Source organism: Desulfuribacillus stibiiarsenatis (assembly GCF_001742305.1).
Classification (GTDB): Bacteria; Bacillota; Bacilli; order Desulfuribacillales; family Desulfuribacillaceae; genus Desulfuribacillus_A; species Desulfuribacillus_A stibiiarsenatis.
In genome coordinates this window covers 1-115,343 of sequence record NZ_MJAT01000039.1, presented here as the reverse complement: position 1 = coordinate 115,343, position 115,343 = coordinate 1, and the positions used below count along the sequence as shown (strand labels likewise).

At 39.6% G+C, this 115,343-nt stretch carries 122 protein-coding genes, 4 tRNA genes, 1 rRNA gene, 1 other RNA gene, 2 pseudogenes and 1 other annotated feature (1 of these 131 running past the window's edge); of the genes and pseudogenes, 17 read left to right on the top strand and 113 right to left on the bottom strand.

Features of this window, described 5'->3' with window-relative positions:
* On the bottom strand, nt 1–552 hold the 5' portion of the coding sequence (gene nadB / locus BHU72_RS14535) for an L-aspartate oxidase (protein WP_069703345.1). It extends 1,065 nt beyond the left edge of the window; the window shows 552 of its 1,617 coding nt (coding positions 1–552); its start codon is at nt 550–552; its stop codon lies off the left edge, out of view.
* Nucleotide 553: 1 nt separating this feature from the next.
* Complete coding sequence (gene nadA / locus BHU72_RS14530; RefSeq protein ID WP_069703344.1) at nt 554–1,480, bottom strand: quinolinate synthase NadA; 927 nt, start codon at nt 1,478–1,480, stop codon at nt 554–556.
* Nucleotides 1,481–1,631: 151 nt separating this feature from the next.
* Here nadA and BHU72_RS14525 point away from each other — a divergent pair, with 151 nt between their 5' ends.
* The gene (locus BHU72_RS14525) at nt 1,632–3,101 is read left to right on the top strand and encodes a CPBP family intramembrane glutamic endopeptidase (protein WP_069703343.1); all 1,470 of its coding nucleotides are present in this window, start codon (nt 1,632–1,634) and stop codon (nt 3,099–3,101) included.
* A gap of 159 nt (nt 3,102–3,260) precedes the next feature.
* On the opposite strand, the gene BHU72_RS14520 is transcribed toward BHU72_RS14525, so the two are convergent.
* The 9 genes from BHU72_RS14520 to spoIIE form a co-directional block, all read right to left on the bottom strand.
* Complete coding sequence (locus tag BHU72_RS14520) at nt 3,261–4,931, bottom strand: formate--tetrahydrofolate ligase (RefSeq protein WP_069703342.1); 1,671 nt, start codon at nt 4,929–4,931, stop codon at nt 3,261–3,263.
* Between the two features lie 208 nt (nt 4,932–5,139).
* Nucleotides 5,140–7,107: an ATP-dependent zinc metalloprotease FtsH gene (ftsH, locus tag BHU72_RS14515; RefSeq protein ID WP_069703341.1), complete on the bottom strand. Its 1,968-nt coding sequence runs from the start codon at nt 7,105–7,107 to the stop codon at nt 5,140–5,142.
* A 184-nt stretch (nt 7,108–7,291) separates the two neighbouring features.
* Nucleotides 7,292–7,828: a hypoxanthine phosphoribosyltransferase gene (hpt, locus tag BHU72_RS14510; protein WP_069703340.1), complete on the bottom strand. Its 537-nt coding sequence runs from the start codon at nt 7,826–7,828 to the stop codon at nt 7,292–7,294.
* A gap of 17 nt (nt 7,829–7,845) precedes the next feature.
* A complete protein-coding gene (gene tilS / locus BHU72_RS14505) occupies nt 7,846–9,240 on the bottom strand; it encodes a tRNA lysidine(34) synthetase TilS (protein WP_069703339.1) in 1,395 nt (464 codons plus the stop codon).
* Nucleotides 9,206–9,670, bottom strand: a complete 465-nt coding sequence (locus BHU72_RS14500) for a threonine/serine exporter family protein (protein WP_069703371.1) — start codon at nt 9,668–9,670, stop codon at nt 9,206–9,208. Before BHU72_RS14500 ends, tilS begins: the two co-directional genes overlap by 35 nt.
* A 21-nt stretch (nt 9,671–9,691) precedes the next feature.
* Nucleotides 9,692–10,450: a threonine/serine exporter family protein gene (locus BHU72_RS14495; protein WP_069703338.1), complete on the bottom strand. Its 759-nt coding sequence runs from the start codon at nt 10,448–10,450 to the stop codon at nt 9,692–9,694.
* A 137-nt stretch (nt 10,451–10,587) separates the two neighbouring features.
* Nucleotides 10,588–11,583, bottom strand: coding sequence for a protein kinase domain-containing protein (locus BHU72_RS14490; RefSeq protein WP_069703337.1), 996 nt, complete (start codon nt 11,581–11,583; stop codon nt 10,588–10,590).
* Nucleotides 11,573–12,280, bottom strand: coding sequence for a vWA domain-containing protein (locus BHU72_RS14485; protein ID WP_069703336.1), 708 nt, complete (start codon nt 12,278–12,280; stop codon nt 11,573–11,575). Before BHU72_RS14485 ends, BHU72_RS14490 begins: the two co-directional genes overlap by 11 nt.
* Nucleotides 12,281–12,394: 114 nt before the next feature.
* Complete coding sequence (gene spoIIE, locus BHU72_RS14480) at nt 12,395–14,851, bottom strand: stage II sporulation protein E (RefSeq protein ID WP_083248507.1); 2,457 nt, start codon at nt 14,849–14,851, stop codon at nt 12,395–12,397.
* Nucleotides 14,852–15,132: 281 nt separating this feature from the next.
* Here spoIIE and BHU72_RS14475 point away from each other — a divergent pair, with 281 nt between their 5' ends.
* Entirely contained in the window at nt 15,133–15,597 is a 465-nt protein-coding gene (locus BHU72_RS14475) for a ComE operon protein 2 (RefSeq protein WP_069703335.1), read from the top strand.
* A gap of 94 nt (nt 15,598–15,691) precedes the next feature.
* On the opposite strand, the gene BHU72_RS14470 is transcribed toward BHU72_RS14475, so the two are convergent.
* The 25 genes from BHU72_RS14470 to BHU72_RS14350 form a co-directional block, all read right to left on the bottom strand.
* Nucleotides 15,692–16,072: a S1 domain-containing RNA-binding protein gene (locus BHU72_RS14470; RefSeq protein WP_069703334.1), complete on the bottom strand. Its 381-nt coding sequence runs from the start codon at nt 16,070–16,072 to the stop codon at nt 15,692–15,694.
* Nucleotides 16,073–16,162: 90 nt separating this feature from the next.
* Nucleotides 16,163–16,546 (bottom strand): FtsB family cell division protein, encoded by a 384-nt coding sequence (locus tag BHU72_RS14465; protein ID WP_069703333.1) that lies wholly within the window; start codon nt 16,544–16,546, stop codon nt 16,163–16,165.
* An 11-nt stretch (nt 16,547–16,557) separates the two neighbouring features.
* Complete coding sequence (gene yabQ / locus BHU72_RS14460; RefSeq protein ID WP_069703332.1) at nt 16,558–17,076, bottom strand: spore cortex biosynthesis protein YabQ; 519 nt, start codon at nt 17,074–17,076, stop codon at nt 16,558–16,560.
* A 14-nt stretch (nt 17,077–17,090) separates the two neighbouring features.
* The gene (gene yabP, locus BHU72_RS14455) at nt 17,091–17,393 is read right to left on the bottom strand and encodes a sporulation protein YabP (protein WP_069703331.1); all 303 of its coding nucleotides are present in this window, start codon (nt 17,391–17,393) and stop codon (nt 17,091–17,093) included.
* Between the two features lie 79 nt (nt 17,394–17,472).
* Nucleotides 17,473–17,769 (bottom strand): RNA-binding S4 domain-containing protein, encoded by a 297-nt coding sequence (locus tag BHU72_RS14450; RefSeq protein WP_069703330.1) that lies wholly within the window; start codon nt 17,767–17,769, stop codon nt 17,473–17,475.
* Between the two features lie 3 nt (nt 17,770–17,772).
* Nucleotides 17,773–18,045, bottom strand: coding sequence for an HU family DNA-binding protein (locus tag BHU72_RS14445; protein ID WP_069703329.1), 273 nt, complete (start codon nt 18,043–18,045; stop codon nt 17,773–17,775).
* A 121-nt stretch (nt 18,046–18,166) separates the two neighbouring features.
* A complete protein-coding gene (yabN, locus tag BHU72_RS14440) occupies nt 18,167–19,627 on the bottom strand; it encodes a bifunctional methyltransferase/pyrophosphohydrolase YabN (RefSeq protein WP_069703328.1) in 1,461 nt (486 codons plus the stop codon).
* 10 nt (nt 19,628–19,637) lie between these two features.
* Nucleotides 19,638–21,251, bottom strand: coding sequence for a putative polysaccharide biosynthesis protein (locus BHU72_RS14435; protein WP_176720506.1), 1,614 nt, complete (start codon nt 21,249–21,251; stop codon nt 19,638–19,640).
* Nucleotides 21,252–21,371: 120 nt separating this feature from the next.
* Nucleotides 21,372–21,914, bottom strand: coding sequence for a stage V sporulation protein T (gene spoVT / locus BHU72_RS14430; protein ID WP_069703327.1), 543 nt, complete (start codon nt 21,912–21,914; stop codon nt 21,372–21,374).
* A 246-nt stretch (nt 21,915–22,160) separates the two neighbouring features.
* Entirely contained in the window at nt 22,161–23,108 is a 948-nt protein-coding gene (locus tag BHU72_RS14425) for a peptidylprolyl isomerase (RefSeq protein ID WP_069703326.1), read from the bottom strand.
* The gene (gene mfd / locus BHU72_RS14420; protein ID WP_069703325.1) at nt 23,109–26,648 is read right to left on the bottom strand and encodes a transcription-repair coupling factor; all 3,540 of its coding nucleotides are present in this window, start codon (nt 26,646–26,648) and stop codon (nt 23,109–23,111) included.
* 70 nt (nt 26,649–26,718) lie between these two features.
* Complete coding sequence (locus BHU72_RS14415; RefSeq protein WP_069703324.1) at nt 26,719–26,952, bottom strand: anti-sigma-F factor Fin; 234 nt, start codon at nt 26,950–26,952, stop codon at nt 26,719–26,721.
* Between the two features lie 70 nt (nt 26,953–27,022).
* A complete protein-coding gene (pth, locus tag BHU72_RS14410) occupies nt 27,023–27,583 on the bottom strand; it encodes an aminoacyl-tRNA hydrolase (RefSeq protein WP_069703323.1) in 561 nt (186 codons plus the stop codon).
* 115 nt (nt 27,584–27,698) lie between these two features.
* Nucleotides 27,699–28,652, bottom strand: coding sequence for a ribose-phosphate diphosphokinase (locus BHU72_RS14405; protein ID WP_069703322.1), 954 nt, complete (start codon nt 28,650–28,652; stop codon nt 27,699–27,701).
* Nucleotides 28,653–28,707: 55 nt separating this feature from the next.
* Nucleotides 28,708–30,069 (bottom strand): bifunctional UDP-N-acetylglucosamine diphosphorylase/glucosamine-1-phosphate N-acetyltransferase GlmU, encoded by a 1,362-nt coding sequence (gene glmU / locus BHU72_RS14400; protein ID WP_069703321.1) that lies wholly within the window; start codon nt 30,067–30,069, stop codon nt 28,708–28,710.
* A gap of 224 nt (nt 30,070–30,293) precedes the next feature.
* On the bottom strand, nt 30,294–30,587 hold the full coding sequence (spoVG, locus tag BHU72_RS14395) for a septation regulator SpoVG (RefSeq protein ID WP_069703320.1): 294 nt from the start codon (nt 30,585–30,587) through the stop codon (nt 30,294–30,296).
* 82 nt (nt 30,588–30,669) lie between these two features.
* Entirely contained in the window at nt 30,670–31,500 is an 831-nt protein-coding gene (gene purR, locus BHU72_RS14390; protein WP_069703319.1) for a pur operon repressor, read from the bottom strand.
* A 76-nt stretch (nt 31,501–31,576) separates the two neighbouring features.
* The gene (gene ispE / locus BHU72_RS14385) at nt 31,577–32,428 is read right to left on the bottom strand and encodes a 4-(cytidine 5'-diphospho)-2-C-methyl-D-erythritol kinase (protein WP_069703318.1); all 852 of its coding nucleotides are present in this window, start codon (nt 32,426–32,428) and stop codon (nt 31,577–31,579) included.
* A gap of 148 nt (nt 32,429–32,576) precedes the next feature.
* Nucleotides 32,577–32,852, bottom strand: coding sequence for a biofilm formation stimulator Veg (gene veg, locus BHU72_RS14380; RefSeq protein ID WP_069703317.1), 276 nt, complete (start codon nt 32,850–32,852; stop codon nt 32,577–32,579).
* Between the two features lie 87 nt (nt 32,853–32,939).
* Nucleotides 32,940–33,833: a 16S rRNA (adenine(1518)-N(6)/adenine(1519)-N(6))-dimethyltransferase RsmA gene (rsmA, locus tag BHU72_RS14375; RefSeq protein WP_069703316.1), complete on the bottom strand. Its 894-nt coding sequence runs from the start codon at nt 33,831–33,833 to the stop codon at nt 32,940–32,942.
* Nucleotides 33,826–34,401: a ribonuclease M5 gene (gene rnmV, locus BHU72_RS14370; RefSeq protein ID WP_141709336.1), complete on the bottom strand. Its 576-nt coding sequence runs from the start codon at nt 34,399–34,401 to the stop codon at nt 33,826–33,828. The genes rsmA and rnmV overlap by 8 nt, the downstream gene beginning before the upstream one ends.
* A 246-nt stretch (nt 34,402–34,647) precedes the next feature.
* The gene (locus tag BHU72_RS14365) at nt 34,648–35,547 is read right to left on the bottom strand and encodes a resuscitation-promoting factor (protein WP_069703314.1); all 900 of its coding nucleotides are present in this window, start codon (nt 35,545–35,547) and stop codon (nt 34,648–34,650) included.
* 31 nt (nt 35,548–35,578) lie between these two features.
* Complete coding sequence (locus BHU72_RS14360) at nt 35,579–36,352, bottom strand: TatD family hydrolase (RefSeq protein ID WP_069703313.1); 774 nt, start codon at nt 36,350–36,352, stop codon at nt 35,579–35,581.
* 1 nt (nt 36,353) lies between these two features.
* Nucleotides 36,354–38,336: a methionine--tRNA ligase gene (gene metG / locus BHU72_RS14355; RefSeq protein ID WP_069703312.1), complete on the bottom strand. Its 1,983-nt coding sequence runs from the start codon at nt 38,334–38,336 to the stop codon at nt 36,354–36,356.
* Nucleotides 38,337–38,771: 435 nt separating this feature from the next.
* Nucleotides 38,772–40,022 carry an EAL domain-containing protein gene (locus BHU72_RS14350; protein ID WP_069703311.1) on the bottom strand — a complete coding sequence of 417 codons (1,251 nt, stop codon included), beginning with the start codon at nt 40,020–40,022 and terminating at the stop codon, nt 38,772–38,774.
* Nucleotides 40,023–40,318: 296 nt separating this feature from the next.
* Between BHU72_RS14350 and BHU72_RS14345 the strand changes: the two genes are divergently transcribed.
* Nucleotides 40,319–40,558: an AbrB/MazE/SpoVT family DNA-binding domain-containing protein gene (locus BHU72_RS14345; protein WP_069703310.1), complete on the top strand. Its 240-nt coding sequence runs from the start codon at nt 40,319–40,321 to the stop codon at nt 40,556–40,558.
* A 214-nt stretch (nt 40,559–40,772) separates the two neighbouring features.
* Here the strand turns inward: BHU72_RS14345 and rsmI are convergent, their stop codons facing one another.
* From rsmI to BHU72_RS14305, 8 genes are all read right to left on the bottom strand, one after another.
* Nucleotides 40,773–41,657 carry a 16S rRNA (cytidine(1402)-2'-O)-methyltransferase gene (gene rsmI / locus BHU72_RS14340; protein ID WP_069703309.1) on the bottom strand — a complete coding sequence of 295 codons (885 nt, stop codon included), beginning with the start codon at nt 41,655–41,657 and terminating at the stop codon, nt 40,773–40,775.
* Nucleotides 41,632–42,408 (bottom strand): tRNA1(Val) (adenine(37)-N6)-methyltransferase, encoded by a 777-nt coding sequence (locus tag BHU72_RS14335; RefSeq protein ID WP_245671920.1) that lies wholly within the window; start codon nt 42,406–42,408, stop codon nt 41,632–41,634. Before BHU72_RS14335 ends, rsmI begins: the two co-directional genes overlap by 26 nt.
* A 13-nt stretch (nt 42,409–42,421) precedes the next feature.
* Nucleotides 42,422–42,760, bottom strand: a complete 339-nt coding sequence (yabA, locus tag BHU72_RS14330; RefSeq protein WP_069703307.1) for a DNA replication initiation control protein YabA — start codon at nt 42,758–42,760, stop codon at nt 42,422–42,424.
* 171 nt (nt 42,761–42,931) lie between these two features.
* Nucleotides 42,932–43,738 (bottom strand): PSP1 domain-containing protein, encoded by an 807-nt coding sequence (locus tag BHU72_RS14325; RefSeq protein ID WP_069703306.1) that lies wholly within the window; start codon nt 43,736–43,738, stop codon nt 42,932–42,934.
* Nucleotides 43,723–44,679: a DNA polymerase III subunit delta' gene (holB, locus tag BHU72_RS14320; RefSeq protein ID WP_069703305.1), complete on the bottom strand. Its 957-nt coding sequence runs from the start codon at nt 44,677–44,679 to the stop codon at nt 43,723–43,725. The genes BHU72_RS14325 and holB overlap by 16 nt, the downstream gene beginning before the upstream one ends.
* Before the next feature lie 10 nt (nt 44,680–44,689).
* Nucleotides 44,690–45,340, bottom strand: coding sequence for a dTMP kinase (gene tmk, locus BHU72_RS14315; protein ID WP_069703304.1), 651 nt, complete (start codon nt 45,338–45,340; stop codon nt 44,690–44,692).
* Between the two features lie 169 nt (nt 45,341–45,509).
* Nucleotides 45,510–47,030: an aminotransferase class I/II-fold pyridoxal phosphate-dependent enzyme gene (locus BHU72_RS14310; protein WP_069703303.1), complete on the bottom strand. Its 1,521-nt coding sequence runs from the start codon at nt 47,028–47,030 to the stop codon at nt 45,510–45,512.
* Complete coding sequence (locus BHU72_RS14305) at nt 47,024–47,785, bottom strand: Rossmann-fold NAD(P)-binding domain-containing protein (protein WP_069703302.1); 762 nt, start codon at nt 47,783–47,785, stop codon at nt 47,024–47,026. Before BHU72_RS14305 ends, BHU72_RS14310 begins: the two co-directional genes overlap by 7 nt.
* Nucleotides 47,786–47,879: 94 nt before the next feature.
* Between BHU72_RS14305 and BHU72_RS14300 the strand changes: the two genes are divergently transcribed.
* On the top strand, nt 47,880–48,443 hold the full coding sequence (locus BHU72_RS14300) for a metalloprotease family protein (RefSeq protein WP_069703301.1): 564 nt from the start codon (nt 47,880–47,882) through the stop codon (nt 48,441–48,443).
* 102 nt (nt 48,444–48,545) lie between these two features.
* Here BHU72_RS14300 and BHU72_RS14295 read toward each other — a convergent pair whose 3' ends face one another.
* From BHU72_RS14295 to BHU72_RS14220, 16 genes are all read right to left on the bottom strand, one after another.
* Nucleotides 48,546–48,830, bottom strand: coding sequence for a 4Fe-4S binding protein (locus tag BHU72_RS14295; protein ID WP_069703300.1), 285 nt, complete (start codon nt 48,828–48,830; stop codon nt 48,546–48,548).
* An 11-nt stretch (nt 48,831–48,841) separates the two neighbouring features.
* Nucleotides 48,842–49,408 carry a 2-oxoacid:ferredoxin oxidoreductase subunit gamma family protein gene (locus tag BHU72_RS14290; RefSeq protein ID WP_069703299.1) on the bottom strand — a complete coding sequence of 189 codons (567 nt, stop codon included), beginning with the start codon at nt 49,406–49,408 and terminating at the stop codon, nt 48,842–48,844.
* Complete coding sequence (locus tag BHU72_RS14285) at nt 49,405–50,166, bottom strand: thiamine pyrophosphate-dependent enzyme (protein ID WP_069703298.1); 762 nt, start codon at nt 50,164–50,166, stop codon at nt 49,405–49,407. The genes BHU72_RS14290 and BHU72_RS14285 overlap by 4 nt, the downstream gene beginning before the upstream one ends.
* 17 nt (nt 50,167–50,183) lie before the next feature.
* Nucleotides 50,184–51,266, bottom strand: a complete 1,083-nt coding sequence (locus tag BHU72_RS14280; protein WP_069703297.1) for a ferredoxin oxidoreductase — start codon at nt 51,264–51,266, stop codon at nt 50,184–50,186.
* Between the two features lie 112 nt (nt 51,267–51,378).
* Nucleotides 51,379–52,041 (bottom strand): hypothetical protein, encoded by a 663-nt coding sequence (locus tag BHU72_RS14275; RefSeq protein ID WP_069703296.1) that lies wholly within the window; start codon nt 52,039–52,041, stop codon nt 51,379–51,381.
* A 437-nt stretch (nt 52,042–52,478) separates the two neighbouring features.
* The gene (locus BHU72_RS14270) at nt 52,479–52,745 is read right to left on the bottom strand and encodes a pro-sigmaK processing inhibitor BofA family protein (RefSeq protein WP_069703295.1); all 267 of its coding nucleotides are present in this window, start codon (nt 52,743–52,745) and stop codon (nt 52,479–52,481) included.
* A gap of 51 nt (nt 52,746–52,796) precedes the next feature.
* Nucleotides 52,797–52,982 carry a DUF2508 family protein gene (locus tag BHU72_RS14265; RefSeq protein WP_069703294.1) on the bottom strand — a complete coding sequence of 62 codons (186 nt, stop codon included), beginning with the start codon at nt 52,980–52,982 and terminating at the stop codon, nt 52,797–52,799.
* A 133-nt stretch (nt 52,983–53,115) separates the two neighbouring features.
* Nucleotides 53,116–53,712: a recombination mediator RecR gene (gene recR / locus BHU72_RS14260; protein WP_069703369.1), complete on the bottom strand. Its 597-nt coding sequence runs from the start codon at nt 53,710–53,712 to the stop codon at nt 53,116–53,118.
* A gap of 4 nt (nt 53,713–53,716) precedes the next feature.
* Entirely contained in the window at nt 53,717–54,025 is a 309-nt protein-coding gene (locus BHU72_RS14255; RefSeq protein ID WP_069703293.1) for a YbaB/EbfC family nucleoid-associated protein, read from the bottom strand.
* Between the two features lie 21 nt (nt 54,026–54,046).
* On the bottom strand, nt 54,047–55,687 hold the full coding sequence (gene dnaX / locus BHU72_RS14250; protein WP_218076156.1) for a DNA polymerase III subunit gamma/tau: 1,641 nt from the start codon (nt 55,685–55,687) through the stop codon (nt 54,047–54,049).
* Between the two features lie 98 nt (nt 55,688–55,785).
* Nucleotides 55,786–57,261 carry a PAS domain-containing sensor histidine kinase gene (locus tag BHU72_RS14245; RefSeq protein ID WP_083248502.1) on the bottom strand — a complete coding sequence of 492 codons (1,476 nt, stop codon included), beginning with the start codon at nt 57,259–57,261 and terminating at the stop codon, nt 55,786–55,788.
* 257 nt (nt 57,262–57,518) lie between these two features.
* An RNA gene (ffs, locus tag BHU72_RS14240) (signal recognition particle sRNA large type) lies at nt 57,519–57,784 on the bottom strand.
* Between the two features lie 19 nt (nt 57,785–57,803).
* Nucleotides 57,804–57,897: transfer RNA gene (locus BHU72_RS14235), tRNA-Ser, on the bottom strand.
* 71 nt (nt 57,898–57,968) lie between these two features.
* A tRNA-Arg gene (locus BHU72_RS14230) sits at nt 57,969–58,045 on the bottom strand.
* A 4-nt stretch (nt 58,046–58,049) separates the two neighbouring features.
* Nucleotides 58,050–58,142 (bottom strand) — tRNA-Ser (locus BHU72_RS14225).
* Between the two features lie 63 nt (nt 58,143–58,205).
* A tRNA-Ser gene (locus BHU72_RS14220) sits at nt 58,206–58,296 on the bottom strand.
* Nucleotides 58,297–58,503: 207 nt separating this feature from the next.
* On the opposite strand from BHU72_RS14220, the gene BHU72_RS14215 reads away from it, so the two are divergent.
* From BHU72_RS14215 to tadA, 4 genes are all read left to right on the top strand, one after another.
* Nucleotides 58,504–59,016: a hypothetical protein gene (locus BHU72_RS14215; RefSeq protein WP_069703292.1), complete on the top strand. Its 513-nt coding sequence runs from the start codon at nt 58,504–58,506 to the stop codon at nt 59,014–59,016.
* A gap of 130 nt (nt 59,017–59,146) precedes the next feature.
* Entirely contained in the window at nt 59,147–59,293 is a 147-nt protein-coding gene (locus BHU72_RS15960; RefSeq protein ID WP_176720505.1) for a hypothetical protein, read from the top strand.
* Between the two features lie 12 nt (nt 59,294–59,305).
* Nucleotides 59,306–59,644 (top strand): cytochrome c-type biogenesis protein, encoded by a 339-nt coding sequence (locus BHU72_RS14210; RefSeq protein WP_083248501.1) that lies wholly within the window; start codon nt 59,306–59,308, stop codon nt 59,642–59,644.
* Between the two features lie 18 nt (nt 59,645–59,662).
* On the top strand, nt 59,663–60,121 hold the full coding sequence (gene tadA, locus BHU72_RS14205) for a tRNA adenosine(34) deaminase TadA (RefSeq protein ID WP_069703290.1): 459 nt from the start codon (nt 59,663–59,665) through the stop codon (nt 60,119–60,121).
* A gap of 19 nt (nt 60,122–60,140) precedes the next feature.
* On the opposite strand, the gene BHU72_RS14200 is transcribed toward tadA, so the two are convergent.
* The gene (locus tag BHU72_RS14200) at nt 60,141–61,760 is read right to left on the bottom strand and encodes an N-acyl-D-amino-acid deacylase family protein (protein WP_245671922.1); all 1,620 of its coding nucleotides are present in this window, start codon (nt 61,758–61,760) and stop codon (nt 60,141–60,143) included.
* A 105-nt stretch (nt 61,761–61,865) separates the two neighbouring features.
* On the opposite strand from BHU72_RS14200, the gene yqeC reads away from it, so the two are divergent.
* The 4 genes from yqeC to BHU72_RS14180 all read left to right on the top strand — a co-directional run bounded on the left by yqeC (nt 61,866) and on the right by BHU72_RS14180 (nt 65,410).
* Nucleotides 61,866–62,726 (top strand): selenium cofactor biosynthesis protein YqeC, encoded by an 861-nt coding sequence (gene yqeC / locus BHU72_RS14195; protein WP_069703289.1) that lies wholly within the window; start codon nt 61,866–61,868, stop codon nt 62,724–62,726.
* A gap of 77 nt (nt 62,727–62,803) precedes the next feature.
* Complete coding sequence (locus BHU72_RS14190) at nt 62,804–63,448, top strand: nucleotidyltransferase family protein (RefSeq protein WP_069703288.1); 645 nt, start codon at nt 62,804–62,806, stop codon at nt 63,446–63,448.
* 107 nt (nt 63,449–63,555) lie between these two features.
* Nucleotides 63,556–64,386, top strand: a complete 831-nt coding sequence (gene yqeB, locus BHU72_RS14185) for a selenium-dependent molybdenum cofactor biosynthesis protein YqeB (protein WP_069703287.1) — start codon at nt 63,556–63,558, stop codon at nt 64,384–64,386.
* Between the two features lie 37 nt (nt 64,387–64,423).
* On the top strand, nt 64,424–65,410 hold the full coding sequence (locus BHU72_RS14180) for an XdhC family protein (protein ID WP_069703286.1): 987 nt from the start codon (nt 64,424–64,426) through the stop codon (nt 65,408–65,410).
* Between the two features lie 24 nt (nt 65,411–65,434).
* Here the strand turns inward: BHU72_RS14180 and BHU72_RS16035 are convergent, their stop codons facing one another.
* The 7 genes from BHU72_RS16035 to BHU72_RS14150 all read right to left on the bottom strand — a co-directional run bounded on the left by BHU72_RS16035 (nt 65,435) and on the right by BHU72_RS14150 (nt 69,351).
* Nucleotides 65,435–65,590 (bottom strand): hypothetical protein, encoded by a 156-nt coding sequence (locus BHU72_RS16035; protein WP_218076154.1) that lies wholly within the window; start codon nt 65,588–65,590, stop codon nt 65,435–65,437.
* 40 nt (nt 65,591–65,630) lie between these two features.
* Complete coding sequence (locus tag BHU72_RS14175) at nt 65,631–65,834, bottom strand: hypothetical protein (RefSeq protein ID WP_069703285.1); 204 nt, start codon at nt 65,832–65,834, stop codon at nt 65,631–65,633.
* A 229-nt stretch (nt 65,835–66,063) separates the two neighbouring features.
* The gene (locus BHU72_RS14170) at nt 66,064–66,750 is read right to left on the bottom strand and encodes a hypothetical protein (RefSeq protein ID WP_069703284.1); all 687 of its coding nucleotides are present in this window, start codon (nt 66,748–66,750) and stop codon (nt 66,064–66,066) included.
* Nucleotides 66,751–66,793: 43 nt separating this feature from the next.
* Entirely contained in the window at nt 66,794–67,039 is a 246-nt protein-coding gene (locus tag BHU72_RS14165) for a GIY-YIG nuclease family protein (protein ID WP_069703283.1), read from the bottom strand.
* A gap of 52 nt (nt 67,040–67,091) precedes the next feature.
* Nucleotides 67,092–67,910 (bottom strand): alpha/beta fold hydrolase, encoded by an 819-nt coding sequence (locus BHU72_RS14160; protein WP_069703282.1) that lies wholly within the window; start codon nt 67,908–67,910, stop codon nt 67,092–67,094.
* 26 nt (nt 67,911–67,936) lie between these two features.
* Nucleotides 67,937–68,860, bottom strand: coding sequence for a DMT family transporter (locus BHU72_RS14155; protein ID WP_069703281.1), 924 nt, complete (start codon nt 68,858–68,860; stop codon nt 67,937–67,939).
* A gap of 83 nt (nt 68,861–68,943) precedes the next feature.
* On the bottom strand, nt 68,944–69,351 hold the full coding sequence (locus BHU72_RS14150; protein ID WP_069703280.1) for a hypothetical protein: 408 nt from the start codon (nt 69,349–69,351) through the stop codon (nt 68,944–68,946).
* A gap of 109 nt (nt 69,352–69,460) precedes the next feature.
* Here BHU72_RS14150 and BHU72_RS14145 point away from each other — a divergent pair, with 109 nt between their 5' ends.
* Entirely contained in the window at nt 69,461–69,652 is a 192-nt protein-coding gene (locus tag BHU72_RS14145; protein WP_069703279.1) for a DUF1540 domain-containing protein, read from the top strand.
* Nucleotides 69,653–69,769: 117 nt separating this feature from the next.
* On the opposite strand, the gene BHU72_RS14140 is transcribed toward BHU72_RS14145, so the two are convergent.
* The 23 genes and pseudogenes from BHU72_RS14140 to BHU72_RS14040 form a co-directional block, all read right to left on the bottom strand.
* Entirely contained in the window at nt 69,770–70,462 is a 693-nt protein-coding gene (locus BHU72_RS14140; RefSeq protein WP_069703278.1) for an aspartate/glutamate racemase family protein, read from the bottom strand.
* A 161-nt stretch (nt 70,463–70,623) separates the two neighbouring features.
* Entirely contained in the window at nt 70,624–71,514 is an 891-nt protein-coding gene (locus BHU72_RS14135) for a hypothetical protein (protein ID WP_069703277.1), read from the bottom strand.
* Nucleotides 71,515–71,577: 63 nt separating this feature from the next.
* On the bottom strand, nt 71,578–72,387 hold the full coding sequence (locus BHU72_RS14130) for a DUF817 domain-containing protein (RefSeq protein WP_301553548.1): 810 nt from the start codon (nt 72,385–72,387) through the stop codon (nt 71,578–71,580).
* Nucleotides 72,377–72,613: a helix-turn-helix domain-containing protein gene (locus BHU72_RS14125; RefSeq protein WP_069703276.1), complete on the bottom strand. Its 237-nt coding sequence runs from the start codon at nt 72,611–72,613 to the stop codon at nt 72,377–72,379. The genes BHU72_RS14130 and BHU72_RS14125 overlap by 11 nt, the downstream gene beginning before the upstream one ends.
* A gap of 16 nt (nt 72,614–72,629) precedes the next feature.
* Complete coding sequence (locus BHU72_RS14120; RefSeq protein WP_069703275.1) at nt 72,630–73,118, bottom strand: DUF2975 domain-containing protein; 489 nt, start codon at nt 73,116–73,118, stop codon at nt 72,630–72,632.
* A gap of 28 nt (nt 73,119–73,146) precedes the next feature.
* Nucleotides 73,147–73,368, bottom strand: a complete 222-nt coding sequence (locus BHU72_RS14115) for a helix-turn-helix domain-containing protein (protein WP_069703274.1) — start codon at nt 73,366–73,368, stop codon at nt 73,147–73,149.
* A 16-nt stretch (nt 73,369–73,384) separates the two neighbouring features.
* On the bottom strand, nt 73,385–73,867 hold the full coding sequence (locus tag BHU72_RS14110; RefSeq protein ID WP_069703273.1) for a DUF2975 domain-containing protein: 483 nt from the start codon (nt 73,865–73,867) through the stop codon (nt 73,385–73,387).
* A 179-nt stretch (nt 73,868–74,046) separates the two neighbouring features.
* Entirely contained in the window at nt 74,047–74,541 is a 495-nt protein-coding gene (locus tag BHU72_RS14105; protein WP_069703272.1) for an HD domain-containing protein, read from the bottom strand.
* A 108-nt stretch (nt 74,542–74,649) separates the two neighbouring features.
* Nucleotides 74,650–75,132 carry a DUF4825 domain-containing protein gene (locus tag BHU72_RS14100; protein ID WP_301553550.1) on the bottom strand — a complete coding sequence of 161 codons (483 nt, stop codon included), beginning with the start codon at nt 75,130–75,132 and terminating at the stop codon, nt 74,650–74,652.
* A gap of 338 nt (nt 75,133–75,470) precedes the next feature.
* The gene (locus tag BHU72_RS14095; RefSeq protein ID WP_069703270.1) at nt 75,471–75,962 is read right to left on the bottom strand and encodes a hypothetical protein; all 492 of its coding nucleotides are present in this window, start codon (nt 75,960–75,962) and stop codon (nt 75,471–75,473) included.
* A gap of 60 nt (nt 75,963–76,022) precedes the next feature.
* Complete coding sequence (locus BHU72_RS14090; protein ID WP_069703269.1) at nt 76,023–77,294, bottom strand: MFS transporter; 1,272 nt, start codon at nt 77,292–77,294, stop codon at nt 76,023–76,025.
* A 157-nt stretch (nt 77,295–77,451) separates the two neighbouring features.
* Entirely contained in the window at nt 77,452–77,868 is a 417-nt protein-coding gene (gene arr / locus BHU72_RS14085; RefSeq protein WP_069703268.1) for an NAD(+)--rifampin ADP-ribosyltransferase, read from the bottom strand.
* Nucleotides 77,869–78,243: 375 nt separating this feature from the next.
* A complete protein-coding gene (locus BHU72_RS14080; RefSeq protein ID WP_069703267.1) occupies nt 78,244–79,314 on the bottom strand; it encodes a hypothetical protein in 1,071 nt (356 codons plus the stop codon).
* 327 nt (nt 79,315–79,641) lie between these two features.
* A pseudogene (locus tag BHU72_RS16575) lies at nt 79,642–79,935 on the bottom strand (type II toxin-antitoxin system RelE/ParE family toxin).
* Nucleotides 79,923–80,105 (bottom strand): hypothetical protein, encoded by a 183-nt coding sequence (locus tag BHU72_RS14075; protein WP_069703266.1) that lies wholly within the window; start codon nt 80,103–80,105, stop codon nt 79,923–79,925. The pseudogene BHU72_RS16575 and the gene BHU72_RS14075 overlap by 13 nt, the downstream one beginning before the upstream one ends.
* A 306-nt stretch (nt 80,106–80,411) precedes the next feature.
* A complete protein-coding gene (locus BHU72_RS14070) occupies nt 80,412–81,197 on the bottom strand; it encodes a S1 family peptidase (protein WP_069703265.1) in 786 nt (261 codons plus the stop codon).
* 3 nt (nt 81,198–81,200) lie between these two features.
* Nucleotides 81,201–81,662 (bottom strand): hypothetical protein, encoded by a 462-nt coding sequence (locus tag BHU72_RS14065; protein ID WP_069703264.1) that lies wholly within the window; start codon nt 81,660–81,662, stop codon nt 81,201–81,203.
* A 368-nt stretch (nt 81,663–82,030) separates the two neighbouring features.
* Entirely contained in the window at nt 82,031–82,783 is a 753-nt protein-coding gene (locus BHU72_RS14060) for a hypothetical protein (RefSeq protein WP_176720503.1), read from the bottom strand.
* Between the two features lie 185 nt (nt 82,784–82,968).
* The gene (locus tag BHU72_RS14055; RefSeq protein WP_069703262.1) at nt 82,969–83,349 is read right to left on the bottom strand and encodes a retropepsin-like aspartic protease; all 381 of its coding nucleotides are present in this window, start codon (nt 83,347–83,349) and stop codon (nt 82,969–82,971) included.
* Nucleotides 83,346–83,612 carry a hypothetical protein gene (locus BHU72_RS14050; RefSeq protein WP_069703261.1) on the bottom strand — a complete coding sequence of 89 codons (267 nt, stop codon included), beginning with the start codon at nt 83,610–83,612 and terminating at the stop codon, nt 83,346–83,348. Before BHU72_RS14050 ends, BHU72_RS14055 begins: the two co-directional genes overlap by 4 nt.
* Before the next feature lie 270 nt (nt 83,613–83,882).
* Complete coding sequence (locus tag BHU72_RS14045) at nt 83,883–84,950, bottom strand: hypothetical protein (RefSeq protein ID WP_069703260.1); 1,068 nt, start codon at nt 84,948–84,950, stop codon at nt 83,883–83,885.
* A gap of 129 nt (nt 84,951–85,079) precedes the next feature.
* Nucleotides 85,080–85,529 (bottom strand): annotated as a pseudogene (locus tag BHU72_RS15520) (tyrosine-type recombinase/integrase); the annotation flags it as partial.
* A 121-nt stretch (nt 85,530–85,650) separates the two neighbouring features.
* On the bottom strand, nt 85,651–86,589 hold the full coding sequence (locus tag BHU72_RS14040; RefSeq protein WP_069703259.1) for an L-lactate dehydrogenase: 939 nt from the start codon (nt 86,587–86,589) through the stop codon (nt 85,651–85,653).
* A 118-nt stretch (nt 86,590–86,707) separates the two neighbouring features.
* Between BHU72_RS14040 and BHU72_RS14035 the strand changes: the two genes are divergently transcribed.
* Complete coding sequence (locus BHU72_RS14035) at nt 86,708–87,232, top strand: small multi-drug export protein (RefSeq protein WP_069703258.1); 525 nt, start codon at nt 86,708–86,710, stop codon at nt 87,230–87,232.
* A 10-nt stretch (nt 87,233–87,242) separates the two neighbouring features.
* Here BHU72_RS14035 and lepB read toward each other — a convergent pair whose 3' ends face one another.
* The 14 genes from lepB to BHU72_RS13965 all read right to left on the bottom strand — a co-directional run bounded on the left by lepB (nt 87,243) and on the right by BHU72_RS13965 (nt 105,116).
* The gene (gene lepB / locus BHU72_RS14030; protein WP_069703257.1) at nt 87,243–87,866 is read right to left on the bottom strand and encodes a signal peptidase I; all 624 of its coding nucleotides are present in this window, start codon (nt 87,864–87,866) and stop codon (nt 87,243–87,245) included.
* Between the two features lie 39 nt (nt 87,867–87,905).
* Entirely contained in the window at nt 87,906–88,418 is a 513-nt protein-coding gene (locus tag BHU72_RS14025; RefSeq protein WP_083248496.1) for a GNAT family N-acetyltransferase, read from the bottom strand.
* 184 nt (nt 88,419–88,602) lie between these two features.
* A complete protein-coding gene (locus tag BHU72_RS14020; RefSeq protein WP_069703256.1) occupies nt 88,603–89,931 on the bottom strand; it encodes a PLP-dependent cysteine synthase family protein in 1,329 nt (442 codons plus the stop codon).
* Between the two features lie 80 nt (nt 89,932–90,011).
* Entirely contained in the window at nt 90,012–91,208 is a 1,197-nt protein-coding gene (locus BHU72_RS14015) for a YgeY family selenium metabolism-linked hydrolase (RefSeq protein WP_069703255.1), read from the bottom strand.
* A gap of 85 nt (nt 91,209–91,293) precedes the next feature.
* Nucleotides 91,294–92,538 (bottom strand): threonine synthase, encoded by a 1,245-nt coding sequence (gene thrC / locus BHU72_RS14010; protein WP_069703254.1) that lies wholly within the window; start codon nt 92,536–92,538, stop codon nt 91,294–91,296.
* Between the two features lie 19 nt (nt 92,539–92,557).
* A complete protein-coding gene (locus BHU72_RS14005; protein ID WP_069703253.1) occupies nt 92,558–93,094 on the bottom strand; it encodes a cupin domain-containing protein in 537 nt (178 codons plus the stop codon).
* A gap of 129 nt (nt 93,095–93,223) precedes the next feature.
* Complete coding sequence (ssnA, locus tag BHU72_RS14000) at nt 93,224–94,552, bottom strand: putative aminohydrolase SsnA (protein WP_069703252.1); 1,329 nt, start codon at nt 94,550–94,552, stop codon at nt 93,224–93,226.
* A 12-nt stretch (nt 94,553–94,564) separates the two neighbouring features.
* Nucleotides 94,565–95,758 carry an NAD-dependent dihydropyrimidine dehydrogenase subunit PreA gene (gene preA, locus BHU72_RS13995; RefSeq protein ID WP_069703251.1) on the bottom strand — a complete coding sequence of 398 codons (1,194 nt, stop codon included), beginning with the start codon at nt 95,756–95,758 and terminating at the stop codon, nt 94,565–94,567.
* 87 nt (nt 95,759–95,845) lie between these two features.
* Nucleotides 95,846–98,668 carry a molybdopterin-dependent oxidoreductase gene (locus BHU72_RS13990; RefSeq protein WP_069703250.1) on the bottom strand — a complete coding sequence of 941 codons (2,823 nt, stop codon included), beginning with the start codon at nt 98,666–98,668 and terminating at the stop codon, nt 95,846–95,848.
* Nucleotides 98,669–98,892: 224 nt separating this feature from the next.
* Entirely contained in the window at nt 98,893–100,257 is a 1,365-nt protein-coding gene (locus BHU72_RS13985; protein ID WP_069703249.1) for a uracil-xanthine permease family protein, read from the bottom strand.
* Between the two features lie 475 nt (nt 100,258–100,732).
* Entirely contained in the window at nt 100,733–102,016 is a 1,284-nt protein-coding gene (serS, locus tag BHU72_RS13980; protein ID WP_069703248.1) for a serine--tRNA ligase, read from the bottom strand.
* Between the two features lie 125 nt (nt 102,017–102,141).
* A complete protein-coding gene (gene pdxT, locus BHU72_RS13975; protein ID WP_069703247.1) occupies nt 102,142–102,717 on the bottom strand; it encodes a pyridoxal 5'-phosphate synthase glutaminase subunit PdxT in 576 nt (191 codons plus the stop codon).
* 26 nt (nt 102,718–102,743) lie between these two features.
* A complete protein-coding gene (gene pdxS / locus BHU72_RS13970) occupies nt 102,744–103,628 on the bottom strand; it encodes a pyridoxal 5'-phosphate synthase lyase subunit PdxS (protein ID WP_069703246.1) in 885 nt (294 codons plus the stop codon).
* A gap of 186 nt (nt 103,629–103,814) precedes the next feature.
* Nucleotides 103,815–105,116 carry a D-alanyl-D-alanine carboxypeptidase family protein gene (locus tag BHU72_RS13965; protein ID WP_069703245.1) on the bottom strand — a complete coding sequence of 434 codons (1,302 nt, stop codon included), beginning with the start codon at nt 105,114–105,116 and terminating at the stop codon, nt 103,815–103,817.
* 212 nt (nt 105,117–105,328) lie between these two features.
* On the opposite strand from BHU72_RS13965, the gene BHU72_RS13960 reads away from it, so the two are divergent.
* Nucleotides 105,329–106,564 carry a hemolysin family protein gene (locus tag BHU72_RS13960; RefSeq protein ID WP_069703244.1) on the top strand — a complete coding sequence of 412 codons (1,236 nt, stop codon included), beginning with the start codon at nt 105,329–105,331 and terminating at the stop codon, nt 106,562–106,564.
* 174 nt (nt 106,565–106,738) lie between these two features.
* On the opposite strand, the gene guaB is transcribed toward BHU72_RS13960, so the two are convergent.
* The gene (gene guaB, locus BHU72_RS13955; RefSeq protein WP_069703243.1) at nt 106,739–108,196 is read right to left on the bottom strand and encodes an IMP dehydrogenase; all 1,458 of its coding nucleotides are present in this window, start codon (nt 108,194–108,196) and stop codon (nt 106,739–106,741) included.
* 173 nt (nt 108,197–108,369) lie between these two features.
* Between guaB and BHU72_RS13950 the strand changes: the two genes are divergently transcribed.
* Entirely contained in the window at nt 108,370–109,431 is a 1,062-nt protein-coding gene (locus tag BHU72_RS13950; RefSeq protein ID WP_069703242.1) for a YaaC family protein, read from the top strand.
* Between the two features lie 151 nt (nt 109,432–109,582).
* Here BHU72_RS13950 and BHU72_RS13945 read toward each other — a convergent pair whose 3' ends face one another.
* The 4 genes from BHU72_RS13945 to BHU72_RS13930 all read right to left on the bottom strand — a co-directional run bounded on the left by BHU72_RS13945 (nt 109,583) and on the right by BHU72_RS13930 (nt 111,855).
* Complete coding sequence (locus BHU72_RS13945) at nt 109,583–109,945, bottom strand: GerW family sporulation protein (protein ID WP_218076153.1); 363 nt, start codon at nt 109,943–109,945, stop codon at nt 109,583–109,585.
* Nucleotides 109,946–110,028: 83 nt separating this feature from the next.
* Nucleotides 110,029–110,763, bottom strand: coding sequence for a hypothetical protein (locus tag BHU72_RS13940; protein WP_069703240.1), 735 nt, complete (start codon nt 110,761–110,763; stop codon nt 110,029–110,031).
* Between the two features lie 4 nt (nt 110,764–110,767).
* On the bottom strand, nt 110,768–111,280 hold the full coding sequence (locus BHU72_RS13935) for a zf-HC2 domain-containing protein (protein WP_069703239.1): 513 nt from the start codon (nt 111,278–111,280) through the stop codon (nt 110,768–110,770).
* A 2-nt stretch (nt 111,281–111,282) separates the two neighbouring features.
* Nucleotides 111,283–111,855 (bottom strand): RNA polymerase sigma factor, encoded by a 573-nt coding sequence (locus BHU72_RS13930; protein ID WP_069703238.1) that lies wholly within the window; start codon nt 111,853–111,855, stop codon nt 111,283–111,285.
* Between the two features lie 241 nt (nt 111,856–112,096).
* Nucleotides 112,097–112,881: a sequence feature (most likely nonfunctional fraction of RNA operon), on the bottom strand.
* On the opposite strand from BHU72_RS13930, the gene BHU72_RS16655 reads away from it, so the two are divergent.
* Complete coding sequence (locus BHU72_RS16655) at nt 112,664–113,056, top strand: YaaC family protein (RefSeq protein WP_083248511.1); 393 nt, start codon at nt 112,664–112,666, stop codon at nt 113,054–113,056. (Overlaps the previous feature by 218 nt.)
* A 291-nt stretch (nt 113,057–113,347) precedes the next feature.
* On the opposite strand, the gene BHU72_RS15955 is transcribed toward BHU72_RS16655, so the two are convergent.
* The 3 genes from BHU72_RS15955 to rrf form a co-directional block, all read right to left on the bottom strand.
* Nucleotides 113,348–113,665, bottom strand: coding sequence for a hypothetical protein (locus BHU72_RS15955; RefSeq protein ID WP_176720500.1), 318 nt, complete (start codon nt 113,663–113,665; stop codon nt 113,348–113,350).
* 192 nt (nt 113,666–113,857) lie between these two features.
* Complete coding sequence (locus BHU72_RS13925) at nt 113,858–114,178, bottom strand: transcriptional regulator (protein ID WP_218076152.1); 321 nt, start codon at nt 114,176–114,178, stop codon at nt 113,858–113,860.
* 885 nt (nt 114,179–115,063) lie between these two features.
* Nucleotides 115,064–115,180: ribosomal RNA gene (rrf, locus tag BHU72_RS13915) — 5S ribosomal RNA — on the bottom strand.
* Nucleotides 115,181–115,343 lie beyond the last annotated feature (163 nt).

The following is a 115,343-nucleotide window of genomic DNA, read 5'->3' as shown; positions in this document are numbered from 1 at the left end:
ATCTTGCACCAGCACTCCGCGAATTTGATTCGATTCCGTAATGACATCAATTGCGAAATGATTCTCTAGTTTTTCAATTTTATGATTCTTGCGCACTGCCTTTACTAGAGCACGTACGATTTCAGCACCAGTAGCATCACCACGGGCGCGCAAAATCCTCCTGCAACTATGAGCACCTTCTTTAGCGAGGGCTAATTCCCCTTCAAACATGTCAAAACGGGTACCTAATTCTATGAGTTCTAAAATTCTTTGTGGTCCTTCATTGACTAGAATCTCCACAGCTTGTTCATCACATAAGTCTACGCCCGCATATAACGTGTCCTTACGGTGTAATTCTGGAGAATCCTTCTCTGAAATAGCGGCTGCAATTCCGCCTTGCGCATAATTTGTATTACTCTCAGCAATCGCACGCTTCGTTACGAGCACTACGTCTTTATGCTCGCTTAAACAATGGGCAGCAAACAGGCCACCTATACCGGAGCCAATCACAACGGCTCCAGTATCGACGATTGATAAATCTTGTGTAACATTACTTAGATACCGTGATTGCATGTTATTGCACCTCGAGCATGCGCTCTAAAGAGCGTCGGGCTTTATTTGAAATCTCTTGGTCGACTTGGATTTGTGGCTCCATCGTTTCTAACGCGCGATATGCCTTCTTTAAGTTATTGACCTTCATATTTGGGCATACCAGTACGTTTGTGATAAAATGAAACTTTTTATCTGGATTTTCTTTTTTCAACATATATTCAATGCCACATTCTGTTCCAATAATGAACTCTTGTGCATCGGACTCGCGACAATACTTTAATATTCCAGCAGTACTCGCAACATGGTCTGCAAGTTCAACAACCTCTGGACGACATTCTGGATGGACTACAATCGGCGCTTCTGGATACTTTGCTTTGATCGATTCTACATCGGCTGCCGTTACTTTGTCGTGGGTATTACAATATCCTTCCCAGATTATCATCTTCTTGTCTGTAAACTGGCTGACATAATGACCTAAATTCCGATCTGGCACCCAAATGATTTCCTCTGCATCGACGGATTGAATCACTTTTACCGCGTTTGAAGAAGTGCAGCATATATCTGTTTCAGCTTTCACAGCTGCCGATGTATTGACATACGCGACCACTTCCGCATTGGGATGCTTTGCCTTTAACTCCTTCAACCCTTCGGCATTGACCATATCTGCCATTGGACAACCAGCTCGCTCATCAGGAATGAGCACGATTTTGTCAGGAGATAATATCTTTGCACTTTCTCCCATAAAATGCACTCCGCAGAATAGAATTACATCTGCATCCGTCTCCGCTGCCTGTTTCGCAAGACCAAATGAATCTCCTATATAATCTGCAACTTCTTGCAGCTCCGCTCTTTGATAATAGTGAGCTAAAATGATTGCATTTCTTTCTTTTTTCAATTGTAAAATCTTTTCCTTTAAGTCCAAGTTCATTGCATTCACTGTTTCATTCATTCAAACATACCTCCGTGCAGGATTTCGTAAAAAATATGTCGAATACTACATGTTGAACATTGTTGTACAACCATAATACATGAATTATTATGATATTTCACTACTATATCATAAGCAGATGGATTTTTACTGAGATAAATTGGAGGAACTTATGAACTATCGCAGACTCGCAGTGTTTCAAAACACCTTTTTCTTGTCCATGATTTTAATTGTAGTTTTAATGCTAACATTATTGACTGCCATAGCAGCGGTTTTATATCTCCCTACTAGCATCGGCGAGCAACCCCAGTCTTTATTCATCGACGAGATGTATTATTTTGCAGATTTACCGCTCTCGTCCTTTGATTATTTACAAGCAAACTTTCATCAAGGGGGATTCATCGTCCCTGCTTATACCCGCCTAGGGAACCTTAGAGGGGTTGGTATCATTGGTAGTGGTACTTATGATTTGAGCCCCGAGGGAACAGATTTTTCTGATCATGGTGTTCTACAAGAATTATATATCCCTATGAACGAAGAGAAATTTGCTATGCTTTTGCTAAGTACGAACACCATCGAAATTAGTAACCAAAACGAAATCTTAGATACTGCTAACCAAGCAGCCTTTAATTTTGAAGAGAGCCATGATTTCTTTAATCTTGTGAGGAGTCATGCCTATAGCTTAATCGCCAAGGAGACTGATCTGTATGTGAATATTAGACTCTTTGGATATCAGCGCGTATTTACGCCTAATGATAATGTGTCCATGGCACTTCTTCATACAGAGCAAGGGGAATATCTAGCCTATTATGAAAATCGTACGGTTTCATTGAAGAACATTACAAACAATCAATCACTTCTAGAAATCACACACCCTTTTCTTACCGATGATTACCCGCATCGATTTCTATTGGTGTATGCTTATATTACATTAACACTATTGTTGATTTCATCGATTATTGTAGTGCTGCTATTAACAATTGATTTAGAGGAAACAAAAAGGTTTCGAAAACTCCATGAGCAGATTCATTATTCCCCGTGGATGATGGGAATTGTACTGGGTCTTTATTTTATCAGCCAAATTGTTCTTTATCCTAATCGGTTAGATGAACACTGGCGTTATATTATAACGATTTGTTTATACTTATTAATTGTGTTTAGCTTCTCGAAAAATAGGCCTGAGCGACATTTCCTTGGTCTAAGCTTCCATCATTGGGGACATTCAATCAGCTCAGCTCTTGCACTAGGATTCTTCTTCCAGATGCTAGGTAGCTTTAATGTGCCAATCCGTTTCTCGTTCGGAAACATCTATGAATTCTTAATTATGTTTGCAGCTGCGTTTATCTTTCAAGCATTAATTAGCGAGTTAATCTTTAGAAGCTTAATCCAAAATATGATTGAACGCTATTCTAATACATTAATTGCTATTATTGCCACCGCTGGTGTCGTTGCTGCTTCCAATTGGTTTGCCAATCAATTCGTGCATCATATGTCTTCTGTAGAAGTATTAATTCAATCATTCTTAATTGCACCTTTTGGTTCCGTCATTTTGAGCTTGTTATATATACGCACACGCAGTATACTTGCTTCCTCTTTACTTGCAACATTACTTATTATTTTGCCGCGCATCTTAGTGTACTAAGTACAAATGTGTTGTTGACTGAAGTATAACCCTTCTAGCCACTAAGAAAGCTTGGTATTCGACAAGCTTTAGAGAAGCAATTCGACAAAGCGATTTTATTAATGTGAAAAAGCATCGAGAGAGAACCGGAAAATTCTCGCTAGATGCTTTATAAATTTTCTAGAATAAACCCGTAATCTTGCCCGACTCTGTTATGTCCATATGCACAGCCGAAGGGACCTTCGGTAAGCCAGGCATCGTCAATACTTGTCCTGTCAGCACTACGATAAATCCAGCACCGACGGACGCACGTACTTCTCGGACTGTAATTCTGAACCCGTCCGGACGACCTAGCTTTGTTGCATCATCACTCAATGAGTACTGTGTTTTAGCCATACAAATAGGTAATGTTTTTAGACCTTGTTTTTCTAAAGACTCTAAGTCCTTACTTGCCTTCGACGTGTAATCGACCCCTGATGCACCATACATTCTACATGCAATGGTTTCAATTTTATCCTTTAAAGATATATCGGATGGGTATAACGTATGGAACCAACTGGACTGGTTCTCTGTGATTTGAATTACCTTTTCTGCGAGAGCGATTCCGCCTTGTCCACCTTTTTCCCACACGTCCGACAATGCAACTTCAACACCACACTGGTTGCATAGTTCCTTTAAACGCTCAAGTTCAATTTCAGTATCATTAGGGAAACAATTGATTGCTACTACCAAAGGAACTTCAAACTGCTTAATATTTTCAATGTGTTTTGCCAGATTTGCAAAACCTTTATCTAATGCTGCTACGTTCTCTTCTTTCAAATCTTCCTTCGCTACACCACCATGCATCTTAAGCGCTCTAACCGTAGCTACTATTACCGTCGCATCTGGTTTTAGCTTCCCTAAGCGACATTTAATATTGAAGAACTTCTCCGCGCCCAAATCTGCACCAAATCCCGCTTCTGTTACAGTGTAATCTGCTAGCTTCATAGCCATTTTCGTGGCGATAATACTATTACATCCGTGGGCAATATTCGCAAATGGTCCGCCATGAATAATTGCAGGTGTATTTTCCAGCGTTTGCACGAGATTTGGCTTGATGGCATCCTTCAATAATAGCGTCATCGCTCCGTCAGCTTGTAAGTCCCTAGCTGTAATTGGTTGATTGTCAAAAGTGTATCCGATGACAATGTTTCCAACGCGTTCTTTAAGGTCCATCAGACTTTCAGATAAGCAAAGGATTGCCATGACTTCAGAAGCCACAGTAATATCAAACCCATCTTCTCGTGGTACTCCTTGCAGTGGTCCACCGAGTCCTATCACTATATTTCTTAGCGCCCTATCGTTTAAATCGACGACACGTTTCCAGGTAATCCTGCGCGCATCGATATTGAGTGTATTTCCTTGATGTAAGTGGTTATCAATCATTGCGGATAGCAGATTGTGTGCGGATGTAATCGCATGGAAGTCGCCAGTAAAGTGTAGATTAATATCCTCCATCGGGACTACTTGTGCATAGCCGCCACCTGCTGCACCGCCTTTAATCCCAAAGCTTGGCCCTAGAGAAGGTTCACGAAGGGCAATAATTGCTTTCTTCCCTAACAGGTTTAGAGCTTGTCCAAGCCCTACTGTCGTTGTAGATTTTCCTTCACCTGCAGGGGTAGGGTTAATTGCTGTTACTAGAATTAACTTTCCGTCTGGCTTTGCTTTTAGCCTTTCATATAATTCTAACGATAACTTTGCCTTGTATTTTCCGTATAATTCTATGTCATCGTCTGTCAGCCCTAAAGACGCCGCTATGTCAGCTATTGGCAACATCGAGGCTTCTTGTGCGATTTCGATATCACTTTTCAAGTAATTACCCTCCCTATATGTAAAAACTAAAATATCCACTTAGTTTTAAGAAAGCATTGTAAAGAAAGCCTGGCATTATAAAGAAAACTTGGCGTTATGTAAAAAGTAGCCCTTGCGGGCCACTCTTTGTTCTAATCTATATTCTCCGAAATCAAAGTTACCACTATTCATGAAAACGGAAATTTATAAGAATTTTTTCAGAAAGCTGTTACTCGGATTTCTTGTCGGTTGCTTCCTGATCACCTATTTTTGAATCTTCGACAGACTCGTTTTTCTCCTCTGTCTTATCCTTAGTGGCTTCATCTTTCAACTTCAAATCATTGTCAACTTTTTTTGATCCATCAGCGTTATAGGTGAGTTTTATACCCTTCTCATCTTCAATATAGCCCTTATTAATTAACATTTCAATTTCTTTCGCTTCTAAGGTCTCTCTTTGCATTAACGCCTGAGCAATTAATTCAAGCTGTGCATAGTGCTTTTCTAACAATTCCTTCGCACGCTTATAGCAATCCGCAATTATACCACGAATTTCTGTATCGATTTCGTGGGCTACCACTTCACTATAATTCTTCTCTGAGTGGAAATCTCTACCTAGGAAGACTTGTTCTTGTGGTTTACCATATTGCATTGGCCCAAGCTTACTCATACCGAATTCTGTTACCATGCGACGAGCAAGCTCTGTAGCACGTTGGAAGTCGTTATGTGCACCTGTAGAAATCTCTCCAAGGACTATTTCCTCAGCTACACGTCCCGCTAATAGCCCTGTAATACGGTCTAATAACTCTGACTTTGTCATAAAGTAACGATCTTCCTTCGGCAGCATGACAGTATAACCACCAGCTCCACCTCTTGGAACAACAGATACCTTATGCACAGCATCGCCGTGCTTCAAGTGGAACCCTACAATCGTATGACCACCTTCGTGATACGCAACAATCTTCTTCTCAAATTCACTAATTACACGGCTCTTCTTCGATGGCCCAGCTATCACGCGATCAATCGCCTCTTCCAATTCCGAAGTCGTGATTTTGGTTTTACTTTTTCTAGCGGCTAACAACGCTGCCTCATTTAATAAGTTCTCTAAATCGGCACCCGTAAATCCTGGCGTACGTCTTGCTACAACACCAAGTTCAATATCATCTGCCAGTGGCTTATTCTTCGAGTGAACCTTAAGAATTTCTTCTCTACCCTTCACATCTGGTCTGCCAATCGTAATCTGACGGTCAAAACGGCCAGGACGTAACAACGCAGGGTCCAAAATGTCTGGGCGGTTCGTCGCTGCCATAATGATAATCCCACTGTTTTCAGCAAAACCATCCATTTCGACAAGCAACTGATTTAACGTCTGTTCGCGTTCGTCATGTCCGCCACCGAGACCTGCGCCACGTTGACGTCCTACGGCATCAATCTCATCGATAAAAATAATGCACGGTGCATTCTTCTTCGCTGTTTCGAAAAGGTCACGTACACGGGATGCACCAACCCCAACAAACATTTCAACGAAATCAGAACCACTGATACTATAAAACGGAACACCAGCTTCTCCTGCTACTGCGCGGGCAATTAATGTCTTACCCGTTCCCGGAGGACCATATAAAAGGACCCCTTTCGGAATTCTAGCGCCTACAGCAACAAACTTACTAGCATCCTTTAAATATTCAACAATTTCTTCAAGCTCAGCCTTCTCTTCGTCGGCGCCAGCTACATCTTTAAAGGTTACCTTTTTCTTATCTTCCGTATAGAGCTTCGCTTTGCTCTTACCAAAGTTCATTACTTTATTCCCGCCACCTTGTGACTGGTTTAGTAAGAAAAAGAATAAAATCAAAATTATAATGAAAGGAATCATGGATGTTAATACAGTAATCCAAACCGAGTCCCTCTCTTGCGGTTTTACATCATAGTCTCCAACTTGTAGTAACTCTTCAGGGGTTTTCTCAGTCCATGGCAAGTAAACTACATAATTTTTACCATCCACGAGCTTACCTTCCGCTCGATATGCTAGACCGTCAGGAACTATCGTTACATCAATAACTTCGCCTTTCGTAAGATGCTGTCGGAAGTCTGAATACTTCAGTTCTTCAATGACAGGTCCATCCTTCGCGATCACATTGATGATTCCTACAGTCAGCACAATAATCAGTAAGTAAAAGCCTGTGCTGCGGACAAAGCGGTTCATGGCTAGCCTCCTCTCTCATTTGGGCAGGGTTCAACAACCCACTTTCACCAAATACTGGCGAAATAAAAAAACGTACAAAATATATGTTACCATAGCTACGGCTTATTCAGCAACTCTTAATCGGCGACTCTTAATCGCAACGGCGTTACCAAGTATCTGAACACAGCCTCTTTATCAGTAAACCCTATGAGTACACCTCAGGCTTTGGAATAAAGATAAACGGCACATTACGATATTTCTCTCCATAGTCTAACCCATATCCAACCAAGAAGGCATCCTCGACTTCAAAGCCGCGATAATCAATATGTAAATCAACCTTTCTACGGTGTGGTTTATCCAGTAGTGTGACGATTTTTAACGATGCGCAATTTCTTCTATGTAACATGTCACTAAGATACGATAATGTCAGCCCACTATCTATGATATCCTCTACGATTAATACGTGCCTGCCTGCCACTTCCGTGTCTAAGTCTTTGACAATCTTAACGACACCCGAAGACTCAGTAGAAGAACCGTAAGAAGAAACTGCCATGAAGTCAATTTCAACGTCTGTTTCGATACGTTTCAACAAATCCCCCATAAACATAACCGCGCCCTTTAACACACATATAGCTAGCGGATTCTTACCTTCGTAGTCTTTGCTAATTTGCTTTCCTAATTCGATAATCTTGTTCTGAATCTCTTCTTCTGATAGTACGACTTCTAATACGTCATTTCGCATAATGGCCTCCTGAAACCTCACTCTATGTATTGTATGCATAAAACGTTCTTCGTATCATCCGTAACTGGTGCTTTTGAGCTTCGACGTACACCTGCCGCCCATATAATTTCTTCTTCTGATACTATCAATGGGATGCTCTCGCGTTGATGAGCAGGTACTTTCGCATCTATTAGAATATCCTTCACCTTTTTACTGCCTTCCATACCCCAAATAGACATTCGATCACCATCGATACGACTTCGCACGGTTAATCGTTTTTCCTTGAGCATTTCCCAATCAAATAAGACGAGATTACGTGTCGGTTTGATTCGTCGTGCTGTCTCATAGTCAAACACGTGAAATTCTATGCGACTTCCCGAGGGTAATACTACCTGTGAATCCGTACTCGCTTCTATTGCCCCAATTCCTGGCTTGGAATGTACGTATGTAGTAAAGATTATCGCTTCTGCCTCGCGAATCACTTTCACTGTCCCTGGCAACTGCAAGATTCCTCCTGATTCAGGAGTAGCAATCCAGCGTAATAGGATATCGACGTGTCTCTTCTCAAACCTAGTGGACTTTTGAAGATAATATAATATTAGTAAAATAACTCTTCTTTGTAAAGGTAAAGGAACATTAATTAAGCCATTTCGATTCACTTTATAAAACTTCCCTTGCTTTTCTTCCTCTAAGAGACCTTTAAGGCTATTCAATGCTAGGGTTTGCATATAATCATTTTCTTCTTTCCCTAGCTCTACAAGATTTAAGATTGCATCCTTTACCTTCGGATTATATTCCTGTTCTAATAAAGGAATTAAATGATTCCTAACTTTGTTGCGTAAATACTTGTTCGTTGCATTGGATGGGTCCCGCCTTGGCTGGATTCCTTGCTCTTTACAGTATGCTTCAATATCTTCCTTACTGACAAACAGCATCGGGCGGACTATCGTCAGCCCATTCCAGTGACGTTTGACTGCCATACCCGATAGACCATCTAGCGAAGTACCTTGCAACAACCGCATAAGCACAGTCTCTACCTGATCATCGGCATGATGACCTAATAAGACATATTTCGCATGATATTTTTTCGCGATTTCGCGAAACCACTGATATCGCTCCCGTCTCGATTCCTCTTGGGAAGAGCCTTTGCGTTGTTCGATAAGAAATGGCATGTTAACAGATTTCATCTCAAACGTCAGGCCATATTTTAGGCAATATTGCTCGACATATTTTGCATCCTCAATACTCTCTTGACCTCTAAAGCCATGTTCTAGATGTGCAACAATACTATGGATGTTTAATTCTTCCTTTAGCGATTGTAGGACATCTAGCAGCGCCATCGAATCAGGGCCCCCTGACACTCCCACAACAACTGCTTGATTCGCTAGCTCGAGAACATTATTTCGTATTGTTATCGGCAATGGATTCGCCATGCTTTTGGTCTCCTTGATATTTCACAATTCTAGCTAAAGCCCCAACAAACACTAGCCCTGCTGCTATTGCACCAGCCGTCAGAAACGTCTTCGCTCCTAATGCCAGTCCTTCTATATAATTCCCCCTGGCAAAATTGTACATCGTAGAATAGGCAATGCTTCCCGGTACAAGCGGAATAATCCCTGATACAGCGAATACCGTCACAGGCACCTTAAATACCCGGGCCATCCATTCACTTAAAGCCGCTACTACGATTGCCGCGAAAAACAGTGTTAAAATATTGGGTACTCCGACTAATGCTAATAATCGGTATGAAATCCATCCACCGGTTCCTATCATCCCTCCAGCGAATAAACAGGATTTCGGTGCTTGGAAAAGTATCGCAAAACCTGCACTCGCAAGAAATGCAAAGAAAACTTCTAACAACATCTCCACCTAGCAGTTACCTCCTTAAATCACCATCGACAATATAACAATTATGCCTGCTGCGATTGCTGATGCAATTAACAATGCTTCTGCTAACCGCGCGACCCCTGACACCAGATCCCCAGCAATCATATCCCGCACTGCATTCGTTAGTACAACACCAGGTAAGAGTGGCATGATTGCACCTATAATAATTTTGTCTAGTTGGGTTCCTAAGCCAATGGTTATACTTAGCACTGCCGTACTTCCTGCGACAAGTGCCGCTAGAAAAGTTGCTAGGAAAATCACTGCTTGTCTTTTTGTGAAAAAATTTACCGCTATATTAACGAGTGTCCCTGCAAGACTTGCCGCCATAACGTCAAACAGATTCCCACCAAATAAATAAGCAAAACCCCCACTCGCCACCCCTGCACTAATGTTAATGAAGGACTGTGAATACTCAGATGGCAGATTTGCAATTTCCTTTAATCTTTCTAGCGCTTGATCCGGATTAATCCGTCCAGTCGATAAATCACGCGATACACCATTCACTAGACTCACTTTATTTAAATCTATCGTTCTGTATTTGATGCGAACGATTGCCGATTCTGTTTCTTTCTCTCTATGTAGTGTAATGAAAAATCCAGTAGGAGTCACATAGCTATCTGCTTCCATACCACATGCACTTGCGACTCGGATAATCGTATCCTCCACACGATACGTTTCTGCGCCTGCATATAGCATGATTTTTCCCGCTAGTTTCGATATCTCTAACGCTTTATCAAAATCGTAAGCAGTCTCCATGATCTTCCTCCTGTTCTATCTCAGCGGCGTTAACTAATACTCCCACTTATGAAGTGGGCGATAATTGCCGCCAAGCTTCGGAATAAGTGCAACTAGAGCTCCGGTGGAGTAAAAACTCCGTCTGAACTAAGTTTTCTTTATATGAAAAATAACATCAGACTTCCAACCATAAAAACGAAGGATGCCCAAAAAGCACCATCAATCCAGTTCCATTGAAATCCTCGTTTGATTGAAAATGTCGTTACCTTGATTGATTGTGAAGCGTTTACAGCCTTCGCTTGCCTGAGTGTAGAACTCGTAGGATTCTGAATTACTTTTTTGTCAATTACATAGCTCTGTATGTCCTTACGGACATCGTCTGCTGAGTTATATTTTTCAGAAAACAATTTTATACCAATCACTTTTAATGAAGGGGCCAATTCCTTGTGTATTATATCATATAGGGCATAAATCGGCAGTGTATTTTTTATTGCATTTGTGAGATGGTCTGGCTTTGTGAACATCTGCATCATAATGATTCCAAAGGCAAATATATCATATTGGAGGTCTGCCTTACGACTCCCCATACGCCATGATCCACGATCATATAAATCAGAATATTGTTTTACCATCTTCCCCACGGATACGACTCCGCCAAAATCGATAAAACGGATCTTTTCGGTTTTATTTTCAATTAGAATATTCTCTGGTTTCAAATCAGCAAAAATATACTGCTTCTGATGCAACGTATGTAAATATGTTAGAATTTCCTGAAGAGATTGGACTTTTGTATCAAAGGTCATGTTGCGGTGCTTGTCAACCAATGAACTTCCTTCAATATATTCCATTGTATAATAATAATATTTTACTTGTGCCTCTACTATATCATCTAATTCATATAAAAGAGGTCCAAAGTGCTGGCTTTGAACCTCTTTTTGTATCTTTCGTAGACGATTATATTCAGCTACTATATTTTGCATCGATGGTGCAATCTTCATCGCACACACTTGATTATTATTTAAGTTTTCTACTAAATATACGACCCCAATTGCGCCGCGGCCGAGTTCGCGAATCACTCGGTAAGAAGATTTACTCCAGCAACCAGTCACAACTTCCCCAAATCGGAGCTGTAGTTCATCGACTTTACATAACATAATCTGCTAGCTCGCCACGATGACTTGTTCCGAATATTTCCTGTACCTCCATTAACGCTGGACCCGTTGGCGTCGCCCCTTGCGCTTGCAAAGTAGAGCACAACTCTACAACTAATCCTGGCTCTCTTGTAAAGGTAGAGATTGTTCTCGTAGGGTCTTGTACGTTGCCAGGGAACGCGAGGACGGCTATTTCACTTGGTCCCGATCTTGCTTGCAAGCTAAGTGATAAGTTATAAATTGCTTCTTCTACATTTTTCATCTTTTGTTTCATACTAGCACTTACATCAATGAGTAGTATAATCTTTAACGGGGTTTGTTCGCTTAAATCTTCCATCCATTCCACTACTTCGCCGCGCCCTTCTGGTGATAAAGCTTGAAGTCCACGATTGCTGCCTAGCATTTGGTTTAACTGACGATTGACAACATGTTCAATTGTCATAGTCATCGCTTGCTGTGTTACCGCTTGTACTGTATAGCTCAAGTCTTGGCTTTTTACTACTTCACAAATTCCACCGCCCGCTTGTGCTATGGATTGTACTTCCGCGATTCCCTTCTCACCAATCATGCCATAATCTATGATTCCTATTACATTGACCGTAATGCCTTGACGAGCTAAATCGCGAGCGACTTCTACTGGATCAGCTCCAACGTTTGAACATCCATCTGTTATTAATAAAACCTGCTTTAATTCTGCCATATGAGACACCTCCATCGTCCTTTGGTATCCCATTATGTCCAGTTTTACTATTTCTATACATTTTTAATAGTTTCATAGAGTTGCCACTATTTTAATAACTTACACGAAGTAGACTTACGCAGACATGCTCGTGGTGAACTTCTCCACCCCAGGCACCTGTATAGAGCTCCAATCACATTGATAATGCTTAATTCTGGCAACAAGCACTGTGGTATCGTCTACAACCTCATTATTATTATGTCTCATTACTTTCTCTACGATGGTATCTGCAATTTCTTGTGGGTCTTTACAAGAAATCTGTGCCAAAATTCTTTTTAACCAGTCCTCTTTATCATTTACATGACGAATTGAATCTAGTATCCCATCGGATACCATCAGTATAATATCTCCTTGCTTTAACGCCTTTCTTTCGATTGAACATTGAATATCCTGCAGGATTCCCACAGGTAAGCTTCTGCCATTTACAACATCAACTGTGTCTTTCGATTTAATAAAACTAGGAGATGAACCAACCTTCATAAACTTAGTCTCACCTGTAAAGAGATTGATAAAAGATAAGTCTAGGGTTGCGAACATATCTTCTGAAGAGCGTAGCATAAGCGCTGCGTTTACCGTCTTTATGGCAGTATCCTCCGATAATCCTGCCTGTAATAACGTTGTTAATAACTTAATCGCTGCTTGGCTCTCTTCTCGGGCCCGTTTGCCGTTCCCCATGCCATCACTAATTGCTAATACATACTTGCCGTTCCCAAGATCAACACCCTCATAACTATCGCCAGAAATAAAAGTTCCCCCTTTACCGATTGATACAAACCCATACTCAATGTCATATACTGGTGCAGATGCTAGCACTAGGGTACATTCCCCGTCGCTACAGCTACAGCCCTTTCTGCTTTTTACTGTCACATTTTCTCCTACAATATCAGTAATCATAGGTGCTAGCAGTTTTTCACACTCATCTTTTTGTCGGCAACCATTCTTCGTCACTCGAATATCGATATTGCCTTGATCTAAGTTAATAATTTGCGTGTGTTGAATGGCGAGTCCGAGCTTTTCCATAGCACGGCTAATTTCTACTTCCTGTTTCGAAAATTCCAATCCTTCTTTCGCAATTTCCTTTGATAAGTCATCCATTACTTGTGATATTCCTTTTAATTGCTCAGCCAAAAGCCCTCTGCACTCTGCAATTTGCTCTTTCCAATAATATTCTTTTTGGAACAACTCAAATTCGTGGTTCAATACTGCTACGAGATTCTTTTTATCAATACATTTATTGATGATTCCTTTTGGAAGATTACGAGCCTCCAGTACTTCTTTCGATTCTAGTCGAATAAATACATCCACAAAACTCTGATAAGTTTGGTAGAATTCTTCCTTCCAGCAACGTTCATGACGTGCACACCTTTGACAGCCCACCTGTGCAACATGTTGAATAAGTTTTTGAAAGTCCTCCTCTTGATTATGCTTTGTTTTTTTCATTTCAAAGGTAGTCGATAGTTCTTGAAGCATAATCCCGTATCGATCTACTTTTTCTGCTACTAGTTCTTTCACTTTGTTCTTATATTCGTTCTGATTCCACATATTGACGGACGTTCCCGGTATGAGTCCTGTAATATAATCGATTAAAGATTTTGGTGTGATCGAAAAGAGGAAGAAGACGCTAAATATTTCTACAAATATTGGTAATAAATCTGCTCCTGGTCGCATATAGATGGACAAGGTCATATAGCCGATAAAATATCCAAGCATCACAGCAAGTTTTTTACCTTCACGAAGAAGACCAGCCAACAAGCCTGCAAAAGCAAACGTTCCAATTTGACTGATTGCAATTGGGTTCGCCAAGCTCATAATCAGCCCAATCACTACGCCGATGGCTGCACCTATGCCAGCACCACCAGCATACGCTAATAGAATGATTGCAAGTCCACCAAGAATCTGATCGACATGAACGCCTTGCCATACCCAATTTGATGTGCCTACTAAAATTGAGGCAATCAGTATAAAAGCACAAACGATTTCTTCGTTCTTAAGAATTCTTGGGGTCATTCTACCAATTACAATAGGTACTGCTTGCGTAAAGATTAGCGTTAGAAGAAGTGCAAGAAAGCTTTCTAATACCGCCATGACAAACGTGTAATTCGACAATTCTGTTAATCCGTATAGAGCAATCACCTTACTCGATAGAGTGGCCAATAGTACTTGGTAGGGGAGTAAGGACATCTCCTGCAACCCTTTCTTCTCTAAGTAACTGTGCATACAAATCAGGATCGCAATCGTTCCGCCAACAAAGATTGTATGCTGCCAGCTAACCGTCATGGCACCCAAGGATATTACGAGTGCTAAAGGCGTCACTGATTTTGGTCTGCGCATCATGATGACTGCAAAAAAAGCGATTGCAAATGGCGCTAAATTATCTAGAATTAAGGCCTTGCCTAATAGAAATCCAACAATATAGGTAAATAAAGAGCTCTGCCATAAGAATTTCCACCTTTCTTTGATCCCCTGCTGCCAAAGTTGTATTTTTTTCAATCCATTCTTTGTCCAATCTTTTTTTGCATCACTTGCGTACATGTTTACACCCCTCAAACTTTATGGTAATCCCCATTATAGTAGGTGCCTATATAAAAATTTGTCATAATCCGTAAACGCAACACAACTTTTTTACGACAAATCTCTCCGTTGTCGCATTAACCTTCGTCAGCTGTTAAAGCAACGGTTTTACTGAGTGAACGTTGTTACCATGGATTATTTTGTATTCATATTGCACGCGATTGTGTGTATAATAAACCTTAATTACAAAATTTTTCTGTTCCTATTCGTCGAAAAACCATAGATTTTAGAGGAGTGTTATCATGGGAGAACGAATTTCTTGGGACGAGTACTTTATGACCCAAGCGAAAATACTAGCATTGCGTAGCACGTGTGAGAGATTGTCTGTCGGCGCTGTCATTGTCAAAGACAGAAGGACGATTGCTGGAGGATATAATGGGTCGATCATAGGTGATGAACATTGTATTGATGTTGGTTGCAAGGTCGTTGATAATCATTGTGTACGGACGATTCATGCCGAAATCAACGCACTATTGCAGTGCGCGAAATTCGGTGTATCAACAGAAGAAGCAGAGGTTTATGTGACACATTTTCCTTGTCTAAACTGTGCAAAAGCTTTAATTCAAGCGGGAATCAAAGGCGTGTATTGGGAGAAGGATTATAAAAATTCGGAGTACGCGATAGAGTTGTTCCAAAAAGCCGGGGTTGCGATGCGAAAAGTACACTCACCTTATAGCGAAATGATTGATACTGCTACCATCAAATAAAGATGTTAATACCAAAAGCGCCACTATCAATAGTGGCGCTTTTTCATATGAATTATATCAATAATAATCTAACGTGTGCGCTAGCCTGTTGATACTATCGTTTAAATCCTCGGCCTCCACGCTTTGATTCCTGATTTCTTTTAATGGCAGCTAGTTTCTCCTCGCTATCTTTAAAGAACTGATTAATCTTATCATCCATAGAGATTTGAGGGATTCTGCGTTGTTGCTGAGGTTTTGGACGATTTACCGCTTGTTTAATCGATAAACCAATTTTCCCTTTGTCATCGACATTAATAACTTTCACTAGTACTTTGTCGTTGAGCTTCAGGTGTTCATTGACGTCCTTCACATAGTCTTCAGCAATTTCTGAAATATGAATAAGTCCTGTGGTTCCTCCTGGCAGTTCAACAAACGCTCCAAAATTAGTAATCCCTGTTACTTTGCCTTCAATTTTGCTGCCCACTTCGATTGTCATAAATAATGTGTTCCTCCTTAAAATCTTAACAAATCATCATTACTATTATACTTGAAGGGCAAAAACAGTGTCAACATAGACCTTGGGAATCTAATCATTATCTGCAGCTTTGGGAACTATAAAAAGTATCTCTCCAGGCTTCGATAAATAGTAGTTTTGCCTTGCAAGCTCAGCTATGTAGTCTTCATCATGTAAGCGATCAACTCGTCCCTGTAAATCTTCATGCTCGCTCTTTATACTGTGTAACTGTTGCTCTAATTGTTGAACTTCCGCATCCTTTAGGCTAATCATCTTCTCTTGATGGTACACCCCTCTTGCGATAAACAACAAGTAAATAATGAACCCAGTAAGAATAAGCTTCTTCCATTTCGGGAGATTGCCAAACCAACTGCTCGTTTTTTCATTCGAATGAATGGAAGAACGACGAGGCCCTTGCATACTATTGGTATGGTCTTCTTTCATTGGACGATACATGGAAACCACGCTCACTTCTTTTTTTTGAACAGGTTTGTAGCCCTTAGTACAATCCAGTTTACCACACCTAAGAAGAATCCCACAAGTGTTGTTCCAATAATAAGCAGTAATTTCCAAACTTTCTGCACTTGAAGCCAGATAAATAATAGTACTTTCCATAAAAATAAAGCTGGACGAACGATAAAGTTCATAATCAGCCAAGTCAATGCTTTAAAAATCGTATTGACAATTTTTATAATGGAGTTCGTAATGCGAACGGTCCAGTTTCGTAACGTGTACTGATGTATGATAGCACCCATCACGATTGCCATAAGGCTATATACGCGTATTTCTCCAGCAGCCTTAGTATACAAGATAACAAATGCAGCTAGTGCTGCAGTGACCCAGTAACAGGTATCGAGAAAGTGCAATACATATCGCTTGAACTTAAACTTACTATGGCAGACGCGATATGCCTCAAATATTGCACCCATCGCTATACCCAAAAAAGTCATCCACAATAAAACTTGGTATTGTGCTTGAAAGTCCACATTAGCACCTCATTTTACTTAAACAATTTGCTAAAAAAACCTTTGGCTTTTTCGCTAGGTGTAATGGATTCATCAATATAACCCATATCAAAGACATTACCTTCGATAGATACTAGACCCTCTTCTAAGTTTAAGTTGCGAATATGCAAGTTTTCTCCACGTACCGCTAGATAACCTTGCGATGTTTGTAGTAAGAACTCCTGGCTATCAAAGCTTTCAATGTTCATTACCCCTGTTACTTCTAGTAGTTTGCGATTTACAATTTTTATTTCGTGTCTATCAAATGGCTTATCAACTTTCTTCTGATAAATATCCATGTTTACTTCCTCCTCATACTTTGTCCTTTATTTTCATTGTATGAGGGTTTGTCTATATTAGAACTAAAAAACCCCTTTTTTATAAAAGGGGTTCGTTACTCCAGAAGGCATCCTCTGGAGCAGCTATTGATTCTTCTTTAATAATTTCATACATTTGCTCTGCATCAGATTTACTAGCAGATTCTCGGATCGAACAAACTTTAGCAACGATTACTTTTCTAGCAAAACGTATCGTTATAAGATCATTGGCTTTCACTTCAGTGCTAGCTTTCGCCGCGCGTTCATTAATCTCAATGCGGCCTTGGTCACAAACTTCTTTTGCTAATGTTCGCCGTTTAATCAACCTAGAAACCTTCAGAAACTTGTCTAACCTCATACCTTACTTAACAGCTTCTTTTAACTTTGCCCCTGCTTTGAATGCTGGAACCTTTGCAGCTGGAATTGTAATAGTAGCACCTGTTTGTGGGTTTCTACCAGAACGTGCTGCACGCTCACGAGTTTCGAATGTTCCGAAACCGATTAATTGAACTTTATCACCTTTAGCTAATGCATCGCCTACAGTTTCAATAAAGCTATTTAATGCTGCTTCTACATCCTTCTTTTTAAGGCCAGTGCTCTCTACCATTTGATTCACTAATTCTACTTTATTCATAAATGAAAACCTCCTTAATTATGTATCCATTTTTCATATTCGTTATTATAGCTAAAACTCCTGCTTTTTAAACCAAAAAAAGTCTATATTTCCGCGATTTTATGCAAATTTTTATAAAATCTTATATTTTTTTTGCTTTTTGCCACTGTTCTTCCATCCAATCAAGACTAACCTCTGAAAATTCCAAACCTTTTTCTTCCAGTTTTTGCTCGATGTATTGGAACCTTTGAGAGAATTTAAGACAGGTGCGATGTAAGGCATCCTCTGGGTCAATTTTCATAAATCTCGCTAAATTGACAATCGCATATAGCACATCCCCGAGTTCGTCAGCGCGTTCCTCACCTTTTGCCAATCTTAATTCGTTCAGTTCTTCTTCAACCTTTTCCCAAACTTGTTCTTCTTGATCCCAATCAAACCCTACCTTTGCTGCCTTCTTCTGCTGCTTATACGAATACATAAGCATAGGCAGTCCTTTCGGGATGCCATCTAAGACACTCGGTGCTTTCTCGCCGTCTTTCTTCTGTTTTTCTTTTTTCTTAATTTCATCCCAATTATGTAGGACATCTTCCACATTTCCGACCATTGTTTCATGGAATACATGGGGATGCCTACGAATCATCTTCTCAGAAATTGATTCTACGACTTGAAAGATTGAGAAGTTCCCTTCATCCTTAGCGATTTGCGCATGCATTACGACGTGTAGGAGCAGGTCACCGAGTTCTTCGGCAAAATGCTCCATATCACCGCTATCTAGTGCCTCTAATACTTCATATGTCTCTTCAATCAGATAGCTGCGAATGGACTCGTGGGTCTGCTCTTGATCCCATGGGCAACCGCCTGGGCCACGGAGACGCTTTACGATATCGACTAACTTTCCAAAGCTCTTATTCTGCTCTTTATCATTTCCCGGTGCTATGTATACAGCAGTGAGATGATCAATTTCCTGAATACGGTCCATTTCATAAATTGGAACTCTCCAGACTTGCTCAAGCCCCTGCACTCCGGCACCACGGATTACTGCTACCTCGGTGTTCTCCGGATAATAATCCATTAGCACAAGCTTCACATCTGATGCAACTTGCGGACTATACACTTGCGTGATAATGGTGTGAAATCGGCTGTCCAATTTCGTCTCATCAAAATCCAATCCGTCTAATAATAGAAATCCTTCATTCGGATCGACGGAGAGTGCACTAAACATATCATCTAAGAAACTGCTACTACTGATGATTTCCAGTGGTATACCGGATTTCTCTGACTGTGCTCGCAATAATTTCACACTGCGTTCTGCAACCATCGGATGTCCTGGTACCGCGTAAACAATTGGTGATTGTGACTCTTGAGCAAAGGCCATTAGTTTACTCACAATCGTCTCATATACCTCATCAAAGTTGTCCGCTTGATCATAAATAGCATCAAAACACTCGTACAAAATATTCTCATCATGTAATAACTGTACGACCGGATGTCGCTCCGTACGCAAGAAAATTGGGTAACCAGCTTTCAGCAGTTGATATGCACGTACTGTAAGGGCGTCAATTGATCCTGCCCCTAAACCCATGACAAAGATTTTAGTATCCATTCGTACACTCCTATCGTTTTAAAAATGGTAACCTAGAGGTAAGTCTCAGAATCGCAGGCCCGATTTTTGGTACAGTTTCTATCTCTTCAAAAGACAATGTTTTCGTGACTATTATAGCGATGCCGTACGCAATCAGTCCGACAAGAATTCCTATCACCGATACGATTAAATGCGCAATACGCAAGGAGAAATAACTTTCCATCCAAGGTGTCATCCCATATACTACTGCAGCTACAAAAAACGTCATAATTAGTGCCGCTGTTAATGGCTTAACTGCTAACTCCATCCATCGATACTCCGTCTTGGCATGGATTCGTAAATCCCTTAAGTTCAAGTATAACGCTATAAAATATGCAACAATTGTGGCAATAGCCGCTCCCATAATCCCAATATACGAAATCAGTAGCAAATTCAAAGCAACCTTAAAGATAAAACCAACAAATAAGTTCTTGGCTGGAAGCTTTGATTCGCCTATTCCTTGTAATATTCCTGATGAAGTAATCTCCAATGTGCTAAATATCGTCGCAAAGGATAATACCATGATGACATCAGACCCGATCACTTCATTGAATAACGCTAAGTTCAAGGGCTTTGCAAGGACTGCTAGGCCAAAAGCTGCCGGCAATCCAACAATCACCGTTAACCGTAGAGCAAAGGACGTTCTTCGTTTAATAATGTGTTCTTGTTGTAGTGACTTTGCCTCTGAAATCGATGGTATTAAGGCTAGCGACAATGAGGTAGCAAATAAGGCCGAAATTTGCACGAGCGGTAACGCCTTAGAATATACACCAAACATGTATCGCGCATCTAGACTTTCCATGCCAGAGTTCTGAAGTACATTGATGACTGTATAGCTATCCGCTAGATTAAATAAGGGCAGCACAAGGGTGCCAAAGCATATAGGAAGTGCATAATAGGTAAGCTTGCGTAGCAATTCCCCGAAAGGCTCTTGGGCAAACGATTTTGTTTGCCTCTGCAAATGGTATGTAACGACTTTCCGGTGACGGATATAATAATACCCCAGAATCAGCACTGACAGTACAGCGCCCGTAAATGCGCCAAATACAGCTCCAGCTGCTGCATATTCTACAGATACCTGTATCAGCATGTATGCAAGAACAATTATGGTAATGACTCGTATAAGCTGTTCAAAGACCTGGGACACTGCTGTAGGCATCATCTCTTGCCAACCTTGGAAATACCCTCGTATTACCGCTATAATAGGAACTAATAAAAGGGCTAACGAGACACTTTTAATCGATAGAGCCGCACCGGGATCACCAGTCAGATTGGCTAACGTTTCTGCGCCATAGAATAATAACGAAAAACTCAGTAATCCTGTAATCATCATTAAGAAGAAAGAAATACGGAAAACCCTTTCCGCCCCTCTGATATCACCGATAGCAAGTCGTTCCGATACGAATTTTGATACTGCAATTGGAAATCCAGCAGTACTTACAACAAGCAGCGTCGTATACATCGGATACACTAGGTTATAAAGGGCTAACCCTTCATTTCCTACAATATTTTGGTATGGGATGCGGTAAATTCCACCCATGGTTTTTGATATTAATGCAGCAACTCCTAATATCACCGCACCTTTAACGAATGATTTTTGATTCAAGCGATAGACTCCCCTCAACATAACGCACATTACAGAAAACATTATAGCACATTCGAAGGGTGAGCTTGCAAGTTATCATTGCTGAATCTCACTATAGCAAAAAGACGACCAATTGGCCGTCTAGTTTTCCATTTGCTTCGCTAAAAATGCTGCGCCTGTTTCTACAAGTTTTACCTCTAAATCACCCATTTTGCTTGTTTCCTTTTGACTAGCTAGTACCAAGGTTCCAATTGGATCTCCCCCAGAAATAATTGGTGCTATTACGTAAGACGTGTATGTTTCTTGGTAATTCTTAAGTAATTCAACTTCCTTGGCCGCTGATTCTTTACCTAATTTTCTTTGGTCCATAGCGCTTTCAATAATCTCGCCAATTTCTTTGTCCATGTAATCTTTTTTAGCGGCTCCAGCAACTGCTATAACATGGTCACGGTCACTAATTAAAGCAATATGACCCGTACTTTCGAATAAAGCTTCCACATATTCCTTTGCAAAGTCCCCTAACTCGCCAATAGGAGAATATTTTTTCAGTATCACACCGCCATCACGGTCAACAAAAATTTCCAGAGGATCCCCTTCACGGATACGTAATGTTCTTCTGATTTCTTTTGGAATTACCACTCTACCTAAGTCGTCAATTCTTCTTACAATTCCTGTTGCTTTCATGCTGTTATGCCTCTCTTTCTAGAATGATTATTTCTATGTATTAACAACATCTATACACTACAACTTTTTATGAACTTTTGTCAGGTTTAGTATACTTCACCAAAAATGTTTTATTCATTTTACCTATAAACATAATTTTTTCCATATACCTGTCCTTATGATGCAGGTGAAAAAAGAAAAAGATCGTATCTCCATAGCAGAGTACGACCTTCTTTAGTTACATTATTCTTGTTTGTTGTTCTGAATTTATTTTGTTAATTCCACACGGTCATAAAATTGACCTTCCACTTCTTTAAACTTCTCTTGAGCTAAAATGTCAGTTAGCATTGCTTCCACTTCCGCAAACTCATATTTCTTGCGGTCTTCTACGCGCATTACATGATAACCGTATTCAGTTTTTACTGGCTCGCCCACTACATTAATCTCAAAATCAATTGCTGCTTGACGGAATTCGTCTACCCATGAACCAACTGGTTGATTCTCATATAAACCACCAGTTTCTTTACTACCTGGGTCTTCCGTGAATTCTGTTGCTAAAGCAGCCATATCTTCACCTTGACGAATACGTTGTGTCAGCTGATCAGCTAATGTCTTAGCTTCAGCTTCTGTACGTCCTTCAAAGCCAATTAATATATGTCTAACAGATGCCTTAATATATTCATGTTCTCTTTCTTCGTAATATGCTCTCTTATCTTGCTCTGTTACCATGTTGTTAAAGTACGCTGTAATTGTCATGTAAAAACGTGCAAACTCTGTTAATTGTTGTTTCTGTTCACCTGTAATATCTTCATTCGTATGAGTAAACTCAAATACCTGTGCTTCTAGCTCATCTTCATCCGCTTTCGCACCAGCAGCTACCGCATCTTGGTACACACGCTTTCTTACAACCATATCTTTAGCAAATTCGTCGATTACACCTGTATCGTCTTTCACGATGAAATCTTTAATGCCTGGTGACAATAATTCTTCTAACTCAATTTGCTGAAATAATTCACCATACGTAACTGTTTGGTCATCGACCGTAGCAACTACTTTATCCATATCGTATTGAGCCTTAAATTGCTCATACGTCATACCTTCCGTTGCTTTTGGATCTTTTGTAAATGATGTCGTCTTTTTCCCACAACCCACGGCTAAAGTAATTGCTAGGATTACAATTAAGCCTATGAATAGGATTCTCTTTCTATTATTCAATTAGCCCACCTCTTCTTTTCTTTGTTTTTGACTTTGCTGTTTCTTTTCTTGCTGCTTGTGTCCCACTTGGACACCATCATAACTATACAACCATTTCTCTAAGATTTCAACTACCTCTTTATCTTTCAACTTCTTCACATCGACTACTACTGTGATATATTGACCTGCCTTCAACTGAATTCTGTCAAAGCGAGAAGCTCTTTCAAATAACTGCTGTCCATCAATTCTTAGATTTTCACTTGGATGTAGCTTTAGATGTATTTCATTTCCTAATTGTTCAATATGAGTGATGCGATATTTGTAACAATAACTCTTAATTCTTGTAACAGCTAATAATAATTCAACTTCTTCTGGAACATGGCCGAATCTGTCGATCATCTCTTCTTCTATCTCAAAAGACTGCTCTAATTCCTTTACACGTGCAAGCTTTTTGTAGAATTCGACTTTTTGCATCGAGTCTTCTATATACGTACTTGGGATGTATGCGTTCAAATTCATTTCCAATAGAGGTTCTACCTTTTCTTCCTGCTCTTCATGTTCACCACCGTCATGCTGCTTCTTTAAATCTTCAATCGCCTCTGTTAACAGATGATTGTACATTTCAAAGCCGACAGCGGCTATATGTCCATGCTGTTCAGCTCCTAATAAGTTACCCGCACCACGAATTGCTAAATCCCGCATTGCGATTTTGAACCCTGAACCTAATTCTGTGAATTCTCGAATCGCTTGTAGCCTTTTTTCCGCTACCTCGGTAAGCACCTTATCCTTCTTGTACGTAAAGTATGCGTAGGCAACACGATTCGATCGGCCAACCCTACCTCTTAACTGATACAGCTGCGATAAGCCCATTTTATCAGCATCATGGACAATCAAAGTATTGACATTCGGAATATCAAGACCCGTTTCTATAATAGTGGTGCTCACAAGCACATCGTGCTGGCGATCGAGGAACTCAAGCATCACTTTTTCTAATTGCTGCTCACCCATTTGACCATGACCTATAGCAACCCGTAATCCAGGGATTAGCGACTGCAACTGATCTGCCATGCGTTCTATTCCTTCAATTTTGTTATGAACAAAATAAACTTGGCCACCTCGTCCAATTTCACGCTCAATTACTTCACGGATAAAAATCGGGTTATACTCCATTACAAACGTTTCTACAGGAAAACGGTTTTCCGGAGGGGTCTCAATTAAGCTCAAATCTCGTACTCCTAAAAGCGACATATGTAGGGTACGTGGAATTGGCGTCGCCGTTAATGTAAGGACATCGACATTCTTCTTAATTTGTTTCATCTTTTCTTTATGAGCGACACCGAACCGTTGCTCTTCGTCTATGATGAGCAGACCTAAGTCATGAAACTCTACATCTTTGGATAAGAGTCGATGAGTACCGATAATCACATCAATCTCACCGCGTTTTAATGCTTTTAAGCTTTCTGTGATTTCCTTTCGAGAACGAAAACGACTAATTACCGTTGCTTGAATTGGATATCCAGAAAAGCGCTCTTTAAAGTTCTCAAAATGTTGTTGGGCAAGAATCGTCGTTGGAACTAAAATCCCCACTTGCTTCCCATCAAGTACAGCCTTGAATGCTGCGCGAATCGCGACTTCAGTTTTCCCATAGCCTACGTCACCACATAAGAGCCGGTCCATAGGATAGCTCTGCTCCATATCTTGCTTAATCTCGCTAATGGATCGCAGTTGATCGACTGTTTCATCGTACGGGAACATAGCTTCAAACTCTTTTTGCCATTCTGAATCTGTGTGAAAGGAATGGCCCTGTGACATTTTCCGTTCTGCATATAACTTAATTAAGTCATCGGCTATATCTTGTACCGCTTTTTTCACCTTACTCTTGGTACGCTTCCATTCCGAACCGTTTAGCGAATAAAGCTTTGGCGATTTATCATCACTGCCTACATACTTTTGAATCATTTCCATTTGGTCGATTGGTACAAATAGTGAATCATTTCCGGCATATTGCAAGCGCAAGTAGTCGCGATGAATATCATTGACTTTAAGGGTTTCAATGCCAAGGTAACGTCCAATGCCATGATTTAAGTGAACGACATAATCCCCTGGCTCAAGCTCTTGATAGTTTTTAATACGCTCTGCATTTGTTTGTGTTGATACGCGCTTTGCTTTGCGCTGTTTTTGCCCGAAGATTTCTGTTTCGGTTAAGACGACCACTTTCAATGTAGGCATCTCAAAGCCATTCTGTAATTGTCCAACTTGAATCTCGATACCTTCAATTTGGTAATCGGCAAAAATTCTACGCACGCGGTCAGCACGCTCTTTATTTGCGACAAATATAAGAATCTTATAGTTCATCTGTTTCCAGCGTTTCATCTCTTGCTGAAGAAGATGCATTTGCCCATGGAATTCTTGAGCTGATTTCGATACGAAGCTCACAATATTTCCCGCGGAAATAATCGGGAACTTCCTTAACATCATGGGAATTAACACTTTCTGATGCTTGGTTTGGAATACTTTATTTCCATCATACATAGGTAATACATCTGGCAACAGTGCGCCCGCCTCAATCAAAGAAAGCACCCATTCTCCGAATTCCCGTTCAGTTTCTTTATTCTTCTCCAAGATTCTTCCTGGCTCATCAATCGACAAGACTGTATCTAAGCTTAGGTAATCTAGTAAACTATAAGGTTTTTTATATAGTAGATTCGCATATTTACCAATTTGATCAGGTGCAACACCATCTTTAAGCATGCCAACATCCGCTAGGAATTGCTCTTCAAACTTTTCAAGATCTTTCTTCGATCGATTCGCAGCATAGTTACGATACATCTCTTCCAAGATAATTCCTAAATTCTGATATTGGGACTCGGTAATTGGCCATTCTGTACAGGGTGAAATGTTCACAGATTTTACGGATTGAATCGATCGTTGCGTCGATGCATCGTATTCACGAATCGAATCAATTTGTACATCAAACAATTCAATTCGGTATGGATTTTTAGAACTAAATGGGTAGAAGTCAATCATTCCGCCACGCACACTAAACTGCCCTGGCTCTTCCACCTTCGCTTCCCTTGAATAACCAATCTCGATTAACCACTGGGCAAATTCATCGATTGGAAGCTCTTCATCTACGGTAATTGTCCGATAACTTATGGACATCACACTAGGCGGGGCGATTGGTTTTGTAATTGCATTTATAGGTGCAACAACAATTCTAGCCCGCTGTTCTATGATTCCTAGAAGTGTCTCGATTCGACGCGAACTGTCATGGTGACTAGGATTGATATAATCCATCATGAAAAAATCGTTTCCTGGATATAAAAATACCCCTTGTTGGTCAAACTCTAGCAAATCATCATATAATTTTTGGGCTTGGCTCATATTATGAGTAACCACGCAAAAAGGGCACTTATTATCGCTTTGTAATGTAGCGATAAAGATAGTTTTAAGCGACCCATTAAGGCCCGATGCAATTTGACCTTCTATTGATTTTTGAATTCCTTTATGAATGGATTGATAATCTTGGTCATTCCTAAGATAATCTAATAAAAACTGCATGATGGGTTTCCTCTCAAATGTAGTAAACGGCAAAAAGCCTTAGTTTGAACTACGGCTTCCTGCACGTAAATTATTGTAATGGACTTCCGACTAATGCTAACTCTGGATTTGCTTGAATCGCTTCATAACAAAAATCACAAACCGTCCGAACATATACACTTTGTTCAGCAGCATCAAAGTATAACAGTTCGTCTTTTTCTTGCTGTGATAAATCTTGTAATCCAAGGTCTTTTTCAATCGTTCGATCTGCTTCTAGTATGTCAATGACAGTATGACAATGCTTGCAGTGATAGATAAATTTCATGGACTCATCCCTTATTTCATATAGTCATACAGATTCTTCCTATTCTATAGTATGACCGTTTGAAAATGGATTATCCATTAAATTTATTCATCGATTCCTGTATATTAGAAGTTTCAATAAAACAATCTACTCCTTCAATACCTTTCAGGATCGCCCCGTCAATTTCACTGCGTTCGTCTTGAGTGAAATTCGTTAGAACATACGACACGACATCTACTCCTTGCGGCCTTCCAATTCCAATCTTCAAGCGAGCAAATTCATCTGTACCTAAGTGAGCAATGATTGACTTAATCCCATTGTGCCCACCTGGTCGGCCTTTTGGACGAAACTTGATTTTCCCAAGTTCAATGTCCATATCATCATATGCCACTAATATGTCTTCTGGGCCTAGTTTATGCCACTCCATCGCTGCACGTATGGATTCACCACTGAGATTCATATAGGTTTGTGGCTTTAGTAATAATACCTTCTCTTGACCTAGGCGTGCCTCACCAATTAGCCCTTTGAATTTACTTTGTTCCACTGACACTCCAAGCTTTTTAGCTAGCTCATCCACAAGGAAGAAACCTGCATTATGCCGAGTATTTCTGTACTGTGTACCTGGGTTCCCTAAACCAACAATTAACTTCATAACTCCCGCTCCTTAAAGAAAACTCGGCATTCTTATACTATCTTCATTAAGAAAATGATACTTCAGATAGTAAAACAAACAAGCTTGGCATATGCCAAGCCCCATTTATATAATCTTAATCAAATAACTTACTAATCGATAAACGTTCATGAATCCTGATAATTGCTTCTCCAATCAGGGGAGCTACAGATAATACAGCAATTTTAGAAATCATCTTTTCTTCCGGCAGATAAATCGTGTCCGTTACCACCAGTTCTTCTATCGCTGAATTCTCTAATCTTTCAATCGCCGGCCCTGATAAAACAGGATGTGTGCAAGCAGCGTAAACAGCTTTCGCTCCATTTGCTTTTAGAGCGTTTGCCGCTAATGTGATTGTGCCTGCCGTGTCAATAATATCGTCAATTAAGATACATGTTTTACCTTTGATGTCACCAATAATATGCATAATTTCAGCTACATTTGGCGCCGGTCGACGCTTATCTATAATAGCGATAGGAGCATTTAGCTTTTGTGCTAAATTCCTCGTTCTTGTCACTCCACCATGGTCAGGGGAAACTACAACAATATCCTCTAAGCCTTTGCTAGCAAAATATTCTGCGATGATTGGCATACTGACTAAATGATCTAATGGAATATCGAAAAATCCTTGTATCTGACCAGCATGTAAATCCATGCATATGATACGGTCAGCACCTGATTTTTCAATTAAGTTTGCAATTAACTTTGCAGTAATCGGATCTCTTGCTCTTGCTTTACGGTCTTGACGAGCGTATCCATAATACGGAACAACAAGATTTATGCTTTTTGCTGACGCTCTTTTTAATGCATCCACCATGATGAGCATTTCCATAATATGCTCGTTGGCAGGACTACTCGTCGATTGTACAACGAAAGTATCTGCTCCGCGAACACTTTCCTCAATATTGATATTTATCTCACCATCGCTAAATCTCACAACCTGAGAACGGCCAATTGGAATTCCAGTGTACTCACTGATTCCCTTAGCCAAGTTTGGATTTGAGTTACAAGCAAACAACTTCATCTTTGTTGTGTCGCAATTTTCCCACATAAATAGATACCCTCCATCTTATATATGATTCCTATTCTATCCGATTTCTTCTATATTACTCCTTGATATAATCCAATTTATTGACTTGGCGGTTCCGCGCAATTGCTAGCGCACGTTTCGGCACATTATCTGTAATAGTTGAACCTGCTGCCACATAAGAATTCTCCGCAACCGTTACAGGAGCAACTAAATTGGAATTACAGCCAACAAAGGAGTTATCCTCTATAATTGTTTTGTGCTTACGCTTCCCATCATAATTGACCGTTACTGTTCCACAGCCAATATTCACATTCTTCCCGACTTCCGCATCACCTATATAACTTAAATGAGAAATCTTAGAATCATCACCAATGATTGCATTCTTGATTTCTACAAAGTCACCGATTTTCACATTCGCTCCAATCTTACTACCAGGTCGAACATACGCAAATGGTCCGATATTCGTTCCTTGTCCAACTGTCGACTGGCTAAGAACACTTTGTTTAATGTGAGCTCCTTGCCCTATATGACAATCCTCAATCTCTACATTCGGCCCGATGATGCAATCTTCTTCGACAATCGTATTGCCTCGTAGATGGACACCTGGATAGAGGGTAATATCAGTGCCCAGTTTCACTTTTAGTTCAATATATGTAGTGTGTGGGTCTAGAATTGTTACACCTTGTTGCATCCAATAACGGGTAAGTCGATCGTTTAGAATCTCATTTGCCTTGGCTAACGCTACACGATCATTGACACCGACAATTTCACGAAAATCGGATACTGTACAAGGAAGAACAGTTCGTCCAGTGCGATTAAAAATTTCTATAACATCTGTTAGATAATATTCTTTCTGCGCATTTTGATCTGTGATTTGTGACAACGCTTCAAATAAGAATTGATTATCAAAACAATAAATGCCCGAATTTACTTCCTTGATCTGTTTCTCTACATCGCTTGCATCCTTCTGCTCTACGATACGCATAACTTTCCCATGCTCATCACGAACAATTCTGCCATAGGCAGTAGAATCCTCCGCAATCGCCGTGAGCACTGTACATACTGCTTGCCCATTGCGATGTGTCTCTAACAATTGTTGCAAGGTATCTGCTGTTAATAACGGTGTGTCACCACATAATACAAACGTAGTGCCTTGCTTACTTGCAAGCCATTCGTTCGCTACCATCACAGCATGGCCTGTTCCTAGCTGCTCTTTTTGTTCTATAAAATGTACTTGATTACCAAGGGCCTGCATCACTTGATCTTTCTGATGACCAACAACAACCCCAATTTGTTCAATATCTAACTCTTTCAACTGATATATGACATGTTCTACCATAGACATGCCGCATACCTGATGAAGTACTTTGTTATGCTTACTCTTCATCCGAGTTCCTTTTCCTGCTGCAAGTATAAGAGCATATACGCCATTGCTCATTTTGTTTGTCACCTCCGTAAGAAGAATTCGCAATTCCAAGAAGAAAATCAGTCTCTATAAAAATATATATCAAAAACATCTTTCTATCAAGCGATAGTAAAATTATCATCGTAAAGAAAACTTGGCACTTTAACTATCTACATTAAACTTATACTTTCTGATAGTGTAAATAAAAAATTGCAGTAAAAAAGGAGCCTATGCTCCTCCTCACTGCAAACTATGTATTACACTACTTCTACAACTGCTCCGAAGCTCTCTACTTCATCTTCTTGTTCATGAAAAACCGTTAATACAGCATTCTGAATTTTCTCTCTAGTTGTTGCTGAAATTGGGTGGGCGATATCACGGAATTCGCCATCGGGCGTGCGCTTACTTGGCATCGCTACAAACATACCATTATTACCATCGATCACACGAATATCATGCACTACGAATTCGCTATCAATTGTAATTGAAGCTATCGCTTTCATGCGGCCTTCTGTATTGACGCGTCTTAATCTCACATCTGTCACTTCCATTTTGATCATTCACCACCTTTTGTGTCAATGTCATCTATGCTAACATTTCAACAAAAAAAGATAAATTCCTGCTAATTTTAAATTATTTTTCAAAAATTTTGAAAAAACTTCCTAATTCCACAGAAATCGTCTGTTTGACCTCATCAACTTCTGATAATTTTGCTAAAGATATATAATCCGTCACTAGCTTTTCGACTGGCTCAGCCATCTCCACAAGCACTCCGACCCCCACACATTCCGCGTGGAACTCTTTTAGCATATTGATCATACCCTTTGTGGTCCCACCAGCCTTCATAAAGTCATCTAAAATCAATACACGACTATTTTGCGGTACCGACCTACGAGAGAGCGACATGGTTTGGATTCTACCACTAGAGCCTGAGACATAGTTTACGCTAACCGTCGTTCCTTCCGTAACTTTATTATCACGGCGAACAACAACCATCGGTATATTCAAGTATAAGGCTGTTGCTAACGCGATTGGAATCCCCTTGGTTTCCACGGTCAAAATCATATCTGCCTTAACCTCGGCAAACGCTTCGGCGAATATCTTCCCTACACCACGGATAAATGAGGTCTCTCCTAATAAGTCGGACATGTATAGGAACCCGCCAGGGAGAATACGCTCTGGTACCGCTAATCGTTCGATCTCATGAAGCATCCACTCTCTTGCCTCTTCGATTTTAAGTCTCGGGATATACTTCACCCCACCAGATGCCCCAGCAGTTGTGATAACCTCTCCTAATCCTCTCTCACGGAAGTACTCTTCTAAGATGGCGATATCTTCGCTGATTGAGGACTTGGCTACATCGAATTGTTCCGAGAAGTAAGAAAGCTGAAAAGGTGTCCGTGGATTCTCTATAAAGATCCTTGTTAGTTCGGCTATTCTAGCACTTCGCTTTAATTTCATCATTATCCCGCACCTCTTTACCTAAAAACCCGAATATTATAAACGAAAATATACCATTAAGTACGGATTTTGGCAAGCATTATACCGTCCGAACAAGAAATACTTCATTGCAAAAGCCACGTAATGCATTAAAAATTCTCATCGCTCGCTTTTCCTTCAATACAATTCCATACACAGTAGGTCCACTTCCGGACATTAATACTCCATCCGCACCAAAGCTCTTCATTTGTTCCTTAAGCTTTTCAACCTCTGGGTGCATGGCAAAAGTAGCCGTTTCTAGTACGTTGCCAAGGTGATGGCAAATCGCTTGCGGGTCTTGGTTCTGAATCGCGCTTATGACTGCCTTGGTGTCAGGCTTTTTCAAAATTTTATCCATCGAAAAATTCTGATAAGCAACCGCCGTCGAAACACTAATCTGTGGCTTAGCAAGTAAAATCGTCATTGGTGGAGCCTTTGTAATCCGTTCAATCTTCTCGCCCCTACCCCTTGCAATCGCCGTCCCACCATAAACGCAAAACGGTACATCGGAGCCGACCTCACTGCCTAACTCCGCAAGCTCATCAATCGTTACGTTTAACTGCCATAATTGATTGAGACCACGTAATGTAGCCGCCGCATTGCTACTTCCACCGGCAAGCCCAGCAGAGACAGGAATCTTTTTGTTCAAAACAATATGTACGCCTTTATCGACAGCAAACTTCTGTTGCAGTAATTTGGCCGCTTTATATGCAAGGTTTCTTTCATCCGTTGGAACATAACTCACATCACACTCAATCGTGATTTTCGGTTCATCCGTCAGTGTAAAAACCATTTGATCTGTCAAATCTATCGATTGCATGATCATTTCAACTTCATGATATCCATCATCACGTTTTCCTAAGATATCAAGCGTAAGATTAATTTTAGCCTTCGCTAATTCCGTTACTTTCATGTTATAAAACCCTCTTTCGCATGGAAGCATTGATTCTTGCTCGTTTTATCCAACTCATAATAACTTAAGTCATTGTACACTAATTTTATTAAAATACATATACCCAGTAAGGTTTAAAGGCGAAAAAAATAGCTTGTATAAAAACAAGCTACTCCTGGTAAGTGATTTTGATTTGATCGTCGTTACGGAAAATCGTCAATTCCACGGATTCCGTTAGAATATCAGCATAACTGTACGATACCCTCTTAAAGGCGTGTTGTTCTTGGTCAAGCTTCACTATAAAAACAGAAGGATATACCTCTTCCAAAACTCCACTCCGTTCAATGGTCTTTCTACGTCCGCCATTCGCACGGAGTTTAATCTTTTCTCCAATGTAACCTTCCAAGCTGCGTTTAATATCACGCAAAGCATTCTTCGCCGCCATTTAACCACCTCACAAGGAATAGTATACCATGCTTGTCACCGCATGTCAACGCAAGCAAAATATTATAGCAACATAGTATTATTATTGTCAACCATGTAAATTTTTATTTGCTTCAATAAAGTGGTGAATTTCGTTACTTAAAACCGCGTACTCTTCAATTGACAGAGTTTCTCCCCGTCTTTTCTCGTCAATGCTCGCTTTTTCAAAAATCGCACGAATTTGCTCTGGTACTATGTCATTGCGAAAGCCTTTAAAATTATTCCATAGAGTCTTACGGCGATTTGCAAAACCAGCCTTAATCGCGGCAAAGAAAATTTCCTCGCTAAAAACTTTGACTTTAGGCTCCTCATAAATCGATAATCGAATCACAGCAGAGTCAACATTTGGTTCAGGAATGAACACCGTTTTCGGTACGATACACACGATTTCTGGTTTCGCATAATATTGTGCCGCGATACTTAGTGCGCCGTATTCCTTAGTCCCTGGTTGCGCTTGAATGCGCTGCGCTACTTCTTTTTGAATCATGACAACTATATTTGTCAAGGGCAAGTGCTCTTCTAGTAATTTCATTAAAATAGGTGTCGTTACATAGTAAGGAAGATTGGCAACCACATGAATCGTTGGGAACTTTACTTGCTCTTTAATAATTTGATGTAAATCTACCGTAAGAGCATCCCCATGAATAATAGAGACGTGGTCTTGATCCCAGAAATTCTCGTTCAAAATTGGCAAGAACCTTTGATCTAGCTCAATGGCAATCACTTGACCAGCTGCATTTGCTAATTGCTGAGTCAAAGTTCCTATACCCGGACCGATTTCTATGACTGTTGATTCTTTCGTTACATCAGCTGCTGCGACAATCTTTTGTAAAATATTTAAATCTGTTAAAAAGTTCTGCCCTAGACTTTTCTTGAAATGCAGTTTATTGTCATCCATGATTTCTCGGATTACGCGTTGCGAATATAATTGTTTATCAGTCATTGTTAATCTCCTCTATTAGGTTTGCACGGATTAAGGCTTGGATAACCTCATCTTCAGGAATTCTTAACGCATTCAGGCGATTCCAAAATTGTTTGGCATTTGCATAACCAATTTGCAATTGCTCAGCTACTGCCAATCTTCGCTCTTTCGAGTCATCTCCACCAGCAAGCCCGGAAGCAAGCATGAACTTCCAGGGTATTTCTTGATACTCCTTAGAACTACTTCTAATGTTTGCTAACGCCTCACAAATCGCCTCAGGCGTTGCATTCTCTATCCCAATATCTCCGTCCTTAGTAGCTTTCTTTTGTGTAAGGAACGCGTGTTTACAACCAGGGATGCGCTGATCAATAATTTTCCGCAAACGCTCTCCCACATAATCTGGGTCAGTAAAAACAATTACGCCACGTGTCTTTTGCGCACGTGCAATCATCTTTAATGTTTCCTCGCTTAAAGTAGACCCCTGGGTCAGAATACAATCTGCAATTACTGCACAATCTATCGCTTGCTTGTCATGGATTCCCTCTACGACAATTACCTCTTCAATGGTTTCCCGATGTCTCTTTGTCATATAATACCTCTCATGTTCTTCTCTACTTATCATTTCCATTAACACCCTATTATATTAGAAAACTTGGCATTAGCCAAGCATTTAGTGCAGGCTTATGCCTTAGTTGCTCTGACGCATAAACACAGCAGTTTACTGCTGATGTGTTGCTAATGCAAATCTATGCTAATAGCGAAAATAAAACTTAGCAGTCGCAAGTCTTTTTATAACCCATATACTCCAAAAAAAATAAGCAGGATTAACTCCTGCTTACTGTCTCGGGTCATTCGGGCCAATGACCCATACCTTAACGCCTTTCTTTAAGCCAAATGGCTTAGAAAGTGTTCCTTCGTCAAAATACATATCAATTCGTTTATTCTTCACGGCTCCGCCTGTATCTTCCGCTCGACGGAAACCATAACCCTCTATGTACATCCACCATCCGAGAGGAATCGTCTTTGGGTCGACAGCAACAGTTCTTCCTTCTTGTACATACGTACCTGTCGCTGTTCTCCCATACCATTTATCCCCTGGATTCTTCCCAGTATGTACAAATCCCGCTGAGTATGCGGTCAATTCAGCGCTATCAATGACTTTCGATACACTGAACGTAACACCATCGCGAGTAATAATATCCTTGATCCCTAGTGCTACTACACGGTTTTTCGGCTCTTGTACTAACTCTTCGGCGACAATATTACGCTCTTGCTCCTCGCCGTTCACAAATACCACTTCTGTTGTAAGCTCAAGAATACCTTCTTGCCCTTTTTGCACTTCTACTTTTTTTCCTACTTCCATATCTTTTCTTTCTTCAAAGACTGTTTCTACTGCGACTTTTTTCTGTTCTGTTAGAAATTCTTTGGTAATCCTCAAAACTTCGATTGAATCTCCTGTGTTGACGATTGCGTCGGCACCAGGAACTACTAGGTCATCTTCCCCTATGTAAATTCCTAATTCTTTTAAAATATCCTCAGCAGTTGCACTACGTGTCTTCACATTGAGTGAGACCCCATCTACTACTACTTCAACTTCCTTGCTAGTTTTGAATGTGTTTTCTACAGTTTCTAGATCGACGAAAAATACTAGACTTCCAACAAATAGACAAAACATACTGAATAACAAGAACCATTGATGGTTCGTCCTGAGAAATTCCCAAGCTTTTAAATTCATATTGACCCCCAATATTCTTTTTGAAACATTCCTATAAACGCAACTTCGGAAGCGCTTTCAAACAATTATCGGAAGTGATTTTTGCTACGTGTTCCACATCTAAGTCTCGCAATTGTGCGATGACTTCCGCCACATATCGGACATAGGCCGGTTCGTTCCTTTTGCCCCTGTATGGTTCTGGCGTTAGATATGGACTGTCTGTTTCTATCAAAATGTACTCTAGTGGAATGTTCCTAATTATATCTTTGGCAGTTTTTGAATTTTTAAACGTCACCGGACCTGCAAAAGATATAAAAAATCCTAAATTAATAATTTGTTTCGCCATTTCATAGCTTCCTGAATAACAATGCATGATCCCTCCAACTTCATGCGCCTGTTCTTCTACGAGGATGTCATAGACATCCTGATGGGCATCCCGATTATGAATAATAATCGGAAGATTTACATCCCTAGCTATCCGAATTTGATGGCGGAATACTTCTTGCTGAACTTCACGGGGAGAATTGTCATAATAATAATCGAGCCCAATCTCCCCGATGGCTACCACCTGTGGGTTATTGGCCCACAGGCGAAGTTGTTCATAACCTGCTTGATTCGCAGTTTTCGCATCATGGGGGTGATACCCCACAGCACATTGAATCCATTCATAACAATTGGCTAGCTCAAGGCTTCGTTGCGATGATTCAAGATTGTATCCTACATTAATAACTTTACTTATTTTATTTTCATGGATCCTTTGACAAACTTCGGCAAAGTCTTCCGCATAGCGTTTGTCGTCTAAGTGAGCATGGCTATCGATAAACATCTTATTTCACCTTAGCCCCAAGTGGTATATCGCCAGAAACCGTTGTCAGTACTAGCTGCTCTCCAGCACTTGCCGCCAAGATCATTCCCTCTGAGTCGATACCTCTAAGCTTTACCGGCTTAAGATTCGCTACCATTATAATCTTCATACCTAATAATTCTTCCGGTTTATAGAATTTTGCAATGCCAGCCACCACTTGTCTCTTTTCATAGCCAAGGTCAAGCTGAACCATTAATAATTTATCTGCCTTTGGCACGGCTTCCGCTGCTACAACCTGTGCAACTCGCAAATCAATTTTGCCGAAATCTTCAATGCCAATTTCTGCTATACCTTCTGGCTTCTCTACCTTCACTTCACTAGCTTGCTGTGCAGCCTTGTTTAATTCCGCCTGTTGTCTAGCCTCTTTCGTGGAATCATCAATCTTTTGAATTTCAGCTTGTAGTTCTAAGCGCGGGAAGATTGATTCTCCCTTTTGCACCTTAAGACCTGCTTGTAAGGTGCCCCATGTAGACAGCGTATCCCATGATAGCATGTGCGATTGACTTACCATGCCCATCTGCTCCCAAATCTTCATCGGAGTCTTAGTCATAAATGGTTGGATCATTACAGATACGATACGGATGGACTCGGCTAGGTTATACAGCACAGTTCCCAATCGAGCTTTATTTGCATCATCTTTCGCCAGTACCCAAGGGGCAGTCTCATCAATATACTTGTTCGTGCGACCGACTAAGTTCCAAATCGCAGTTAAAGCTGCGCTAAATTGCATACGGTCCATGCATTTCTCAACTTCTATGTGAGTTGCAGTCGCCAATTGTTGCAGTTCCACATCAACAGTCTCTGACGTATCCGTTTGGGCTGTTGGGATCTGCGCGTCAAAATACTTCTCTATCATCGCCACAGTACGACTGACTAAGTTCCCTAAGTCATTGGCTAGGTCAAAATTCAAGCGTTGAATAAACACTTCTGGAGTGAATATGCCATCCGCACCAAAAGCAATCTCTCTTAGTAAGAAATAACGAACTGAGTCAGTTCCATACTCGTCGATCAAGAATTTAGGATCAATCACATTGCCCTTTGACTTCGACATCTTACCGTCAGGCATCAATAACCAACCATGACCGAACACCTGCTTCGGCAATGGTTCCCCTAAAGCCATCAGAATAATAGGCCAATAAATTGTATGGAAGCGGAGAATATCCTTTCCTATGAGATGTACATCCGCTGGCCAATATTTTTTGTACTTTTCATCATCATTCGATAGATAGCCAAGGGCTGTTATATAATTAGCTAATGCATCAATCCAAACATATATGACATGTTTCGGATCATTCGGGACTTTTATACCCCAATCAAAGGTCGTCCTTGACACACAAAGATCCTCAAGTCCTGGTTTTAAAAAGTTATTGACCATTTCGTTACGACGCGACTCTGGTTGAATAAACTCCGGATGATCTGCTATATATTGAAGAAGTTGATCCTGATATTTCGACATCTTAAAGAAGTAGCTTTCTTCTTTCACAAGTTCCACAGGTCTGCCACAATCCGGGCACTTATTGCCTTCTGCTTGGCGCTCCGTCCAGAAAGCTTCACAAGGTGTGCAATATAATCCTTCATATTCCGACAGGTAAATATCACCTTGATCTAATAGCCTTTGAAAAATTTGTTGTACAACGACTTTATGTCTGTCTTCAGTCGTTCGAATAAAATCATCATAAGAAATGTCTAGCTTTTGCCATAAATCTTGAATCCAATCCACAACAGGATTAATAAACTCAATCGGTTGCTTTCCTTCTTCAGCAGCACGTTTTTGTAGCTTTTGCCCGTGCTCATCAGTACCCGTTAAGTAATACACGTCAAAACCACGAAGGCGCTTGTAGCGTGCCATCGCATCAGCCGAAATTGTCGTATAAGCGTTTCCTATATGTAGCTTGTTACTAGGATAATAGATGGGAGTTGTTATATAATATGTATTATTTTTCACAAAATCGCTCCTACTTCAGATTGTTACTAAGATACCCAATTATAATTTTTTTGTCAAGGAAAGGGAGGTATGCAAAGTTCGACACCTTCGACAAAATATAAAGAAAACTTAGCATTCGCCAAGCTTTAGCGATGCACACAGGTGCATAAGTCTCGCTATATGCTTCGCATAAGTCTCGCTTTAAAAATGCCTTAGTTGCACTGACGCATAAACACAGCAGTTTACTGCTGATGTGTTGCTAATGCACAGCTATACTATCTACATTAAAAAACTTATTCTTTCTGATAGTGGTACAAAAAAGTACCCTCCTTCAAAAGGAGGGCAGAGAGAGGACTACTACTAAAAGGGGAAGTAATCATTTTGTACTACATGATAGTTATACCGCAAATTTGTTAATTTCATGTTAAGAATCGATTATGATTTTATAAAGATGTCTTAGCTATGTTGCGGATACAAGTCTACGCAAAGAATATACTTTTGATTTTCTTGATTCACAAAAGCCGTTGAAACAGTCACACAGGGATTCCCAGAAGCGAGTGATATATAGGAATCTGTGATATGCTTATTTTGTCCAGAGCTTAGAAATAAATAATAATTTTTCAGAGAGTGATCTGCGCCTTTTTCTGCTGGTTGGTATACAAATCCTCTATTCTCACACGGTTGCCTTTGGCAAAACACCGTACTACTCACTTGCATTCCTGATTCGTCTAGTATATACATACACTCTAAATTGAGGAACATCTTGGCCATATTATACAAAACAATATCAAATTGTGAAGGCGATACTTTTTTTAACTCCTCAATCACCTGATGAATGATAAAATCATATGTTTCATATTCTACTTTTTTAGAGCGAATTTTTTTGATTGTGTTCTTCCGAAAAGCCTCCGCGACTAGCTGCATCTTCTCTCTTGTTTGATCCACTACCATACCTTCAAGTACTGCTGGTTTCGTAAAATAATAACCTTGTAAGAAATCTGCTCCAAGTTCCAAAGCTTGAACGGCTTCCTCAAGCGTTTCTACTCCTTCCGCAACCACTAATGCGCCTATCCTCTTTGATAAATTTGCTAGCGATCGGAAAACTTCCTGTTTATAGAATTCTTTGTCGATATTCTCAATAAGTCCGCGGTCAACCTTAATGATGTCTGGCTTAATCATATGGATGCGGTCGAGATTTGAGTGCCCCGCTCCCACATCATCGAGGGCAATTAAGAAACCGAACGCTTTATAATTCTTAATAAACCTTTGTAATGCTTCAATATCCTTCACCTTAGACTCTAGTATTTCTATTACGATTCTGTTCGGATCGAGCCCTAGTTCCCGAACTGTATTGACGAGGAATCCAGAGCCTACTACCCCTTTATCAATAATAGTAGTATCTAAGTTTAAGAACAATAAAGGTTGGCAGGGTGGCAAACAAGATTGGGAGTACGTACCACAATAAGCATTCAACGCCGCTCTCCGACATAGTCGATCGAACTCTACAATCATATTCTGCTGATTCGCTGCAGTAAACATATGATAAGGGCTAATCCAATCATTCAGTGACTCCTCATTATTGACTCCCCTGGCTAGTGCTTCTATCCCTACGAGCGACCCCTTGAGCACCGATACAATCGGATGAAAAATAGATACTACCCGTTCCTCTTCAATCAGCTTCTTAATGTCAATAGGAGCCTGTGTCATAGATTCACACCTTATCTAATTATTCTACATAGTAACAGCATGATTATATTATAAACTATTATATTTTGCTTGTATTTTCTATCATAATAAATTCAGCAACTCAAAGATTTACATCATACACTCCAGTCGTATAAAGAAACTATTCCTACTAAACAGTATCTTTCTATTCTATTATTTTTGAGAACAACTATTGACTGGTATGGAAATTAATAGTACAATTCATTTTGACGAAATTTGTCGAATCTTGATAAATCTTGTCGTTTTTTTAGGAGCAAGCTATGGGGAGGGGAAATGATATGAAATCAACTGGAATCGTTAGAAAAATCGACGAGTTAGGTCGTGTTGTAATACCGATCGAATTACGCCGCACGCTTGGCATCGGAGAAAAGGATGCTCTAGAAATTTATGTAGACGGCGACCGTATCGTATTTAAGAAGTACGAGCCAGCTTGTTCTTTCTGTGATAATGCGGATAACATCATTCACTTTAAAGGAAAGAACATCTGCAAATCTTGCATCGAAGAAATGAAAGCATAAGAGAATACATCTTAGTAAACTTTAAGATACATAAAGCAAACTTGGCATTCGCCAACCTTGGGGAAGATACTACCTTATTTGCACTTATTTAATAAGATAAGAAAGTTATACTTTCTTATCTTATTAAATAAAGGGGCACCCGTCGTTGCCCTCGTTATTATTACTCTTGTTTATATATTTCTTGATGGATTTGGATAGCTATCATCACTATTTATTACAGCTCGTGATACGCTTGATAAACATCCCTTTTCGGAACTTCCCGTTCTTTAGCGACAAGCTTAATCGCTTCTTTGCTATCATGTCCTAAGCCAATGTAGTGATTCACATGGTCTTGAATGGATACCTCTAACCACCACTGCTCTTGACGCTTTAAATCCTGTTGCTCTGCTTCACTGGCCCCTGAGACCACCAACGTAAATTCTCCTTGAATCTTCTGATTTTCAATGATTTCCATACAAAAGGAAATCGGTCCACGGATAAACTGCTCGAACTTTTTCGTCAGCTCTCTACCAACACTCACTTCCCTGTCTCCTAGTACCGCTTGCATGTCTTGCAACGAGTCGATAATACGATGAGGCGCTTCATAAAAAATCATTGTAAATGGTAACCCTTTCAGTTTTTCTAATTCCTTCTTACGCTTATTTCGTTGCCGGTCGAGGAACCCATAGAACAGAAACCGATTGGTAGAAAGACCTGCTGCAATTAAAGAAGTTAAACTGGCGCTTGCACCTGGAATTGGTATGACTGGAATATGCGCTTCTATGGCAAGCCTTGCAATATCCGCACCAGGGTCCGATATCCCAGGTAACCCAGCGTCTGATACTAATGCAATTTTCCGTCCCTTTTGTAATTCTTCTATTAAATAGTCGCCTTTTTGTTCCTTATTATGTTCATGGTAGCTAATCACTTTTGTTTGGATATCAAAAAAGTTCAATAGCTTTCTCGTTTGTCGTGTATCTTCTGCTGCTATAAAATCTACTTCTTTCAATATCTGAATCGCCCGTGGGGTCATATCATCAAGATTGCCGATGGGCGTTGCTACCATATACAGCTGACCTTCTATTACTGAATTATTAAAGCTGCTCTGAACAAATCCCATGTGATTCACCTCTCGCTTTTTGACCCGTTGGATTCATGGACAATAACTCATCAGTAAATGTACCGTTATCATTATACACTGCCAACGTCGGTTCAATACGTAGACCGGGCTGACGATCCTTTACTGCTTCCAATAAAACAATGTTCGGTTCTTTATCGATTCTTGGTGCGACAAGTCTCATGCGCTTGGGTTCCAGAGAATTCCTACGCAATTCCGTCATCAACTCTGCCAATCGAAGCGATCGATACACTATGAAGAATTTCCCACCCGATTTCACAAGTTTACTAGCGGTAGCGCAAATGTCTGCTAAATTGCAGTGGATTTCATGACGGGCAATCGCTTTATGTGGATTGGGATTTTGTTCCCCAATACCAGCTTCCATGTATGGTGGATTAGAAACCACAGCATCAAAAACCCCATAACCAAATGTAGCCGGAGCTTGTTTCAAATCCCCTAACTGAATATCAATCCTGTCAGATAAATTATTAAACTCAACAGAGCGCCTAGACATATCTGCCAGACGCTCCTGAATTTCTAAGCCAATCATCTGTAGCCTTGGATATCGTTTACTTAATAGCAACGGTATAATTCCAGTACCTGTGCCTAAATCAATGACCTTCTTCGCTGATGCATCTAAGCGCGTAAAGCTTGCGACCAACACGGCATCCGTTGAGAAAGAAAATACGTCTTTACTCTGTATAATCTTCATCCCATCCAAAAGGTCATCCATGCGTTCTTCATGACTCCTCAATTCTTACACCTCTTTACTTATGCTCCACCTGTCGTAAAAAAGTTAAACAAAAGAGACAATCCCCATCGGTGCGAAATCCACCATAATGAATATTACATATATGAAAACCCTCTTGATATAATCTAGCAAGGTTATCATAGCCTTCCCCAAACGGAAGCTCTGGTCGCTTGTGGGCTGCTTCTGTTTCTCCCTGTTGGTTGCGTTCTCTAAGGTGTTGATTTTCAATCGTTAGCTTCTTATTTTCTTCTATTAATGTGATGATTCTTTGCTTTAACCCACCAAGCTCTTGATAAAGCTCACCGATCTGCTCTTCAATTTGGGCTACTTGCTTAAAAATATCCTGTTTGTCCACAGAAACCTCACCCTTTAGCAACCATGTTATATCAACTACGTTCTATATTTATCTCAGCGGCGTTTACTAATACTCCCACTTCTATAAGCGGGAGATAAGTGCCGCCAAGCTTCGAAATAAGTGCAACTAGAGTTCAGATGGAGTAAAAACTTCATCTGAACTAAGTTTTCTTTATCCAATTTCGACTTCTTTGATTTGCGTAAAAGGAACTTCGATGACCTTCAAGTCATCTAATTCTACTTGTGCTATTTTATCTAAAATATTAATCCCGATAACTTTACCAATACCTTTTGGGGTTTGAACAATACTTCCGATATCAGGAAGCTTATCCTTAGATTCTTCATAGGAGTCCGTTTCGTACTTCAAACAGCACATCAGACGACCACATATGCCGGATATCTTCGCAGGATTAAGCGATAGATTTTGATCTTTCGCCATACGAATCGACACAGGGTCAAACTCTCCTAAGAAAGTGGAACAACAAAGCGGCCTTCCACAAGGACCAATCCCACCCAGCATCTTTGCCTCGTCGCGAACTCCAATTTGGCGAAGCTCGATGCGCGTCCGGAACACAGCCGCTAAGTCTTTCACTAACTCACGGAAGTCTACTCTACCATCTGCTGTAAAATAAAAGATAATCTTATTCCGATCAAATGTAAGCTCCACATCGACCAGCTTCATGTCCAATTTATGATTCACAACTTGTTCCTGGCAAAGCCTTAATGCTTCTATCGCCTTCTCCTGATTTTCATTAACAATTGTCTTGTCCTCTTCCGTTGCAATCCGAAGTACAGGTTTTAGCGGAAGCACTAAATCCTGTTCAGACACTTCTTTACGACCAACCACAACTTCACCAAACTCAATACCACGAGCTGTTTCGACAATCACATGTTCAGAGCCGGTTATATGAAACTCTAACGGATCAAAATAGTAGATTTTACCTGCCTTTTTAAAGCGTACACCTACAACCCAGTACACATCAATTCCTCCTGCATTTTTAAAAACAAAGATTCTACCGCCAAGTGCGGATTTACATTATATCGCAATGCTTGTTTCGTTCTCATGATTTCTTGAATCCACTTTTGCAATATATCCGTGGAAAAAGAATTGCGGTATTTCAGTATCTCTTGGTCCGGAAAAAGGCCCCTTGTTTCCAAATTTAATTCTCGAACTAGCAAATCTCGAAACCAAAACAATATATAATCTATAAGGAAATCAATATCAAAAGCTGAAGGTTTTTTGGCAAACCATTCTGTATCTAAAATCACTAGATACTGATGTCTTTTCTTTAATAGGTCTTCGCTTAATTGTACCACTAACTTTTGAATCGTTGCAAACTTTTCCGTTTCCATCATCTCGACTACCTGATCTACATCGCTCCATATTTGGCTGAGAAAATCTGCTTGCTCTTTCGCAACTCCCTTATCCATGTATGCTTTCGCTATAATGCTTGCATCAATCCTATGGAAACGAATCATCTGGCATCTCGATACGATAGTTGGTAGCAGGGCTCCTGGCTGTTCTGCTAACAGTATTGCGACGGTAGCCCCGACAGGCTCTTCTAAAAATTTCAACAAACTATTGGCCGCTTCCGTTGTCATCTTATCGGCTTCTTCCAGTATATAAATTTGGTAGGTTCCCTCTATAGTTTTTAAAGCGAATCTCTTTTGTAATTCTTTCAGTTGCTGTAGCTTTATCTTACTTCCATCGGGTTGAATACTTACTAACGAAGGATGATTTCCATGTTCCACGCGCAGACAATCAGAGCATATGCCACAGCCGCCAATCGGCTCTTGTTGGCACAGTAATGACCTTGCAAAATATATGGCAGCATGATCCTTTTCCGAACCCTTTGGTCCGCAAAATAGATATGCGTGATGAATGTGATTTGATTGTAAAATCGGTTTCAGTTGTTCCATATTCTACCGCCTATGAATGATTTGCCCTAAAATGCTCCCAGATCGCAGCTTCAATTGTCTCTACATCTTTTGTCGCATCTATAACAACTACGCGCTCCGACTGCTCTTCAGCAATTTTCAAAAAGCCATTTCTAACCTTCTGATGATACGCGTATGCTTTACTTTCAATTCGATCAAGACCTACTTTCTGCAGATCTTCATTATGCCCGCGTTTCTCACCAATCCTTTGCATCCCCAGTTCAACAGGCAAATCTAGTAGATACGTAAGATCTGGCGCAATATTTTCAGTAGCCATAGCATTAATGCGAATGATATCTTCTACCGAGATTCCTAGACCATACCCTTGATACGCAATACTTGCATCAATGAAACGATCGCAGACGACGATATTGCCTTGTTCAAGAGCAGGGCGAATCACTTGGGAAACGTGTTGCGCCCGCGATGCCGCATATAATAGCATTTCCGTACGATGGTCCATTGCATGATGATCAGGATCTAATAAAATGCCGCGAATTTTCTCGCTGATTTCTGTCCCTCCTGGCTCCCTCGTTTGGGTGACCTGATGCCCCGCGTCCCTTAACTTCTGAATAAACCTTTGTACTTGCGTCGTCTTCCCGCCACCTTCTGGACCTTCAAAGGTAATAAATAGTCCTTTCTTCAATGCAATCCCTCCACATGCAGAGTATAAAGAAAACTTAGTTCAGATTTCGAAGCTTGGCGGTACTTTCCACTTTCACCTCAGGTTCGTAATGGTTCTAACTATTTTAAAATAGAAGAACCGTTCTGTAGAAGTGGGAGTATTAGTAAACGCCGCTGAGATAACTCGTGTATTATATAACTTTGATTGTATTCAGTGAACTATCAGCCGCTCCTTGAAATCGGATACCCGCTTGTCTTGCCTTTATCAAGCTTTCTATTAAAGATGCGGATATCCTTTCCCCAGGACAAAGGGTTGGAACTCCAGGCGGATACGGAACAATAAATTCTGCTGCAATTCGACCTACGCTTTGTTGCAAAGGCACAATTGATGCATCTGCATAAGCTTTTGTAATGGCCTCTGCTAATGGCATTGCAATTTCTGGTATTACGTCTTGTTGCAATGCATCGAGCGGTAAGGTTTCCAGTGCACCACTGTTAACTCTCTGTTGTAAATAACTTCCTTCTAGATCTTTCATGTTCTTAGCAAGACATTGGAGCAATCGTAAATCGTAGGGATGAACTATATTGCTGTCGGCTCTACGTATGTCGCTACTTATCTCATCCGTAAATGTCAAAACGAGCATTACATGATCTGTACCCACAAGCTCAACAAATATTTGATCTTCCGCTAATATCTGTTCCCAAAGTCGTCCCGTTCGATTGGTTCCTCCGAGCGATATTGTTAGTTTTAATGGATCATTGCCATAGCCATCCTTCTCCCACTGCCGATCCCACGCGCATACTCCCATTTCATGCAAACTATCAATGAAACGCGCCTTACGCTCATACGCATGATCCAAAGCAGCTTGTCCCTTATGACTCATCCAGTGACGTGCGTAGTCTAAGGAAGCCATAACCAGATACGATGGACTTGTCGTTTGAAAAACACTGAGATAATACATTAGCTTTTCAATGTTGATATTCTTAGTTTTCGCGGATTGACAGACATGTAGCATAGAGCCCATCGTGAGCGCAGGTAACGTCTTATGGATACTTTGGATGACGATATCTGCCCCATTGTATATTGCTGACTTTCGCTGCAAATGTGGGTGAAATCCATAATGCGCTCCATGGGCTTCATCGACAATCAATGCAACTCTCGATTTCTTACACAATTCAGCAATACTGCGAATATCTGCGGCAGTCCCGTAAAAAGTCGGGCTCGTAAGGATAACGCCCTTCGCCTGTGGGTATTTCTCTAAGGCTTCTGCCAAGGTTTGCGGAGAAACAGCACCCGGAATATTTCCTGGGTTCATGATTTCTGGCATAATATATTGCGTTTGCGCACCTAGTAGTGCAAGACCATTATAAACAGATTTATGGGCATTTCGTTGTACGAGAACCGTATCGTTACGATCAAACAAGCCGTGAATCGCTGCTAGAATTCCACTACTTGTACCATTGACGAGAAAATGTGTCGTATCAGATCCGAACGCTCTTGCTGCTAGTTCTTGCGCTTCCCGTATCACGGAATGCGGTGCGTGAAGATCATCCATCCCATAGGTCTCCGTCACATCCCATCGCCCGAGATCACGCCAAAATGGAATGTCGTACAAACTACCACCATTATGACCAGGTATATGATACCTTTTGGCATTGGACATGCTATGACTTCTGAGATGGTCAAATAATGGCATAATTCCTGTTAACAATATAACAACCTCGCTCCAAGTTTCTCAATCTCCGAAATTTCATATATATAACAAGCATCAAAAATATATTTTTGTTTCATTTGTTCTAGCACTGGCTGCAAAGATGCTTCTTTGACCTTCGAACAGTCACTTAGAATCATTAGTCCGTCGGCTCCATCGGCACTCTCAATTAGCTGTTGTCGTTTATTATTTGAATCCTCAAGATTCACAGCTGACACTATAATCCCTAGGTTCTCTAAATATTCAACAACATGAATATTTAAACCCCATACAGTTAAGCGCACACCTTGTAATTCTTTAAACACATCATAAAGCAGTGAACCTAATACATCTAATTTCTCTTCGCTCCACTTATCATGTTTACTAGATTGGTGAGATTGAAATAATTTGTACGCGCCTGCGGTAATAAACGATTTGCGCATTAAGGAAACATTCACACGATGCTTCTTCTCTTTCACTAATTTCGACCAAAAATCAGATTGTAGGTCTTGAAACATCTTCCATGAATCAACAAAGTCTTGAAAATCCTCATTAGATAAATATAAGCACGGCTCTCCAAATATATCCCAAAGAGCTTCCTCTGCCTTAATCGATGGGAAATCCTCCTGAAAATTCGTATATACCGTGACTACTTTCGCATCTATACCTTCTACATAGCATATCGTTAGCTTATCCTTGAGAACTGGCTTTTTCGCTGTCCAGTCTGATGGATCTACTATCTCCAATACGTGCCATGCCTTATAAAATGGCTTCATGAATTCCCTCCATCTATACCTTTTGTCTTATAGTATTGTATCTGAACAGTCGTTATAATTGAAATAAGAACCTTCTTTTAGGCAGGTGTAAAACATGTTAGACCATGAAGATTCCACGTTATATAATTATAAACTAATATATCATACAAAGCTTTCGCCTAAAGTGAAGATTGCCTTGTCTTTCGTCATGCTGATAATATTAGGACTATCTTCGTTCTCACTTTTTCAATTATATACTTTTTATCCAATCGCACCAATACAATCTATCGAGATTTTTCTGCAAATTTTATTCGGTATACTGTTTGCCCCAATCCTTCATGCATTATGCCATGCTCTTGGATATCTGGTCATAGGTACATACCCGAAATTACAAATGCTCGCACCTTTAGGTATTTCTACCCCCAAATTTTGCACGGACTCATTAGTAATAAAAAGGAATTTCATCTTTATGCTACTTACACCATTGCTGCTCGGTAGTGGATTGTTGTTACTTTTCATGGCATTCTCATCAATGTTTTGGTACGCTTATGCAACGATGTTAGCCTTGCATGTCAGTTTTACCATTCCAGATTTGTATTGGGTGTGGAATGTGCGTAGTATGCACTCAGGAGTTATGTTCCGCTCTTCTAAACACGGCTTTAATGTCTACAAAATTTAAAACGATTTTTAACATAACTGCATTAATTACTAAAGGAGCACCCCAACTGGAGTGCTCCTTACGATTTTGCATTCAAAAGCCTAATCAATACGGATGTGGTGATTAAATGTTATCGTTCATTTTTGTTGCTTCGGATTTTTTGCCTACTCTGTCGATGCGAATCGCAATGTCAGGACATGCCATTTCGCACTTCATACAAGCAATGCACTTATCTTGATCATTAGTTTCAACGATTGGAGTACCGTAAATCCCCAGCTTATCCTTGGACCATACAATAATATCTACTGGGCATTTCTGAATACAAAGCCCGCAGCCTTTGCAAAGGCCTGGATAGATTGTAAAGTTTCCTTTTTGTCCAGTGAGGGTAATCCCTTCAAATTTTGGCATCTGTTTCCCTCCTACTTAGCCTGTTGAACGAGTTCAATGCCTCGTTCCATAGCCCGATAGTTCAGGTCACGCAATTCCGGTTTTTGCGCAAATTTATGACCTAACTTTTCTTCGATTGCTGCTTTTGCTTGTTCTAATGTTACAACCTTTGTTGCTTCTAGAACTGCACCCAAGATAATAATGTTAAATACGCGCGGATGTAGCTCATTCTGAGCAACTTCAAGAGCTGGAATACTTAATATTTTCTTCGCATTCTTAGGTAATTCATCGTCATTCACTTCAATTGCAGAGTCATAAATGAATACTGTTCTCTCATCTACATACTGAGCTGTACGTGGAATCGCACGACCACTAAGAGCTATAACGATATCCGCTGTTTTGAATTTAGGTGACCCTATGCGTTGGTCATCGATTTGCACGAATGCAATCGATACTCCCCCACGTTGTTCTACCCCGAAGTTCGGAATATAAATCGCTTCACGACCTTCTGCATTAGCTGCTTCTGCTAAAATCTCTGCTACAGACTGAACCCCTTGTCCGCCTTCTCCTGCTAAAGCAATTTTCGTAGTCACGCTTATTCCTCCTTCGCTGGCACTTTATATTCGCCGACTTTAAAGTAGTTCGCCATATCATTCTCAATATAGCTCCACGTTGACTTAGCATCGGTACGCCAGTTAGTCGGACAGCCTGCAAGAATCTCTACAAACGAGAATCCTTTGCCCGCCATTTGGTTTTCTAGTGCCTTTTTCACGTATTTCTTCATTTGGATATAATTCGAAACCGTACCACGGGCTACATATGCACCTTCACTAGTGATTGCTGCTACCATCTCTGGCCCTAGGAACGGTTGACCCGTTAGTTCGACATCGCGCCCATATGGAGAAGTCTCCGTCTTTTGGCTTGGTAATGTTGTTGGTGCCATTTGGCCACCAGTCATACCATAGTTCGCGTTGTTTACTAAGAATACAGTGATTTTCTCGTTACGGTTTGCTGCGTTTACTAAGTGCTGTGAACCAATGGCATATCCGCCACCGTCACCCATATAGGCAATCCCGATGACTTCAGGATTTGCACGCTTGATTCCTGTGATTACTGGGGTTGTTCTACCATGGTGCGCCTGGACGCTGTCTACGTTAAAGAAGTCCCATGATAACAGAGAACATCCAATATCGCATCCGTATACTACCTTATCTTGAATACCCAGCTCGTCTATCGACTCAGCGATTGCACGAAGAACGGAACCGTGTCCACATCCTGGGCAGAATTTATGAGGCTTTGACTCTAATCTATATGATTTTGGAAGTTTCGGTGGTAAAGATTTTTCTTCTACGCTCATCTCGATGCCCTCCCTCCTTATTTACGAATTGAATTAACTTTTTCAACGATTTCATCAGATGTAATACCAACACCTGGGCGGTACAAGTAGTCTGCATCAATCGGAAGTCCGAACAATGCTTCCTTCACAAGCTTGCCAAGCTGACCTACAGCACTTTCTACGATTAAGATCTTTTTCGCACGTTGAGCAGTTGCACGAAGCTCATTTGTAGGGAATGGACGCAGCGTGATTGGACGGAAATGTCCTACTGCTTTTCCTTCTGCGCTAAATAAATTAATCGCCGCTTGGGCTGCTCTAGACACTACCCCGTGTGCAATGACAAGTACATCTAACTCGCCTTCACAGTTATATTCTTGATGCTCGATAATTTCAGGAGCAACTCTTTGATATTCTTCTTCCATGCTTGTAACGATTTCATACAGTTCTTCTTCTGTATTAAACGTATTTCGCACGTGATTATATTTTCCTTTTTCCATTCCGTTACCTAAAGTAACCTCTGGCTTTACAAGCTCAATTCCGCGTTCTTCTGGATCATACATCACCAGTGGTTCACGCATCTTCGCTTGATACCCATCCCCTAATAGGAATGTAGGGAATCGATATTTCCATGCAGTATTAAATGATTTAATTGTATAATCAAACAGTTCTTGGTGATTTGAAGGTGAATATACGATACGGTGGCCTTCACCATTTCCACCAAATGTCGTAAGTGTTACTTCTTGTTGCGAGTAAATAACTGTAGCCGTAGATGGTCCCCCACGTTGTTGAATAACTGCAACAACTGGAATTCTCATCATCTCTGCCATTGAAAATGGCTCTTGCATTAATGTGTTACCAGGACCAGCTGTAGCTGTAAAACATTTGCGTCCTGCTAATACTCCACCAACTGTTGTAAATCCTGCTGATAATTCATCTTCTGTCTGTAAAAACGTTTTGTCATGCTTTGGAGCTAAACGAGTCCAATAGTGCATGATTTCATTTTGTGGTGTGATTGGGTAACCGTACATAACATCAACTTGCGCTGCTAATGCAGCCCAAGCGATAACCTCGTTACCAGTCATAAACACACGTTTTTCCCCTTGAATGGGCTTTGCTGCCATTCGACAAACACCTCCTATGAATAATAAAAGCATTGAAATATGAGTTAGATTGCTGTGATTATATTGTACACGCTGTACCTCTCGAACACGTAGTTATTATGTGTATGACACATTACCACAAGGCCGATGGCATCCAGCGATGCAAATAGCGTACTTCCAGTTGATTAATGTCTTTATCTCCTAGTTCATTACGAAAACGTTCATCTGCAGTTGTAGCGATGACTGGTATACCCAGTCTGTCTGCTGCTTGTTTTACGATTGTGCTACCTGTCTGTATAAACTCTATATCTGTATGGGTACCAAGATGGCTGTTATTAATAATTCCATCAATCCCCGGAATGCTATGTACATACTCGACTATATCTTCTACAGAACTAGTCATCGGACGTCCTACGTTAATTACACAATAGAGCTTAAGCTCCACATTCTCAGCAGCTCCCTCGATTGTGTCAAGGATCTTTGCCCCTTGCACACCATAACCGATATCCATGATTATGTCACCAGAATGCTGTAATGCCCATCGCATTTCAGGCTTCATCAACACGCCTGTCTCACCAAAACCCATAATTTCCTGAGGATCCCAGGCAATAACACGTAGTCCTTGCTCTTCCAGCTTCCTTTTAATTGGACGTAGGGTATAGAAAGGCTCCACCGTGTCTAAATCCGCTAGGGTCACTTCACGATTGAGTGCTTTTCTCTGCAATGCGCGGTTAATCGCAACTTCGCTTTTACCACTTGCATACTCGCCGATATAGGCCTCAATGATACGATCCATCTTTGCACAACCTTTGCTAAAATTTGACTCTCCACGCCTTAAAAACATATTAACACAAAATATCACTAACGACATAGCACTAAATTACTATTGTAACAGCAATTAGCTTTAATTTTTAGAATATACCGCTTTTTTAATTACACAGGCACAGTTTTCTACTAATACATGCTTAATTACAGTTGCTATAACAGGCTAGCTTTTATAGTACAGGGTTTAAAATTGTATTACACACAATATTGTTCATTTCGGTATTGTTATAATACACATTATAGTTGAGTGGTTGTTATAATACAATAGCTTTTTTGAAAATTATCTTCTGAAACAAAAATCAAGCATTTAATCATGCTTGATTGTAGTATGTTCTATATCGTTTGATTTATGTTTTTAGATTCTCATCATTTCTGAATTCAATTATTTCTGGATTCTTAGTCATTTTACTACATTATAAACAAATGTATACAGAGAAGTGCAAGGAATCCTGGAATCCCTAAGTATCCAGTGATTAATGCCGTAACTGGATTCACTGCGATATGTACATCAAAAGGCGTTGCCACCAGGTTAAAGGCTAGAATTGCGATGATTCCTACAGCTAATTGAAACACGAGACGCGCTATAACCTGTGCTGGTTTAGTAAATCTCTGACCGGCGTAAACAATCGATATTCCTATAAACGCAATGGCTGCTAGCATCATAATTTGATACATTATATGCCCTCCTTATATCTTTGTACTATTCTTATGAGGACAAGGGTATGATTATGATTCTAGTTGCTTCAGTAAAAACATATATCTTTTTTCCGTCGCTAAAATTTTATAAATTGCTGCATCAATGGCATCTTTTTCTGTGGCATATTCATATTGCTTTTGCGCAAGAATCCACTCTTCTTTCGCACAGGCTAATTCTTCGTACAGCTTGGACTTTTCCAGTTCGTTTAGCGACATAAAAAAACCCCTTCCATATTGTTTCTAAACTATAATGCGGAAAGGGTGTTTTTTATGATTAATATTTCAATGTTTAGAAAGATATTTTAGGATATTTGAAGATATTTGAAGGCTATCACTACATTGATAAGTATTATAAGGTCTTTCTACCTTCAATTGCTTTCGCCAAGGTCACCTCATCAGCATATTCTAAATCGCCACCGACCGGCAAACCGTGTGCAATCCTTGTGACCTTGATTCCAAGAGGTTTAATCAACCGCGAAATATACATTGCCGTTGCTTCCCCTTCAATATTAGGATCGGTAGCAAGAATCACTTCTTGTACGCGCTCGTCTGCTAAGCGATGTAATAACTCTTTGATTTTTATATCATCTGGACCGATTTCCACCATTGGGGAAATGGCCCCCTGGAGCACGTGATATTTCCCATGAAATTCCTGCATTCTCTCAATTGCAATAACATCCCTTGGTTGCTCAACGACACAAATCACAGAGACATCACGTTTCGGATCTTGGCATATCTTACATTTAGGAGTATCGCTGATATTTTGGCATTCCTCGCAGAATGTTATATCCTTTTTTACGCTTTCTAGAGCTTTAGCAAATTGAGTGACATCTTTCTGATCCATTCGGAATACGAAAAACGCCAGGCGTTGCGCCGTTTTCGGCCCAATACCCGGCAATCTCATGAATGACTCAATTAGCCTCACCATAGGTTCTGGCAAGTGTATCATTTTAGAATAACCCCGGAATATTAAATCCCTTAGTGTACTTACCCATATCTTTCGCAGCTAACTCATCTGCATTCTTCAATGCTTCATTGACTGCTGTAATCACAAGGTCTTGTAACATTTCGATATCATCAGGATCTACCGCTTCTGGCTTAATTGCTATATCTAACACCTGCTTGTGCCCATTCACAGTACACGTGACAACTCCTCCACCAGCACTGCCTTCAACCGTCTTGGTTGCTAGTTCTTCTTGTGCTTTCGCCATATCCTGTTGTAATTTTTTTGCTTGTTTCATCATTTGATTCATGTTCATTTTGTTTTTCCTCCTGGATTCTTAATCTTTAATGACTACAAATTCCTCGCCAAACATTTCGATTGCTTGTTTGACGCTATCATTTTCTTGATTTTTTTCATCGCTTACATCCTTTGTACCCGCTATTGCCTCATTCCATTCACTCATGAGAATATTCATGATTTGAAACGGCTTTCCTGCCGTCATTTTTTGAATGACATTTTCTACAATCTGGCGATTGGCTGATTGGTCTGAAGTTTCCCGATGAATGGCGTTCTGAAATGCAATTACAATGTAGGTTTGATACACAGCCACTGGTTGACCGTTGATTAACCATGCGTGAAGGGTTACCTTCTCCCGCTTTACATGCTCTAGGATTTCATCCCAATGCCCTTTGATTTTGTCAAAAACCTTTATGTTATTACCTTTGCTAATTTCGATGAGTTTATCTTTCTGTACAGATCCTTGAGAACCTGCCGATAATTTCGGTCGATTTGCATCTTTTACCTGTTGCGTTGCCACAGGCACTCCTTTAGCAATACGCTCTTCGAGTTGGGCTACTTGCTTTCGCAACCCTTCAAGCATTGTATCACTATCCCTTCGAGCCACATCTCTTCTGCACATTTGAATTAGCAAAAGTTCGACAACAACGCGCGGTTGATTGATATATTTTATCTCATAGTCTGTCTTTGCAACTTGTTCGAGCATCGTCATCAGTTCTTGATCTGAATATTTCCCAGCTACTTCGGCAAACCCTTTTTTCAATAGCCCTCTTTGATTCACCTCGGAGATATCCGGTGTCAAAAGCACTAATAACAGGTCCCGACAGAAGTATAACAAGTCTTTGACAAACTGTTTAGGGTCCTTTCCATCACGAATCGCTTGATCATATACACTCAGTGCTGCTGGAATGTTGCGATCCGCAACCTGTTCCATCAAATCGCATAACACTTTATCGTTGACAGACCCCGTCACTTGCATCACATGCTCTTGTATGACCCGATTGTCACCAAATGCTAAAACTTGGTCTAATAAACTCAGTGCATCCCGCAAACCACCTTCCGCTGTAGATGCAATAAGCTCTAGAGCAGCAGGCTCATACTCAAAATTTAGCTCATCACAGATAAAGCGCAGCCTTGCAACAATATCTTCATGATTAATCCGTTGTAGGTCAAAACGCTGACAACGAGATATAATTGTTAGTGGCAGCTTATGGGGCTCTGTAGTGGCTAAGATGAAAATGACATGCTTCGGCGGTTCTTCTAGCGTTTTTAACAACGCATTGAATGCTTCGTTCGTTAGCATATGAACTTCATCAATGATATAGATCTTATAATCTACCTCTGTTGGAGCATATTTCACTTGATCGCGTAAATCGCGAATTTCATCTACGCCGCGATTAGATGCTGCGTCAATCTCCGTCACGTCTAATAACTCTCCGCTGGTAATCGAACGACAGGACGGACACTCATTACAAGGTTCATTCAATGGTTCCTGTTTGCAATTAATCGCCTTCGCAAAAATCTTCGCGATGCTAGTTTTACCTATACCACGCGGCCCAGAAAATAAATAAGCATGGGAAAATTTCTGCTGTAATAACGCGTTTTGCAAAGTTCTTGTGACATGCTGTTGCCCAGTCACATCTGCAAAGGACTGGGGTCTCCACGCTCTATACAAGGCCAAATATGTCAATGCTTTCACCTCAGGGCTTATTTTCTCCATTATACCGATACATGACAAAAAAGTATAGGGCTGTGGTTGTCATATTCGCGCATTGGAAACTACGAGAAAACCGGCAATAAGACACTAAACGTTGTTCCAAAACCTTTCGACGAAACTTTAATTTGACCTCCTAAATCCGCTACAATCCTTTGGCAGACGGAAAGTCCTAGCCCCGTCCCATTATCCTTAGTCGTGAAAAACGGATCAAATATTTTATCGATCATATACGCAGGGATACCCGGTCCACTATCTTTAAAACTAAAGCGAATTGATTTATGATCATCCACGGACTCCACGCAGATTTCAAGCTTTCCATTATCCCCCATAGCTTCTAGGGCGTTTTTCGCAAGGTTTAAAAAAACCTGCTTCAACAACTCCCGATCGACCCTGATGCAATTTGAAATCGAATCAACTTTATAGCAAACTTCAATGCCTTTTAGTAATGCCTCATTAGAGATAATCGGTTGTATAATGTCCATGATTTCTTTCGGCTTACAATCCTCTACCTTTAAATCTCGCGGCTTAGACAAGAGTAAAAACTCATTCAGTAAATTGGTAATCCGCTCAACTTCCCCTAACATGACTTCTGTATAGTACATCTCTTTTTGCATCTGATTGTCTGTTAATGACTTTTGCATAAGCTGTAGAAAGCCTTTAATCGAGGTAATCGGATTTCGGATTTCATGTGCTGTGCCAGCTGCGATTTGTCCAACCATTGCCAGTCGTTCGTTATGTTGAATTTGAAGTTCCAACGATTTTACATTGCTTATATCCTTAATCAGCACTAATACCCCTATGATTTCAGAATTTCTCTTAAGGAGATTCGTATCAATGACAAAGCTATGGAGTTTATCTCCAACCTTCCATGAAACGGTGTGATTGTGAAGTGGGATACCACTTTCTAACGTTTGTTCACCAAAGAAATAATCCTTTGGAAATCCTTTCAGCTTGTCCCGTTTTTGCGCGTTTAACAGTTCTTCTCTGTTAGTGCCATAGAAATTTGCAGCTTGTTCATTTATCTCAATGATTTTCCCTGTCACATCTTGCACTACAAAACCCATCTTTATATCCGTTGTAAGCTTTTCTCTAGCCATCACGATAATGTCTTCCACAACAAAATCTTTAAATGATTCCAAAAGAATCATGATTTCATCCTTACCATCAGCTTTTTGCCTTAATACATCACAATGGATAAAGTAGCGAATATTCGTGACATAAACCTCATGCGCTCCTTGTACCCGTACCTGATGAAGTTCAATCGCCTTATTGACCACGTCATTTTTGTCTAATCCGTTCTGTATCATTTCTAGAAAGTCATAAATATGTTTTCGTTCTTTATCTTCCGGCAGCAGTGAGAGAAAATTAGTGCCTTTAAGATCTTTCAAGGCAAAGCCAGTCCCTTGCAGGAAAGTAGCATTGGCATTTTGAATGATACCCTTAGAATTGATAAGCACAATCCCTTTAGAGCTAGTATTAAATACATCTTTTACCGTTTCCTCATGGATTGGATTGACAAAGCAATTCACCTTTAACATGAGATCCCCCCTGCTCGAATGTATATATGCAATATCTTAATCACAGAACATCTGTATATCTTCTGTATTTTACCGTATATCTTCTATGCATCTATCAGTATAAGATATTCATAACTATCGTCTCTCTGTCTACGTGCGTGCTTGTACGTATCGATTCGACACTTTGATTGTGAATTCCTTCCTAGAGACTTCAAACAAAAAAACCAAACAAAAAAACCTGCTTTCGCAGGTTTACTCTTTATAATATATATGTAATGTCGTGCGCCTGCCTTCGATCGCTATCACCCGTGCGTAACCCAAACAGTTAGCTCAGACCAGGCAACCCTGCGGCACACGAAAAAATTCACTTATCGCTGCTTCCTTCCGGACCTGACGAGGTTCATGACATTCCGTTGCACAGGACCCAATCGTCAACGCCACTTATTTGGGGCAGACCACACGTAATAGGACCTCAGTACAGGCTTCAACCCCGCTATAGCGGATTGCGGGTTACAGGGCACCGCTACCTCCCCGTCTAGCACGACAAACTTTAAACTTTATAATGGCGGAGTGGGAGGGATTCGAACCCTCGAGACGGTTCAACACCGCCTACACGATTTCCAATCGTGCTCCTTCGGCCAGCTCGGACACCACTCCATGTCGCACGATAAACTTTCAAAAACTCTGTTTCGTTCGAATCTTGAATCGAAGTATAATCAGAGTAGTAATGGCGTGCCCTGAGAGATTCGAACTCCCGACCTTTTGATTCGTAGTCAAACGCTCTATCCAGCTGAGCTAAGGGCACATTATGGCGGAGTGTGAGAGATTCGAACTCTCGATACGATTGTAGTCGTATACTCGCTTAGCAGGCGAGCGCCTTCGACCTACTCGGCCAACACTCCATAATGAAAGAAATACATATAAAATTTGAATAATAAAACCAACCCGTAGTGAGTTGGTTTTAATGGCGGAGAAGGTGGGATTCGAACCCACGCACGCTTTAACACGCCTGGCGGTTTTCAAGACCGCTCCCTTAAACCACTTGGGTACCTCTCCATATTATTTGAGGTTATATGATACTTCTCACTCGCAGTTGTTTAACAGCGACAAGAACATCTTATCACATATCAAACAGACAAGTCAACTGTTTTTTTAAACATTTTTTTAAGCTTGGCAAGAAATATTTTCTATCATTTCATGATTATGGTATATTGTAAGGACAAAGCCTATTGCCAATTTCATTGCTTTTGTGAGGAGGTTCGTATGAAGAACAATACAGTTAGTTCTGGTATCTTTGTTATTATCCTTATGTTTGCCATAGTCTATTTTTCAGTATACAACAATCCTGCGAAAGATTCTACAAATCCTTTGAATTTATCGGAGGAAATCGCTGGGTTTCGCTTAGAGAAAGTGGTAAGTGGCAATGCTGCAAAGGTTGAAATCGAACGTCTGCACGGCACACGCTTCCCAATGGAGGATGCTTTTATCTATCATTATAAGCAAAGCAGTCGAGAAGCAACGATATGGATTACTACGACTGATACCCCTGATGAAGCAGCCGAGCAATTTCAAGTCATGAATGAGAAAATGCAGTACAGCCAAGTATTTCTCGACCAGAAAATGATAGGTATCGACAATTATATGATTGCTTATGTCTCCGGGATGGGTATGGATCATTATTATTATGCCGAAGATAATGTGGTAGTATGGATTGCCGTACATAACGACGCACAAGCTGATTATCCGTTTTTACGTGAGTTCTTATCCTATAATTAAACTAGACTATCGTTGCTTCGGTGAAGAGAATGCGACAAAAAAAGTTCACTGTTTTGACACAAATGCTCGTTAATAGATTTTCCGAATTTATGATATAATGTTTAACAGTTTGAAGTATTGGAGGTAAGACATGAAAGCGACAAAGCTATTTTCTCTAATATTCACAGGGGCTTTATTAATTTCTCTATTAAACCCTGGTATGGTACTAGCCGTTGAGGAAGATGTCCCTTATGAAGTATATCGCGATGTTGTTGACTTATTCTTCTCTGTTGATTGAGGCGTTCCTCTAATTGACTGCCCGTCGGGTGGTTCTATACAAAAACGAGAAGAAATTAAACAGTTATTGCGTGAAGGGCACACGAAAGACGAGATAAAGAAACTTTTTGTAAAAAAATATGGAGCAACTGTCTTAATATCACCACCGTTCTCTGGATTTAACTTATTAGTATGGACGCTACCTTTCGTAGGTATTGCGGCGGCAGGGTATTTCATATACCGTTACATTAAAGACCGCGAAGAAAGAATGGCCAATGCACCAAAGGTTTCCAAGAAGAGAACCGAAGAAGACGAAATCGAAGATGAACTATTACGTGCATCCATCGAAGAAGAGATGAAAAAATATCGATAAAAAGGATTAATCGTATCGATGACCGAAAAACATTCGCATTTTATGCAACTTGCAATAGAAGAAGCTAAAAAGGCCGCGGCAATGGGGGAAGTCCCTATTGGCGCGGTTATTGTTCGTAATGGGGAAGTAATTGCCACTGGCTACAATCGTAGAGAAATCGACAAAAACCCTCTGGCCCATGCGGAAATCATGGCAATTGAAAACGCCAGCCAAGTATTAGGTGGCTGGCGCTTATTGGGTTGTACCCTTTATGTGACACTTGAACCTTGCCCAATGTGTGCTGGCGCAATTGTGCAAAGCCGTATCCCGCAATTAGTGTATGGTGCCAAGGACCCCAAAGCAGGGTGTGTAGGTTCCTTAATGAACCTTTTAAATGATCCCCGTTTTAATCATCAGACAGAGGTCATTCAAGGAATTCATCAGGATGAGTGTAGCCAATTATTAAAGGATTTCTTCAAACGACTGCGCAAACCCTAATCAAAGATTATGACGTAGTTTAGCATTGCGTATAATATGTTCTGCGAATCACCTTACCAGCTGGCACGTGGACTTCCGCATCGCCTTCCACTACAACCTCACCATTAATGATTACATAATCAATCCCCATTGGCGCTTGCCTAGAGTCCTCAAAGGTCGCTGTATCTTGAACACCATCTAATGAAAATACTACAAGATCCGCTTTCAAACCCTCACGGATCACGCCACGATCTGAGCAACCGATAATCCTAGCCGGTTGTGAAGTCATGCGTCGAATGGCTTGTTCCAGACCGATGACTTGGTCATTGCGTACGTATTTTGCTAGTATCCTAGGAAACGCACCATATGCTCGAGGATGTGGCTTTCCTCCCAGTAATCCATCGGTACATATGGTCCCCACTGGATGATTCATAATATGCCCAATTGAAGACTCATCCATGACAAAGTCAATCATCCCGACCGCATTTTCTTCCTCTTCTATTAAACGTAGTGCCATATCTGCTGGATCACTCACATTCCTTAACTGGCTAATTTCTTCTATATGCTTTCCGATGCAATCTTGATTTGCCGCTGTTTTTACCGACGTAATGTAAATCCCTTTCCAAGTCGCCCAAGCAGCAATGCTATCCCAACCGCTAAACCCTTCTGCCATTTCTTTCTTTATCCGTTCCCTCGCCGACTTATCTTTCAGGCGATTGAGCATGCTGGACGTACCACCTTCATGTACCCAAGGCGGTAAAATTGCACTTAGCATTGTACTGCCAGCAGTATATGGATATTGATCAAAGGTGATTTCGATTCCCTTTGTGCGGGCCTCGTCAATTTTCTTTAATACAATTGCTGTCTTGTTCCAGTTCTTTTCTCCACAAACTTTAAAATGGGAAAAATGCAGATGTGCTTTTGTGTGTTCCGCAATATTTATAAGCTCCATCATAGACTCTACAATCTCGTCGCCTTCGCTTCGTTGGTGAACTACAAAAGGCACACCATACTCAGCTGCCACCTCGCATAATGCGGTCAATTCATTCGTATCAGCGAAAACACATGGATAGTAAATAAGTCCACTAGATATACCACACGCACCTTGCTCTAGGGCCGTTCTTAACAGCTGTTTCATTGCCGCAATTTCTTGTGGCGTTGCCGCTCTTCCCTCTAACCCCATAGCCTCCATCCGAATGTTGCCGTGGGGAACTAGAAATGCAAGGTTATGGCTAGGCATTACTTGTTCAATACGCTCTAGATAACTTTTTACATCTGTCCAATCCCATTCTATATTCGGCTCTCCATCAAGACCTGCCAAATTTCCTTTCCAATCGGTAACATATTGCTTCGGAAGCGGAGTAGCAGCGATACCATCCTGGCCTAGTAATTCCGTGGTGATCCCTTGTCTAACTTTTGCTGATAAATATGGTTGCTCCAATATATATAAGTCTGAATGACTATGCATATCAATAAATCCTGGGGAAATATAATGCCCTGAAACATCGTACACTGTATGCCCATGCTCAGACGCAATTTTACCTATGTACTGAATACGGTCCTCTGTGATGCCAATGTCTCCATAAAACCAAGGACTTCCCGTTCCATCCACAATTCTCCCGTTTTTCAAGACAATATCAAACACGCGCAACACCTTCACTTTCCCCAATGTTCTATGGATTAAATTTTCTTATCTTCTTTTTCAACTTTGTCGTATGTTTTGATATAATGAATCGAACCGACTACTATAAAAAGGTGTGACAGAGTGAATCTATTAGATTCTTTAGCAATTCCGCAATCAGGGATTTATACTGCTGTAGGAGCTGGTGGCAAAACCTCTCTATTACAAAGCGTTGCCTTGGAACTTTATAACTTGCGCCTACCATTGGTGCTAACAACTACTACGCGGATGCTAGCTCCACAATTACATATCGATACCCATATGCCTTTGCCTACTATTATTATATCAGATGTTGATAAAAGCGCGCGATACATTCAACGTTTTCTTACACACTTTCAATGTGCTGGATGGGGTAAGCGTTACGAATTGCAGAAGGTCGTCGGTCATAGTAAAGAGCATATTGATCAAATCTATCAAACCTTAGCTGATGAGTTCCCGAGCCTTCATTTCCTAGTAGAAGGCGATGGTGCCAACCATCGTTTGTTAAAAGCTCCTGCTGAGCATGAACCAGTGGTACCCGACTTGACAAAGGTTACGCTAGGAGTACTCAGTTTACAAGCGATCGGTATGCCTTTGAATCATGCGATTACCCATCGACTTGCCGAGGTATCCCTTGTTCTTAATACATTGGAGAATTCAATCGTTACACTCCAGGATATCATAGAACTAGCTGTGCATCCGAACGGAATCTTTGCCCGCACCAAAGGCAGAAAAGTCTTAGTATTAAGTGGTGCTAATGCCTGTTGCGGGACTCACACTATTCAAAAATTAGAGCATTCCATCCGCGAAGCACTTTCAAATGCTTACGGACAACATAAATTAAACAGTGTGGAGTCGGACGGTATAGTATTAGACAGTATAGAATTAGACAGTATTGTAATTACCACTGGATTTGGAACTGCTATGCGGCCGCTATCAATTATTACAACCAATCGTCTATTATAACCGCCGCTTCTATTTGATATAAGCATATAGAGTGATCCACTATGCGTCAGACCAAAAAAGTTTAAAGAGGGATTAGGATGAGCAAAACCATCGGCGTTGCTATCATGGCTGCTGGAAATAGTACTAGAATGGGGACACAGAAACTACTGCTACCAATCAAAGGCAAGCCGATGATTGAACATGTTATTAGAACAGTCTTACAGATTCCATGGTCGCAAATCGTGGTAATATGCAATCATGAAACTACCCACCCCGTCCAAGATATACTATGTAGTCTTACGACTACTGAAACTGATGAAGTACTATCTTTACATATGAAGACTAATCAGCCGCTATCTATACACACAGTCTCATCTCACGAAAAGAGTACTTCTGTGAAAATAGCAACTGAGAGCTTCGACCCTCATATAGACGGCTATCTATTCATTCAAGGTGACCAGCCTTTCATAGATAAAGACATACTTCTTGCTATACAGAATCTATTTGATTCGATGAACGATAAAGAACGCAACACCATTATTGCCCCTGTCTTTGCTGGAGAGCGACAGAGTCCAGTTTTATTTGGAGCCGGATGGCGTAAAGAGCTGATGGATTTGCAAGGCGACCTAGGTGGCAGAGCTTTAATGCACATGGCTCAATCTTTTGTCTATGAATTACCTTGGCACGACCATAAGTGTTTTGTAGATATTGATACAGAAATAGAGTACCACCATTGGAAATAAGAAATAAAATGGCATACGGAATAAAAATGGTATAAAGAATAAATTGTACAGGAATAAAAGTGTACATGAACTAGAAGTGGAATATCGAATAAAGGTAGGTGATTCACATGGGATTGTTTAGGAAAAAGTTAATTGTAATTCGAGGCGGCGGTGATATTGCAACAGGAGTTGCACACCGCTTGCATATGGCAGGGTTCTCTGTGATGATCCTAGAAATTCCTAAGCCAACAATGATTCGCCGAACAGTTTCATTCGCGCAGGCTGTCTATGACGGTTCCATTACCATCGAACAAGTAACGGCAAAGCTAGCCTTTGATTGCCAAGATGTTATTAGCCTTCTTAACAACCGACATATTCCTATTCTAATCGATGAACACGCTACTATCCTACGATCACTACCTACTCAATTGTTAGCGAGCTACGATCTGCATGCCGTAGTGGATGCAACTCTATCAAAGAGAAGTCTCGGTCTTACCCGGCAAATGGCACCGATTGTCATTGGCATAGGTCCTGGCTATACGGCTGGACAAGATGTGCATGCGGTCATTGAAACGAACCGCGGCCATTACTTAGGAAAAGTAATTTATAACGGAACTGCGCAAGCTGATACGAAAGTTCCTGGTGATATTCTAGGCTATAGCGTCGATCGTGTCCTACGCGCGCCGCATCATGGAACCTTTTATTGCAGTATAGCGATAGGCTCGCAAGTTGCAAAAGGCCAAACGATTGGATACGTGGACAATACTCCAGTGATATCCTTAATCGACGGTATGCTGCGCGGAGTAATCTATCATGACATTAACGTGGTTAAGGGTATGAAAATAGCTGACGTAGACCCTCGTAGTCAAGAGCAGTATTGTTACACAATTTCTGACAAGGCAAGGGCTGTTGCCGGTGGATTACTAGAAGCAATCCTGTACTTAACAGATATGCCCTGATAATGCATAATTTACTGAAATGGAGAGGTTCAATTCAATGATAACATTCTATGAAGAGCTATATAGTATGTTGAAAAGAGGAGACAGCTTTGTCCTAACATCGATTGTTCGGCGGAGAGGTTCCGCGCCGAGAAACACAGGGGCAAAAATGGCCGTGAAACAAGATGGTTCGATCATCGGTACGATTGGTGGCGGCTCCCTTGAGGGGCAAGTACAAGGTTTGGCGCCAACGCTTTGGGATACCTCCTTTCCTATGCTAAAACATTTCGACTTAACGAGTCCGAATGCGAAGGAACGGAGAATGATTTGCGGCGGTAGCGTTGACGTTTTATTGCAGTTTATTAATGCGAAAAATCCAGCTCATCTCACTGTTTTCGAGAAGATTGTAACGTCCCTGAAAGGGAAGAAAACCGTATCTCTATATCACTTACTCCCAATTACAGGCACTGAAATTTCCCAAGATTCACTTGTCTTACAAGTCGGGAATCCCGCAGAAATGCCTGTTCTCAAGGCTGACGCGTATTGGGTGGATTCGATTGTACCGAATCCTACTGTGTACATCTTTGGCGCTGGGCATGTTAGTCAAAAACTAGCTCCAGTGCTAAAGACGATAGGTTTTGATGTTGTGGTAGTGGATGATCGTCCAGAATACGCAAACTCGACGTTATTCCCTACTTCACAAACGATAGTTGTACCTTCACTAGAAGACTTTTCTAGAGAAATTACCATTTGTGATGGCTGTTATGTAATCATCGTAACCCGTGGCCATCTATATGATATGGCTGTTTTACAGCAAGTCATAGCAAGTGACGCTTGCTATATAGGTATGATTGGCAGTCATCGAAAGAAGCAGGTAATTTATCAAGCACTGATAGAGGATGGTATTGCACAAGAGGAATTAGAAAAGGTTACCTGTCCTGTTGGACTTTCTATTGGGGCAGAGACCCCTGAGGAAATCGCCATTAGTATAGCGGCAGAGTTAATCGCAAAAAAGAGTGAAATGCAAAAAGTGAGTATTCAATAGATACTGCCTAATTTGCGAAAATCACTAGCCCATTACCATACTCTTTCGTAGTGTGGAAAAATGGCGAGCCAAAATTCTCAAGTCTGGTCGAGACACGAGAATCCCGTCCAGACTGTTAGGAAAAATTTCTCTAAATAACTCGTCAATCTCAATTCTGCTATGATTTCCTGCTGTATTCAATAGATGTCCCTTGTTTCTCAGTGAGCCTGTCTTAGCTATCTCACGAGTTTATTTTGCGAAGCTCATTTCTAAAGTAAATGTATGCAAACATTGTAATCGGTAAGTTGAGATAATCTAACGCCCCTGGTTGATTGCCGCGCCAAAACATATATCCTAAATAAAGAAGTGAAACGAGAAAACCAATCCCACCAGCCCAAACCGCTAATGTGTAGATGAGACGTCTAGAATCTTTTTTATCTGACATGTTCGTCCTCCTTCTTAAAAGTTACTCTAACGGATAAGCTTAATGCCCATCCCAGTATTTCTCTGATTACCTGTAAAAAGTCTATTACACAAACAAAAGCCATTACCTGCTCGAAGATTATCTCATAAACAGGTAACGACTATATTTATTTTGATTCATACTATTTAAGTGTACTAAAAGAGTTCGAACAATTCAATCATATAATAATTCGCATCTATTTACTTAGCTTTTAATCGATGGTCGGGTATTCAACGAGTTCCGTCTTTACCCAGAATCTCCATCCGCCACTTGTCGCAATCCTCGTATACTCTCCTTCTTGCTGTTCAATTCTTCCTCGCAAGTCAAATGGTACCTGGCTTGCCTTATTGCGACTGATATCATCAGCGTCTGGTACTTCATAGATGGTAATGCCTTCTTTTAAATATATGTCACCAAGGGTCTGTTTGACATTTTCTTCCGTGATTTTCACTGTTTGTGATTCCCGAATCCAGCCCATATAATTCATAGGGGAGTCATATACTGGTATACGCACGAATAACCATACATCTTGCCCATCAACTATAGCGGCTGATTGTACATCCACTGCACTATAAGACAATACTTCATTGAGATACACACTTTCTTCCCTAGGGATACCCCAAAGTGGAACAGCGTCTATCACTAAACGACGCTTTTCAAGATACTCCACATAGTCGATTACGATTTGTTTACTTTTGTCCTGTTCCTCAAGTTTATGTAGATCACGCTTCAACACATCAATCTCAGCATTTTTTAATAAAATTTCATTTTCTAATTCTTGTATCGCTACCTGTTCGTTCTTCGAATGACTAAGAGGATTCAAACTACAACCAGAGATAAGAGCTGCGGTCAATACACATACAATCGATAGTAATGGAATTCTGTTCGGCTTTCTCATTCCAATCACCCCATGATTTGATTATACCAATCCTTATATCTACTTATATATCATACATGATTAATTCAATCTTGTCATTTCTTGACAGTTTTTTTATCGCATGTTCTCGCCTTAGTGCAGCCTCTTTCGAGTCTAATTGTTCATAATACTTAAGTTCAATAGGCGCCCGTCCACGCGTATATTTCGCACCCTTACCTAGATTGTGTGCGTTGATTCGCTTCTCCAAATCGACGGTCCAACCAGTATAAAGCGTGCCGTCCTTACATTCTACAATATATACATAATACATAGATGCTCTCCGAAGCCTTCCGTCATATAGATGAGTAAAAACCCCAACTAATCTAAGTTTTCTTGATTGACTGAATAAACTGCTCAATCGTTCGATTTGTCTCAATTGGGCGCTCTACATTGGGAATGTGTCCCGCATTAGAAATGACAAATCGTTTAGAATCTGAAATCCTACGGTGTAACTCATGCGCATGTAGAAACATAATTTTAAGCTCTTTTGCGCCATTTATAATCGCTGTTGGCACTTTAATCCGATGTAAGTCTTGTAATGTAAAACAATACATCGCCTTAAGAATCTTATTGAACTCTCTGGCACTATGCTTGCTCACAACATATTTGAAATATGCTTGAATATTCTGCTCGTGATTAACTTTCTCATAGCTTTTCATTAGCCATAAGTATACTGTAGCGAGCCACGCTAATCCCTTACTACCAATGATCCGTACGATAGTTGAAGACAGCCAGTAAGGAGCGAGAACATGCGTAATGATTTTGTCTGGAAGAGTAAGCGACGAGGACGCGATTGCTCCAATCAGAATAAGAGCTTTTAAATTGTCAGGGTAATGGGAAGCATATGCTTGAGCCACTAAGGCCCCCATTGATAAACCGCAGACTATCGGTCTGTGAATGGAAAGTTTCTGTAACAGTTGATACACATCTTTCGCATATAGCTCCATCGAATAATCCAGAGTGCTACCCTTTCCTGTGCGGCCATGCCCTCTGATATCATACACGATAACCTGATTGGTTTTCGAGAAATACTGTACTTGTTCATCCCAAATTTCCGAATCGATCCAAGCGCCATGAATTAGCACTATGGGATTGCCCGTTCCATGAATCTCATAGTACACATCAAGGTCATTGACTGTCATATATGGCATGTCATCCCTACTTTTTATTAGATGTCCATTGGTGTGGCAGCCGTTTCCACGACGCTTTCCTGTATAGCTATTCTCTTATGCTCATTGACATATACGCCAAACAAAATCAGGATTCCACCGAAAAGCATACTCCAAGTAATCGTCTCTTTAAGAAAGATATAAGATGAGGCCATTGTAATTAACGGAATTAGATAAATAAAATTGCTTGCCTTCACAGAACCAATCATGCTAATTGCTTTGTTCCACATTAAGAAACATAGCACAGAAGCTGCAGCTGAAAGATAAAGAATACTGCCCAATACATTTACATTGGAAAGATCCGTTAGATTTACTTCAATCCCCTGTAATAATAGTATGGGAACCAGCGTGACGAGTCCATAGAAAAACGTCTTTCTAACAATCACAACGGGAGACATCTGATTGTTCACTCTTTTAAGAAGGTTCGTATATAAGGCCCATACAAGCGCACAGATAAATGCAAGAATATCCCCCAATGGATTTAAATTCAAATGAAAGCTGCCATTAAAAATAATCAGGAAAATCCCAATGATTGCAAACACAAAACCATATATCTGATTTCTATGAAAGGCCTCATCTTTATGCATATAATGTGCGATAATCGCTGTGAACAATGGAATTGATGATACTATCAGTCCAACATTAGATGCTTGCGTATAATTCAGGGCTATATTCTCTAACAAATAATACATTGTCACACCTAAAACACCTAGGGCGAGAAATAGTCTTTCTTCCTTCCAGTTCCAACGAAAGTTGAACTTCGGATATATCGCAATCAGTATCATCCATGCGAAAGCTGTACGATACATAACGATTTCATACGGTGTGAAATGATTTAATAAATTTTTTGTAAAAATATAAGTGGTTCCCCAAATTAATATTGTTGCAAAGGCTATGAAATAGCCATAACTATGTTTATTCATGTATGATTGTTCTCCTATGCTTACTAATCATGATCATTAAAAACAAAAACTCGCGTTTAAGAATTGCTTTGAATTAGCTGTTATTATGGTTGTTTGTTTAACTGTTCATATTTCTCTAGCCATTCTTTGCCTGTAGCCCATTCTTCTTTAATCCCTTGCTTGCCGAGAATGTCTTGGGCCGCCTTTGCTAAGATCCATTCCTTAAGACCATTTTCTTTGCTATTCTTTATTTCATTGACGAAATATTCGATGGAGCCATTACTCTCTTTTACAAGCTCATTATATAGGTCCTGGTGGTTTTTAATGTATTCCATAGGATTACTGGAAAACTTAGTTGCTTCCTGATTCACCAATTCATTAATTTTGTTGTTTAGTGTTTCCTCTACTTGCTTCTCTACTTTTTGTTTCACCGCATCCACATCTACACCACACGCACTAATAACAATCATGATAAGCCCTAAAACTAAAACGTATGAAAACCTGTTTACCATTATAATCCCTCTTCCTAATATTAATAATTGAATTTCAAGAATAATTTTATTGTTTATTCTGCAAAATATACGTGTAATACATCTTAATTCGAAAGGAGTTTTACCGAATATGCCAGACGTACATTGCACAGTAGATAACTGCAAATACTGGACTACGAAGAACCTTTGTACTGCCGATAACATAATCGTGCAAAACGATGGAGAAGGTGGAGTTTCTCCTGACGCACAATTAAGTTCTTTAGATGCTACTCCTGCATCAAGCAAGGACGAAACTTGCTGCCAAACTTTCCAACAAGGCTAATTGGCTTTAGCGAAAACTATAACGGTTTTTCAATTTCTATCATTAATGCCCAGTTCTATACGTAACTGGGCATTACTCATTTTACATAATCATGACTCGGTGGCTGCCAAGTTTAGTTTATGATTCTAATGATTTTTCAACAGCTATGATAGCGTGTATATGGGTCGTATTGAATAACGGTACTTTTACGTCTGCTTGCTGTATAAGTAATGGAATTTCAGTGCATCCCAGAATAATGCCTTCCGCTCCCATCGAAATCATGATATCCATAATTCTAAGATATTCTTGTTTCGATTGTTCACGAATCATCCCCAGACATAACTCTTCAAATATCACTTGATGGATAATCGCTCGATCTTCTTCATCAGGTATGATCACTTCAATCCCTTGTTCCTTTAGTTTTGACCGATAAAAATCCATTTCCATCGTAGGCCGTGTTCCAAGCAGCCCGACCGTTTTAATGTGCGCTTTCTTAATCTCATCTGCGGTCGCATCCGCGATGTGCAATAATGGTATGCCGATATTATTCTGAATTTGATCTGCCAGCTTATGCATCGTATTCGTGCAAGTAATAATAAAATCCGCGCCGCCGTTTTCTAATGTTTTCGCAGCAGCTATTAAGATTCTCGCTACATCATCCCATTGCCCATTTCGCATATAGCTTTCCACTACACCGAAATCAACACTGTGCAGTAAACAATTTGCAGAGTGCAGCCCACCCAAACGGGATTTTACTTCTTCATTGATAATCTTATAATATTCAACGGTTGATTCCCAGCTCATTCCGCCTAGCATACCAATTCGTTTCATCGTAGCTCCTCCACCCACTTTTTATAGACTATTTATTTGCTAATAAACGCGATTCAGCTTTTCTTAGTATTCTAGTGAATATCATTATACAATATAAAAACCCACTGAAGAACGATATAAATGGCTTTTAGTGTAAATTTTGTTAAGGGGCTTAGATATACTTATGGCACATATTGTTCTGTAATGCTTACCACATACCCATCTTTAGTAATAATTATAAACGGTGGTGTAGTATTGTTAATATATGTACCCAGATACTCCGCAAACTCTAATTTGTTAACAGGTCTTGTAAATTCATTGGGAGTCGTTCCGCCACCCCAATTAATAATCGTATATTCCGTCTCCTCTTGGACTTCAAGATACACTGCATGCTCATCTGGATTGTGTATGTAATAGCCATTTGGCAACTCATTCGTTTCTATATTTAGCTCCTTTAACCGACCCTCATCGTCTAAAGTCACCCATTCCACTTCATCGAAATTAAATGAAGATTTTTCTACGCTAAAGTTAGAAATAAACCCAATAAATTCGCTTTCTGGGAGTAACCCGATACGTAGTAAAAACCTCTGAATTGCTTTTTCTTGCCCTGTAACGGTAGTCATATCTTCTTCCCCGCTCCAAATTATGCCCATAAGGTTCGGTTCTGTGTTTTCAAATGATACAACTAAGAATGGCTTACCCATACTACTATCTTCTGTGATCCAATCATCCACTTCATTCATCCCACCTGCTAACAAGACCTTACTTATATCATCCGGCTGCAAGCGGTATTCCAAGCTCCATAACTCAATTGGATATGTAAGAATCTGCTCATTTCTGCTAATCTTTTCAAGCTTTGTTATTTTGCTGTCTACAATTTTAAAATCTGCCCAATCTGATCCTTCATATTCTTGTATCACTTGTTGTATGTACTGCTTTGCTACATCCTCTACAGTTAATAGATTACCACCTGTGCGTTCTGCACTACCCATAATTACCCAATGGATTCCACCTGCAATAGCCAAGGCAATGACGCAAATAACAATAATTTTGATAATAAAAAATCTCTTCATCGTTCTACACCTCCAAAGGAATAGACGATAAAGAGACTTCATATGTTACACGTTTTCGGCCTTTCATTCTTGCTTTGTTATTTTTTGTTTTACGTGCTTTAAATCTGCTACTATAATAACGCTGATAATAACGAGCAAAAACCAAGAACTGATTTTCCCTAAATGGACTAGCTGCCAAGTTTCATTCTGATTTGGATATGTCCAGGCCCCATAGAATGTAGTAATATTCTCTGCAATCCAAATGAAAAAGCCAACGAGCACAAACGATAAGAAAATTGGCATTTGATAGATTTTTTTACCTACTTTAAAATGAACAACAGTTTTAAAAAATACTAGAAATAGTAGACCCGATAAAACCCAACGAAAATCATAGATATAATGGTGTGAGAAGAAATTCATATATATTGCGATTGCTAGTGGCACTGACAAAGAATATCGAGGCCAATGAACTAATGTTAGGTCAAATCTCCTCCATGCTTGGCATAGATAACTTGCCACACTTGCATACATGAACCCGCTGTATAGTGGGACTCCATATATCTTCGTCCAAGCCACTTCGGGGTACGACCAAGAACCCATGTGAACCTTAAACAACTCTAACCCAAGCCCAATAATGTGAAATAATGAGATTACCTTTAATTCGTCTTTCGTTTCAAGACCCGTTTTATACATAACCACTTGCATAAGAATACAGACGATCAGCAAGAAATCATACCTATGCAAACCAGGCATTGCTATCATTTTCGAAATTGCTAGAGCTATAAATATAGCGACTGGAAATAGACAAGACATTGCCTGATGATATGTGAAAAATACTAATTGCTTCGTATTAAAAGCGAACCCTCTATTCAATATTGAAATTTCAGCGTTCAATTCTATCCATCCCCAAATCTTCCTCGCTTCTGTATTCCAGTATATCCCCTGGCTGACAATCTAATATCTGACAGATTGACTCTAACGTTGATAGCCGGATCGCTTTAGCCTTACCATTTTTCAATATCGAGAGATTCGCCATTGTAATTCCGACTCTCTCGGAAAGCTCTGTTACACTCATCTTCCTTTTTGCTAGCATTACATCAATATTAATGATAATTGCCATTTTCGCTCACCCCAGATTAGATTATTAAGTCGTTTTCTGCTTTAATATCTATGGCTTCCTGTAGAAGTCTCTGAAGAACAGCAGCAAAGACAGCTATTACCAATGAACCAAAAATTAATATAAATCCTAAGCCAATTACCCCTGTTATGTCTTCCCCAGCACCTGCCGTCAATATAATCACAACAATTTCACCAGTGAGAACTAAGGTGCTAATGATAATCCCACAGTATTTTATATACTTCAAAGCTTTAACAGATAATTCCGAAAAGGCATTGTTTTGGTCAATGTATTGTAAGAGTTTAAATGTCTGATACAAAGCAAAGAAAAACGGTGTTATAGTTATATACGCAGCAATCAAAAACGGGTACTGCAAGTAGGCAGTCTCAGGATGAGCTGCTGCATCTCTAGCCGCCATCCCAGGCAATCCAAAGATACACAATGCAAGGACTGGTATTCCCATGAGAATAACAACAATTTTCAAAAAAAGTGTTGAACCTCGTTCCATAAAAGACACCTCACTATATATTATTAGTCTATAAACTTACTTCTTCCTCACTTCTGTATTCCAATATATCTCCAGGCTGACACTCTAATATCTGACAGATTGACTCTAACGTTGATAATCGGATAGCCTTTGCTTTTCCATTTTTCAATATCGAAAGATTCGCCATCGTAATTCCAACCCGCTCCGAAAGCTCTGTTACACTCATCTTCCTTTTTGCAAGCATTACATCAATGTTTATTATAATTGCCATCTTAAATCACCTCTGATCAGATTATTAAATCGTTTTCCGCTTTTATCTCTATGGCTACTTGTAGAAGTCTTTGGAGAACAGCCGCAAAGACTGCAATAACCATTGCCGCAAAAATCATGAACATCCCAATAAGGATGAAGCCTGGGGCGTCGTCTCTCTCAGCAACGAGGTAAAAAAGTGGCAATCCAATCACATACAAGCTACTAAAAGCGATTGCACAGTATTTAATATTTTTTAAAGCCTTTACCGATAATTCCGAGAAAGCTTGATTCTTGTCAATATAGATTAAAAGTTTGAAAGAAAAAAATAACGCTAAATAAAAAGGGATTGCCGTTGCATAAAGATCGATAAAAAATAGATATTTAATGTACGACATTTCCGGATATAGTTCTGCTGCAAAATTCGCTAACTCCGGTACTAAAAATATACACAACGCAAGGAATGGGATACCCAAGATTATCAAAGCTATTTTTAAAAAGAGTGTTGATCCGCGTTCCATAAAAAATGCACCTCACTTATTTATTTTGATTTTGATTTTAGCATACTATTTATCGTTTTACAATAAATAAATATTGTTTTTTATTTGGTTTTTATTGTTATTGTTATTAATTGCATTGCTGCCATCATATAAATTTCCAAAAAATAAAAAAGCATCCTCTTAAAAAGGATGCAAGACAATCACTGCATAAAACGCTCATATGCAATCGCTTTGCCAGTTCTTGTTTTAAAATTCTTTTCAATGAATTTCTCTAATTTAATTGCATCTTTTGTTATTGCCATGGCCGTAAGGTTTTCTAGCAAATCCGCTTCCCATTGTATCTGAAAGTCAATCCCATCGATTCTTGATGGGGTGTGATGATTCCCTACGATATAACATACTCTATCTATTTTGTTCGGCTCATATTCAAGTTCCTCAAGTATCTTTCTTGCTATTGGTGGCCCCTCTAATTCCTGATAATGAGCATCCATTGACCCATATTTTCGCAGTGCGTCCATTGCTCCAATATCGTGTAGTATAGTTATGATTGATACAAACTCTCGTTGATCTGCTGAGATATCTTCCCCTGCCATTATTTCTTCAGCATTATCTAGAACCTTTAGTGTATGATCAATTCCATATGGTACATCTTGAAATACTTGTTTCATCTTTTCAATTACTTTAGCCTTATACATTATTACCTCCACACCTTCATGTGTATGTGTATTTGTATTTCTATAGCTATATCTAGCAATGTTTAACAAGTAGCAAAATACAACTCCTATTGTATTTACACACCAACGTTAGTTTAAAAGCTGATTTATCTTCTTTTCATCTTCTAAAGATTTTTGTATAAGCTCTTGTAGTCTATCTTCGTTGTCAATTTCACTCAAATCTATTCCGTACCAGGCTTGTAGATCTTCTCTGTTAATTTTATACTCTTCCATACCATCAACCATTTCAAAATGAAAGGTTATCCAGTCCACATTCTGTATCAATGCAAATAGATACGTGGCATTGTATATAACTGTTTCTATGACATTTAATTCCGATTCTGACCAATCATACTTTATGATGATCCCATATGGTTCTGCTTTTGTTTTAAGTTCTAATCCACTAAAATGTTTTGCACCCTGTAAATGAATCACAGTATTAACTACCGCACTGTTATCACCTACATATGAATCTTTATATTGAAATAAATCTACATTAGGATGATTAGAATTTAAATTGCAACCACTTAGAAGGAACATTACCAATAAAGAAAGCAACAAGAACTTAACCATTTGTCTCAATTTTAATTCTCCTTTTATAAATAAGTAAAATTTTTCTTATATTACGGTATCTTCTCTGAACAATCCCGTCTATTACTTACCGATTTATTCTATTAAAGCACTTACCGATTCACTGAAACTTGTCCAGCCTCCACTATAACTAATATTAGGTCCCCATCCCGCACTCCTTAATTTAGCTGATAATCTTACTAAATCTTCCTTTTCATACTTCGTTAATGCGTTGTTCGGAAAACCTGTGTCATCATAAAAGAACACCACTTCTTTATCGATTTCTACTTCAGTTTTACCATAATTTTAATGCCAATTACTTATAAATTACATACATTACATCATTCGATTTCAATAAAATCATCTTTATTATTGTTTATCCACTCGTTCATTTTAATTATTGTGCATCTAGAGCAACCATTATATCTAGAATACAGTTTACTTATATCACCAAATAATTCTTGATCATATTTCATATCACTGGGATTTATTTTCCTTCCCAATATGTTTTGTTTCTCAATTAACAATTTGATTTCATCTAATACATTCGCCATTTGAACATCTTGAAAATATAGTACTCCATTCTTTATTCCATCCCATGATTGAAGCTCATTTATGTTATAGTCCGAAAACCAATAAAACTCTTCCAATGTCTTTGTATGATTATGAAATGAATAAAACAAAAAGAGTCCCTTTTGTCCTTCATTCAATTGATTATACAGCTCTAATTTTGTTGAGCGGTCTTTCCCACGGACTGAATGTAACATTGGCTGTATACATGCCCAACTTAAATGAAAGCTTTGAAGTTCTTCTTGCTTTATCTTTACCTTCATGTATTCTCCTTTCAACTATGAACTTGCAGGAATTTCACCTATCGTCTTGTCTATCCGATTTTATTTGGAATACAAAAATATAGTAACATCCTTACGTTTTTCCTTAACAAAAATTACTCCAATCAATCCAATCATCGAGAAGATAACTGGGATGATGAAGCCGTAGAAGTATCCATCACCTAAACTACCAGATGCAGACATGAAATGATCCAGTATATTTCCGAAAATACTAGGCAATAACACGGCACTTAGAAATCCACCCGTATTTGCAAATCCTGAGACAATGCCAGATTCTACAATAGGAAAAGATTGACGAACAACAGCAAAAGTAAGCGAACTTGCCCCAAATCCAAAGCCTATGTTAAAGAAAAGCAAAATTAACAAAGGCAATGGCGGATTCCCATTAAATAAAAGGAATGAAGACCAACTCATTAAAATAAAGATGTGAACAACAACATAAGGACGTTTAATAGTGTCTAACCGACTTGAAACCCAACTAGTAAGAGGTGCCCCGATAAGTGCCCCGATAAGTCCAATCATAATGAGTTGACTGGCACCTGATCGTGTCATTTCATATACATTCATCCCATAGGGTACAGCCCACGAACTGATAAATCCTAGATACCCGCCGACAATACCAAAATGACAAAAGAACAGAGCCCAAGCTTGCCGATTTGAAAATATTCTCCGCAGTAAAACTAATAATTTTTCACGTTGTATTTCGTTTTCAGCAACTGCTGTTTCGTTTTCAAAGAGTTGTTTTTGTTTTTTTATGAGTACAAAGTAAAGGAGAATGCCACATAAACATAATAGGATTCCAGAAGAAAAAAATGCAAACCTCCAACCTAGTAAGTGAATCCAAGCGGAGAAAGGAACAGTCGCCAAAAGAAAACCGAGACTTCCTGTCATTCCTGACAACCCAATTAACCTAACAAATTCCTTCTCGTTAAACCATTGGCTCAAAACTAACACAATACAAACCCAGATGGTCGCATCCCCTGTGCCCGTAAGTATTCTAGAAAAAAACAGCACGTATTCATGCGTACCAAGACTATAAATAATTGTACCTAAACCTGTAAGTATAGCACCTATAATCAGGAGAAAATTCGGCCCATAACGATCTGCCAAAACACCCATAGGAATTTGTAAACTAGCGTATATAAAAAATTGTACACTTGTCAGTAGCCCAATTGTTGATGCTGTTACATTAAAATCCGCCATCAATAGATCTGTAATCAATCCAGGAGCGGTTCTTTGGCTCGCCATTAATAAATAAGTAAACAATACAGTAGCAAATACAACCCATCGAAACCTGCTATTTTGTTTGTCCATTGATTTCTACTCCAGACAGTTTTACTCTATTTATATGAATCGCCTGTATGATTGTAACCAGTATTCTGTTGTTCTTTTCACAAAACCTCCCCATTGCTTCCGCACTCTTGAGCTTACACTTTGTTAGGTGTTTCTTGAACGACCTGCAAAATTTCTTTTAATCATCTATTACCGCTATTCCTTGTTCACGTAACCTTTTTAAAGTAGCGATCATATGATTTATTTCTTCATCGGAATGTCTTTCCCAAGAACCTAATTCAGCTATTATTTTCAAAGGAGATTTAGACCTATAGGAACGTGTTGGGTTTCCAGGAAATCTTTTGTTAGTTAAGTTCGGGGCATTCTCAAATTCACCTAACGGTTCTACAATATAAATTCTTTCTTTAGATATTGAAGTTGCTAATTCAGCACCCCATTTAGCAGCATCTAATGTTGCAGTAAAATATATATAGTTAGATTTTTTATCTTGGTAATTTGATAAATGTTGTGGTACTAACAAATCTCCAATTTTTAGTTCTGCTTTAGTACCATGAAAAAAAGGACCATTATCTAAGACATCTAGTTTGTCATTCATATTGATACACCCCTTATCCGATTCTGCTTTCAAATAGTAATTTATCTAAATCAATTACCCCTCTGTGCGTGCACAACGAAGGAATGTCCGCAAAGGCCGTTGATAGGCTTCGTTGCGAGCAGCCTATCAGCGGGCGCAAAGCCCGCCCACGTTAGGCAGGACTTTCGAGCGTAGCGAGTTATGTCCTGCCTATAGTTTCGTGTCTGCGGCTTTTCTGAGCTGTAACCTTGTCGATTTCTTCATTGCGGTGCTCCGCACCCAGCGAAGAAATGTGGTGAGGAAGGTTACTACGTGCTTTTACTTCAACGTTACACTACAAGTATCAAGTTGCTTTCTCACCATGCGAAGAGACGTTGTTAGCCGATGTCATCTTCATCATCTAATAACTGATTCATGAAAACTTCCATTACTAAAAACTCTATACTCAATTACTCTTTTATCTTTTAAATAATAAATAATATATCTTGATACTTTCTTATCATTATCAAATCCAACAAATAACTGAATGGAAATTTCACCTTCTAATATTCCGTCTAAATCAACTGAATCCGTTTGATATTCATTTTCTAAAACATAATCTTCAATGGTAAAAATATCGTATCTCCACATCTCTTGCCCATCTAGGGCAGCATAAACTATAGTAAAATTATTCTCTAATAGATTTTCAACATCTGCTGGTAATAAACCTATCTTTAGATTATTCTTAATAAAGTCAATCTTTGCATCTACTTTTTCATCGATATCATATAAGGTTTTTATTATATTTAGCTTATTCTCAAGATACTTTTTTTCATTTTCACTAATATTTAATTGGGTTTCTAACTCTTTTATTTGTTTTTCTATGCTACTTCTTAGATCGGCTTTTGTTGCCTCTGCAAAATAGAAATTCTTTTGCGGAAAATTTATTGACCGAAAATCTGTATCGTTACCTTCCAAATAGCCGTATAAGTAACATGAACCATCAACCGATTCAAAAAGCACGACGCTTTTAACTTCACCTATAGAGCCTTTAACGATTGAGGCCCCTTCCTGCTGCTTAAAAGACCAAAACAGCGTCTTATTGTATCCATCTATAAACGAACTAGAATTATGTAGTAGGCGTACTTCACCGTTTTCTCCCTTGATATCGATATACCGCTCTTTCAACTCACCATCATCAAATTCTAGAGACCCAATTATAACTTCAAGGTTGCCACCATTTGCAAGGTCATAAAGCCAACCGCCACTTACTTCTATAGGCTCAAAATTTCTTAGCCCGTCATTAGAAATAGTCATTTCTTTAGTACTGATATTGTCAGGGACGACCTTTACAATTTTAAAGTCATAACGAAGAATTGATACAATGGTTTTCGCTAAATCCAAATCATTCACCTTAGCAAATACCAGCGTTGTGACGGTAAATATGATCACAATAGCTAGAACTATTGACATTACAATTCGTTTCATTTCGATCCCCTTCTCCCTATTATTAATCCTTTTATACTTCGACCATGGATGACGTACAATCACAGAAAATGTCGTCTAACGGTTTACAGTCCAGACGTCACTGAGCCTTACAGGTGCAGACCGAGGGTTAGATAGCTCTTATCTTAGCCTCGGGCAAGCCGACACCGGTTAGGCTCAGGGGTGTGGTGCGACGTTACTACGTGCTTGCCATCTTTGTATTTCTTCATGTATCTAGTGCTTCAGCACCCTTGTGGTGATGCGTTGTTATCCGTAGTATGCTGAATCGCTAACAAAAAACATCATGCTATTTCCCTAATAACATGATGTCTAGATGTTGTCTTCTTCCAATTGTCTCGCAACATGAAATATTGTAGCAATTTCTACTGAATCAGATTTAATCCTATATATAATTCTATGATTGTTAGATATGATTTCCCTGATTTTGTTGTCACTAGCCTCAGGTACAGCCCTCCCTATAAATGGAAAATCTGAAATATCTTCTGTTTTTTAAATTATTCTTTCGATATACTGTTTAGCATTTGATTCAGAATTAGCCGATATATATTTATAAATTTCCTCTAAATCATTTAATAATTTTGGCGACCATATTAATTTAACCACTTCGATACTCTCTCCATCGCTTCTTTATGAGGAATTCCCTTTCCCTTATCTAGCTCTTTCAGACCAGCTTCTATTTGGGCACGAGCATATACTCTATACATAATATCCTCTACCGTTGAATTTTCAGGCATTTCTTTGATGATTTTTATTATTTCTTCTTTTGCACTCATCCCACGTCACCTCCATTGTAAAAACCTATAATCTATGCTCTTATTATACCAGAAAACGCAATTTTTGGTAATAGTTAAGCATCACTATTATGGATAACGTTCAGCATTTGCGACGCCTTCGAACTGGACCCCAAAGGAATACCCCTTAGTGGAGCTTCGCTCCCAGTGAGAAGGTGTGGTGCTCTGACCTTTCCCCTGACACGTGCTTCCAGCACCTTTATGCTAATGCATTGTTCTACGATGGACTGTGCCCAGCGGAGCCAAGGATGGCGAAGCGTCTCACTTTAGAGCCCTTCTAAAACTAAACTAAATAATGTGCGGAGATATTTTTTGTACAAATCTTTTTAAATGCTCTAAAAAAGTAGTACTATTAATGACTTTTCCTAATCCCAAGAAAACACTGTCATTTCTAATAAAAGATTCTGTCAGAACACCTATGAACAAAATTCTTGTTCCTATTGTTATTCCACTATCAGTTGCGTAACTACCCTGATTATAGAGAAAAACAGGGCTTCCACTTGAACCAGGAAAAACACCAGCATCAATTAAAAAGCATTCCTCACCTTTGAACTTATTCCACATAGGAGTTGCCGTAATCCCTCTTCTGACTATTGGTGAAACATTATATGAATCATACAATCCACTTGGATAGCCGATAAAAGTGATTTCTTCAATTGCTGCTAATTCTTCAATTTGCTTTCGAGACGGAACTATTTCAGGTGTAATTGAACGGTAAAAAGCTGGCGTGTTTTTTTGCTTAAGATCATTCAATGTACTAGCAATTGGTATAGCAATTAAGTCAAGGTTCTCCAGTTTTCCATTAGCTATTACCGAACTATCAAATTCCACCCTAATTTTTTTCCCTTTTACTGGAGAATTGTTTTCTTGTCCCGCAAATTCAATTATCCCTCTTGTAACACCCTCAAGTACATGGTAGTTCGTCATTAAAAGTGGAATTGTAACATTAGGGTCTTCTTTCTGTGGGATAGAGAAGATAAAACCTGTTCCGCTAACCTGTTCCCCATTCTTTTTTTCTCCCCATATAGGAACGGTAGTATATAAAAGTTGCGTACTTATATTGTTAATATTCATATGCTATATCTCCTTTCCAATAGCTTTATCTGGATCTACTATTTCTACTAATAAGTCAGTTGCAATAATCTTCGGCTTCAAAATACTGATATATCTTAAAAAAAGATACGCCACACCTGTTCCCATAGCTACTATTGGGCAAAAAATAAATAAAAATTGTCCCTTTCTCGTTGTTAACTGTATGTCTGAAGCAAGTGCACTAAGGAATGCACCTAAACAAGTAGAAGAAATACCTAAAAATAATTCATACAGCGGGAATCTATCACTTGTTAGTAATTCCAATTTTTCTCTAACCCTTTTTAATTTACTTGCTTTTACCTCGACAATAAAATCATTTTTATCCTCTTCCGGTTGCTTAACTTCATATTGATAACTTGTAGTTACAACACTGTTGTCTGACTTTAACACAACGTCAGCAACTGGAAGACTTGATACTGTTTCTCTTGGTATAAATTCAACACTCATAGAATCACTTCCCTATTATCGTATTTTATACGTGTTTATTTCTCTTTATCTATATCAGTAGTATAAAGTAAGCGAATCAACTGTTTCTTTGTTTTCTACTCCAGATCACTTAGTGAGCCATGGACGGCGAGCGGCTCAAGTCGGGCACAGTCTGTCGTAGAACGGTTTGCATCACCGACACTACTGAGCCTTACAGGCGCAGACCGAGGGTTAGATAGCTCTTATCTTAGCCTCGGTCAAGGCGACTAGGTTAGGCTCAGGGGTGTAGTGCGGCAGTTGCTTCATGCTTATACAACTTTGCGTTTCTTCTTGTATCAAATGCTTCCGCACCCTTGTGCTGATGCGTTGTTAGAAGATGTATGATGACTTTACCTACTAAACATAATCTTTAACATCGTTTCAAAATCTTCACTAGGTCTATATAATGAATCGTCCTTTTCTGAACTTAAATCAATGTCTAAGTTATCAGAAAGAACGACTAAATTTTGTTCTGGCAAATTAGAGTTTCTTAAAAAAGTATCCTTATAGGTTTTAATATTTGCATCTAAGTACTTTTTTCTATGCACATTGCTTAAACTAGCAATCAAAACAAAGATTTTATTCTTCTTAATATCAAATGCATTTTGGTACTTCTCAAATTGTTCTTTCAACTCAATTATTTTTCGCTCTGGACTCTTATCAATGAGACCTTTTTCGAATCTTTCTTTATCATGTTCTACTCTTTTGTCAGAAAATATTTGTTGTATCCATCCAGCTTTCACTTTAATTTCAATAACAAATAACGTATTCCCTTCATGTTCAATTCTTATATCTGGCGCGCATTTGTTCTTTTGCCTTCTTAGCAACACCTTCCAGTAAAGGTCTTTAAAACTAGCAATATGATATATAACTCTAGCAATTAAAAATTCAACATCAGATGTGATAGGATTATGATATGCCGATTCAAAATTTACTTCATCATAGTCGTTTAGCTTGGCAGATTGATATAATTCATTAATTGCACGTAATATTTCTATTGTTATTTTCTTATCACTAACATATTTTTGCGCAATTTCAAATGCTTTTTGATCAATGCTTGCGTTATATGCTTTTTTTGTTTCTATAATAGAATTCGTCAACATATCCACCTCGTCCATCTTAATTCGCTTCAATATATCTTCTAACGTTCAGCATCTACGACATGACCCAGCCTTACATAGCTCTTATGTTAGGCTGGGTCACGTGTTGTCTGTATTAACTTCTTTGCTTATTCCTCGTACAACCGAGCGTAGATGCGTTGTTATACAACGTAGTTTGCTATTACATACTATTTAATCGAATATGTTTTATAATCTATTATTGATTTTTGTGCTATAAAGTAATCCGATCCTAATATTGCATCAAATCCATAAGTCTCTCGCGTAATTCCCAGTTGCAATCTAAAACCTTCTAAGACATTTGCATCTATTGTTAATCTTGATACTGGTTGCTCATAACACAATTCACTCTCTCCGCCTACTCCATACATCCTTTTAGCTTTGCCTTTAAATGGGTCAATTTCAATTCCCACTTCACCTGCTAGATCGGCATCGATAATCGTATTTGATGAACCTGTATCAATTAAAACATTATTTAATTCTATTTTTTTATCCTGGTATTCTATTCTCAACGAAACGATTGGCAAGCCGTTTTCTATTCGGATTTTCAATTATATCTCCCACTTCGTATTCCCACAAATTTTTCTTCTGTTACTTCAACATCTTCATTGCAAGTGTGGAAAATATACAATTCTCTAGTTCTGTCCTCTAGATGTATCTTTTTATATTCTTTCCATGCATCTGATGATTTGGTGAAATCTGAAATTACTGCCATCTCTTTAATTGTTCTTCTGTTGTCCGATGACTCTGCATTTAACGCCTCAATTAAAACCCATTTTTCTGGATACTGGTTTCTTACGTCTTGCCATTTCATAATATTCACCCCAAATCCTTCTTTTGATTACATTCTATATTATTTTTTTGTATTTTTCTATTCTTTGCGTAAAACTGCTTCCTATGTTGTATAACGTTTTGGCTTCACGACGTCCTGACCCCTTAGAGTCTCCGCTTATGGCTGTGAGCCTGCGAACGCCTAATGCGGTGACGTCCCGACGGGCTTAGGGGGCTGGATTTGGTCACTCGCTTCTCAGAGTGACCTGGAGCGTGAAGCTGGTGTTAGCAGATGTCTTCATCGACCCACTTATTACATAGCCTTCAGATCTTTAATAAGAGCCTCAACATTACTAGAGTACCTTGGGGAATCAATTTTCTCTACCATTATTTTCTTCTCAAGCTTATATTGCTTTTCAACATCTTCTATTTCAGACTTCAATGATATAATCTTATCTACGTAGCCTATATAACAATCTTCAATATGCTCCTCGCTCCTGAACATTAACCACTTATCCAAAATACGTCTCGAGGACAAATGGAAGTGCTCTTCTTTAGGGACTAATTGTGGATCTTTATTTATTTGGTCCAAGACATCATTTTCAGTGTTCATTAACTGATTACGCACATTAGACACTCTTGTATAATAATCATCCCACGATTCAAATTCGCTCTTATCTTGGAAAAATAAATTTACTTTCTTCTCATCAATTAAGCTGCTAAGAATCTGAGTAATCTCATACAATCTTACACTTGGTCTGTATTCTGTTTTTAAATCAATCCCGCCCTGAGAATAACCGCTACGTGAATCAATATACATCTCTTCTTGATATGCTGATTTATAGTATTCGATATAACCATTAACCATTTCGGCAAAATAAAACAAGTCATAAAAAGTGTTTGCAGATATTTCAGAGAGCTCTTTCTCGATTTCCAAAAAATTTTCCAGTATATTGTCTTGATTTATTTTATATGGCTCGAACGGTACTTCTCGACCATTAAAACTTCTATATGGAGTCTCATATCGTGCCCATATCCACAATCCCCATAGCATCTTCAATTCTCTTTCAATATACGTTGAAATAACATTTGAACGATTTTTCATCTTCTTATGGGCAACAATCAGTTCTTCTGTCTCTTTGGCGATATTTGATCTAGCTTGTACATATATAGCACTACTGACAGCCAATCCCGCGCCTACCATACCCCCAACCAAAGCAATATAGTCACTCTTATAAGTTCTCAAATCAAATAAAATCCAATTCAATATAGCTTTAAGCAAATCGATCTTTAGCAAAATTGGACTGAGCACTAATATTATTGCTGCTACAACAAAGATATAAAATGATATTGTCTGTAACTTAGATTTTCTCTTACTCATAATAACCTCCCCGAAACCGAGATGATGATGTCTGCTAACTACTTCTTTACCGAACAATAGGTTCGTCTAAGCTCCTAAAATGGATTGTTAGGCGAATAGTGTTTCGGGTAAATATACTCTAGTGGTATATTATAGTGTTAATTTATCTAGCGGACTTTTAATATTTGATAGACTTGTTTTTGTAACATGTGTATAGATTTCTGTTGTCTTTGAATTATTATGTCCTAGTAGTTCTTGAATATATCGCAAATCTGTACCTCCTTCTAGTAAATGGGTAGCAAATGAGTGCCGCAAGCTATGTAATGATACTTCTTTATTAATTTTTGCACTATCGCATGCTTTTTTAAAAACCTTTTGAAGCGACCTTTCATGTAAATGTCGACTTTCGCTTTCACCTGGGAATAGCCACTTCCCAGGTCTTTCCGTATTAATGTAATCCTTAAGATATTGTAAGACCGTAACTGACAATAGTGTATAACGATCTTTTCTGCCCTTAGCACTTTTGATGTGAATTAACTTGCGGTCAAAATCTATATCCTCTGGTCTAAGTGATGTTATCTCACCTACGCGTAACCCAGCAGAATACGCAAGCTATATGTTCCTCATTATTTTATTGTATAGCATAGCAAAATTATATCTTTACTGGAATTCATTTACAACAAAAAACCCCTTTCGAATTAAGGGGTTCATTGCTTGCTTTTTAGGGTAATTGTCGATTTATATCCTTTATTTTCTTCGCTGAGGCTTGGAAAGCCTTCTGTTCTTCTTCATTAAGTGGTAACGATATGACCTGTTTTACACCATCTCGATTGATAATCGATGGTATTCCCATAAACACATCTTCCACATCGTAATAGTCTTCTATATATGAGGATACAGATAGTACTGCATTTTCATTTCCTAATATGGCACGAACAATACGGTCAAGTGCTACGGCAATCGCATAGTAGGTTGCGCCTTTCGCTTGTATGATTTCATAGGCTGCGTCTCTCGTCTTTTCATAGATATCCTGCTTTTCTTCTGCTGTCAGTATCTGTTGTGTCCAATGCTCGAGGGTAACCCCACCTACATTCGCCAAGCTCCATACAGCGAGTTCTGAATCCCCATGTTCACCGATAATATGTGCATGCACACTTCTTGGATCGACATCTAACTTCTGACTTAATAAGTAGCGGAATCTTGCGGAGTCGAGTACTGTTCCTGAACCAATAACCTTTTCTTTCGGATAGCCGGATTCTTTCCACGTGTAGTATGTAAGTACATCTACAGGGTTTGTGGCTACTAATAAAATAGCTGTTGTCGTGTGCTTGGTAATTTCATGAATCATCGTTTTAAAGATTGATGCATTCTTGTTTAGCAGGTCAATCCTTGTTTCCCCTGGTTTCTGATTGGCCCCTGCCGTTAGAACAATGATGTCGGCATCCTTACAGTCAGAATAATCTCCTACTTTAATCTGAATCGGGTGCAATAACGGCAGACCATGGTTAATGTCTAGCATGTCTCCTCGTGCTTTCTGTTCGTTAATATCAATAAGGACTAGCTCTTGAATTCCACCCTTAATTGCCAATGTATACGCCAATGTGGCACCAACATTTCCTATCCCTACTACCACTACCTTTGACTGCGTTCGATGAACCATCCATACACCCCTTATCATAATAATGCAACGTCTGTATTATTACTATGCATTAGTTTTGAGATTTCTTAACAATAGTATACAATATGTAAGTAAAAATATTTCAGAATGGGGCAGAATGATGAGTTTTTTGGTTGAGTTATGGGAGTATGTTGTAATTTTCACCTTAGCCGCTATCCCGTGGATAGAGATTGCCGTAGTTATACCGATTGGAATCGCCGCAGGCCTATCACCATTCTGGGTTACTGCTGTTGCCTTTATAGGGAATTGGCTACCAGTTCTGCTCATTATTGTACTATATGAAAAATGGCAAATCTGGCGCGCAAAGCGCAGAGAACGCCAAACTTCTATTGAACGGACGGATGAGGAACCTGCTCAGATTGTAGGAGAATCCACTCAAGTTGAAGAAGGAACTAAAAAAGGAAAACGCGCACAGAGAATTTGGAATCGGTACGGTCTTCCTGGATTAGCCCTATTAGCACCTGCAATTACTGGGATCCATCTAGCTGCCGTAATGGCCCTAGCATTGAAAAGCTCAAAGCGCGCTACTTTGGTTTGGATGACCATTAGCCTTGTCGTATGGGCTGTGGGTATGGGACTGGTATCTTATTACGGTTTAGAGTGGTTTGATTTCATCAAAAGGTAGTTTCTCTCTATTAAAACATTGTCATTCGATTAAACGGGTAGTATCGGAAGGACACCTTACCCACTACATGATCTGTCGGTATAGGGCCAACTTGACGGCTATCATAGCTATTGTTACGGTTATCTCCCATTAAGAAGACATGTCCTTCTGGGACTTCCACTGGTTCGAAAGGGAACACCATTTGATCAATAATATACGGTTCTGCTAATGGTACGCCATTCCGATAAATATAGCCATCGATAAACTCTAACGTATCGCCCGCTTCCCCAATCACCCTTTTTATCCAGTACTTGCTGTCGCTATCCTGCTTAGTCTTATCAATCATTCGAATTAATGGACTATCTTTAAGTCTCTTAATGATTGTTCTCTTTTCGCTAAAACCACTATCTATCACTACCATATCGCCATATTTCGGTTCGCTGCCAAGTAAATACGGAGTCTTGAAAATGAACACACGATCTCCCTCTTGTTCCTTGTTATGAGGATCTTCCCCGATAAATGTTGGTTCCATGGAACTACCATTTACTTCATAAGGCTGCAAGACAAATACCGTAATTAACAATGAACATGCAAAAACAACCAGGGTTGTTCTTATCCAATAGCCTATCTCAAGAAAAAAATCTTTATATGTCATCTTCACTCACTCCTTTATCGCTATTCTACCATGCCTAGCTTATTCTAACCAATGATACATGACATAGGCGTCTACTAGGCCTTTTTCCAGATGACGAAACGCCTTAGGAAGTGTTCCTACGATCGAAAACCCACAGCTTTGCCATAGATTTACGGCTATCGTGTTCGTACTAACGACAAAATTAAACTGCATCGCCAAAAATCCAAGGGCCTTTGCTTGCGCTTTAGAATGTTCACATAACATCCTCCCAAGTCCTAGCCCCCTTGCTTCTGGGCTTACCACGTAGCCCGAGTTGCAAACATGGTTTCCTAGGCCAATTTGATTCGCCTTAATGTAATATGTTCCTATTGGCTTATGGTCTTGGATGGCTACATAGGTTGCAATAGGTACTTCCATCCACAGATGAAATGCTTCTTCCTCTGTCATCTCCGGCGGATGTGGGTAGCTATCACCTTTTTGAAATACTGGTTGTAATAACCCCCATACCTCTAAAAAATCATCTTCCGTTGCTATCCGTATTGTGATATCACAACATTCTAACTTGTGCTCCATGCAAAGTTCCTCCGCACTATATCTCCTGCTTATTTTACCCAATCTTATTAGTCTTAACTTTTAATAGTTATGCTCACATATTCTCAGTGTACTGTAATAGCGCGATTCGCTCAACTTAAATGTTTATTAAATATCAATAAAGCAAAAATTTAAGGACGGCAAAATGATTGCCGCCCTCCTTTAACTATTTTCCGCGCTTTTCTTTGATTTTCTCGTCATATTCCTTGTACTTCTCATATTCGCTATCCCAGAATTCCATAGACTTCATAGCGTCAAGGTATTCCTGAGCATATCCGAACGGCAACCAGTCATGTTCTTTCTGCTTAAATAGCTGCTCTTTGCCATCTTGGCCACGGAAATCATACACATGTCTCGTGTCTGCTTCCATGAAAATATCACGATACCAACGATCCAATACATTATCTGTTACTTCTAGTTCACGCTCAGCCAGTTCCTCAAGTACGGAATTATAACGGTCAAAACCATCCGTAGCAATTGTCACTACGTTGTCGTCTGGCCCAAGCTTCAGATACTTCGCCATCTTAATTGCACCAAGGATGTTGCAAAGCCCTGATACTCCGAACAACCCAGTCAGCTCTTTAAATCTCTCTTGCACCACTTGTAAACCACGTACACATTCATCATCCTTCACAAGGGTTACGAAGTCTGTCGTTAATACGTTATGGATTAGTGTACACATCTTGTCGCCGATACCTTCAATACGGTGTTGGCCTAGACCGCCATTTGCTAATGTAGAGCACTCATATGGCTCAAGAGCAACAATCTTTGCTTCTGGGAAGACTGCTTTGATTTGGTCCCCTGCAGCAATTGTGCCCGCAGATCCTGGCGCACTTGTAAAGCAAGCAACACGGCCATTGCCTATGCCTTTGACTGCCTCAATTGCAGAGTTTCCTGTTACATGGCGGTGGAATCGGTAGTTCGGCATTAGCTCAAACTGTGCTAATGGTCTATTCTTAGGATCTTTCTTTAATTCATAGGTTCTTTGTAATGTTAAAATGACATCTGATTCTGTGCCCGGCGTTAAATCAAGCTTCGCCCCATATCTTTGAATACGCTCATAACGCTCTTTACTCATGTTATCTGGCATGATTACGATTGCATCATAACCCATTAGGTTACAGATATACGATACACCAATTCCAAAGTTTCCTGTTGATGGACCTAAAATCGTATGCTCGCCAGGAAGAATTTCGCCATCTACGCAACCTTCGATCAGTGTGGAATACGCTGGCCCTACTTTATGAGAGCCTGATGGGAAGTATGTTCCAAGCATGACTACTATGTTCGCATCTACACCTGTTAGTTCCTTTGGTAGCACTACTTTGCGGACTTGCCCCTCTTTATCCTTCCAAGAAATGTTGAAAAGATTGATTGGATCAAGTTCATTCTGCTCAGCCGCTTGGATTGCTTGCTGACGGATTTGTGGGTTTATGGTGTCAGGATTTAGCATTTCTTCATACGTTGGACCAAATGGTACCTTGTTGTTTGTCATTTTAGAATCTCCTCTTTTATTTGATTTTGTAAAGTTGTGATTTTGTAAAGTTCTATTGTTTTCAATGATCCAATTTTGTCTTACTTCGCGATTGCTTGCGCTAATGCGATATAGCCCTTCATTGCACCTTCTAATTGGCTAATCTCAATGTATTCGTCTACGGAGTGGGCAAGATTTTCTCTAGATGGCCCAAACCCTATGGTATCAATGCCCCTTACTCCTGCGCTTTGGCTTCCGTTGGTGCAGAATGAGTACGTATTAATCACTGCTTCTAGTCCAGAGTCTTGTAATGCCTTTTCCGCTGTTAATACTGTTTCGCTATTCCGATCTAATAACCAGCCTGGGAAGAAACGTAGTCCGTTCATTTTCTCTCCCGTGTAGCAATTCGCCTCACCACGGACGAATTCTACCTTAGCGGAGATTTCCGTATCTACTGCTTTAGCCTTATCAATGACCTCTTGTAATTGAGCAATTACGCTCTCTTCCGTTTCACCTACAAGCAGTCTTCGGTCAATCGTAATTCGGCATTGATTCGGTACTACGGATGCACCAGGATATGGTGTGGAGATAATATCTGTGACTACAGCGATTCCCTTTCCTAGCACAGGGTGCACTGTAGGCTCTAACTTCTCTAACTCTTGGATGATTGGGTACATTTTCACGACTGCGTTAATTCCCACTTGCGGATTGGCGGAATGGGCTGATTTCCCGTAGTTATAGATGGCGATTTCCCCGCGTCCACGCTGCCCTATGTTTAATTTCAATTCTGTGGCTTCGCCTATAACGACCACATCTGGACTCGTTTCATTGAGAACATTGTCAAAGGCAATTCCTTCAAAAATTTCTTCATGAACAGTTCCACTGACATAAATATCTCCCGCAGGCCTTTCGCCACTTTGGGCGATTGCTCCCGCAGCATAGACCATCGCCGCAACGGCACCCTTCATATCCGTTGCACCACGACCATACACTTTTCCATCCATAATATCGCCGCCATATGGCTTCTTCGTCCATTGGTTCGTGTCAGAAACAGGGACTGTATCAATATGCCCATCGAAAAGAATCGATTTTGGCTTTGAGCCATCAGCAGAAATGCCTGTTCCTTTAATTTTTCCTATGACATTACCATACTTATCAATCCAAATCTCATCATATCCAAGGGTTTTCATTTCAGTAGCAATACACTTCGCTACTTCTTCTTCCTCGCCGGAAATGCTAGGAATGCGTATTAATCTCTGACAAAAGTCTACCATTTTGCTTGCAAAAGCATCTGCCATGTAACTTCCTCCCAAACGGTTCTATCGTAATACCTAATAGATTCTATCTCTTTAATCACTTTAATATTTCATTGCTATCTATTGATTATTTCATATTATGGAATAAGTCTATTTTATCTAGCTCTTTCACATCTGGCTCAAGTTTCAATGGCTCTCCTGCTGCTTGAATCGCATTCTGTACGTCCTTTAGGCCATTCCCTGTACAGATGAATGCAACGCTTTCCGTACTTACAATTGTCTGCTCCTGTAATGCCTTTATCAGCCCTGCAAGCCCTGTCACACCTGCTGGCTCTCCAAAGATTCCTTCCAGTGAACCTAATAGTTTCATAGCTGCTAGAATCTCTTCATCGGTAACTGTAATATACGTACCTTGGGAGTCCTTGACTGCTCGAAGTGCCTTAATTGGATTGCGTGGTACACCTACTGCAATACTATCGGCAATGGTATTCTCTTCTGTTGGTTCGAACGGCTTATTCTCTAGGAATGCCTTATATAAAGGGCTACAGCCCGCCGCTTGAACAGCTAGTATTTTGGGAATTCTATCAATTAAGCCAATCTGATGTAAGTCATAGAATCCCTTGTAAACACCAGCCACCGTACAACCATCACCTACAGAGACTACGACCCAATCTGGTACCTGCCATTCCAACTGCTCTGCAATCTCTAGGGAAACCGTCTTTTTCCCTTCGACTAAATGCGGGTTAATTGCTGCGTTCCGATTATACCAGCCCCATTTCTCAATAGCTGCTGCTGACATTTCAAAGGTCTGCTGATAATTCCCCTTAACACTGATAACATTGGCGCCATAGATGAGGAGTTGAGCGACCTTTCCCTGCGGCGCACGTTCCGGTACGAAAATCACCGTCTTCAAGCCCATACTTGCGGCGTTCCCCGCTAATGAAGATGCTGCATTTCCCGTGGAGCTACATGCAATCGTGTCCCAACCAGCTTCCATAGCCTTCGCTACAGCTACTGCCGATGCTCGATCCTTTAACGAACCCGTAGGATTTAGTCCATCATCTTTTATATATAGTTTCTCTAAGCCAAGGTGCTTGGCAAGCCGCTCCGAACGGTATAGAGGCGTCCAGCCCACCTTTAAGGTTTGCTTTAGCTTTTTCCCTTCGATAGACATGAGTGGTGCATACCGCCACATCGTATAGTTCTTATTTTCTGCAAAATATTTCTTGTCGATATGTCCTTTCAAGAACTCATAATCGTATTTCACATCGAGGATTCCCTCAGTACCACAACTAGGGCAGGTGTAGGTACTAGGATTCCATTCCAAGTCCTTATTACATATGGTACATGTAAAACCTAATAACTTCTTCATGCATATCACCCCTTGTATTTTAAAACGCTGGTGGTGTGACAGAGGATATAAACAGTAAGTCCTCCGTCCCCGTACTTTCTATCTTATGGGGAATACTTGATAAATAGTAAATACTATCTCCTTCATCGAGTACATATTCATCGTTGCCAATTGTGATCTTCATTTTCCCTTGCATCACTACGATTCCTTCTTCGCCTGGATGGCTTAAAGGTTCCTCACAAGTGACTGCCCCCGGCTCTAACCGCGCCATGAACATTTCCATTTGCCGATTGAGATCAGGTGTTAGGAGCTCATAGGTTAAATGAGACGATGGAAAGTTCAACTTTTTCCGTTCATGCTTCCTTACCACAGGATTCTGTTCCTTAGTTTCCATGAGAAAATAAAAGATTGGGACCTCAAGGGCCTCGGCAATTCTTCTTAAGGAAGTAATCGAAGGGTCAGCCAAATCTCGCTCCACTTGACTGATAAAGCCAGAGGTAAGACCTGTTTTATCTGCTACTTCTTTAATACTCATATTTAATTCTTTTCGTTTTGTACGAATTCGTTCCCCTAGCACCCTAGTCACCTCCTGCTAATTCTGCTGGTTCTATATTTTTCTACTATTAATTTTTTCGGTATTCTTTGTTTTCTGTGATATTTAACTTTGGTGCTTTGTGTTTTTGTTTTGTGTTTTGTGTTTTGTGTTCTACAATTGACTCCATAGAGTCTTTGCTAGCTGGCGCGCCATTCTTGTGATTTCTTTTTCATCTATTTCAACAAGCTGACGATCACACATACGGATTTTACCTCCGATAATTGTGGTATTCACCATTCCACCAGATACCCCAAACAATAAGTGACCATAGTAATTGTCCTTATGAATCGGTGTTGTCGGATGATAGTCTATAGTGATTACATCTGCATAAGCTCCAGGCTTAAGTACACCTAACGGTTGGCCAAAATGATTCGTTAAGATTTCACGGTTGTTCGTAAATATCATTTGCGGAATTTCCACCCATGCTGCTTGAGGATCCTTGTTTTCATGCTTGTGCAAAAGATTACCAACCTTTATGCCTTCAAACATGTCTGAGGTATATCCATCCGTACCCATTCCCACTCGCATACCAGCTTCAAGAAACTTTTTGATTGGTGCACATCCGACGGCATTCCCCATATTCGATTCTGGGTTATGGGCTACAGCCGTTTGTGTCCTTACCAGAATATCAATCTCCTGTTCCGTGATATGAACACAGTGGGCCGCAATTGTCTTAGGGCCAAGTAGCCTAAACTTTTCTAACCGTTCTACCACACTTATGCCAAATTGCCTTTCTGTTTCTTCTACATCAAAACGATCCTCTGCCACATGAATGTGAATCCCTGAGTTTAAATCCTTACAGACTGTGGCACAATGCTCAAGGGTTTGGTCACTGACAGTAAAGGAAGCATGAATTCCAAAGGTCCCTTTTAAAAGGGGATTATCAGCCTTCTGTGTATATTCAATAAACCGCTTATTCTCTTCTATCCCTTGTTTCGTAACTTTCTCGCCATCTCGATCAGATACCTCGTAGCAAAGGGAAGTACGGATACCTGTAAACTCCGCCGCCTTTGCAATATGGAGTAAGCTTTCAGTTACGGCAAATGGACTGGCGTGGTGATCAATGATTGTTGTTGTTCCGTTTTTAATGTTTTCTATCATTGAGACGAGGGCGCTGTAGTATACCGCTTCTAGGTTCAATGCTTTATCAAGTTTCCACCATAAACGCTCTAGAATTTGCGGAAAGTTCTGAGCCGGCTCTCCCGGAACAGCCATACCTCTCGCAAAAGCACTATAAAAGTGGGTATGAATATTCGTCATACCTGGCATTATCAGACCATGCTTCGCGTCAATAAAGGTCACATCAGAAAATCTTTGCATTAGGTCTTCCGTTTTCCCGACATCTAGTATCCTATCTTTCTCAATAAGGACCGCGCCATTTTCTATTACCCTTTGTTGATCGTCTAGAGTAATTACGGTTCCATTTCCTACGATAATCATAGAATGGACCCCCTAAAGAAACTTCATCGTTAAGCAGTTTGGTACTGGGCAAATCGTTGTACAAAAACCGCACCCAACGCAACGCTGCTCATCAACAATCGGGCGCTTATCTGCATCTCGAGTAATTGCTTGGTGTCCACCATCATAGCAGGCAATTGTACAGCGCCCACATTTGATACAAATTTCATGGTTCACAGTAGCCAGTGCTTTATGATGACGTGGAAGTTGCGAATGCTCGACTAAATTCGGTAATGCTTTACCGACAATTTCTTCAACCGATTGAAAACCATGACGTTTCATATAACCCGTTAATCCATCCACTAGTTCATCAATTACACCAAAGCCTTTTTGCATAACCACAGTACATAATTGCAGGTTTCTCGCACCCATTAGTAGAAATTCTACTGCGTCCTGCCATGTCGTAATACCACCTGTGGCTGTAATTGGGATATCGACCTTTTTCGCAATTTCTGCTACACAACGCAGAGCTACGGGCTTTATTGCCGCTCCCGAAATCCCTCCAATCGAAGACTTTCCGTTTACGTTCGGATATGGAATGAAGTTATCGATATCGACACCGATAATCCCTTTTACTGTGTTAATAGCGGATACCCCATCAGCTCCTGAAGCCTTAACGGCTGCTGCCGATGCTGAAATATCTGCAATTTGTGGAGTGAGTTTAATAACCACTGGAATCTTCTTCGCTGCTTCTTTGATCCAACGGGCTGTACGCTCTGTAAGCTCCGGACTCTGTCCGATTGTACTTCCCATACCCTTTTCCGGCATCCCGTGAGGACAAGAAAAGCTACATTCAATCATGTCAGCCCCAGCAATTTCTAGACGGCGCACTAGCTCCTGCCAGTCTTCCTTCTTCTGTCCCATGATACTAGCTACGACTACGCGGTCTGGGAATTCCTTCTTTAATTGTTTCACACTTTTCTCGATAACATCTACATGGTAAATCGAGATTAAATCAATATTTTGCAACGCCATCAACTTACGCTTTTCAAAATCAGTTCCCGCCATCATTGGGTACGCTAAATTAATTTCTTCACTTTCTACAGATGTTGTCTTTAGTACTGCCCCACCCCAGCCTGCTTCAAATGCACGTGCTACCATATCTGCGTGGTCTGTTGTTGGTGCTGCTGCTAGAACGAATGGATTCGGATACTTTACCCCACAGAATTCTAATGATAAATCTACCATTTTACCCTCTCCTTTTTTGTAATCTAAAAGATTCTATGTTTTTCTATCTTTGCTTTTCTATAATCCCTGCTGTTCTTGATCTCTGCTCTATGCTTTCTGCTCTATCAATTCCTTTAATACCTTAGCTTTAATTGGTAAGGAGTGAATACGAACACCAACTGCATCATATATTGCGTTAGCAATTGCCGGTGCTACTGGGTTAATCGGAATCTCGCCCATCCCCTTTGCTCCCAAAGGTCCATCTGGCTGATCTACTTCCACAATAAATGTTTCTATTTCTGGTATATCCAACGTTTTAGGAATCTTTAACTTTGCTAGAGTATCTGTAACAATTGTATTGTCCTGAATGATATATTCTTCCGATAATGCATACCCGACACCCATCGCTACTGAACCTTCAATCTGCCCCTTTACGTTCTGCGGATGAATTGCTTTCCCTACATCCTGGGCGGCAAAAATCGATAGAACTTTCACTTCCCCAGTATCCTCATCAACCTCTACTAATGCAGCATGGGTCCCAAAACAATACGCGTAATGGATATCGAACTCCTCAACGGTAACGCCAGCCTCATGGTCTGCACTGGCACGTAATGGATATGTTGTTGGTGGATTGTATCTAGTAAGGACTTCTAGTTTCGTACCTTTTGATTTAGCACATTGGTAGATTGTCTTTAACGTTGACTGCTGTTTCTCTACTGCCATACCCTGAAACTGCATACAGGCATCTGTCCGTTGACTACAACGATTCGCTAATTGATTTAAAGCTTGTTTCCATTCTTCCGCTGCTAGCTTGACTGCATTTCCAGTCACATAGGTTTGACGAGAAGCTGTAGTCATCCCACCATCAGGACATAAAGCAGTATCACAAGAAATAACGTCGATGAGCTCGTAATCAATATGCAGAACTGCCGCTGCAATCTGCGCCATAACTGTATCTGATCCTTGGCCAATATCGGTTGCCCCGATTTTTAGGAGTAAACGACCGTTCTCTTGTAGCTCTAACGCCGCGTCGGCAAAATCTGGTTTTCCAGTTCCTAACCCTACGTTTTTATATGAGCTGGCAAAGCCTATGCCAATTTTCTTCGTACCTGTGTTACTATTTATTTTCTCCTTAGATGCATTGAGCCATTGTGTCCATTTGCTCTTAACTGCTTCATCAATTACATTCAGTGTCTCTAAGTATCCGACACCATCACGTAATACTTGGCCTGTAATCGTTTCTTTACCTACATCAAGACCATTTAAGCGACGGAATTCAACTGGATTCATCGATAATGCTGTCGCCAATTTATCCATTTGTATCTCCGCTGCAAAGCTTACTTGGGTGCTACCAAATCCTCGAAATGCCCCGGCGGGATTATTATTGGTATAGATACCATAAGAATCTGCTTTTACATTCGGTATTTGATATGGACCTGAGGCAACAACGGCTGCTCGGAATACTACAGGTTTTGTTAAAGACATATACGCCCCCGCATCGCATATCGCTTTTGATTCGAATGCTACAAGCTTACCGTCTTTCGTTACACCGTGTTTCATATATATGTGAACTGCATGTCTTTTCGTCGACATGCGAATCGAATCTTCTCTCGTCATCGTCATTTTCACTGGGAGTCCTGTCTTTATCGCTGCCAGTGCGGCATGAATCTGTACCGTAGGTTCTTCCTTCCCACCGAATGCGCCACCACAAGGGGTATATATCACTCTAACTTTTTCTAACGGCATATCTAAGCTTTTTGCAATCATATCCTGAAAAGGTATTGACCCCTGATTTCCTGTCCAGATTTCTATAGATCCGTCAAATAAAGGTTTCACTAAACATGCTTCTGGCTCGAGATACGCATGCTCGATAGCCGGTGTATAATAGTTTCCTTCAATAATAATATCAGCTTTGGCAAAGCCTTTTTCTAAATTTCCTTTACGCACTTTTACATGATCCACGATATTTCCTGCGTCATGGACCTTCACTGCCGTTTCTTCCATGCCTTCTACCGCTGAAAAAACTGCAGGTAATGGCTGATATTGAACACGAATGCGTTTCACAGCCTCATCGGCTTTTTCCTGCGTCTCAGCAAAGACTGCCGCCACTGCTTCTCCTAAATATCGAATCCGCTTTTCTGCTAATACCGGCTGCTGAGGAACGATTAATCCAAAGCTATTACGACCAGGAATGTCCTTGCCCGTGAGAATGAGCTTTACGCCTGGTAGTGACTCTGCTTCCTTCGTATCAATTGCTAGAATATCTGCATGGGATTCTGTGCTAAATAGTAGCCTACCGTATAGCATATCTTCTGCATAATAGTCGTCTGCAAAAATCCCTTTTCCAGTCACCTTTGCGACAACATCCTTACGGACCTTGGACACACCCATTACTTGAGATTCGGTATATTGATTGAATTCCTTCCCGTTATATTGATCTGCCTGTTCGTTTACTTTTTTCATTTCCTGTAGCATGTTTGCTGCTGTTCTAACCGCCTGAAATATCGTTACATAGCCCGTACAGCGGCAAAGATTATTCTTTAGTGCAAACTTGATTTCTTCATCTGTTGGCTCCAAGTTCTTATCCAGTAATGCCTTTGTCGCTAACACCATTCCCGGCGTGCAAAAGCCACATTGAATCGCACCTTCTGTCACAAACGCCGATTGAATCGGATGTAGCTCTCCGTCTTCCGAAAGTCCTTCGATGGTTTCAATGACGGAACCGTCCTTGACTTTCCCCATACGAACTAAACAGGCTCGCTTGGCTTCCCCATCTATAATAATCGTACAAGTACCACAGTGCCCCTTTGCGCAGCCATTCTTAGCACCTAATAAGCCTAAGTTGTCGCGTAAAAATTGTAGCAATGTCATTTTTTCGTCTACTTCACGTTGTATCAAAACCCCATTAACCTGTAATGAAATGTTTAGCATATCCTCACCTCATTGAGACTATCTAATTTTTATTTCATTCTATCATCTGTAAGGACTATATATCTATCCATATGCTACATGATTGGACAAATATTTCTAGGCAATGATAGATCCCCTATTGAGGTAAAACACTCTGAAAAATATTTAGTACTACTAAAATAATTTAGTAGTACTAAATATAGCTTCATTATATTATACGCTATTGAAAAATAATACCTTTTTTCTTACGCTTCTATTTTTGTCTCTTCTGATACACAAATTGGTTTGCTATCAGCAGTACCCTTAGGTAATACAACGTTTAATATAACTGCAAGGAATGCAGCGATTACCATACCGCCAGAACCACCAAGAATCAGTTTCGTTGTTTCAGAAAACGCTCCTAGTACTCCCGGAACATTACCTACTCCAAGCCCTATGCCTAATGAGCAAGCAAGAATTAACAAGTTTCTCTGGCTTAAATCTCTACTTACCATTGCGATACCTGATGTCATAATCATTGCGAACATAATGATTGCTGCTCCACCAAGTACACTTGTCGGCATAACCGCGATAATAGCACCAAGCTTAGGGAAAAGACCTGCTAAGATTAAGAATACGGCACCAATTAACACTACGAATCGGCTCATGATTCCAGTAAGTGAAACGATCCCTACGTTTTGACTGAACGATGTATTCGGGAAAGCGTTAAATAACGCTGCAAGAACACTACCAAGACCATCGGCCATAATTCCGCCACGTAATTCTTCATCCGTAGCTTCGCGCTTTGCTCCACCAACTGTAATCCCCGAAATATCTCCTACAGTCTCAATCGCAGTAACAACATACATCAGACACATTGCGAAAATCGCAGGCCATACAAATGTAATGCCATATTCTAAAGGCATTGGTATAGAGAACCAAGGTGCATTTACTACAGCATCAAAGTTCACCTTGCCCATAGGAATTGCAACGATGTAACCCACAACCATACCAATCAGTATGGAAGCAACTTTAAACATACCCTTTGTGTATTGATTAAAGATGAGTATTGTTACAAAAACAAGTCCTGCTAAAAACAAGTTCGAGAAAGAACCAAAGTCTGGCTTACCAACTCCACCAGCTACATAATTCATACCTGTTGGAATTAAATATAATCCGATAGTTAAAAGTACAGTACCTGTTACAACAGGAGGGAATAGCTTACGTAATGGTTTTAAGAACGACCCTAGTACCATTTCAAATAATCCACCTATAAGTGCAGCTCCAAAAACGGCCGATAACCCATACGTATTCCCAACAGAAATTGCAATTGGTACAAAACCAAAACTAGTTCCCATTACGATTGGTAGTCTAGCTCCCACTGGTCCAATACGATAAACCTGTAATAATGTAGCGACCCCTGCAATTAACATGGCGCACTGTATCAAGAACGCGCGATCTTCCACCGTTAAACCAATGGCTCCTGCAACAATAATAGGAACCGTTACGTTTCCTACAAACATCGCCAACACGTGCTGAATTCCTAGTGGAATTGCTTCCTTTAAAGGCGGCTTACCATCTAATTCATATGGCGATGTGTTTAACTTTTCTTCATTCAACTTTTCTCCCATAATTAAACCTCCCTAAGATGTTGTGTATGCGAATTCTAGTTGTGATTATTACTCCCCATTGCAAAGTTTCAGTGCTTCACCACCACCTTAATCTACTTTTTTAAAATCCCCATAAATCTCGCATTCAGAGAAATATAATTAATAATTCATGAAGAATTCTGAATGATACTATAGTACAAATAAAAAGGGGCTCATTCTGAAGAATAAAACTTCAGAATAAGACCCCATTGCCTTATCAGTAAATGAACTCGCAAAAATCCCCGAGCGATACCATATGACTAGAAACACCATTTAATTTCATTTGATTCGAAGTGTACATAGAAAACACGCCTTTGCATTTTCGTCACTTTATCTGACATAGAAATGGTTTTCCTTGCCAAATATTAAGTATTACTAAACTTATTTAATCACATTATATTTAACCTTACCGCTAATGTCAATATATTTCACATGAAAATATTTTAGAAAATAATTTTTATGCTTTTGGACTAATTTTTTCTACCCCACCCATATACGGACGGAGCACTTCTGGTATAATCACACTGCCATCTGCCTGCTGATAATTTTCAAGCAAAGCAGAAACCGTACGCCCTATAGCCAGTCCTGAGCCGTTTAATGTATGCACGAATTCCGGCTTACCCTTCTCGTCACGGCGGAAACGAATTTTCGCACGTCGTGCTTGGAAATCTTCAAAGTTACTACAAGAGGATATCTCACGATATGTCGCATAGCTAGGCATCCATACTTCAATATCAAACTTTTTCGCAGCCGTAAAGCCTAAGTCCGCCGTACACATACGCATCACACGATATGGTAACTTCAATAATTGTAAAACCTTCTCTGCGTCCTTCACTAAAGTCTCCAGTTCTTCATGGGAGTCTTCCGGGCGAACGAACTTTACAAGCTCTACCTTATTAAACTGGTGCTGACGAATTAGACCTCTTGTATCTCTACCAGCAGAGCCTGCTTCGCGACGGAAGCATGCACTGAACGCAGCATACTTAATCGGCAATTGATCATTTGTTAGGATCTCATCACGATGCATGTTCGTTACTGGTACTTCTGCCGTCGGGATTAAGAAGTAGTCACTATCAGCAATTTTAAAAGCATCTTCTTCAAACTTCGGCAACTGCCCTGTACCCGTCATACTTGCGCGATTGACAATGTATGGCGGTAATACTTCTTCATAACCATGCTCCATCGTATGTAAATCTAACATAAAGTTAAAAAGTGCTCTTTCTAAACGCGCACCTAACCCCTTATAAAAAACAAATCGCGCGCCAGTTACTTTACCAGCCGTTTCGAAATCAAGAATTCCTAGGCTTGTCCCAAGGTCCCAATGAGCTTTTGCTTCAAAATCGAAGTTCGGAATATCTCCGACAAGACGTTCTACCACATTATCATCCTCTGTCTCGCCAACAGGTACTGACTCGTGTGGTATATTAGGAATGCCAAGTAATACATCCTCTAGCTTCTCGTCAATTTCACGGACCTTATCATCGAGGTCTTTTACCTGCTGGGATACTTCCCGCATTTGTAAAATCAGATCTTCTGCATCTTCCTTATTCTTCTTCTTAACAGCTACATCTTCCGAAACTACATTTCGACGGTTCTTCAATGCCTCTACCTGCACTAATAAATCACGTCGTTGTTGATCAAGCTCTATAAATATATCTAAGTCCTTAATATCTTCCCCACGTTTCGATAAGGCTTTCTTCACATCTTCCAAGTTAGCTCTAATTAGTTTTGGATCAAGCAAGTATCTTCATCTCCTTTGTTGCTATTATTCTTCTACATTTTACCTCTTTCTAAAACAAAAATAAAGCAGAGTATCAAAACTCTGCCTTATCCCTTATGTGAATCATAATCTTAAACGTTAGAAACTTAATGCTTACCTTCTACCATCTCTATAAAATAGCGATGGACACGCTCGTCATCTGTAAGCTCTGGGTGAAACGACATCCCCAAAATGTTCCCTTGACGAACAATCACTGTCCGTTGGTCATGCTGGGCTAAGATTTGAACATTGTCACTTTTTACTTCGGCAACCAATGGTGCGCGAATAAAAACGGAACAATAGTCTTCCCCAACACCAGGAATATTCAGCTTTTGTTCAAAGCTGTCGACTTGGCGACCAAAGGCATTACGCTCCACCGATATATCTAATAACCCTAAATGCGCTTCTTCTTGTCCTACAATTTCCTTTGCTAAGACAATCATTCCTGCACAAGTACCCATGACTGGCTTTGCTTCAGCAAATTTACGAATCCCCTCATCGAACCCATACTTTTTCATGAGTTTACCGATGGTCGTAGATTCCCCACCAGGTAATATCAGGCCGTCTATCTCTTCCAGCTGCTCTAGTTTCTTAACTGCTACAGCTTTAGCGCCAGCCTTTTCGATCATATTCATATGCTCGCGTACAGCTCCTTGTAGAGCTAATACACCGATTGTCTTCATTATATATGTCACTCCTGATTATTGTATTACCAGCCGCGATTCGCCATTTTCTCTTCTTCTTTTAAAGTAGAGATATCGATGCCCTTCATGGCAGTTCCAAGGTTCTTAGATAATTCACCAATCAACTTGTAGTCTTCGAAGTGAGTCGTTGCTTCAACAATCGCACGAGCAAACTTCTCTGGGTTGTCCGATTTGAAAATTCCAGATCCAACGAATACGCCGTCAGCTCCTAATTGCATCATAAGAGCAGCATCCGCAGGTGTTGCTACACCACCAGCAGCAAAGTTAACAACTGGTAACTTACCATTTTTGAAAATAAACTGGATTAACTCGAAAGGAGCTCCAATGTTCTTCGCGAATGCCATAAGCTCGTCCTCTGCCATGTTCTTCACTTGGCGGATTTGGCTTTGCATAGTACGCATATGACGAACAGCTTCTACGATATTACCAGTTCCTGGCTCACCCTTTGTACGGATCATCGATGCGCCTTCACCAATGCGACGAAGCGCTTCCCCTAAATCACGAGCACCACATACGAAAGGTACAGTGAACTTGTTCTTATCAATGTGATACACTTCATCAGCAGGAGTTAATACTTCACTCTCATCGATGTAGTCTACACCCATAGCTTCTAATACACGAGCTTCCACAATATGGCCAATACGTGCTTTTGCCATAACTGGGATAGTAACTGCTTTCATAACTTCTTCCGTGATTGTAGGGTCAGCCATTCTAGCGACTCCACCTTGTGCACGGATATCCGACGGTACTCTCTCTAATGCCATAACAGCAACTGCACCAGCAGCTTCTGCGATTCTTGCTTGCTCAGCGTTTACAACGTCCATGATGACGCCGCCTTTTTGCATTTCCGCCATACCGCGTTTTACTGTAGTTGTTCCTATTTGTACCATTATTACATAAACCCCCTATGAATTATCCTAAGCGCATCACATATATTTGTTAATGAATTGCTATATTTAGCTACATTGTCACTAATTCATTATTCTACATGATAATACACAAAAATACAACCAAATTAGTCGGGAATGCCACAAACTATTCGAATTTTTGAATCAAAGAAATATGTGAAGAATCGCTTATTCCTTAGAGAAAATGCCTAGAATTTTATCCGCAATCCCCTCAAAAATTCCAACAAATGTATCCTTTATTCCTCGACCTAATAATCGCAGGAATCCAGCTTTTTCGACATCTTCTTTCGCTACTAGACTAACAGGTTCGCCAATCATCACACCATCACGTTCATAATACACTCTTCCAAGAACTGTGTTCGCTAGAATTGGTGCTACGATGCTCTCGTTAATCTCAATCACTTGATTATACGTATGCTTTCCTTCTTTATCGACGACAATATTTAAATTTTGGGCAGCGAGTAGTGCCACTTCACGCTCTTTCCCTTTGTCAACTTTAACAACCTTTACTTCTTCCTTGCCACGAATCATTGTCTGACGCTCATAATTGTTAAATCCGAAGTTCAATAGCTTAAGCGTTTCATCCTGGCGTGCACGGTCATTCGCAGCACCTAAGATAACACTCACTAGACGAAAGCCATTCTTTTCCCCGGTTGCTGATAAGCAATATTGCGCCTGATCAGTAAAGCCGGTTTTCAGTCCATCAATCCAATCATTTCGCAACATAATATTATTACGTGTTGGCATATTCACACCGTTTTGGAACGTTGCAAACGTCTTCCTCGTGTGTTCCAACACATCTGGATACTTACTTACTAGCTCTCTTGATATAACAGCAATGTCCATGGCAGACATAGTATGCCCACTTGGTTCATTAAAGTTAGGGAAACGATCCGTATATGGAAAACCTGTCGCATTTAGATATCTCGTGTTGCGAAGGCCTAGTTCCTGTGCCTTTTCATTCATTAAATTCACAAATAAGTCCTCAGATCCTGCCACATGCTCCGCTAATGCAACAGCAGCGTCGTTGGCAGAGTATACAGCAATTGCCTCAAACATTTGCTTTAGAGTCGCCTTCTCTCCAATTGCCAAGAATACCTGAGACCCTGTCATGCTATGAGCCTTTTCACTCGTAGTAACCATGTCATCCCAAGATACGATACCCTTCTCAATTGCTTCCATAATGACTAGCATCGTCATAACTTTCGTTACACTTGCTGGTGGGAGGGAGATTTGGTCATTTTTCGAGTACAGAACTTGTCCAGTATCGACATCCATTAATACGGCGGAACGAACCTGAAGATTCAAAGCATCCACTTCTTGCGTCGGTTGCTGCGTCGTATTTCCATTGGCTTCACTCTCTGGCGTTGATTCTGTTGTCTCTGAGGTTTGTGAGCCTAAGACAGATGTAGTTGGAAGATTCATAGTAAATAGTACAACAATCAAAAGGATGTGGATGATTCTTTTCATGGTTATTCCCCCTAAAATTTTTGAAGATAAGTGCCTGTCCATTTGAACACTTGTCTTATAGAATATCATAGTCGTACCTATGAGTGAAGGACCATTTTAGACTATTTATTGCAGTCTAATAGTAGTTGTATTAATCCTCTTTGTATTCAAATTGATTAAATTCATTTTTTTCGTTATATTATAAGTATATTCAATTTGGGAGTGGTTTTAATTTGGACAGTATACCCTATGATTCGATTATCTTATTAGCAGCTTTATTGTTTTTCTCAAGCTATTTCTCTGCTTCGGAAACCGCTATTACAAGTGCTAATAAAATACGACTTCGAAATCAGGCAGAAACAAGTAAAAAGGCACAACATTCCTTAATTCTTACAGAGAATTTTGACAAAAGCCTTTCTACAATTCTTATTGGCAATAACATCGTCAATATAGCAATGGCTTCTATTGCTACAAAATTAGCAACTGATTTATATGGAGGACAAGCATCTACGTTAGTTGTAACGACTCTAATTACAACCATTGTGGTACTTATTTTTGGCGAAATATTACCAAAATCTTTGGCAAAACAGTCACCAGAAAAATTCTTATACACGATATCATTATCTTTATCTATCATATCAAAAATTTTCTCACCGCTTACGTGGATTTTTGTTAAGTTGAAAACCTTTGTAAGCAATATGGTTGGTAAAAATGACGAGCCAACGGTAACCGTGGAAGAAGTAAAGGCGCTCGTAGATATCTGCGAAGAAGAAGGTACTTTTTTAGCAAAAGAAAAGGAATTACTGCATAACGCAATTGAATTTGATGATATAGTGGTAAAAGAAATTTTGACTCCTCGTCCTGATGTTGTTGCTGTTCAATCAATAACAACGATAGAAGAAGTAAAGGATGTTTTTATTCGTGAAAAATATTCACGCCTACCTGTGTATGAAGATTCAATAGATAACATTATTGGCATTTTATCTTATCGTGATTTCTTTGCTCATTACGTACAAGATCCCAATTTTGACTTATTAGAATGTGTTCGCAAACCCTATTTCGTGATTGCATCAGCGAAAATTTCTTACTTGTTAAAGGAGTTCCAACTCAATAAGGTTCATCTTGCTATTGTGTTAGATGAATATGGTGGTACTGCTGGGATTGTATCCATAGAGGATATTATTGAAGAAATTGTTGGTGAGATTTGGGACGAACATGATGAAAATGAAATGTTTATCGAAGCCATTGAAGAAGGTACATACCTTCTAGATGGAAGATTATCTATAGAAGACTTTAGTCGATTGTTTCACATTGACTTACCTGAAACATCATCGAATACCATAAGCGGATGGATTTCTGAGCTGATGGGCTATCTTCCGAAAAAAGGTGAAACTATACAGTATGAGCATTTTACAATGCATATAGAAGAAGTACGAAATCGTCGTATTCAAAAGGTATTAGTGAAATAACTAACTGAATTATATAAGGTTCTATATAAACAAAACTTGGCATACACCAAGTCCTTAAGACGCAGGTGAATGCCTTATTTGCCATTACTTATAATCAGAATTTTTATAAATTCTGATTATGTAATAAAGCAGCTAACGACTTATGACGTTAGCTGCTTTTCTTTAGGTCAACTTTTATACACTGTAGTTAGGCGCTTCTTTAGTAATATGAATATCGTGCGGATGGCTTTCTATTAATCCAGCGTTTGTAATGCGAATGAATTTCCCATCAGTGTGTAACTTCTCAATCGTTGGTGTACCACAATAGCCCATTCCTGCACGAAGTCCTCCAACTAACTGATAAATTGTATCTGCCAAAGGTCCTTTATAAGGAACACGGCCTTCGATACCTTCTGGAACAAGCTTTTGTTCATTTTCTTGGAAGTAACGATCCTTGCTTCCTTCCTTCATTGCCCCAATAGAGCCCATACCGCGATATACTTTATAGCTTCTTCCCTGATAAATAATTGTTTCTCCAGGGCTTTCATCTGTACCTGCGAACAAGCTACCCATCATTACAACATTCGCACCTGCAGCGATAGCTTTCGTAATATCTCCTGAGTATTTAATACCACCATCAGCGATAATTGGTACTCCATACTCCTTCGCTACCTTTGCACAATCATATACTGCTGTAATTTGCGGAACGCCAATTCCTGCAATAACACGAGTTGTACAGATTGATCCAGGACCAATTCCTACTTTTATCGCATCAGCACCAGCCACGATAAGCTCTCTTGTTGCTGCACCAGTTGCGACGTTACCTGCAATAATGTTTAAGTCTGGATACATGCCACGAATGCGGCTTACCGTTTCAATAACACCACGGGAGTGTCCATGGGCAGTATCGATGACAATGCAATCAACATGGGCTTTCACTAAAGCCTCAACTCGCTCTTCTAAGTCCTTACTAACGCCAACGGCAGCGCCTACTAACAATCGTCCTGACTCATCTTTCGCTGCATGCGGATACTGTCTTGCTTTTTCTATATCTTTAATTGTAATTAAGCCTTTCAGTTTATTGTTCTCATCTACAAGAGGAAGTTTCTCAATCTTATGCTCTTGTAATATGTCTTGAGCTTGTCCTAACGTCGTTCCTACTGGAGCAGTGACTAGTACTTCCTTTGTCATTACTTCATCAATAGGTCGATTGTAATTCTTCACAAAACGTAAATCACGGTTCGTAATAATCCCGACTAGTTTAACCTCATCATCAACAATTGGAATCCCGGAGATTCTATATTTCGACATCAACTCTTCTGCTTCATAAACAAAGTTATGTCTTTGCAGGTAGATAGGATTGGTAATAATACCGCTTTCCGAGCGTTTCACGCGATCGACTTCTTCTGCCTGTTGCTCAACACTCATATTCTTATGAACGATTCCGATTCCACCTTCTCTTGCAATGGCAATCGCAAGTTTCGAAGTCGTTACAGTATCCATACCTGCGCTCATTAGAGGAATATTTAATTTGATTTTTTTCGTTAAGTTTGTAGTTACCGATACATCCCGTGGTAAAATCTCTGATTTAGCAGGAATTAATAATACATCATCAAATGTTAAGCCTTCTTTGGCAAATTTATCGTCCAAAATAAAACACTCCTTATTTTTTTATCTAAGCCATAGCCCCGGGCTTATATATTATTGCTAGTCTAACAAAGTGGTTGTTTTAGTGTCAAGGATTACTTCAACTTATCGAATATTTTCTGACGATAAAACCAAACTAAATTCATTACGAGTTTCCATGACATGAGAGGTCGATGCCAATGAAAACGATTAACCGCATTTTAACAGAAGAACCATATAAGAAAATGTGGGATTACTATATGTACTTTGAAAGCGAAGATACTGTGAAACGCTTTCTAAGCGACAAATATTCCTATTTAGATTCCGATACTGCTCATTCCTTAGCATCTCAAAATACACCTAAGATTATTTATTACATCAAGCAGGCAAGGGCATATTATCGAGCAGCTGAGAACAGCAATAATTTAGTCAAACCGTTACTCTTGTATTATGGAATGACCAGTTTATCAAAAGCACTGATCAATATCAACGACCCACATTACCCTAAGTGCACAAGTGTATTACGGCACGGTATAACAACTAGGAAAATCAAAAAAAGCCATTATCACTTCTTAGAGGATGAGATAAAAATACAAAGAGAAGGCTTGTTCATCCTATTAAATGAACTAATTGGCGGACCATTGATGTCGTCAAACCATAAATTCTATGTCCATGAAATGTTCTCTTTAGTTCCTGAAATCCGTGATAGTTTTGAACGATTAAACCGAAAAAGCAAAGTAATTCCTGTGAATATTACACAACTATATGCCAATCCTACACAAACGCCAATCTATATAAGTAGAGATATATTACATTATATTGATGCAGAGTACGAAGGCCTTCCAGAAGCTTTAAATAAAAAGAACAAGGATTCAAACGGGCTATTTACACTCCCTGAAGATATAAATCCTAATAATTCATATCTAAAGTTGATATGGGAAAATAAAAATGCCCTTCATGTTCTCGATGAGCCTTTAGGCTTCAATAATGAATACTTTATTGAGGATGTAAATCGAAGAATCTTCTTCCGATCAAAGATACATAAAGATATTAATCTTCCTGAAATTAGTGTTCACTTTATACTCATGTTTATATTGGGGATGCTCTGTCGTTATGAATCCGAGCGCTGGGGGGAGATTGTACTCTCATCCTCGACAAGTGATATGTTTATTATAAATGATTACTTAAATATCTCGATGCGTAAATATCCAAATTTAATCTTAAATCAATTATTTGATGAATTATTTGTTTTTGTTAAATAGGCATCTATAAACAAAACTTGGCATACACCAAGTCCTTAAGACGCTGGTGAATGCCTTAGTTGCCGTTATACTATCAACACTAAATTTATAAATTCTGATAGTATAAAACAAGTTGCACACTCGCTAGATTGGAGTGTGCAACTCGATATAACTATTCTTTTTTTTCGGAACCTTCACAGCAATTAACTTTAATCTTATCTACAATATCTGGTACCATCGAAACAATTTTTTCTAGGGATCCTCGTTCACTTATTGGTAGAATTGATACTTCATCATCCTTCACAACTACTAGAGCCTTTGGTGAAATTCTCGCACCTGCACCTGCACCTGCACCTGATCCATTGTCTGACCCCTTGTGTTCTCCTTCTCCTCCGCCTCCGCCTAACCCAAAGGACACGCTTAGCACTGGAATCAAAGTAACATTCCCTATTTGAATCGCTTCCCCAATTACTGTTTTTGTTTGTAAGAATTTCTCCAATCGCTCTAATACTGAATCCATAATGTCCTTTACCATATAATCCATCTCCTTTTATTTAATAGTGATTGTTTATTGCATCTAATCCATTAATACACCAAACGAACGCATAGGGTTGCAAATTACATTGCGAATTTTTTCGGATTTATCTTGTAACGAATCCAACTAATCCAAATTCTCCTTGTCGACTTAGCAAATATGAATTTCAATACCCGTAACAATATGACTAACAGGATGACTTTCCCTGATACCTTGATGTCAACGTCTACAATCTCTTCCTCCCACGCCGGGATAATCGATATACTATAATTTGGCTTCAAACCTCTAAAGACTTCAACGGCCCCTAGTAGCCATGCCGTATAATGGGGCTCATAAAAACCAATCGTTGCTATTATTTTAAACTTCTTTGGACTTATCATGTTTATCAAATCAGCTAGAAGCCTATATACATCTTTAACATTCTGGAATCGTATATATTTTAATAAAAAGCGTCCATTAGCCTTCTGGCTTGATCTTACAGTTTTTAAATTCTCTAGTTCCTCTTCCTTTTCCTCAACTTTTTTTCTATCTATTTGCTTATTGTTTTTCGTTTCTTCTTCCTCTTCGATTTTTTTATTTTCATTTATATGAATATCTTTATTGAGTGCTCCAATCCATAGGGTCAATTTCTTTTTTTGTAAAGATCCAGCTTTAAATGTCATACCTAGAATAGTTGCCAGTGACACTTGTAGTTCTAATAGGTATTTTTCATGATTATTATATTTTACCTGGTAGTGAAACGGTAAAACGATTATTAGGATTAATAGTAGAATTATAATTGATGTTGCAATAAGAATAAGGTCAAGGAATAAACTCAAGTTCCTAACCCCCTATACTTTTCGATATTCTCGAGAAGATTGAATCCTTTATTTTTTTCCCTGTATATTGGACGAGTTGTCCGCTCTTGTTCAGTCCAGGTATAAATTCAGTGAACATAGTAGCTTTTCTTATGTTTCGTTGTTGAATTTCGTATACTGTAGCGAATGTAGTTTTTTGCATAGTATTTTGTTTCTTATTCTTATTTTTATTACCATTGAACGTGTGTGTTGTACGATTTGATTGATTTGTATTCGTCTTGGTAATGCTATTTTTTTCGGGAGTACTCATCTCAGCATCAATGGTAGACTTTCTAAGCATTTCTAACTCTATTGCAGGGATTTCTATCTCATCTTCATTGCGCAAATTCCAATCGACCAGCTTTAGTTGGTTAAGAACATATCGGCAATCTGGGCAGGTTTTCAGATGATTATTAATTAAAGTTTTTTCAATATTGCTAACCTTTTTGTCTATATATGCGCTGAGTTGTTCTTGAACTCCAATACAGTAATAATCCATATTTACACCTCCAACAGCTTATGTTCATCTAAAAACTTTCTTAACAAGCTTCTACCTCTTGAAATATTACTTTTTACCGTACCCAACGGTTGATTTAATGCCTTCGCAATTTGCTCGTAGCTCATATCCTCCGTATATCGTAAGACAATTGGAATTCTATAAGCTTCTGGCAAACTCTTAATACTTCTGCTAATAATCTCCTGTGTATCATTGGCACACGCAGTTTCCTCAATATTAGTGGTATCTATAATTTTGTTAATGAATTCCTGTTGTTCATCTATTTTCGCATCAAGAGATACCTCCTGATATTTATTACGTGAGCGATAGTAATTTATACAGGTATTTATAGCAATTCTTTTGACCCAAGGGTAGAATGGCATATCCTCATTAAAGGTATGGATGGAGCGAAAGATTTTAATATATACTTCTTGAAGAATATCTAAAGTTTCTTCACGGTCTCGAGTGTATCCATAACAAAGCCGATACAATTGGGATTCATATCTATGTAACAATTGATCAAAGGCTTGTGCATTGTGGGCCTTACATTCCTTAATCAATGATAGCGATATATCCATCCATTCTTACCTCCTTCTACAAAAAAGCCATATCCCATAATCATTTATATAAAAATCTTAAAGTTGTATATAAAGGTTCGAACAAAGAGTTCTATAATAAACATACACTATTTTCCTGAAAAAAGTTGCAAACACATATATAAAAAAAGTGAGAAATATAGAAAAGCAGTAGAATAAAAGTAATATTAGATACAATAAAAAGACCTTTGAAAGATAACTCTCTCAAAGGTCTTCATTCATTGCCTGGCAACGTCCTACTCTCCCAAGGACCTACGTCCTAAGTACCATTGGCGCTGGAGGGCTTAACGATCGTGTTCGGTATGGGATTAGTATCTGTCCGCTTAACATATCACTATGCTTACACGGGTCTTACTAGCTTATGCTATGGGAAATCTTATCTTGAGGGGGGCTTTGCGCTTAGATGCTTTCAGCGCTTATCCCTTCCAAACTTGGCTACCCAGCTATGCTCCTGGCGGAACAACTGGTACACCAGCGGTTTGTCCATCCCGGTCCTCTCGTACTAAGGACAGCTCCTCTCAAATTTCCTACGCCCACGACAGATAGGGACCGAACTGTCTCACGACGTTCTGAACCCAGCTCGCGTACCGCTTTATGGGCGAACAGCCCAACCCTTGGGACCTACTTCAGCCCAGGATGCGATGAGCCGACATCGATGTGCCAAACCTCCCTTCGATGTGGACTCTTGGGGGAGATAAGCCTGTTATCCCCAGGGTAGCTTTTATCCGTTGAGGGTCGGCCCTTCCATACGGCACCGCCGGATCTATACGCGAATCCTACACAAACACCTATCCATATAAGTAGAGATATATTACATTATATTGATGCGGAATACATAGGCCTTCCAGAAGCAATTTGGGAAAATAAAAATGGTCTTTCTCGTTCTCGATGGCCCTTGGGCTTTAATAATGAATACGTTATAGAGGATGTAAATCGAAGAATCTTCTTCCGATCAAAGATACATAAAGATATTAATCTTCCTGAGATTAGCGTTCATTTTATACTCATGTTTATATTAGGGATGCTCTGTCGTTATGAATCCGAGTGCTGGGGGGAGATTTTACTCTCATCCTCAACAAGTGATATGTTTATCATTAACGATTATTTGAATATTTCAATGAGAAGGTATCCGAATTTAATTTTGAATCAGTTGTTTGATGAGTTGTTTGTGTTTATTAAATAACTCTCACTCTTTAAAACAGCTAGGAAGCTAGGCGTGTACAGTACATTAGAGTAGCAAAAAGACTTTTGATAAATTATTCTCTCAAAGGTCTTATCATTCTGTTTCAACTTTCAGGTATATCCCCTAGCTCTAAACAACGCTCCAGCTCACATGATTAGTTATAGATTAGTATTATAACAAGCCTAGTAGTCGTCTACCGAATATGGACTAACAAATGATACTTGTTTACAAAAAAGTGAAGATATTGCTTGGTAAGCAATATCTTCACTTTTATAATAATATTATTTTCTTTTAGCTATTATAGTAAAATTCAGTATAGAAAGTTACATTCGAAATACCAAACGGATCCCCAATAAAATGGAGTTTCCCAACATATCTTACCGTTCCTGTTCTACCGTTATCTATAACATTATATGTTGGTCCAGTTAAATTACTGACATATTTATTTGTAGCATACGCTAAATATTTAAGATTAAAACTTGAATTTCTCATATTTGATATAGTGGTACCACTAACATCAAATATAGTTGTAATAGAAAAATACTGTGGATTTCCCCATTCATCTTGCGTCCTAGTTTTGGTGACAGTGGAATAAACACCAATATCCATTGATTCTGAATTTTTTATCAGTTACACTTTGGTTTTCACGCATAGCAATATAATCTAACAAATTTCTTTGCTGTACCGCTAATTTTCGTACTACTCTTTCATATTCCTCTAATGTCATTTTAGATTCATCTACATATGAAAACCCTAAATTTAAATTAAATTCTTCATTTATCCAACCTCTTTAGTAAATTATCAATCAACAGTTAATGAAGAATCACGAATAATAGTCTCCAGCAATACAACATATTCCTCTAATTCATCCCTGCCAAATGATGTAAGAGAATATACGGTTTGCATTTTTTTATCAATAATCTTTTTTTCTGATTCTACATATCCCCATTTCTGCAGTTTTGATAATTGTACACTTATATTTCCATCAGTAGCTTTCGTGATGAGCTTTATTTCATTGAATGTCTTTTGTCCTCTAACTAAACAACTTATTAAACTTAACCTTAACGGTAGCGTAAATGCTTCAGGAATATTATTGATTTCCATTTGAACAACCTGCTCCACAACCATTCCTCAAAATAATTGCCAATATTATGAAGCCAAATGAGATAACTATATGATAGTACAAAGACACCAATGAAATGGATGTAGGTAATCTAGAATAGCTAATCATAAACTCTATGTCATTATAGACTCCTGATAATACTAAATATACAAATATAATAATTGCTGAGATAGATGACATAATAATTTTTCTCAGTATAACAGCACATATAATAATAAAAGTACAGAAAAGAAGTATATTTGACAGCATACTTATGTTTTGTAAATAAACTATAGATTCTACAATCTTTTCGTTGGAAAACGGCATATAATAGAGCATAATTCTTATCAGTAACATCATTATAGGCAATAAAAATGTAACACCTGCAAATACGCAAAGAAAACTAAAATAGTACTTGTTAGATCCTGATCTTTCCTTTTTGTATATTTTCATAAAATAAATAAATACAGCAACATATAAAAATGTAGTTAGTAACTTACTAGTGTTTGAAGCTATTTGGTACGTGTACAAATCTAATGTAATTGCCCCAACCGTTATAATAGTAAAGTAAATTAAATTAATAATGCCTAGATATAGCATAAATTTGTATATTTGACTTGAAGCACTTTTCGAATCTCCAATAGAGTCTCTAATAGTACGTATATCATTTAAAGCTGCATCTAATAAGATATTTTTCAATTTGCACCACTCCGCATATTTACTTTATAATATAAAGTAAATATGCAAATTTGTCAATAATGGTATTAATTGATAAATTTCTATAATTTTAAACTATTTCTAAAAAGTCTTTTACTTGTTTTTACAATCTTATAGTGAATAGCAGAGAATGCAAAAAAACACTTATAGAAGGTTTTATCCTTACCATAAGTGCTTTTCATATGATTGCCTGGCAACGTCCTACTCTCCCAAGGACCGACGTCCTAAGTACCATTGGCGCTGGAGGGCTTAACGATCGTGTTCGGTATGGGAACGGGTGTGTCCCCTCCGCTATCGCCACCAGACATTCAACTACACGCTAAAACCTACTATCGACATCGAAACATTTTTTGTCTTACTCTGTGTGCGTTTTTGGGTTAACCCTTTTGGTTAAGCCCTCGACCGATTAGTATCTGTCCGCTTAACATATCACTATGCTTACACTCCAGACCTATCTACCTCGTCATC

Coding starts and splice junctions, on each gene's coding strand:
- BHU72_RS14500 (WP_069703371.1), bottom strand. CDS start 9,670: ATGTTGTTAGAAGTTTTCTTTGCATTTCTTGCGAGTGCAGGTTTTGCG.
- BHU72_RS14285 (WP_069703298.1), bottom strand. CDS start 50,166: ATGAGCGTAGAAGAAAAATCTTTACCACCGAAACTTCCAAAATCATAT.
- tadA (WP_069703290.1), top strand. CDS start 59,663: ATGACCGAAAAACATTCGCATTTTATGCAACTTGCAATAGAAGAAGCT.
- BHU72_RS13945 (WP_218076153.1), bottom strand. CDS start 109,945: ATGGTAAAGGACATTATGGATTCAGTATTAGAGCGATTGGAGAAATTC.
- mfd (WP_069703325.1), bottom strand. CDS start 26,648: ATGCAGTTTTTATTAGATTATCTTAGGAATGACCAAGATTATCAATCC.
- BHU72_RS14495 (WP_069703338.1), bottom strand. CDS start 10,450: ATGGAGACTGCTTACGATTTTGATAAAGCGTTAGAGATATCGAAACTA.
- BHU72_RS14305 (WP_069703302.1), bottom strand. CDS start 47,785: ATGAAGCCATTTTATAAGGCATGGCACGTATTGGAGATAGTAGATCCA.
- BHU72_RS14475 (WP_069703335.1), top strand. CDS start 15,133: ATGGGAGAACGAATTTCTTGGGACGAGTACTTTATGACCCAAGCGAAA.
- BHU72_RS14120 (WP_069703275.1), bottom strand. CDS start 73,118: ATGGAACGAGGTTCAACACTTTTTTTGAAAATTGTTGTTATTCTCATG.
- BHU72_RS14295 (WP_069703300.1), bottom strand. CDS start 48,830: ATGCCAAAATTTGAAGGGATTACCCTCACTGGACAAAAAGGAAACTTT.
- BHU72_RS14100 (WP_301553550.1), bottom strand. CDS start 75,132: ATGGTTAAGTTCTTGTTGCTTTCTTTATTGGTAATGTTCCTTCTAAGT.
- yqeB (WP_069703287.1), top strand. CDS start 63,556: ATGGGATTGTTTAGGAAAAAGTTAATTGTAATTCGAGGCGGCGGTGAT.
- yabN (WP_069703328.1), bottom strand. CDS start 19,627: ATGGATACTAAAATCTTTGTCATGGGTTTAGGGGCAGGATCAATTGAC.
- rsmI (WP_069703309.1), bottom strand. CDS start 41,657: ATGGGATTTGTTCAGAGCAGCTTTAATAATTCAGTAATAGAAGGTCAG.
- BHU72_RS14215 (WP_069703292.1), top strand. CDS start 58,504: ATGAAGAACAATACAGTTAGTTCTGGTATCTTTGTTATTATCCTTATG.
- nadA (WP_069703344.1), bottom strand. CDS start 1,480: ATGAATGAAACAGTGAATGCAATGAACTTGGACTTAAAGGAAAAGATT.
- BHU72_RS14365 (WP_069703314.1), bottom strand. CDS start 35,547: ATGAATTTAAAAGCTTGGGAATTTCTCAGGACGAACCATCAATGGTTC.
- BHU72_RS13965 (WP_069703245.1), bottom strand. CDS start 105,116: ATGAAAAGAATCATCCACATCCTTTTGATTGTTGTACTATTTACTATG.
- BHU72_RS14490 (WP_069703337.1), bottom strand. CDS start 11,583: ATGTTATGTAAAGTCGATGAACTACAGCTCCGATTTGGGGAAGTTGTG.
- BHU72_RS14275 (WP_069703296.1), bottom strand. CDS start 52,041: ATGGATCGTATCATTGAGGCCTATATCGGCGAGTATGCAAGTGGTAAA.
- BHU72_RS14350 (WP_069703311.1), bottom strand. CDS start 40,022: ATGACACAGGCTCCTATTGACATTAAGAAGCTGATTGAAGAGGAACGG.
- rsmA (WP_069703316.1), bottom strand. CDS start 33,833: ATGACTGATAAACAATTATATTCGCAACGCGTAATCCGAGAAATCATG.
- BHU72_RS14345 (WP_069703310.1), top strand. CDS start 40,319: ATGAAATCAACTGGAATCGTTAGAAAAATCGACGAGTTAGGTCGTGTT.
- BHU72_RS14265 (WP_069703294.1), bottom strand. CDS start 52,982: ATGTCGCTAAACGAACTGGAAAAGTCCAAGCTGTACGAAGAATTAGCC.
- BHU72_RS14255 (WP_069703293.1), bottom strand. CDS start 54,025: ATGAACATGAATCAAATGATGAAACAAGCAAAAAAATTACAACAGGAT.
- BHU72_RS14020 (WP_069703256.1), bottom strand. CDS start 89,931: ATGACAAACAACAAGGTACCATTTGGTCCAACGTATGAAGAAATGCTA.
- BHU72_RS14470 (WP_069703334.1), bottom strand. CDS start 16,072: ATGACAATCGAAGTGGGCAGCAAAATTGAAGGCAAAGTAACAGGGATT.
- lepB (WP_069703257.1), bottom strand. CDS start 87,866: ATGACATATAAAGATTTTTTTCTTGAGATAGGCTATTGGATAAGAACA.
- BHU72_RS14110 (WP_069703273.1), bottom strand. CDS start 73,867: ATGGAACGCGGATCAACACTCTTTTTAAAAATAGCTTTGATAATCTTG.
- glmU (WP_069703321.1), bottom strand. CDS start 30,069: ATGAGCAATGGCGTATATGCTCTTATACTTGCAGCAGGAAAAGGAACT.
- BHU72_RS14045 (WP_069703260.1), bottom strand. CDS start 84,950: ATGAGTAAGAGAAAATCTAAGTTACAGACAATATCATTTTATATCTTT.
- BHU72_RS14190 (WP_069703288.1), top strand. CDS start 62,804: ATGAGCAAAACCATCGGCGTTGCTATCATGGCTGCTGGAAATAGTACT.
- BHU72_RS14300 (WP_069703301.1), top strand. CDS start 47,880: ATGTTAGACCATGAAGATTCCACGTTATATAATTATAAACTAATATAT.
- thrC (WP_069703254.1), bottom strand. CDS start 92,538: ATGAAGAAGTTATTAGGTTTTACATGTACCATATGTAATAAGGACTTG.
- BHU72_RS14165 (WP_069703283.1), bottom strand. CDS start 67,039: ATGTATTATGTATATATTGTAGAATGTAAGGACGGCACGCTTTATACT.
- BHU72_RS14445 (WP_069703329.1), bottom strand. CDS start 18,045: ATGAATAAAGTAGAATTAGTGAATCAAATGGTAGAGAGCACTGGCCTT.
- BHU72_RS13990 (WP_069703250.1), bottom strand. CDS start 98,668: ATGCTAAACATTTCATTACAGGTTAATGGGGTTTTGATACAACGTGAA.
- BHU72_RS13935 (WP_069703239.1), bottom strand. CDS start 111,280: ATGGATTATTACTGTATTGGAGTTCAAGAACAACTCAGCGCATATATA.
- yabP (WP_069703331.1), bottom strand. CDS start 17,393: ATGGATATTTATCAGAAGAAAGTTGATAAGCCATTTGATAGACACGAA.
- BHU72_RS14015 (WP_069703255.1), bottom strand. CDS start 91,208: ATGGCAGATGCTTTTGCAAGCAAAATGGTAGACTTTTGTCAGAGATTA.
- holB (WP_069703305.1), bottom strand. CDS start 44,679: ATGGAACAACTGAAACCGATTTTACAATCAAATCACATTCATCACGCA.
- purR (WP_069703319.1), bottom strand. CDS start 31,500: ATGATGAAATTAAAGCGAAGTGCTAGAATAGCCGAACTAACAAGGATC.
- BHU72_RS14150 (WP_069703280.1), bottom strand. CDS start 69,351: ATGGTAAACAGGTTTTCATACGTTTTAGTTTTAGGGCTTATCATGATT.
- BHU72_RS14450 (WP_069703330.1), bottom strand. CDS start 17,769: ATGAGGTTAGACAAGTTTCTGAAGGTTTCTAGGTTGATTAAACGGCGA.
- BHU72_RS14115 (WP_069703274.1), bottom strand. CDS start 73,368: ATGGCAATTATAATAAACATTGATGTAATGCTTGCAAAAAGGAAGATG.
- BHU72_RS14270 (WP_069703295.1), bottom strand. CDS start 52,745: ATGTATCAAATTATGATGCTAGCAGCCATTGCGTTTATAGGAATATCG.
- BHU72_RS14180 (WP_069703286.1), top strand. CDS start 64,424: ATGATAACATTCTATGAAGAGCTATATAGTATGTTGAAAAGAGGAGAC.
- BHU72_RS14070 (WP_069703265.1), bottom strand. CDS start 81,197: ATGAATATTAACAATATAAGTACGCAACTTTTATATACTACCGTTCCT.
- BHU72_RS14065 (WP_069703264.1), bottom strand. CDS start 81,662: ATGAGTGTTGAATTTATACCAAGAGAAACAGTATCAAGTCTTCCAGTT.
- BHU72_RS14155 (WP_069703281.1), bottom strand. CDS start 68,860: ATGAATAAACATAGTTATGGCTATTTCATAGCCTTTGCAACAATATTA.
- BHU72_RS14525 (WP_069703343.1), top strand. CDS start 1,632: ATGAACTATCGCAGACTCGCAGTGTTTCAAAACACCTTTTTCTTGTCC.
- ftsH (WP_069703341.1), bottom strand. CDS start 7,107: ATGAACCGCTTTGTCCGCAGCACAGGCTTTTACTTACTGATTATTGTG.
- ispE (WP_069703318.1), bottom strand. CDS start 32,428: ATGAAAGTAACGGAATTAGCGAAGGCTAAAATTAATCTTACGCTTGAT.
- BHU72_RS14040 (WP_069703259.1), bottom strand. CDS start 86,589: ATGGTTCATCGAACGCAGTCAAAGGTAGTGGTAGTAGGGATAGGAAAT.
- BHU72_RS14080 (WP_069703267.1), bottom strand. CDS start 79,314: ATGAAACGAATTGTAATGTCAATAGTTCTAGCTATTGTGATCATATTT.
- pdxS (WP_069703246.1), bottom strand. CDS start 103,628: ATGGTACAAATAGGAACAACTACAGTAAAACGCGGTATGGCGGAAATG.
- BHU72_RS14140 (WP_069703278.1), bottom strand. CDS start 70,462: ATGAAACGAATTGGTATGCTAGGCGGAATGAGCTGGGAATCAACCGTT.
- BHU72_RS14050 (WP_069703261.1), bottom strand. CDS start 83,612: ATGAAATGGCAAGACGTAAGAAACCAGTATCCAGAAAAATGGGTTTTA.
- spoVT (WP_069703327.1), bottom strand. CDS start 21,914: ATGAAAGCAACAGGAATTGTAAGAAGAATTGACGACTTAGGTAGAGTG.
- BHU72_RS15960 (WP_176720505.1), top strand. CDS start 59,147: ATGAAAGCGACAAAGCTATTTTCTCTAATATTCACAGGGGCTTTATTA.
- BHU72_RS13950 (WP_069703242.1), top strand. CDS start 108,370: ATGAAAACGATTAACCGCATTTTAACAGAAGAACCATATAAGAAAATG.
- tilS (WP_069703339.1), bottom strand. CDS start 9,240: ATGGCGAATCCATTGCCGATAACAATACGAAATAATGTTCTCGAGCTA.
- arr (WP_069703268.1), bottom strand. CDS start 77,868: ATGAATGACAAACTAGATGTCTTAGATAATGGTCCTTTTTTTCATGGT.
- BHU72_RS14145 (WP_069703279.1), top strand. CDS start 69,461: ATGCCAGACGTACATTGCACAGTAGATAACTGCAAATACTGGACTACG.
- BHU72_RS14125 (WP_069703276.1), bottom strand. CDS start 72,613: ATGGCAATTATCATTAATATTGATGTAATGCTAGCAAAAAGGAAGATG.
- preA (WP_069703251.1), bottom strand. CDS start 95,758: ATGGTAGATTTATCATTAGAATTCTGTGGGGTAAAGTATCCGAATCCA.
- BHU72_RS14485 (WP_069703336.1), bottom strand. CDS start 12,280: ATGGCAGAATTAAAGCAGGTTTTATTAATAACAGATGGATGTTCAAAC.
- BHU72_RS14060 (WP_176720503.1), bottom strand. CDS start 82,783: ATGTTGACGAATTCTATTATAGAAACAAAAAAAGCATATAACGCAAGC.
- spoVG (WP_069703320.1), bottom strand. CDS start 30,587: ATGGAAGTGACAGATGTGAGATTAAGACGCGTCAATACAGAAGGCCGC.
- BHU72_RS15955 (WP_176720500.1), bottom strand. CDS start 113,665: ATGGATATTGGTGTTTATTCCACTGTCACCAAAACTAGGACGCAAGAT.
- BHU72_RS14075 (WP_069703266.1), bottom strand. CDS start 80,105: ATGAGTGCAAAAGAAGAAATAATAAAAATCATCAAAGAAATGCCTGAA.
- BHU72_RS14095 (WP_069703270.1), bottom strand. CDS start 75,962: ATGAAGGTAAAGATAAAGCAAGAAGAACTTCAAAGCTTTCATTTAAGT.
- ssnA (WP_069703252.1), bottom strand. CDS start 94,552: ATGATTATCGTAGGAAATGGAACCGTAATTACTCTAGACGATCAACAA.
- BHU72_RS14090 (WP_069703269.1), bottom strand. CDS start 77,294: ATGGACAAACAAAATAGCAGGTTTCGATGGGTTGTATTTGCTACTGTA.
- BHU72_RS13985 (WP_069703249.1), bottom strand. CDS start 100,257: ATGGGAGAAAAGTTGAATGAAGAAAAGTTAAACACATCGCCATATGAA.
- BHU72_RS14170 (WP_069703284.1), bottom strand. CDS start 66,750: ATGAGAAAGCCGAACAGAATTCCATTACTATCGATTGTATGTGTATTG.
- rnmV (WP_141709336.1), bottom strand. CDS start 34,401: ATGACAAAGAGACATCGGGAAACCATTGAAGAGGTAATTGTCGTAGAG.
- BHU72_RS14135 (WP_069703277.1), bottom strand. CDS start 71,514: ATGAAGAGATTTTTTATTATCAAAATTATTGTTATTTGCGTCATTGCC.
- pth (WP_069703323.1), bottom strand. CDS start 27,583: ATGAAGTTAATTGTTGGTTTAGGGAACCCAGGTACACAGTACAGAAAT.
- BHU72_RS14025 (WP_083248496.1), bottom strand. CDS start 88,418: ATGGAGCACAAGTTAGAATGTTGTGATATCACAATACGGATAGCAACG.
- BHU72_RS14405 (WP_069703322.1), bottom strand. CDS start 28,652: ATGTGGGAAAATTGCGACACAACAAAGATGAAGTTGTTTGCTTGTAAC.
- hpt (WP_069703340.1), bottom strand. CDS start 7,828: ATGCGAAATGACGTATTAGAAGTCGTACTATCAGAAGAAGAGATTCAG.
- BHU72_RS14160 (WP_069703282.1), bottom strand. CDS start 67,910: ATGACAGTCAATGACCTTGATGTGTACTATGAGATTCATGGAACGGGC.
- veg (WP_069703317.1), bottom strand. CDS start 32,852: ATGGCGGCGAAGAATGCTTTGCGTGATATTAAACGCAGCTTGGAAGGT.
- spoIIE (WP_083248507.1), bottom strand. CDS start 14,851: ATGTACGCAAGTGATGCAAAAAAAGATTGGACAAAGAATGGATTGAAA.
- BHU72_RS14360 (WP_069703313.1), bottom strand. CDS start 36,352: ATGTTTATCGATAGCCATGCTCACTTAGACGACAAACGCTATGCGGAA.
- BHU72_RS13930 (WP_069703238.1), bottom strand. CDS start 111,855: ATGGATATATCGCTATCATTGATTAAGGAATGTAAGGCCCACAATGCA.
- BHU72_RS14035 (WP_069703258.1), top strand. CDS start 86,708: ATGAGTTTTTTGGTTGAGTTATGGGAGTATGTTGTAATTTTCACCTTA.
- BHU72_RS14105 (WP_069703272.1), bottom strand. CDS start 74,541: ATGTATAAGGCTAAAGTAATTGAAAAGATGAAACAAGTATTTCAAGAT.
- BHU72_RS14465 (WP_069703333.1), bottom strand. CDS start 16,546: ATGTATCGTCCAATGAAAGAAGACCATACCAATAGTATGCAAGGGCCT.
- pdxT (WP_069703247.1), bottom strand. CDS start 102,717: ATGAAGACAATCGGTGTATTAGCTCTACAAGGAGCTGTACGCGAGCAT.
- BHU72_RS14280 (WP_069703297.1), bottom strand. CDS start 51,266: ATGGCAGCAAAGCCCATTCAAGGGGAAAAACGTGTGTTTATGACTGGT.
- BHU72_RS14245 (WP_083248502.1), bottom strand. CDS start 57,261: ATGTTAAAGGTGAATTGCTTTGTCAATCCAATCCATGAGGAAACGGTA.
- BHU72_RS14175 (WP_069703285.1), bottom strand. CDS start 65,834: ATGTCAGATAAAAAAGATTCTAGACGTCTCATCTACACATTAGCGGTT.
- BHU72_RS14415 (WP_069703324.1), bottom strand. CDS start 26,952: ATGAAATTTATCTATCACTGCAAGCATTGTCATACTGTCATTGACATA.